The sequence below is a fragment of the Nonlabens tegetincola genome, assembly GCF_002954355.1.
GTDB classification, from domain to species: domain Bacteria; phylum Bacteroidota; class Bacteroidia; order Flavobacteriales; family Flavobacteriaceae; genus Nonlabens; species Nonlabens tegetincola.
In genome coordinates this window covers 288,358-403,700 of record NZ_MQVV01000010.1, presented here as the reverse complement: position 1 = coordinate 403,700, position 115,343 = coordinate 288,358, and the positions used below count along the sequence as shown (strand labels likewise).

The 115,343-nt window shown below is 35.7% G+C and carries 107 protein-coding genes (2 of these 107 only partly in view); 50 read left to right on the top strand and 57 right to left on the bottom strand.

The window, feature by feature from the left end:
• From BST93_RS02345 to BST93_RS02325, 5 genes are all read right to left on the bottom strand, one after another.
• Positions 1 to 653: the 5' portion of a methionine aminotransferase gene (locus tag BST93_RS02345; RefSeq protein WP_105017936.1), read on the bottom strand. 484 nt of this gene lie to the left of the window's left edge; the window shows 653 of its 1,137 coding nt (coding positions 1-653); it begins with the start codon at positions 651 to 653; its stop codon lies beyond the left edge, outside the window.
• A gap of 72 nt (positions 654 to 725) precedes the next feature.
• Complete coding sequence (locus tag BST93_RS02340; RefSeq protein WP_105017935.1) at positions 726 to 1,472, bottom strand: succinate dehydrogenase/fumarate reductase iron-sulfur subunit; 747 nt, start codon at positions 1,470 to 1,472, stop codon at positions 726 to 728.
• Between the two features lie 55 nt (positions 1,473 to 1,527).
• Positions 1,528 to 3,531 (bottom strand): fumarate reductase/succinate dehydrogenase flavoprotein subunit, encoded by a 2,004-nt coding sequence (locus tag BST93_RS02335; protein ID WP_060523588.1) that lies wholly within the window; start codon positions 3,529 to 3,531, stop codon positions 1,528 to 1,530.
• Between the two features lie 2 nt (positions 3,532 to 3,533).
• A complete protein-coding gene (locus BST93_RS02330; protein ID WP_105017934.1) occupies positions 3,534 to 4,202 on the bottom strand; it encodes a succinate dehydrogenase cytochrome b subunit in 669 nt (222 codons plus the stop codon).
• A 268-nt stretch (positions 4,203 to 4,470) separates the two neighbouring features.
• Positions 4,471 to 4,827 (bottom strand): hypothetical protein, encoded by a 357-nt coding sequence (locus BST93_RS02325; protein WP_042277000.1) that lies wholly within the window; start codon positions 4,825 to 4,827, stop codon positions 4,471 to 4,473.
• An 81-nt stretch (positions 4,828 to 4,908) separates the two neighbouring features.
• On the opposite strand from BST93_RS02325, the gene rsmI reads away from it, so the two are divergent.
• The gene (rsmI, locus tag BST93_RS02320; protein ID WP_105017933.1) at positions 4,909 to 5,577 is read left to right on the top strand and encodes a 16S rRNA (cytidine(1402)-2'-O)-methyltransferase; all 669 of its coding nucleotides are present in this window, start codon (positions 4,909 to 4,911) and stop codon (positions 5,575 to 5,577) included.
• 1 nt (position 5,578) lies between these two features.
• On the opposite strand, the gene BST93_RS02315 is transcribed toward rsmI, so the two are convergent.
• Both BST93_RS02315 and BST93_RS02310 read right to left on the bottom strand, forming a co-directional pair.
• Positions 5,579 to 7,075, bottom strand: coding sequence for a GH3 auxin-responsive promoter family protein (locus tag BST93_RS02315; protein ID WP_105017932.1), 1,497 nt, complete (start codon positions 7,073 to 7,075; stop codon positions 5,579 to 5,581).
• Positions 7,075 to 7,884, bottom strand: coding sequence for a M23 family metallopeptidase (locus tag BST93_RS02310; RefSeq protein WP_085775378.1), 810 nt, complete (start codon positions 7,882 to 7,884; stop codon positions 7,075 to 7,077). The genes BST93_RS02315 and BST93_RS02310 overlap by 1 nt, the downstream gene beginning before the upstream one ends.
• 173 nt (positions 7,885 to 8,057) lie before the next feature.
• On the opposite strand from BST93_RS02310, the gene BST93_RS02305 reads away from it, so the two are divergent.
• The 3 genes from BST93_RS02305 (at position 8,058) to BST93_RS02295 (ending at position 10,741) form a co-directional block, all read left to right on the top strand.
• The gene (locus BST93_RS02305) at positions 8,058 to 8,420 is read left to right on the top strand and encodes a hypothetical protein (RefSeq protein WP_105017931.1); all 363 of its coding nucleotides are present in this window, start codon (positions 8,058 to 8,060) and stop codon (positions 8,418 to 8,420) included.
• 76 nt (positions 8,421 to 8,496) lie between these two features.
• A complete protein-coding gene (locus BST93_RS02300; protein ID WP_105018138.1) occupies positions 8,497 to 9,633 on the top strand; it encodes an SPFH domain-containing protein in 1,137 nt (378 codons plus the stop codon).
• A 10-nt stretch (positions 9,634 to 9,643) separates the two neighbouring features.
• Positions 9,644 to 10,741, top strand: coding sequence for a TFIIB-type zinc ribbon-containing protein (locus BST93_RS02295; RefSeq protein ID WP_105017930.1), 1,098 nt, complete (start codon positions 9,644 to 9,646; stop codon positions 10,739 to 10,741).
• A gap of 2 nt (positions 10,742 to 10,743) precedes the next feature.
• Here BST93_RS02295 and BST93_RS02290 read toward each other — a convergent pair whose 3' ends face one another.
• Genes BST93_RS02290 through hemW form a run of 4 tightly spaced genes read right to left on the bottom strand, consistent with a single transcriptional unit; the run spans position 10,744 to position 14,206 of the window.
• The gene (locus BST93_RS02290) at positions 10,744 to 11,367 is read right to left on the bottom strand and encodes a DUF4230 domain-containing protein (RefSeq protein ID WP_105017929.1); all 624 of its coding nucleotides are present in this window, start codon (positions 11,365 to 11,367) and stop codon (positions 10,744 to 10,746) included.
• 9 nt (positions 11,368 to 11,376) lie between these two features.
• Positions 11,377 to 12,183 carry a cyclase family protein gene (locus BST93_RS02285; RefSeq protein WP_308736847.1) on the bottom strand — a complete coding sequence of 269 codons (807 nt, stop codon included), beginning with the start codon at positions 12,181 to 12,183 and terminating at the stop codon, positions 11,377 to 11,379.
• Entirely contained in the window at positions 12,180 to 13,001 is an 822-nt protein-coding gene (locus BST93_RS02280; RefSeq protein WP_258150467.1) for a DUF6624 domain-containing protein, read from the bottom strand. The genes BST93_RS02285 and BST93_RS02280 overlap by 4 nt, the downstream gene beginning before the upstream one ends.
• Positions 13,002 to 13,003: 2 nt before the next feature.
• Complete coding sequence (gene hemW / locus BST93_RS02275; protein WP_105017928.1) at positions 13,004 to 14,206, bottom strand: radical SAM family heme chaperone HemW; 1,203 nt, start codon at positions 14,204 to 14,206, stop codon at positions 13,004 to 13,006.
• A 165-nt stretch (positions 14,207 to 14,371) separates the two neighbouring features.
• On the opposite strand from hemW, the gene BST93_RS02270 reads away from it, so the two are divergent.
• The gene (locus BST93_RS02270; protein WP_085775382.1) at positions 14,372 to 15,322 is read left to right on the top strand and encodes a serine hydrolase; all 951 of its coding nucleotides are present in this window, start codon (positions 14,372 to 14,374) and stop codon (positions 15,320 to 15,322) included.
• On the top strand, positions 15,285 to 18,086 hold the full coding sequence (locus BST93_RS02265; protein WP_146104965.1) for an NTP/NDP exchange transporter: 2,802 nt from the start codon (positions 15,285 to 15,287) through the stop codon (positions 18,084 to 18,086). The genes BST93_RS02270 and BST93_RS02265 overlap by 38 nt, the downstream gene beginning before the upstream one ends.
• Here BST93_RS02265 and BST93_RS02260 read toward each other — a convergent pair.
• The 6 genes from BST93_RS02260 to BST93_RS02240 form a co-directional block, all read right to left on the bottom strand.
• Positions 18,083 to 19,384 carry a serine hydrolase gene (locus BST93_RS02260; protein ID WP_105017926.1) on the bottom strand — a complete coding sequence of 434 codons (1,302 nt, stop codon included), beginning with the start codon at positions 19,382 to 19,384 and terminating at the stop codon, positions 18,083 to 18,085. The genes BST93_RS02265 and BST93_RS02260 overlap by 4 nt on opposite strands.
• Entirely contained in the window at positions 19,384 to 21,561 is a 2,178-nt protein-coding gene (locus BST93_RS02255) for a PEP/pyruvate-binding domain-containing protein (RefSeq protein WP_219843732.1), read from the bottom strand. Before BST93_RS02255 ends, BST93_RS02260 begins: the two co-directional genes overlap by 1 nt.
• Before the next feature lie 8 nt (positions 21,562 to 21,569).
• Complete coding sequence (locus BST93_RS14300) at positions 21,570 to 22,292, bottom strand: hypothetical protein (protein ID WP_219843731.1); 723 nt, start codon at positions 22,290 to 22,292, stop codon at positions 21,570 to 21,572.
• Positions 22,293 to 22,545: 253 nt separating this feature from the next.
• The gene (locus BST93_RS02250) at positions 22,546 to 25,260 is read right to left on the bottom strand and encodes an outer membrane beta-barrel protein (RefSeq protein ID WP_105017925.1); all 2,715 of its coding nucleotides are present in this window, start codon (positions 25,258 to 25,260) and stop codon (positions 22,546 to 22,548) included.
• A gap of 60 nt (positions 25,261 to 25,320) precedes the next feature.
• Entirely contained in the window at positions 25,321 to 26,178 is an 858-nt protein-coding gene (locus BST93_RS02245) for a GLPGLI family protein (RefSeq protein ID WP_105017646.1), read from the bottom strand.
• Between the two features lie 89 nt (positions 26,179 to 26,267).
• Positions 26,268 to 27,143, bottom strand: coding sequence for a GLPGLI family protein (locus BST93_RS02240; protein ID WP_105017924.1), 876 nt, complete (start codon positions 27,141 to 27,143; stop codon positions 26,268 to 26,270).
• A 115-nt stretch (positions 27,144 to 27,258) separates the two neighbouring features.
• Here BST93_RS02240 and BST93_RS02235 point away from each other — a divergent pair, with 115 nt between their 5' ends.
• The 4 genes from BST93_RS02235 to BST93_RS02220 are packed head-to-tail and all read left to right on the top strand — an operon-like array spanning position 27,259 to position 30,881.
• Entirely contained in the window at positions 27,259 to 28,773 is a 1,515-nt protein-coding gene (locus BST93_RS02235; protein WP_181072528.1) for a sensor histidine kinase, read from the top strand.
• Entirely contained in the window at positions 28,754 to 29,443 is a 690-nt protein-coding gene (locus tag BST93_RS02230) for a response regulator transcription factor (RefSeq protein WP_105017922.1), read from the top strand. Before BST93_RS02235 ends, BST93_RS02230 begins: the two co-directional genes overlap by 20 nt.
• 40 nt (positions 29,444 to 29,483) lie before the next feature.
• Complete coding sequence (locus BST93_RS02225) at positions 29,484 to 30,260, top strand: hypothetical protein (RefSeq protein ID WP_146104963.1); 777 nt, start codon at positions 29,484 to 29,486, stop codon at positions 30,258 to 30,260.
• Between the two features lie 3 nt (positions 30,261 to 30,263).
• Positions 30,264 to 30,881 (top strand): deoxynucleoside kinase, encoded by a 618-nt coding sequence (locus BST93_RS02220; RefSeq protein ID WP_042276956.1) that lies wholly within the window; start codon positions 30,264 to 30,266, stop codon positions 30,879 to 30,881.
• Here BST93_RS02220 and trpS read toward each other — a convergent pair.
• Positions 30,878 to 31,846 (bottom strand): tryptophan--tRNA ligase, encoded by a 969-nt coding sequence (trpS, locus tag BST93_RS02215; RefSeq protein WP_105017920.1) that lies wholly within the window; start codon positions 31,844 to 31,846, stop codon positions 30,878 to 30,880. The two genes, BST93_RS02220 and trpS, sit on opposite strands and share 4 nt — an antisense overlap.
• A gap of 131 nt (positions 31,847 to 31,977) precedes the next feature.
• On the opposite strand from trpS, the gene BST93_RS02210 reads away from it, so the two are divergent.
• On the top strand, positions 31,978 to 32,739 hold the full coding sequence (locus BST93_RS02210; RefSeq protein ID WP_105017919.1) for an exodeoxyribonuclease III: 762 nt from the start codon (positions 31,978 to 31,980) through the stop codon (positions 32,737 to 32,739).
• A 58-nt stretch (positions 32,740 to 32,797) separates the two neighbouring features.
• Here the strand turns inward: BST93_RS02210 and BST93_RS02205 are convergent, their stop codons facing one another.
• Both BST93_RS02205 and BST93_RS02200 read right to left on the bottom strand, forming a co-directional pair.
• Positions 32,798 to 34,345, bottom strand: a complete 1,548-nt coding sequence (locus BST93_RS02205) for a glycine--tRNA ligase (protein ID WP_085775388.1) — start codon at positions 34,343 to 34,345, stop codon at positions 32,798 to 32,800.
• Between the two features lie 126 nt (positions 34,346 to 34,471).
• The gene (locus BST93_RS02200) at positions 34,472 to 35,353 is read right to left on the bottom strand and encodes a DUF8428 domain-containing protein (RefSeq protein WP_105018135.1); all 882 of its coding nucleotides are present in this window, start codon (positions 35,351 to 35,353) and stop codon (positions 34,472 to 34,474) included.
• Positions 35,354 to 35,452: 99 nt separating this feature from the next.
• On the opposite strand from BST93_RS02200, the gene BST93_RS02195 reads away from it, so the two are divergent.
• Complete coding sequence (locus BST93_RS02195; protein ID WP_258150466.1) at positions 35,453 to 36,088, top strand: ComF family protein; 636 nt, start codon at positions 35,453 to 35,455, stop codon at positions 36,086 to 36,088.
• Positions 36,089 to 36,091: 3 nt separating this feature from the next.
• On the opposite strand, the gene BST93_RS02190 is transcribed toward BST93_RS02195, so the two are convergent.
• The 9 genes from BST93_RS02190 to BST93_RS02150 form a co-directional block, all read right to left on the bottom strand.
• Positions 36,092 to 37,297 (bottom strand): murein hydrolase activator EnvC family protein, encoded by a 1,206-nt coding sequence (locus BST93_RS02190; RefSeq protein WP_105017918.1) that lies wholly within the window; start codon positions 37,295 to 37,297, stop codon positions 36,092 to 36,094.
• On the bottom strand, positions 37,294 to 38,040 hold the full coding sequence (gene lolB1 / locus BST93_RS02185; RefSeq protein ID WP_042276945.1) for a lipoprotein insertase outer membrane protein LolB1: 747 nt from the start codon (positions 38,038 to 38,040) through the stop codon (positions 37,294 to 37,296). Before lolB1 ends, BST93_RS02190 begins: the two co-directional genes overlap by 4 nt.
• Positions 38,040 to 39,416 carry a tetratricopeptide repeat protein gene (locus BST93_RS02180; protein ID WP_105017917.1) on the bottom strand — a complete coding sequence of 459 codons (1,377 nt, stop codon included), beginning with the start codon at positions 39,414 to 39,416 and terminating at the stop codon, positions 38,040 to 38,042. The genes lolB1 and BST93_RS02180 overlap by 1 nt, the downstream gene beginning before the upstream one ends.
• Positions 39,417 to 39,435: 19 nt before the next feature.
• Positions 39,436 to 40,452, bottom strand: a complete 1,017-nt coding sequence (locus tag BST93_RS02175) for a sugar phosphate nucleotidyltransferase (RefSeq protein WP_105017916.1) — start codon at positions 40,450 to 40,452, stop codon at positions 39,436 to 39,438.
• 116 nt (positions 40,453 to 40,568) lie between these two features.
• A complete protein-coding gene (dut, locus tag BST93_RS02170; RefSeq protein WP_105017915.1) occupies positions 40,569 to 41,003 on the bottom strand; it encodes a dUTP diphosphatase in 435 nt (144 codons plus the stop codon).
• Entirely contained in the window at positions 40,993 to 42,456 is a 1,464-nt protein-coding gene (locus tag BST93_RS02165) for a lipopolysaccharide biosynthesis protein (RefSeq protein WP_258150465.1), read from the bottom strand. The genes dut and BST93_RS02165 overlap by 11 nt, the downstream gene beginning before the upstream one ends.
• Positions 42,457 to 42,548: 92 nt before the next feature.
• Entirely contained in the window at positions 42,549 to 45,404 is a 2,856-nt protein-coding gene (gene leuS, locus BST93_RS02160; RefSeq protein WP_105017914.1) for a leucine--tRNA ligase, read from the bottom strand.
• Positions 45,405 to 45,540: 136 nt separating this feature from the next.
• Positions 45,541 to 46,428: a nicotinic acid mononucleotide adenyltransferase gene (locus BST93_RS02155; RefSeq protein WP_105017913.1), complete on the bottom strand. Its 888-nt coding sequence runs from the start codon at positions 46,426 to 46,428 to the stop codon at positions 45,541 to 45,543.
• Positions 46,429 to 46,509: 81 nt separating this feature from the next.
• Complete coding sequence (locus BST93_RS02150) at positions 46,510 to 47,070, bottom strand: CvpA family protein (RefSeq protein WP_105017912.1); 561 nt, start codon at positions 47,068 to 47,070, stop codon at positions 46,510 to 46,512.
• Between the two features lie 61 nt (positions 47,071 to 47,131).
• Between BST93_RS02150 and BST93_RS02145 the strand changes: the two genes are divergently transcribed.
• Positions 47,132 to 48,214 (top strand): isoaspartyl peptidase/L-asparaginase family protein, encoded by a 1,083-nt coding sequence (locus tag BST93_RS02145; protein ID WP_105017911.1) that lies wholly within the window; start codon positions 47,132 to 47,134, stop codon positions 48,212 to 48,214.
• A gap of 56 nt (positions 48,215 to 48,270) precedes the next feature.
• On the opposite strand, the gene BST93_RS02140 is transcribed toward BST93_RS02145, so the two are convergent.
• Positions 48,271 to 49,809, bottom strand: coding sequence for an Rne/Rng family ribonuclease (locus BST93_RS02140; RefSeq protein ID WP_105017910.1), 1,539 nt, complete (start codon positions 49,807 to 49,809; stop codon positions 48,271 to 48,273).
• A gap of 265 nt (positions 49,810 to 50,074) precedes the next feature.
• Positions 50,075 to 50,365: an HU family DNA-binding protein gene (locus BST93_RS02135; protein WP_042276927.1), complete on the bottom strand. Its 291-nt coding sequence runs from the start codon at positions 50,363 to 50,365 to the stop codon at positions 50,075 to 50,077.
• Positions 50,366 to 50,499: 134 nt separating this feature from the next.
• Here BST93_RS02135 and mutY point away from each other — a divergent pair, with 134 nt between their 5' ends.
• From mutY to BST93_RS02110, 5 genes are all read left to right on the top strand, one after another.
• Positions 50,500 to 51,546 carry an A/G-specific adenine glycosylase gene (gene mutY, locus BST93_RS02130; RefSeq protein ID WP_105017909.1) on the top strand — a complete coding sequence of 349 codons (1,047 nt, stop codon included), beginning with the start codon at positions 50,500 to 50,502 and terminating at the stop codon, positions 51,544 to 51,546.
• Between the two features lie 68 nt (positions 51,547 to 51,614).
• Entirely contained in the window at positions 51,615 to 52,076 is a 462-nt protein-coding gene (locus BST93_RS02125; protein ID WP_042276922.1) for a single-stranded DNA-binding protein, read from the top strand.
• 16 nt (positions 52,077 to 52,092) lie between these two features.
• Positions 52,093 to 53,397 carry a gliding motility-associated protein GldE gene (locus tag BST93_RS02120; RefSeq protein WP_105017908.1) on the top strand — a complete coding sequence of 435 codons (1,305 nt, stop codon included), beginning with the start codon at positions 52,093 to 52,095 and terminating at the stop codon, positions 53,395 to 53,397.
• On the top strand, positions 53,382 to 53,945 hold the full coding sequence (gene gldD / locus BST93_RS02115; protein ID WP_060523554.1) for a gliding motility lipoprotein GldD: 564 nt from the start codon (positions 53,382 to 53,384) through the stop codon (positions 53,943 to 53,945). The genes BST93_RS02120 and gldD overlap by 16 nt, the downstream gene beginning before the upstream one ends.
• A gap of 129 nt (positions 53,946 to 54,074) precedes the next feature.
• Positions 54,075 to 54,986: a DMT family transporter gene (locus BST93_RS02110; protein WP_085775395.1), complete on the top strand. Its 912-nt coding sequence runs from the start codon at positions 54,075 to 54,077 to the stop codon at positions 54,984 to 54,986.
• Positions 54,987 to 55,035: 49 nt separating this feature from the next.
• On the opposite strand, the gene BST93_RS02105 is transcribed toward BST93_RS02110, so the two are convergent.
• The gene (locus tag BST93_RS02105) at positions 55,036 to 57,102 is read right to left on the bottom strand and encodes a M16 family metallopeptidase (RefSeq protein WP_105017907.1); all 2,067 of its coding nucleotides are present in this window, start codon (positions 57,100 to 57,102) and stop codon (positions 55,036 to 55,038) included.
• A 9-nt stretch (positions 57,103 to 57,111) separates the two neighbouring features.
• Positions 57,112 to 58,821 (bottom strand): insulinase family protein, encoded by a 1,710-nt coding sequence (locus BST93_RS02100; protein ID WP_105017906.1) that lies wholly within the window; start codon positions 58,819 to 58,821, stop codon positions 57,112 to 57,114.
• Between the two features lie 188 nt (positions 58,822 to 59,009).
• Between BST93_RS02100 and BST93_RS02095 the strand changes: the two genes are divergently transcribed.
• The 16 genes from BST93_RS02095 to BST93_RS02025 all read left to right on the top strand — a co-directional run bounded on the left by BST93_RS02095 (position 59,010) and on the right by BST93_RS02025 (position 75,038).
• A complete protein-coding gene (locus BST93_RS02095) occupies positions 59,010 to 59,489 on the top strand; it encodes a DUF4199 domain-containing protein (RefSeq protein WP_258150464.1) in 480 nt (159 codons plus the stop codon).
• Between the two features lie 88 nt (positions 59,490 to 59,577).
• Positions 59,578 to 60,213: a 50S ribosomal protein L21 gene (gene rplU / locus BST93_RS02090; protein ID WP_105017905.1), complete on the top strand. Its 636-nt coding sequence runs from the start codon at positions 59,578 to 59,580 to the stop codon at positions 60,211 to 60,213.
• Positions 60,214 to 60,256: 43 nt separating this feature from the next.
• Positions 60,257 to 60,520 (top strand): 50S ribosomal protein L27, encoded by a 264-nt coding sequence (gene rpmA, locus BST93_RS02085; protein WP_042276905.1) that lies wholly within the window; start codon positions 60,257 to 60,259, stop codon positions 60,518 to 60,520.
• A gap of 242 nt (positions 60,521 to 60,762) precedes the next feature.
• Entirely contained in the window at positions 60,763 to 60,939 is a 177-nt protein-coding gene (locus BST93_RS14150) for a hypothetical protein (protein WP_167342721.1), read from the top strand.
• A gap of 205 nt (positions 60,940 to 61,144) precedes the next feature.
• On the top strand, positions 61,145 to 62,149 hold the full coding sequence (locus BST93_RS02080) for an AAA family ATPase (RefSeq protein WP_105017904.1): 1,005 nt from the start codon (positions 61,145 to 61,147) through the stop codon (positions 62,147 to 62,149).
• A gap of 71 nt (positions 62,150 to 62,220) precedes the next feature.
• Entirely contained in the window at positions 62,221 to 63,084 is an 864-nt protein-coding gene (locus tag BST93_RS02075) for a DUF58 domain-containing protein (protein ID WP_085775398.1), read from the top strand.
• Complete coding sequence (locus BST93_RS02070; protein ID WP_258150463.1) at positions 63,084 to 64,721, top strand: hypothetical protein; 1,638 nt, start codon at positions 63,084 to 63,086, stop codon at positions 64,719 to 64,721. Before BST93_RS02075 ends, BST93_RS02070 begins: the two co-directional genes overlap by 1 nt.
• Positions 64,722 to 64,724: 3 nt before the next feature.
• Positions 64,725 to 65,735, top strand: coding sequence for a vWA domain-containing protein (locus BST93_RS02065; protein ID WP_105017902.1), 1,011 nt, complete (start codon positions 64,725 to 64,727; stop codon positions 65,733 to 65,735).
• Between the two features lie 5 nt (positions 65,736 to 65,740).
• Positions 65,741 to 66,772, top strand: a complete 1,032-nt coding sequence (locus tag BST93_RS02060; RefSeq protein WP_060523547.1) for a VWA domain-containing protein — start codon at positions 65,741 to 65,743, stop codon at positions 66,770 to 66,772.
• Entirely contained in the window at positions 66,765 to 67,622 is an 858-nt protein-coding gene (locus BST93_RS02055; protein ID WP_105017901.1) for a tetratricopeptide repeat protein, read from the top strand. Before BST93_RS02060 ends, BST93_RS02055 begins: the two co-directional genes overlap by 8 nt.
• A 3-nt stretch (positions 67,623 to 67,625) precedes the next feature.
• Positions 67,626 to 69,371, top strand: a complete 1,746-nt coding sequence (locus tag BST93_RS02050; RefSeq protein WP_105017900.1) for a BatD family protein — start codon at positions 67,626 to 67,628, stop codon at positions 69,369 to 69,371.
• A 4-nt stretch (positions 69,372 to 69,375) separates the two neighbouring features.
• Positions 69,376 to 70,137, top strand: coding sequence for a tetratricopeptide repeat protein (locus BST93_RS02045; RefSeq protein WP_105017899.1), 762 nt, complete (start codon positions 69,376 to 69,378; stop codon positions 70,135 to 70,137).
• A 124-nt stretch (positions 70,138 to 70,261) separates the two neighbouring features.
• Positions 70,262 to 71,257, top strand: coding sequence for an NAD(P)H-dependent glycerol-3-phosphate dehydrogenase (locus BST93_RS02040; protein ID WP_042276887.1), 996 nt, complete (start codon positions 70,262 to 70,264; stop codon positions 71,255 to 71,257).
• 11 nt (positions 71,258 to 71,268) lie between these two features.
• Positions 71,269 to 72,822, top strand: coding sequence for an L-piperidine-6-carboxylate dehydrogenase (amaB, locus tag BST93_RS02035; protein ID WP_105017898.1), 1,554 nt, complete (start codon positions 71,269 to 71,271; stop codon positions 72,820 to 72,822).
• Positions 72,823 to 72,894: 72 nt separating this feature from the next.
• Positions 72,895 to 73,263 (top strand): MmcQ/YjbR family DNA-binding protein, encoded by a 369-nt coding sequence (locus BST93_RS02030; protein ID WP_060523542.1) that lies wholly within the window; start codon positions 72,895 to 72,897, stop codon positions 73,261 to 73,263.
• Between the two features lie 2 nt (positions 73,264 to 73,265).
• Positions 73,266 to 75,038: a MutS-related protein gene (locus BST93_RS02025; RefSeq protein ID WP_105017897.1), complete on the top strand. Its 1,773-nt coding sequence runs from the start codon at positions 73,266 to 73,268 to the stop codon at positions 75,036 to 75,038.
• A 7-nt stretch (positions 75,039 to 75,045) separates the two neighbouring features.
• On the opposite strand, the gene BST93_RS02020 is transcribed toward BST93_RS02025, so the two are convergent.
• The gene (locus tag BST93_RS02020) at positions 75,046 to 75,558 is read right to left on the bottom strand and encodes an acyl-CoA thioesterase (RefSeq protein WP_042276879.1); all 513 of its coding nucleotides are present in this window, start codon (positions 75,556 to 75,558) and stop codon (positions 75,046 to 75,048) included.
• Positions 75,559 to 75,686: 128 nt separating this feature from the next.
• Here BST93_RS02020 and BST93_RS02015 point away from each other — a divergent pair, with 128 nt between their 5' ends.
• The gene (locus BST93_RS02015; protein ID WP_244895628.1) at positions 75,687 to 76,427 is read left to right on the top strand and encodes a lysophospholipid acyltransferase family protein; all 741 of its coding nucleotides are present in this window, start codon (positions 75,687 to 75,689) and stop codon (positions 76,425 to 76,427) included.
• 94 nt (positions 76,428 to 76,521) lie between these two features.
• Here the strand turns inward: BST93_RS02015 and BST93_RS02010 are convergent, their stop codons facing one another.
• From BST93_RS02010 to recA, 4 genes are all read right to left on the bottom strand, one after another.
• Positions 76,522 to 78,126, bottom strand: a complete 1,605-nt coding sequence (locus tag BST93_RS02010) for an outer membrane beta-barrel protein (protein WP_105017896.1) — start codon at positions 78,124 to 78,126, stop codon at positions 76,522 to 76,524.
• 3 nt (positions 78,127 to 78,129) lie between these two features.
• Positions 78,130 to 78,675 carry an RNA polymerase sigma factor gene (locus tag BST93_RS02005; RefSeq protein WP_042276870.1) on the bottom strand — a complete coding sequence of 182 codons (546 nt, stop codon included), beginning with the start codon at positions 78,673 to 78,675 and terminating at the stop codon, positions 78,130 to 78,132.
• 9 nt (positions 78,676 to 78,684) lie between these two features.
• Entirely contained in the window at positions 78,685 to 79,110 is a 426-nt protein-coding gene (locus BST93_RS02000; protein ID WP_042276867.1) for a hypothetical protein, read from the bottom strand.
• Positions 79,111 to 79,233: 123 nt separating this feature from the next.
• Positions 79,234 to 80,247: a recombinase RecA gene (recA, locus tag BST93_RS01995; RefSeq protein WP_042276864.1), complete on the bottom strand. Its 1,014-nt coding sequence runs from the start codon at positions 80,245 to 80,247 to the stop codon at positions 79,234 to 79,236.
• Positions 80,248 to 80,505: 258 nt separating this feature from the next.
• Between recA and trhO the strand changes: the two genes are divergently transcribed.
• A complete protein-coding gene (gene trhO / locus BST93_RS01990; protein ID WP_105017895.1) occupies positions 80,506 to 81,543 on the top strand; it encodes an oxygen-dependent tRNA uridine(34) hydroxylase TrhO in 1,038 nt (345 codons plus the stop codon).
• 58 nt (positions 81,544 to 81,601) lie between these two features.
• Here trhO and BST93_RS14145 read toward each other — a convergent pair whose 3' ends face one another.
• Both BST93_RS14145 and BST93_RS01985 read right to left on the bottom strand, forming a co-directional pair.
• Positions 81,602 to 81,775 (bottom strand): hypothetical protein, encoded by a 174-nt coding sequence (locus tag BST93_RS14145; protein WP_181072526.1) that lies wholly within the window; start codon positions 81,773 to 81,775, stop codon positions 81,602 to 81,604.
• 9 nt (positions 81,776 to 81,784) lie between these two features.
• The gene (locus BST93_RS01985; protein WP_105017894.1) at positions 81,785 to 86,476 is read right to left on the bottom strand and encodes a fibronectin type III domain-containing protein; all 4,692 of its coding nucleotides are present in this window, start codon (positions 86,474 to 86,476) and stop codon (positions 81,785 to 81,787) included.
• Positions 86,477 to 86,803: 327 nt separating this feature from the next.
• On the opposite strand from BST93_RS01985, the gene BST93_RS01980 reads away from it, so the two are divergent.
• Genes BST93_RS01980 through BST93_RS01970 form a run of 3 tightly spaced genes read left to right on the top strand, consistent with a single transcriptional unit; the run spans position 86,804 to position 91,237 of the window.
• Positions 86,804 to 89,578 carry a WD40/YVTN/BNR-like repeat-containing protein gene (locus BST93_RS01980; RefSeq protein WP_105017893.1) on the top strand — a complete coding sequence of 925 codons (2,775 nt, stop codon included), beginning with the start codon at positions 86,804 to 86,806 and terminating at the stop codon, positions 89,576 to 89,578.
• 46 nt (positions 89,579 to 89,624) lie between these two features.
• Positions 89,625 to 90,020 (top strand): 30S ribosome-binding factor RbfA, encoded by a 396-nt coding sequence (rbfA, locus tag BST93_RS01975; protein ID WP_042276856.1) that lies wholly within the window; start codon positions 89,625 to 89,627, stop codon positions 90,018 to 90,020.
• Positions 90,020 to 91,237, top strand: a complete 1,218-nt coding sequence (locus BST93_RS01970) for an ABC transporter permease (RefSeq protein WP_105017892.1) — start codon at positions 90,020 to 90,022, stop codon at positions 91,235 to 91,237. The genes rbfA and BST93_RS01970 overlap by 1 nt, the downstream gene beginning before the upstream one ends.
• On the opposite strand, the gene dusB is transcribed toward BST93_RS01970, so the two are convergent.
• On the bottom strand, positions 91,222 to 92,214 hold the full coding sequence (gene dusB, locus BST93_RS01965) for a tRNA dihydrouridine synthase DusB (protein ID WP_042276852.1): 993 nt from the start codon (positions 92,212 to 92,214) through the stop codon (positions 91,222 to 91,224). The genes BST93_RS01970 and dusB overlap by 16 nt on opposite strands.
• Positions 92,215 to 92,361: 147 nt before the next feature.
• Here dusB and BST93_RS01960 point away from each other — a divergent pair, with 147 nt between their 5' ends.
• Both BST93_RS01960 and BST93_RS01955 read left to right on the top strand, forming a co-directional pair.
• Positions 92,362 to 93,162: a DUF6503 family protein gene (locus BST93_RS01960; protein WP_105017891.1), complete on the top strand. Its 801-nt coding sequence runs from the start codon at positions 92,362 to 92,364 to the stop codon at positions 93,160 to 93,162.
• Between the two features lie 239 nt (positions 93,163 to 93,401).
• Positions 93,402 to 94,691: an aminopeptidase P family protein gene (locus BST93_RS01955; protein ID WP_105017890.1), complete on the top strand. Its 1,290-nt coding sequence runs from the start codon at positions 93,402 to 93,404 to the stop codon at positions 94,689 to 94,691.
• A gap of 21 nt (positions 94,692 to 94,712) precedes the next feature.
• Here BST93_RS01955 and arfB read toward each other — a convergent pair whose 3' ends face one another.
• From arfB to BST93_RS01920, 7 genes are read right to left on the bottom strand one after another with little or no spacing between them, the layout of a single operon-like run.
• Complete coding sequence (arfB, locus tag BST93_RS01950; protein ID WP_060523530.1) at positions 94,713 to 95,111, bottom strand: alternative ribosome rescue aminoacyl-tRNA hydrolase ArfB; 399 nt, start codon at positions 95,109 to 95,111, stop codon at positions 94,713 to 94,715.
• Entirely contained in the window at positions 95,111 to 96,652 is a 1,542-nt protein-coding gene (locus tag BST93_RS01945) for a DUF4301 family protein (RefSeq protein ID WP_105017889.1), read from the bottom strand. Before BST93_RS01945 ends, arfB begins: the two co-directional genes overlap by 1 nt.
• A gap of 3 nt (positions 96,653 to 96,655) precedes the next feature.
• Positions 96,656 to 97,213, bottom strand: a complete 558-nt coding sequence (locus BST93_RS01940) for an AAA family ATPase (protein WP_105017888.1) — start codon at positions 97,211 to 97,213, stop codon at positions 96,656 to 96,658.
• A complete protein-coding gene (gene pnuC / locus BST93_RS01935; protein WP_105017887.1) occupies positions 97,168 to 97,803 on the bottom strand; it encodes a nicotinamide riboside transporter PnuC in 636 nt (211 codons plus the stop codon). The genes BST93_RS01940 and pnuC overlap by 46 nt, the downstream gene beginning before the upstream one ends.
• Positions 97,803 to 98,063, bottom strand: a complete 261-nt coding sequence (locus BST93_RS01930; protein WP_105018131.1) for a hypothetical protein — start codon at positions 98,061 to 98,063, stop codon at positions 97,803 to 97,805. The genes pnuC and BST93_RS01930 overlap by 1 nt, the downstream gene beginning before the upstream one ends.
• A 19-nt stretch (positions 98,064 to 98,082) precedes the next feature.
• The gene (locus tag BST93_RS01925) at positions 98,083 to 98,799 is read right to left on the bottom strand and encodes a geranylgeranylglyceryl/heptaprenylglyceryl phosphate synthase (protein ID WP_105017886.1); all 717 of its coding nucleotides are present in this window, start codon (positions 98,797 to 98,799) and stop codon (positions 98,083 to 98,085) included.
• 3 nt (positions 98,800 to 98,802) lie between these two features.
• Positions 98,803 to 99,429, bottom strand: coding sequence for a 4'-phosphopantetheinyl transferase family protein (locus BST93_RS01920; protein ID WP_105017885.1), 627 nt, complete (start codon positions 99,427 to 99,429; stop codon positions 98,803 to 98,805).
• Between the two features lie 114 nt (positions 99,430 to 99,543).
• Here BST93_RS01920 and ahcY point away from each other — a divergent pair, with 114 nt between their 5' ends.
• The gene (gene ahcY / locus BST93_RS01915) at positions 99,544 to 100,860 is read left to right on the top strand and encodes an adenosylhomocysteinase (RefSeq protein WP_060523524.1); all 1,317 of its coding nucleotides are present in this window, start codon (positions 99,544 to 99,546) and stop codon (positions 100,858 to 100,860) included.
• A gap of 131 nt (positions 100,861 to 100,991) precedes the next feature.
• Positions 100,992 to 101,213: a hypothetical protein gene (locus BST93_RS01910; protein ID WP_042276832.1), complete on the top strand. Its 222-nt coding sequence runs from the start codon at positions 100,992 to 100,994 to the stop codon at positions 101,211 to 101,213.
• Positions 101,214 to 101,275: 62 nt separating this feature from the next.
• On the opposite strand, the gene BST93_RS01905 is transcribed toward BST93_RS01910, so the two are convergent.
• The 8 genes from BST93_RS01905 to BST93_RS01870 all read right to left on the bottom strand — a co-directional run bounded on the left by BST93_RS01905 (position 101,276) and on the right by BST93_RS01870 (position 106,541).
• A complete protein-coding gene (locus BST93_RS01905; RefSeq protein ID WP_105017884.1) occupies positions 101,276 to 101,788 on the bottom strand; it encodes a DinB family protein in 513 nt (170 codons plus the stop codon).
• A gap of 2 nt (positions 101,789 to 101,790) precedes the next feature.
• Positions 101,791 to 102,585, bottom strand: coding sequence for an undecaprenyl-diphosphatase UppP (uppP, locus tag BST93_RS01900; RefSeq protein WP_105017883.1), 795 nt, complete (start codon positions 102,583 to 102,585; stop codon positions 101,791 to 101,793).
• Entirely contained in the window at positions 102,585 to 102,857 is a 273-nt protein-coding gene (locus tag BST93_RS01895; protein WP_105017882.1) for a DUF3098 domain-containing protein, read from the bottom strand. The genes uppP and BST93_RS01895 overlap by 1 nt, the downstream gene beginning before the upstream one ends.
• A gap of 15 nt (positions 102,858 to 102,872) precedes the next feature.
• Positions 102,873 to 103,751, bottom strand: coding sequence for a cell division protein FtsX (locus BST93_RS01890; protein ID WP_105017881.1), 879 nt, complete (start codon positions 103,749 to 103,751; stop codon positions 102,873 to 102,875).
• A 110-nt stretch (positions 103,752 to 103,861) separates the two neighbouring features.
• On the bottom strand, positions 103,862 to 104,452 hold the full coding sequence (gene nadD / locus BST93_RS01885; protein WP_105017880.1) for a nicotinate (nicotinamide) nucleotide adenylyltransferase: 591 nt from the start codon (positions 104,450 to 104,452) through the stop codon (positions 103,862 to 103,864).
• Positions 104,439 to 105,035: a guanylate kinase gene (gene gmk / locus BST93_RS01880; RefSeq protein ID WP_042276822.1), complete on the bottom strand. Its 597-nt coding sequence runs from the start codon at positions 105,033 to 105,035 to the stop codon at positions 104,439 to 104,441. Before gmk ends, nadD begins: the two co-directional genes overlap by 14 nt.
• Positions 105,035 to 105,910: a YicC/YloC family endoribonuclease gene (locus BST93_RS01875; protein ID WP_105017879.1), complete on the bottom strand. Its 876-nt coding sequence runs from the start codon at positions 105,908 to 105,910 to the stop codon at positions 105,035 to 105,037. The genes gmk and BST93_RS01875 overlap by 1 nt, the downstream gene beginning before the upstream one ends.
• A gap of 22 nt (positions 105,911 to 105,932) precedes the next feature.
• Positions 105,933 to 106,541, bottom strand: a complete 609-nt coding sequence (locus BST93_RS01870; protein ID WP_042276816.1) for a Crp/Fnr family transcriptional regulator — start codon at positions 106,539 to 106,541, stop codon at positions 105,933 to 105,935.
• Between the two features lie 257 nt (positions 106,542 to 106,798).
• On the opposite strand from BST93_RS01870, the gene BST93_RS01865 reads away from it, so the two are divergent.
• The 5 genes from BST93_RS01865 to BST93_RS01845 are packed head-to-tail and all read left to right on the top strand — an operon-like array spanning position 106,799 to position 111,812.
• A complete protein-coding gene (locus BST93_RS01865; RefSeq protein WP_105017878.1) occupies positions 106,799 to 107,455 on the top strand; it encodes a uroporphyrinogen-III synthase in 657 nt (218 codons plus the stop codon).
• Positions 107,448 to 108,470, top strand: a complete 1,023-nt coding sequence (hemE, locus tag BST93_RS01860) for a uroporphyrinogen decarboxylase (protein ID WP_042276810.1) — start codon at positions 107,448 to 107,450, stop codon at positions 108,468 to 108,470. The genes BST93_RS01865 and hemE overlap by 8 nt, the downstream gene beginning before the upstream one ends.
• A 2-nt stretch (positions 108,471 to 108,472) precedes the next feature.
• On the top strand, positions 108,473 to 109,270 hold the full coding sequence (locus tag BST93_RS01855) for an EI24 domain-containing protein (RefSeq protein WP_042276807.1): 798 nt from the start codon (positions 108,473 to 108,475) through the stop codon (positions 109,268 to 109,270).
• A complete protein-coding gene (gene hemF, locus BST93_RS01850) occupies positions 109,267 to 110,169 on the top strand; it encodes an oxygen-dependent coproporphyrinogen oxidase (protein WP_105017877.1) in 903 nt (300 codons plus the stop codon). Before BST93_RS01855 ends, hemF begins: the two co-directional genes overlap by 4 nt.
• Positions 110,170 to 110,213: 44 nt before the next feature.
• On the top strand, positions 110,214 to 111,812 hold the full coding sequence (locus BST93_RS01845) for an Ig-like domain-containing domain (protein ID WP_105017876.1): 1,599 nt from the start codon (positions 110,214 to 110,216) through the stop codon (positions 111,810 to 111,812).
• Here the strand turns inward: BST93_RS01845 and BST93_RS01840 are convergent.
• Positions 111,799 to 112,563: an amidohydrolase gene (locus BST93_RS01840; RefSeq protein ID WP_105017875.1), complete on the bottom strand. Its 765-nt coding sequence runs from the start codon at positions 112,561 to 112,563 to the stop codon at positions 111,799 to 111,801. The genes BST93_RS01845 and BST93_RS01840 overlap by 14 nt on opposite strands.
• A 188-nt stretch (positions 112,564 to 112,751) precedes the next feature.
• Here BST93_RS01840 and BST93_RS01835 point away from each other — a divergent pair, with 188 nt between their 5' ends.
• On the top strand, positions 112,752 to 114,455 hold the full coding sequence (locus BST93_RS01835; protein WP_105017874.1) for a DUF6909 family protein: 1,704 nt from the start codon (positions 112,752 to 112,754) through the stop codon (positions 114,453 to 114,455).
• A gap of 85 nt (positions 114,456 to 114,540) precedes the next feature.
• A protein-coding gene (locus tag BST93_RS01830; RefSeq protein ID WP_105017873.1) for a hypothetical protein crosses the window boundary here: on the top strand, positions 114,541 to 115,343 show its 5' portion. The gene runs 238 nt beyond the window's last position; only the first 803 of its 1,041 coding nucleotides appear in the window; it begins with the start codon at positions 114,541 to 114,543; its stop codon lies off the right edge, out of view.

Below are 115,343 nucleotides of genomic sequence, written 5' to 3'. Positions count from 1 at the left end.
AGACCTTCAAAACTTGCGGCACTCATGTGTTTATTATCGTCAAAAACTATATGCTCGTAAACCTCATCACTTATACAAATTAATCCATGGTCTACTACCAGTTTTTGCAAGCAAAGCATATCTTCCTTACTCATAACGGTTCCACTAGGATTATGTGGTGTATTTATTATAATAGCCACCGTTTTATTCGAGATTTTTTGCTTCACTAGATCCCAATCTATGGTAAAGTTTTGCACATCCAAGCTTATAGGTACAGGTATACCACCAGCTAATTGAATAGCTGGTTCATAGCAATCATAAGCTGGTGTAAAGTAGATAACTTCATCTCCAGGATGAACTATCGCCTGGATCGCTGTAAATATAGCTTGGGTAGCTCCTGCAGTAATACAAATTTCATCATCTGGTCGATAGATAGCTCCATAGCAATTGTGAATCAAATTGCTTAAGGAAACTCTAATTGACAACAAACCCTGCATGGGTGCATATTGATTGTGGTCATTAGTAATCGCGTTTTTAATTAATGATTTTAAGTGATCATCTGTTGAAAAGCTAGGAAATCCTTGTGATAGATTAATTGCACCATGCTCTCGTGCCAGATCACTCATCACAGTAAATATGGTCGTAGAAACATGTGGTAATTTGGAATTGATCATAAATAAGTAAATAAAAAAACCTCTCTTGTTAAAAATAAGCAAGAGAGGTTTAAGTTCTATTTAAATTGTGTGTTATCCTATAGTTTCAGCCTTAAGATACTCACGATTCATACGTGCGATATTTTCTAATTTAATACCCTTTGGACATTCTACCATACATGCACCTGTATTTGTACAGTTACCAAATCCTTCAAGATCCATTTGACGCACCATATTTTCAACACGGGTAGTTGCTTCTACCTGACCTTGTGGTAATAATGCATATTGAGAAATCTTAGCACTTGTAAATAACATCGCACTTGCATTTTTACAAGCTGCTACACAAGCTCCACAACCTATACAAGTTGCACTATAGAACGCCTCATCGGCATTTTCTTTCTCAACTGGAATAGCGTTTGCATCTTGCGTGTTACCAGAGGTGTTAACCGATATGTATCCACCAGCTTGCTGTATTCTATCAAAAGCTGAACGATCTACCATTAAATCCTTAATTACCGGGAAGGCTGCTGCTCTCCACGGCTCAATAGTAATGGTATCACCATCTTTGAACTTTCTCATGTGTAATTGACACGTTGTTGTCAATTTTTGAGGACCGTGCGGTTGACCGTTTATCACCATTGAACATGCACCACAAATACCTTCACGGCAGTCATGATCAAATTCTACTGGCTCTTCACCTTTGTTATTAAGATCCTCGTTAAGGATATCCATCATTTCAAGAAACGACATATCACCATCTACACCATCTAACTGGTAGGTAACCATTTTACCCTTGGCATTTGTGTTTTCTTGTCTCCAGATTTTTAAAGTAAGTTTCATACTTTCTATATTTTATAGATTACGCTTTCGCGAAAGCGCAACATTTAAAATTCAATTATTTATAAGATCTCGTTTTCAATTCTACATTTTCAAAAACAAGATTCTCCTTGTGAAGTTTTGCCTCACGTGGGTTTTCATTGTATTCCCAAGCACTTACATAAGTGTAATTTTCATCGTCACGTAATGCCTCACCTTCTTCTGTTTGATACTCCTCACGGAAGTGACCACCACAACTTTCATTACGGTCTAGAGCATCTTTAGCAAACAGCTCTCCTAATTCTAGGAAATCAGCTACACGACCAGCTTTTTCAAGCTCTTGGTTTTTAGTGTCGGCACTACCAGGAACACGTACGTTTTGCCAGAAATCTGCTCTTAACTCAGCGATTTCATCCATCGCTTCCTTAAGTTCTTTCTCATTTCTAGACATACCGCATTTATTCCACATAATAAGACCTAGCTTCTTGTGGTAATAATCTACTGAATGTTTACCTGAACCATTCATAAGTTTAGAAATACGATTGCGCACATCCTTTTCTGCCTCGTCAAATTCTGGCGTATCCGTAGAAATTTCACCTGTACGAATTTCATTTGACAGGTAATCACCTATTGTGTATGGTAACACAAAGTAACCATCGGCCAGTCCTTGCATCAAGGCACTTGCTCCTAATCTGTTTGCACCATGGTCAGAGAAATTTGCCTCACCTGCTGCAAAACAACCTGGCACTGTTGTTTGTAAATTATAATCTACCCACAATCCACCCATTGTATAGTGTACCGCTGGGAATATTTTCATAGGAACCTCATAAGGGTTGTCATCGGTAATATTACGATACATATCAAATAAGTTACCGTACTTTTTCTCGATTACTTTTTTACCTAAAGCAATCATTTCCTCTTCGGTTGCGTTTTTCTTACCACTAGTTAAGGCTTCTATCTTACCATAACGTAAGAATGAAGCTGCAAAATCTAGATAAACAGCATTACCTGTTTTATTTACACCATAACCTGCATCGCATCGTTCTTTTGCTGCACGAGATGCAACATCACGCGGTACAAGGTTACCGAATGCTGGATATCTTCTTTCTAAGTAGTAATCTCTTTTCTCCTCTGGTAAATCAACACCTCTTAACCTACCTTCTCTAATAGCTTTTGCATCTTCTAGATCTTTAGGAACCCAAATACGCCCATCGTTACGTAGCGATTCGGACATTAGAGTTAATTTAGACTGGTGTTCACCACTCACAGGTATACAAGTAGGGTGAATTTGTGTAAAACATGGATTTGCAAAGAAAGCTCCACGACGGTGCGTTCTCCAAGCAGCCATAACATTACTACCCATCGCATTTGTAGAAAGGAAGAATACATTACCATATCCTCCAGAGGCTATTACCACTGCATGAGCTCCGTGTCTTTCAATCTCACCTGTAACTAAGTTACGAGCAATAATTCCTCTTGCTTTTCCATCTACTACCACAAGATCTAACATCTCGTGACGGTTGAACGGTTGTACTTTACCTCTATTAATTTGTCTATTAAGAGCAGAGTAAGCTCCTAATAGTAATTGTTGTCCTGTTTGTCCTGCAGCATAGAATGTTCTAGAAACTAAAACACCACCAAAAGATCTATTGTCCAACAATCCTCCATATTCACGAGCAAAAGGAACACCTTGAGCAACGCACTGGTCAATAATATTTCCAGAAACTTCTGCTAATCGGTGAACATTTGCCTCACGAGATCTGTAATCTCCACCTTTAATGGTATCGTAGAATAGTCGGAAATTTGAATCTCCATCTCCTTGATAGTTCTTGGCAGCATTGATACCACCTTGTGCAGCAATAGAATGAGCACGACGTGGCGAGTCGTTATAACAAAATGTTTTTACATTATAACCTAGCTCTGCAAGAGTAGCCGCTGCGCTACCACCTGCTAGACCTGTCCCTACAACAATTACGTCAATTAAACGCTTGTTTGCTGGGTTTACCAGATTGATAGTATTCTTGTGTTTCGTCCACTTATCTGCAAGTGGTCCTGATGGTACTTTTGAATCTAATACAGACATAATTAGTTTGTATGATTTAGATGGTGAAACAATGCTATAAAGATAAATCCTGCTGGTATTAGAATACTCCAAACCTTAGTAAATTTCTTTAAGCCTTCTCCTTTATTTACACTCTTTGCTCCCATAGATTGGAAAGAGCTATTGAAACCGTGCCATAAATGCATTGCTAGGAGTACAAAAGCAATAACATATAGAACTACTCTCCAGATAGGAGCAAATTTTTCTACAGTTTCTTCATAATATCTTGTTGGGTCTTCAGGATTCACCTCAACATATTTATAAGCCATTTCATGAACCCAAAAGTCATACATATGTAATCCCATAAATGCTAGAACAACAAGTCCTGTGATGATCATATTACGAGAAACCCAGCTTGCATTAGCATTTCCTGGGCTGCTTTTATATTTTATTGGTCTTGCTTTATTATTTTGAATTTCTAACACAATACCCATAACAAAGTGAATGATAATACCAGCAATTAAAACTGGTTGCAAAGCATATTGCACTAATGGATTGTAACCCATAAAATGTGACCATTCGTTAAAAGTATCTGGTGCAATTACCGACGTGATATTAATAACAAAATGCTGCGTTAAAAACACTACTAAAAATAGCCCTGATAATGCCATCACCCATTTTCTTGCTAGTGATGATTTTACTAATGCGCTCATGTATAAATTTTTAATTTCACGCAAAGATAACCTCTCAATTGATAGAATTCAATCGTTATAATTGCAAGCCGAGTTAAAAACTCTTATTTGGATTGAATCTTAATTAAGTAAATTAGACTTTACGTTGAATTAAGTAGAAATACTGGTCTTTTCCTTGCAAAAAGTTCGTTAAGATTTTGTTTTTGAAATGGATATAGATAAGTGCGAAAAACAATTAGATACCTAAACAATTTATCCTTTTAAATAAAAATTTAATAACGTTACTGTATTAGTCTATTACCCCAGTTTCTAGCATATAATTCACAATTGCTTCCTTCATAAGTAGAGATTGCTCACCAGCCTTTAAAGGTGGTAATTTTTCTTTAAGAAGGTAATGCGGCCATTTATCCTCATCAAAATGAGAAAATTCATAATACCCATATGGTTCAAGCAATCTACATATAGCTATATGCATGAGCTGTAATTTCTCATCTTTTTTAAATTTTCGATGTAATTGACCTAACTCTTGAACGCCAATAACAAATAGAATAGCATCTAGATCTAGCTCTTCTCCATCACCGAAACGCTCCTGAAAAAAACTCTCCGTTGTTTTCCATCTCTTTTTTAGTAGCTCATCTTTTGTCATGATGCAAAGATAGAAGAAGCTCATCGTATTTATTAGTATGAGAAGTATATAACTATCTTTGAATTTCCTAAGTAACACATTATGAAATTGTATCTTGTACCTACACCTATAGGGAACCTAGAAGACATCACATTTAGAGCTATTAATGTGCTAAATGAAGTTGACTTGATTCTAGCAGAGGATACTCGTACTAGTGGAAAATTACTACAGCATTACAGCATAAATACCCCTATGCAGTCTTACCACATGCATAATGAACATAAAATAAGTGATTCTATAATAGAACGAATTGCTGCAGGGACTAGTATGGCCTTAATAACCGATGCTGGTTCTCCAGGAATAAGCGACCCAGGATACCTGCTTACTCGCAAGGCTATTGAATCAAATATAGAAGTTCAAGCTTTACCAGGAGCAACAGCTTTTGTGCCAGCCCTAACTGTATCTGGACTACCTAGTGACAAATTCGTATTTGAAGGTTTTCTTCCCGTTAAAAAAGGGAGACAAAAAAGGTTGTTGTTTTTAAAAGAAGAAACGCGCAGCATTATATTCTATGAATCACCACACAAGCTAGGGAAAACATTAAATGACTTTATGGAACACATGGGACCTGATCGTAGAATAAGTGTTTCAAGAGAAATTTCTAAAATGTTTGAGGAGCATTTTAGAGGAACAGTACAAGAAGCAATTTCACATTTTCAATCTAAAAAAACCAAAGGAGAGTTCGTTTTAATTTTAGAAGGAATGATGTAGGTTAACTTAAACTTTCCAAAAAGCTTGCAATTTTTCTATCATTAGACAATCGCGGTAATTTGTTTTGCCCGCCTAATTTACCAATAGTTTTCATGTAGGATTTAAAACCATCCTTAGGAACGGTTGTTATTTTTAATGGTTGTAAAACCTTACCTACTATGAGATCGTCGTAATAACTATTTTGATTACGTAACGCTTGATCTAAATCAGCACTAAATTTTTTCTTGTCAAAAGACATGTTTTGATCGAATTCTATGAACCATTCGTGGTATGGTAATTCACCATCATTTGGGTTTAACTGAGGTGCGACAGTAAATTCGTTGATTATAACCTGTTGAACATCACAAGCTTCTTTCATTGCCTGTTCAACCTCTTTTCCTATTACGTGCTCACCACTGGCACTTATGTAATGTTTTATTCTACCTGTAACAACTACTCTGTAAGGTTGAACTGAAGTAAACGCAATTGTATCACCAATGTTATAAGCCCATAATCCAGCAGTAGTAGAAATAATCATCACATAATTCACACCTACTTCCACATCTGCAATGGTAAGTCTAGGAGGATTTTCATCATAAAACTGATCTGCAGGAATAAACTCATAAAAGATACCAGCATCTAGCAGCAATAGCATACCCTTTTCATTTCTAGTATCTTGATATGCAAAAAAGCCTTCACTTGCAGGAAAAAGCTCAATACTATCCACCTGCCTACCTATAAGTTGTTCAAATCTAGCCTTATAAGGTTCAAAATTTACACCACCGTAAATAAACAAATTGAAGTTAGGAAATACTTCACCTACAGGCTTTCCTGTGCGCTGTACGATTCGTTCAAAATACATTTGTACCCAGCTGGGAATACCTGAAATTACACTCATGTCTTCAGGTAAAGTTTCATCGATAATAGCCTCGACTTTGGTTTCCCAATCCTCGATACAATTCGTTTCCCAAGAAGGCATTCTATTGCGTTGAAGATATCCAGGTACATAGTGCGCTACAATACCGCTCAATCGACCTAGTTGAACACCATTTTTATCCTCCATTTCTGGACTTCCTTGTAGGAATATCATTTTTCCATCCACAAAATGACTATTACCGGTCTCATTTATGTAGCTCAAAATAGCATTGCGTGCTGCTTTTATATGTTCAGGCATGCTCTCTTTGGTGATAGGAATATATTTGGCTCCACTGGTTGTTCCAGATGTTTTGGCATAATAAAGAGGTTTACCTGGCCATAAAACATCGCTTTCTCCATCAACCACTCTATCTACATAAGGCCTTAAATCCTCGTAATCACGTACAGGCACTTGTTTTGTAAATTCTTGATGTGTTTTTATGGTTTTAAAATTATGATCGTTTCCAAAATCAGTCGAAGAAGCAGTTTCCAATAAATGCTTGAAAACTTTGTTTTGAGTTTCAATTGGATTTTCACTCCACTTGTGAGTTTTACGATCGATAAACTTAGCAAATATGCGTGCTGCAAAGGACTTTAACGACATTATTTAAAGCTAATAAAGTTACTTGGATCTAATGGGTAACCATCGCTCCATATTTCAAAGTGTAAATGAGGTCCGGTAGTAAGTTCACCTGTGTTACCTATGCTAGCGATAACTTCACCTGATTCTACTCGATCATTTTGTTGTTTGAGAAGTTCACCAGCATGTTTATATACCGTTATTAAACCAAATGCGTGTTCTATAATCACTGTATAACCAGTTTCCACTGTCCACCCAGAAAAAATTACAGTTCCATCTGCGGCAGCTTTTATAGGAGTTCCTACAGACGCTGCGATATCGACAGCATAATGATCTTCTTCTGGATTAAATGATCCTGTTAATGATCCTGACACAGGTGTAAACAGAACAAATTCAGTACGCACACTCGCATCGTTCAATATATTGTATCGGTCAACTTTTGCAACCTCATTGCGCAATTCGTTTTCTTGCTCACTAGGTGACAAATCTGGTACAGCTTGTATTGTTGTGGTAGAATCTTCTGCAGTAGTACTTTCATATTCTTCAAAAGTTAAGTCACCTAGAAGAATTTTTTTTATTCGGTTATACTGCTCGTCTTTCGTCGCCAGCACTTGTCTTAATGAATCGGTTTCCTTTGTCAATTGAACTGCCGTACTTTTAGTTTTGGCATTAGAATAACCTGGAATATACTCTCTTAAAGGAGTAAAAGCGATGAGTAAGGTGGTTAAAACAATAAGCAATAATGCACTTATGGCAGTGATAAAGAAAACGTTTAACCTATTCAGCTTTAAAGAAAAACGTTCTTCAAAGGTGTCATCATTGAGCACTACCATACGATAGTGACTGGTCCATCTACTCTTTTTTCTAGAGAATTCGTTCCCTTTTTTCTTTTTCTTTTTGCCATTTTGTTCTTCTAGTACAAATATAGGATAATCAAAAAAGCTCCCTATACTAGCACCTAATTAAATAACGTTTAATAACTATATTTACCCAAAGCTATTGCCTCATGAACTTAAAAAACTTCTTACTCTTATTTCTCTTTTTTATTGGCTTAACTTCCTGCTCCACTGACTTTAAACGTGTAGAGGTTAAAACTCTAAGTTTAGAAGGATATATTGAAGGTGGAAATGGTCTAGGTTTATATGGTAAAGCCTCTTTAAAACTGACCGGTGATTCATTAGTGATGAAGGACTGGCCTATGTCTAGATTAGTAGATAACCTTAATGTTATTATAGACAGCTCCCTTACTGATCAAACAAGCTTCAACGAGGTATATACGATTAAAATTGCCAACAAATCACAGCTCGAACAACGCGAGTTTATTGATTCCTTGCTTGTTCAATTGAATGATCTCAATCTTATTAAATAATTAAGGTTGATAAATACGCTTTCGCGAAAGCGTAAAAATCACTACATTGAATACCCAAAATTTAAAAGCTACCACCATGAGTATTTTTGATAAAATAAAAGAGAAATTAAGCCACGAATTTATTGATATTGTTGAGTGGCTGGATTATACCGACGATACCATTGCACACCGTTTTGAACGCTATCAAAACGAAATAAAAAACGGCGCCAAACTCATCGTACGTGAAGGACAAGCTGCGGTTTTTGTGAATGAAGGGCAGCTTGCAGATGTATTTACATCAGGAACGTACGATCTGACTACTCAAAACCTACCTATCCTTTCAACTTTAAAAGGATGGAAGTATGGTTTTAATTCGCCCTTTAAAGCAGAGGTTTACTTTGTAAACACGCACTTATTCACTGATGAAAAATGGGGAACTAAAAACCCAATTACCTTAAGCGACGATAGATTTGGATTAGTTGAAATAAGAGCCTTTGGTACTTATGCATTTAAAATTAATGATCCAGGTAAGTTTATCATTGACATTGTAGGGACTGATAACAACTTTACCAACTTTGAGATTAATGAACACTTAAAAAGTCTGATCGCCACACGTTTTACTGACACTGTAGGAGAAGCTAATTTACCTATTGAACTATACGCTGCAAACACATCAGAACTTTCTGAAACCTGCAAGGAAGTAATGCAACCAGAATTTTTGGGTGTAGGTATTTCACTAGAGCGTTTTTACATTGAAAATGTATCGATGCCAGAAGATCTTAAAAAAGAGATTTTTGAGTACAGTCGTATTGATAAGTTAGACCTAGACAAGCTTACAAAATTTAAAACGGCCAAGGCAATCGAAGCGGCAGCAGCAAATGAAGGAGGAACTGCTGGTGCCGGAATGGGAATGGGAATGGGATTTGTTCTAGCCCAACAAATGGGCGGCATGATGAATCCAACAGCTGGAACAGCAGCCGCACCTCAAACTCAATCAGCGCCTGTGGCGCCACCACCATTACCGCAGGCTGTTCAATATTTTTATGCACTCAACGGCGCACAAGCCGGACCTGTGCCTTTTAAACAATTAAGAGCTTTATTTGCAGGAAGAACCGTGAACAAAGAAACCTTAATATGGCGCGCAGGATTAGACGGTTGGAAAGCTCTTAAGGATATTGATGAATTAAAAGTCTTTTTAGGAGGAACTACACCACCGCCATTACCTAATTCTTAATAAATAGCTCGTGAGCGAGTCGATAAAAAGCGTTTCCAAACGTAAAAAGTCCTGCGTCAATTGTGGCGCAGAACTTACTTATGAACCAGGTACAGACCTAATAACTTGTGATTATTGTGGTCATAAAGAACAAATTGAACATAAGGAGCAACCTTTTCAAGAAATAGAATTACTTCCTTATCTAGAACAGTTAGGATCACAATCGCATTCCACAGAATTGAGTTTGTTGGATTGTAAAAGTTGTGGTGCTACCCAGCATGTTGAAGAATCCTACAAAACTTTGCAATGTGTTTACTGTGCATCGCCGTTGCAAATTGATGAGCTATATCGTGAGGAATGGATACAACCAGGCGCTCTTATTCCGTTTCAAATTAATCAAGGTAAAGCTCATTTAATATTTAAAAACTGGGTTAATAAACTTTGGTGGGCTCCTAATAACTTAAAAAAGGCTTCATTAAGTCCTGAAAACACCAAAGGTCTTTACTTACCTTATTGGACATTTGATGCGCAATTACAAGCAGGTTATACTGGAATGCGAGGTGATTACTATTATGTAACAAAAACAGTAGGTAGTGGTGAAAACAAAAGACAGGTTAGAGAAAGAAGAACAGACTGGAGTCCTGCTGCTGGTAATGTCTCTGGGTTTATCGATGACACTTTAGTTAAGGCTACTAAAAAACAGCAGTCCCAAATTCCCGAGCAAGTTGCTAGGTGGGATTTAAAACAGCTTACTAATTTTGACTCTCGCTTTCTAGCTGGTTATGTGACAGAGAAATACACCATTTCATTAAAGGAAGGACACATTGTATCTAACAAGCGTGCTGAGGAGATTTGTAGAAATTGGATACGTCGTGATATAGGTGGAGATACTCAAAAAATAAGTAGTGTTAACATGTCTTTAGATGATGAAACCTTTAAGCATATATTACTACCTGTATACATAAGTAGTTATTATTACAACAGTAAACAATATCACTTCTATGTAAATGGGCAAACTGGTAAAATACACGGCTCCAGACCCTACTCTTTTTGGAAAATATTTTTTGCGGTAGTTTGTACACTTATCGTTCTTACAGTCATTATTGTAGTGTCGAGCCAGGTTCAATAACCTTATTTATTTAAAATCTTAACCTGTTTTTCAGGTTCCTCGAGTAAAAGTGCATTGTAATCTAAGGTCCAACCGATAGTTTGTGCAAGGGTTTCCATCATTTGAATCGCTTGTAAGGCTTCTTGTTGAGCTTGCTCTAGAAGGCCACTTTCTGGTATTTTGTCAATGATATGTTGCTTTGCGTTTCTTGAAATTTCAGTAAGATCAGAACTAGAAAAATAGTTTGCCCAACCTTCTTTTTTGTCGTAGTAATTAAGATCCGTTTCGATACTCATTACTTGTGGCTGTGGAAAATTAGTAAGAGTAATCGTTTTACGTTCAGGATCACTATGCATTTTGATTTTAGTTAAATCATAGCCTATATGTGCTTTGGCATTTACAAGTACAATAGCCTTCTTTTTACCTAGTAATAGGGTCATGAGTTTTTCCTTTACATTTTCGTAGTGATATATCTCGGCAAAATCTCCTTCAACAGTAATGAATTTACATACCGTGCGTATTTTTTCCATGAGCACCACGCTTTGTTCCTTAGTATTATTTTTTGAATGGTTGCCCTTAACTAAGAATTTGAAAATAAAAAAAGATATTACTGCTCCTGCTGCCAGCCCTATAAATAAGTACTCCATACCACAAACTTAAGATTTTATCTTATACAAAATAGGTCTAGAAGGAGCTGCGTCATTCTCTATAGGTGCTATTTGCAAATCCAATAAATAATTTCCATCACTCACCTCATCGGGTACATAAATAAATTCTGTAATCGTAGCATCCATTCGGTAGTCGCCTTGATAATTAAAGAAAGCCTTGTGGGCTAGTAATGCTCCTTCGTCCTTTTCTTTATCTACGCTAGGCAAATCAATAAGCAGGTGTTTTATTCCGCTTTCGCGAAAGCGTACTGCTACTTCTTCCAGTAAATAAGGTGGATTAGTATGAGAATAGTTCCTGGTCTTTTTATCACCTGAATTAGGAAGAGTTCTTATCACAATTGCCTCTACATCGTCAGCAATATGGGTAAACTTTTCTAAGGTAATTATCAAATCATCCTCAAACTCTTCTGGTTGAACACTAATAACCTGTGCTTTAAAAAAGGTTCTATTTAATGCTTGATTCACGCTGTAAACTTGCTTTGTGATATGTCCTACACATTCAGTATGAGTTACATGAGAGTGAGGATTAAACGAAACATCATTAAAATTTGTACTGCCGCCCAATTCTACTTTTCCTACGTAACCATCAACCTCAACATGCTTAATAGTAGGTTGATCGATATACCAGGCACCTACACCAGATTGATGTTGTACAGGAATACTTATATCAATGGGTTTGTCTAGGTCTATCTTATAATTTTTGGATTCTATATGAATGGTAGCGGTCATAGTTGTATTGTTTTGATTGCATGCAATCAATGATAAAATTAAAAGTAATAACAGAGCTATTCTCATTTTTGAGGCACATTGAATTCTATTTCAAAGAAATTAAGATATTCCTTTAAAGGCATTAAATTCATGACTGCACGGCGTTGGTCCACAGTTTCAGGGTCTCTTAAATCGTAAAGCACGTATTCACCACTTTCATCAACGGTAACTTGGGATCCATAAAGTTGTGGTTTGCCAGCATCCATAAGCATGCGGTCCTGCATAAGAGCGATGTCTTGCCTATCTAAATCACCTTTTTTTGAAGCTTCTAACAACATGGGAAAGTATTTTTTGCGCTTATCGGCGCTAGCGTGTTGTATTACTAACCAAACAGCGCTAGGCCCCATTTCTCCCGAATTTTCTATGGTAGGCATACCGCATTTATCTATCACCGCTTCTATGGCTACAAGATTGAGCGAATCAACTTTTGGTAAAATCGCTTGCGAACTTCTATTTTCTTGGTCTCGTCGATAAATACGTTCTAATAACATATCTAATTTGTTACAATCAATCTGAGAATTATCTTTAATAACTGGTCGGTCACTCAACCACTTAAGAGCATTTTCTCTGGATTGTAACTGTACCATGACCAGCTCATTTTGTTCATTGACTAGCCATTTTGCATACATTAAATCTTCATTGCGACTTTCCTTTTCTTCATTGGAAAGCACATTGTTATTTTCATCTATGTAAACAACATCATCCCTAACGATAAGAGTATTACTACTTGCTTGTTGTAACATTTCTTCATATGAAATTTCATCGAGTGTAGAGATATCTGCAATTGATGGTGACTTTTTACAACTTACGATCAATAAGATTACTATTAACAACCTGACCTTCATAGTTATTCTTTATAATCTCCTAAATTAAGCATAAACAATTCGCTAGCAATTCCATCGCTTAAAAACTTTCCTTTGCGAGTTACCAGCAAGGTATCACCATCTAAATAGAGTAAATGATCCTTAAGGTATTCTTGAGCTTGTTTAAGAAGGTATGTCTTAAACTCAAGACCATATTCAAATTCAATTTTCTCTAAAGACACACCATAAATGGTTCTCAAACCTGTCATTATGTACTCATTGTATCTATCTACTTTAGTAAGCTTTTCAATTTCCATTGGTGAATTACCGTTTTCAATAGCCTTCATAAATTTTAGGTTATTGTTGATATTCCATCCACGTTTTTCACCATCAAAACTATGAGCACTAGGACCTATTCCCAGATAAGGTTTACCTGTCCAATAAGCAGTATTATTTCTTGAAAAAAAGCCTGGTTTTCCAAAATTAGAAAACTCGTAATTTTTATAACCATGTAGCTGCATGGCATCAATCAGAATATTAAAATGCTCATGGGCCTTTTCATCATCGACTTGCGGGATTAAGCCTTTCTCGATAAATGATTTTAGGGCTGTATTGTTCTCTACCGTAAGTGCATAACTGGAAATATGAGGTATTTTGAGTTCGATCGCTCTATAGATATTATCGCGCCATTCTTCATTAGTTAAACCTGGAATACCATATATTAAATCGATGGACAAATTTTCAAAATATTGCTGCGCTTTTAAAATACACTCTTCTGCCTGTTGTGCATTGTGTGCCCGATTCATGAGCTTGAGATCTTTTTCATGAAAACTTTGAACACCTATACTTAACCTATTTACAAGTGATTTCTCTAATTGTTTAATGGTCAAATCATCAAGGTCATCAGGATTTGCCTCGAGTGTGATTTCAGGATTTGAACTCACATTAAAATTTTGAAAGACGGTATCAATAATCTTGTTGATTTCTTCAGTTTGTAAAACACTAGGTGTGCCACCACCAAAATAAATAGTTTCTACAACGGCATCATCATCAAGATAAACTGAGGAATTATAAATATCAGTATTTAAAATATTAGATTCGATATTAGGCCGCTTAGCGCGAAAACGTAATTCATCACATAATGCCTGAATCATTCTAGTCTTGTATTTAGTACTAGTTACAAAATGAAAATCACAGTAGTGACAGGCTTGTTTACAAAACGGTATGTGTATATATATCCCACTCACAGAGGTAAAGGTAAGTCCAAAAGGTAAAGGGAATTCCTCAAAAAGCTGTAAAATTGTACCCTATTCTTGTGTTTTATGTTAAAGTCTAAATTTTAACATGTTAAACACAATAAAACCAGTAGTTTAGGCATTGTTATTGTTCCCTATATTAACATGAATATTTATATGATAAAACCACTTTTCTTTTTACTGTTTTTACTAGGCTCACTTACCGCACATGCAAAGCCACCATTAGTAAATGTAGAAGATATTCACCAAGATGTTGAATTCTATCAAAACGCAGAATTACAGTTAAAGTTACAAGAACAATTAAACGCTAATCCCAATTGGAAAAACTTAATTGATAAAAAATTGCTCACCATAAGTCTTGTTGATTTAAGTGATGATGAAATAAGATACGCTGGAATTAATGACGACCACATGATGTATGCTGCGAGCATGCCTAAAATTGCCGTACTGTATGCGGCAATGGATGCTATCGAGAACGGTGAATTAGCTTATACAGAACTTGTAAAGCAAGACATGTGGCTTATGATTTCTAAATCCAATAATGCTGCATCTACTAGAATGATTGATCGTGTTGGTTTTCAAAAAATTGAAGATGTAATGTGTAACCCTGAAAATCCATTTTATGACAAATTTCATGATGGTGGTTTGTGGGTAGGTAAACGATACGCTGCTCAAGGTAAACGTAATCCAGATCCGATTAAGGGTTTAAGTCATGCCGCAACCACTTCTTCAGTGGCCAAAATGTATTTCCAATTAGCTACTGGGCAATTGATAAATACAGATCGTAGTAATCAAATGCTTGGATTTTTAAAAGATCCTAGCTTACATCACAAATTTGTAAATACACTTGATCAGATTGCTCCAACTGCCGATGTTTATCGTAAAAGCGGATCATGGCGCAACTGGCACTGCGACAGCGCGTTAGTTTGGGACGAAACCAGAGGTAAATATTATATTATGGTAGCCATGGTTCAATCTCCTAATGGAGAAAAGATTATAAGAAATTTAGTACGACCTTTAGAGAATGCTCTAGAAAAATCACCTAATTTGCCTATAAACCCAAGCAAAGGTGCTACCATTGAGCCAGCTCTTAACCAGAGCATTTGATATTAAAAAAAACGAGTTATCCATAGCGATATGGATGCAGCTCTATTTGTTTTTACTTATATGTGCATTACTAGTAGTTAAACCTACTGTTAATGCACTTTTTTTATCTGTTGCAGGTAGAGATAATTTGTCAATAGCCTTTGTTATTACAGCGCTTGTAGCAGTAATTGTTTCTTACACGTACAATAGACTTCTTGTCACGTTACCCTTACATGAAATCACTAAGAATTCTTTATGGTTCTTTGGGGCTGTTTTTGTCTTAATTGGCGGAGTAGTAGTTTTTGACTTTGAAAACATCTTTTTATCCTATGTTTTCTACATATTTATAGGCATTTATGCTATTCTAGCTACTTCTCAATTTTGGGTAACCGCCAATATTGTGTTCAATGTTTCCCAAGCAAAACGTCTATTCGGTTTTGTAGGAGCTGGTGGAATTGCAGGTGGAATTGCAGGTGGTTATCTTACTTCAATTACCGCACCCTATATTAACAATGGTTTTTTAATTGCTACAGCTGGATTAATGATACTAGCCTGTGTCTTCATTTATAAAAAAGTTAGATCGCTGCGCATTGTAAACTTGAAAAACATAAAGCTTCAAAAACAAGAACGAGTTTCAAAAAAGAAATCGCTTTCGTTAATCATAAAAAACTCTCATCTAAGTTATTTGGCTGGAGTAATTGGACTAGGTGTTGTGGTAGCAAAATTAGTGGACTATCAATTTAGTTACTTATCTAGTGTTAGTATACCAGAGCCTGATGATCTTGCTTCATTTTTTGGATTTTGGTTCAGTACATTCAATATAATTTCATTGCTTATACAACTTTTCTTAACCAAAAAATTTCTTGAAAACCTCAATATAAGTTCCAATCTATTGGTACTACCTACCATGATTGTCATTTGTACCAGTTTACTTTTCATTTTCCCAGAATTATGGGTAGTAGTTTTGCTCAAAGGATTTGATGGCAGCCTGAAGCAATCGTTATACAAGAGTAGTGTTGAGTTGCTTGCACTTCCCGTACCCAGTGAAATTAAAAACAAAACGAAAACATTTATCGATGTTGTTGTAGATAGTACCGCAACAGGTATAGCTGGATTATTAATTATACTGATAATTAAAGGACTTGAACTACCTACTTATACCATTAATTTTATAATTATTATCGCCACCCTATTCTGGATGTATATGATACTTAAGGTTCGCAGTACCTATCTAAGCACATTCAAATCAAGCATTTCGATTAAAACCGGACTATTCGATAAACGAAGTAATCTAAAGGTGATTCGAGAAAATATTAAGGTAATTATAGACAACGGAAATAAGTTGGATATTATTGAGATATTAAAAAAAGTGCCTCAAGTTGCACATCATTCTCTTAAAGATCCTTTATTAAAACTACTAGATCACGAAAACGATCAAGTGAAAATAGCTGCCATTTCACAGCTTAATCATGTTTTTAAAGAGCCTGTTTACCGTGTTCATAATTTTATTTACTCTAAAAATAGTGAACTCGTCTTTGCCGCTTTACAGTATCTAATTACACAAGATCATATAGCTCCTCAATTTTTTGAAAATTATCTGGATGATGATGATGATCACATAGCAAGTACAGCACTACTAGCACTTGCCCAATACGCAAGTCGAGATTCACACCTTGGTGAAAAATATAATTTGCATTTGAGGATTAAATTGTTCCTTGATGAAATAGACGAAAACATTAAAGAAGTTGACCTAAAAGAAAAAAGCAGATTGATTGAAGCCATTGGATATGCAAAATATACTAACTATCAAACCATTATCAAGACCAATTTGAACAACAGAAACGAAGTGATAAAAACGTCCTGTATAAAGTCTGCAGGTCATACTAAGGACAGGTACTTTTTACAAGATTTGTTTTCTTTACTGGAACAACCTAGATACCGAAAAGTTGCTTCGGAAGCATTAGTTGAATACGGGAATTCATTACTTCATTTTCTAAAAGTAAAACATAGCCGAGGTACATTGACCAAATCTTTACTTAAAGAATTACCCATGTTATTGGGAGCTATTAATACCAAAAAATCATACAAGTTTTTAATTCAAATAGCATCAGACTATACTATTTCATCTAATTATAAGTGTTATGATAAGCTTTTTAATTTAAGACAAAATAAAAAGTTCCCGCGTTTAACCGGAAGAACAGCTCAAAACTTAATAAAGAAGGAGAGTAAACGCTATTATAAATTAATACGTATGTTTTATTCTTTAAAAGTAATGTCAAACTCGGATGATGATATTACTCATCTACCTGTAGTAAATCAAATTAAAGAATTGACGATTGAAATCGAACAACTAATAGATCTACAATTAAAAGTATTATTTAATATACTCGCACTTCGATATTCTCCCGACAATATATGGATAGCTTACAACGGACTATTAAGCAAACAAACCAACTCACAAATAGAGGCTAAAGAATATTTAAATGAGGTTTTACATAGAAAGTTGAGCACACAAGTATTTAATGCCACAAACTCTTATTTAAAATTACAAGAGAAGCATTTTGACTATACTAATGAAATACAACTCTATCCTGAAAAAACGCTAATTAAAAAATCAATATTGCTAGATGAGAAACTACTTGAAAACAAACTAGTTAAATTACTCCACGTAATGCCTTTATCTCAACGAAAGAGAATCGTACTTTACTTAGAAAACAGCGAAAAAGAAGGAGTAATAAGTTTTTTAAATAGATTTAATATGGACCCTAAGGAAAAGACAGCTTAACCTTCTCCTACATCAGGATTTTCTTCTTGTATGGTGGTCGCGTTATTTTGAGTATTCCTTTTATGTATAGCTTGATCAATTTTACTTGCCAAATACATATGTGCACCTGCACTATTCTTACTAAGTACATTACTCATTAAACAGACAATATAATTGGTACCATCAGGATGTTCAACAATTATTACACTATTCATGTAATTGTACCTATTCCCTCTATATTTACCACAAGGTGTGTCCTTAGATTTATCGCAGCTGTATAAACTTCCTGATTTAAAATAGACCGCAGCATTATTTAAGCGTGGACTGTAAGCATATCGTATTCTTCTATCTGTCATATATAACAACCGTTTGATTTCTAAACTAGACTCTTCGTCTATCACACAACCTTGTTCCAATTGCAACAAATACTTCATCAAACCTTTAGGTGTTCCTATGCTTCCTCCTTTACTACTTACGTATCTGTCTGGACCATTAGTAAAAAAACTACCCAATCTCCATTCGTCATGACCGATACCTAAATCTCTTAAAGGTTGATTTACTAATTGAATGGCTCTATCTGTTAACGATCTACGATCTGCAGTCTCAAAATATTCATCTGCCTGCTCTTGGGTTAAATTGAAATACTCGTCGCCAAAAATGTTCATAAGCAAGGCCTCTCGCCAAACAATGCTAGCTGCACCGTTATTACTAACACTTAACATATGGTCTAGCCATTCATATAAGGAAAATTCATCCTCATATACTACTGTTCTTTTAACATATTTATCCTTTTCTAGATCAACGACTGGAATAGTGTGATGATCATACAAACCCCAATTACCAGACTTTACTATTTTATTTCTTAATAATCGTTGTCTTACATGCCAATCTTCAGGACACAATTGTCTTAATTCATTGAAAAAAGCAGTTGCTACAGCTATTTTACCAACACTTCCAGGTTGAAAACCTCGATTTTCATTCATCTCTGCATATCGAGTTTTTTCTGGATTAGTAATATCCATTACTGTAATCCCGTAACCTTGTTTACTAGGGAACAAACTCATCATTTCTTTTTGAAACTCCTTATCAACAACCATCAAACTATCGGTTGATACTGTTTCCTCACAGAGCCACAAATTGACCTCATCATGCTTTTTAAAACTACCTTTCTTTAAATAATACTCAGTAATGGTACTATCTAAAGTTTTTTCTAATCGTTTAAGTCTTTTGATTCCAGTAATATTATACCCATCAATTGGATAAAAAGCAATACAAAATAGAGCTATTAATAGTATTGAAAGTGTTTTGATAATTTTCATTACGCATGAATCTCTTTAGAAGTTAACAACTCGATTTCCGTATTAATCATTTCATCCATTTTCTGTAGATATGGATGAGAAAGCGCATTTTGATTTTCAACAAATGGTCTTATTTGAAATAAGAACAGTTTACCTTCTTTGAAGCCAAGCTCTATATCCCAAGCTCCTTTATAAGTGCCATTTTTAGATTCTGGCATGGTAGCATGTGCATCTTGTGCAAATTGTAGGATTTTCTTTAAATCCATTTCATTCAATATGGAATTATCAAAATCAACATGTTCCATATAAGATCCTCCGGTAACAGGCAATCGACGGCGCTTATTTTCTCTTGCTGGCGCAATCAATTCGGTAGTTCCGTTTTGATGAATCAAATAGGTTTCTGCACTTTGTCCATCTACGGCGCCGCCTGCTCCACGACTCATTGCTACCGTAACCTTTTCGGCATGATTGTTTAAAAAGTCTTTGGTGATTAGTACACCGCTATAATCCACATCTACAGTAGGAATAATTAATATGGACGGATACACACTTTCTGGGTTGGATAAATAGGCTTGTCTCCATTTAAACGAGCGCTCTGTGTACGGACTTGCCCAAACATCGCGTATTCCTTGAAGAATCTTTTCTCTTTCCACTACATTAAATACTGTAAGATTTAAGCCAGCTCCTGTAAACTCCTCGAGATCTTCCATGTTAGTATCACTGCGTAAAAACACGGGAACATTTCCTAATTTACTTCCTAGAGTACTTTTAAACTGCTTTTCTAGCTCCTCAATTAAACTTGGTTTTAAAGGCATTGTTTTAATGGATGACCGCAGGATCTCTAGTTGATCCAGTTGGTACTGTTCCACCTCGGTAGGTGTTGAACCATTTTGTTTTAGTTGTTTCGCTTTCGCGAAAGCGTTATTCAAAAAATCCCAATAAGTACCCTTATAATCTGGCATGGATTGTAGCATGTGATCTTTAAAAACACCAAAAGGAAGAACTATTCCATTAACCACTTTTTCTGGAAACAATTGTTTGAGTTGACCAAGGTTTGCCGCTTTGGGTCCGCACAATATCCCACTATCCTTACTAGTTACTGTAGCCATATCAACTGGTGAAGTAATTTCTAGTTTCAAACGATTTTCATCAATTCGAATTTCTTTTTTATCCTTGGATTTTGAGGCTGTAAATAAATCCTGATCCTCATTACTTAATTGATCTTTGTCAAACAAATGAACTATTCCATTAGGACTTACAGCGTAGAAAACCGATTTACCATCTAGTTTTTTTAAGTCACTTAGATTTTCAGTGCTTATGACGGCATTAGGAATACCCAAATTACGAGCAAGCAATTGTACATGTGATACTAGATTACCTTCTGATACGGTGGCTATTCCTGCTACCGGTTTTAAATCACTAGGCGGTGTTTCAAAAACATATATATCTGAAGAGTTTACGGATAATCCATGTGCATCACCACTTACCACATGCAAAGTTCCCATGGCATAACCTGGGTTCAATCCTTTTATGGTACTTGTATTATCAACTACTGGAACATTGTTTTCCATTCCTATTTGTCTAGACACTAATCCTGAGAAATCTCCAATTGCATCTCCCAAGGGCAAGAGTAAGCTGCTCCTTATCTTATCATCGTAGAGTCCAAGGGCTAACGGTTCAAAACTCGCATATTGCTCTACGGTATCACCGTAAATACTTTTAACCATTCCACTACCCCATGCTAGTTGTTGTCTAGCTTTTTGAATAAATTGAAGTAGAATTTTTGCTTTAACAGTGGCATCAGTATGAATGTGCAAATCATTTTCTACTAAGTCCCATTCCCATTGTTCAATGTAACCTGCTGATGCTAGTGCCTCGCTTAATGCATAAATTTTATCAATGTGCTCTCTGATTGTGTTAGGACTCCATTGTGAGGCTTGTTGAAATATTAATTCTTCTAACCTTAAACTTAATTCCAATGCGCTAGTTCTACGAGTACCGCGTCTATCTTCTTTAAGATTTACACGAATATCACACATTAATCCCGAGGCGGCTGGTATTATAATAGACGGATCGGTCTCATTTTTATACGTACTACTAAACCATGACACCTGATTATATATAAAAGAGTTTTTATCCCAGTCCGAAACCATTTTTTCTAGTTGACTAATGCTTACCGGCTTAAAGAATTCATGCATCTTATCAATTAATAACTCAAATTTTTCAAGATCTTCTTTCTTGATTTTTTTTCGTGCTCCTTTAACCAATTTTCTACTGCTTGGGTATCTTCTTTTTCTGGATTACCGTGGATTTTTATTCGTAATTCCATGAACGCAGGATTACGCTCGGCAAGTATCTTGCTTAAACTACGTATTTCTTGTGACAAATTGGTATCACCATCATGAGGTAAGTCTCTTAAACTTTCTCTGACTAGAAAAAAGTCTCGATCTACAATTTCATTGCTTGACAGGACTGTATAATAGAATTTTCTTCCCCATTCTTCCTCATCTTCAATTTGTTTTGCACCACGGTAAAATTGTGATTTCTCTTGTATCCAACCATTATCTGAGTTTTCCAGAAACTTTTGAAGTTGATACTGTTTTAATCTACTGTGGTTATTGTTGCCATCCCAAAATTTCCAGATCTCATTAGATGCCAGAATTTCCCCAAAATAGATATGATTACGTTGTGCTAGCTCAATTACCTGTGGTTTGTAGCTAGCGTGTTGAATTCCTTCTAGATCTCCAGGACAAGGATCTTTGGAGTCTCTAATAGTGCCATCTTCACAAAACCAATTTATTGATTTATAAGGACCTCGATCAAGGCCTTTATAAGTTTCAATCATTTCTTTTATTTGAGAATCGGTGAATTTTTGGGCGGTTCCCAAAATAGGAACAAGAAGTGTTATAAAGAGTAGCTTTCTAAGCATAAGTTGGTATTTACTACGAAAATAGCCAGCTTAAGAGTTAAAAAAATTTAAAGTTAGAAAGGTTTAACAAGACACCTGTAATTCTACTTTAACTATAAACAATAACGAATTCATAAAGGATATCCTCAATTTATTAAATCCAAAAACCTCAAAGATTAATCTCTTTGAGGTTTTTGTGATGAGTTAATTTGGTAATGATAAATCAAAAATACATGTAACTAATTTCTATTTAATTGACTTAAACCAAAAATGGTTATATATCAAATCTCATTCTAAAGTATACGTATCTAGGTAAAACGAAAGTTGCGTTGGTACTTGTTGCAATTTGACCAAATGAATTACGAATATTAGCATCGGTATCTAATAAGTTTGTTGCGATTAACTCGTACCTCCATCTGGAGTCTGGTTTTTGATAACGGATACTAGCATCAAAAAATTCAAAGTTATTTTCTACATCACCAGTTGCAGTGAAAATGTTGTAATCATATCCTGCCTTGAACAACCAGCTCTTACCTAGTTGATAATCTAAATCTAAGTTTATACTGTTTGTTGTTGCATCATTTTCAAAGTTACCATTCTCACTATTGTTAAGATTAAGGGCGTATTGTAAACTGAAATTAATTCCCTTTTGGAAATTTGATCGAGCTCTGAAACTATAGTTTTGATTGAAGTTTGTAGCTGTTTGAGTAATATTATTGATAATATTGTTATTCTCTGACCAACTTACATTTGCTGTCACAGTAGCTTGAATCTTCTTTATTTCTCGACCAAAAGAACCAGTTGCACTTAAAGATTCATTAGGCAATAATGCATTTATAGGACGAGAAACTTGATTGATACCATCTAAAGCCACTTCATTTTGAATAGCATCAGTTAATCGGGTGTAGGTAACATTACCAAATATGGTAGTGTAATTAAACATGTTGAAGTTACGATAGCTTAATCTTACTCGATCATTCAAAGCTCCTTCTATCTGATTGTTACCGCTTTGTAGGGAACTATAACCTCTAAATAAAATACCATTGGCATAACTATTTACATCATTAAAAGTTACATTTTGATCGTAGTTAAGTGTCAAAGTTTCTGAACTTCTAAAATCGTAACGTACTTCTACGTCCGGTACAACACGTTCCGTTTCGATAGTATTAGTAACTCCATTCTGTCTGTCCTTTGTTTGAAATGAATGCGCAGTTAATCCAGGTGTTATGGTGAACTTACCTAAAATAGCTTTATAATGAACAGCTCCATAAACGTCTAAGAAATCAAAGTTCACATCATCATTGCGTAAATTTGAATCTTGTAATTCGTTACGAGTTCCATCTGCTTGAATCTCAAATATATCTGAATCAAAGTTTTGAGACACATAACTTGTTCCTACAGTAAAGTTTAAATTACTTTTTTTGTTTAATACATAGTAATAATCCAGCTTTGCATCCAACTTATTTGTGTTAACAAATTGTTCTTGATTGATATTATAAATATCCTGCTCACCTATACCTAGTCTACCGTTAAAAGGTTCCGTATTTGTGGTTGGGTCAAAAGGATCTATATCTAAAACTGCATTGTAAAAAGGATCCTCGTACTGATTCAAAAACTGACTTTCAAACGCAAAAATGTTTTTCTCGTTTGCGGTGTAGTACATATTTAAAGACTGGTTAAACGTAATAGGCTGTTGTTCATCACGAGTATCTATACTACGATCTGCTTCACGATCAATAGAACTTAAATCACTTACACCTTGCTGGTCTGCATAATTGAATCTTCCATCATAACTTAGAGTAAACGCATCAGTAGGGTTATACTCTGCTCCCAATTTAAATAAAGCGGCAACTGTTTCATCTACACCTCTATTATCCGTTTCCTCAGTATTAGAATTATCCACAAAGGTTCTTCTGCTCGTACTGCGAGTATCGATTGTGTTTTTAGAAACTATGGCAAATGAACTTATATCCAACTTATTATTAACCGACCATGATGTGTTAAGTGCACCAAACTGGCTCTCTATATTAAGGGCTCGATTACCCTGAAATACGTTTAAAGGGTTTTGAGCTTGAACGTTTATACTAGAATTGTTCTGTCTTGTATCGCGACGACTAAAACCTATGAATCTAAAGTAATCTCGACCAGTGAAAGCAGGTGTTCCTAAATCATTAAAGTCAGTTAAAATATTCATTGAGAAATCTTCACTGTAATAAAAGGCTTTAGGCTGGATGATATACCTAGCTTTGTCACCACCATAACCAGCTCCTACAGTAGCTTCTCCAAACCAAAATTTCTTTTTCCCTTCTTTCAACTTCAAATTAATCACGACTCTATCTTGATCGTTCCCTAGACCCTTTAATTGGCTGCGATTATTATAATTTCTAAGAACCTGTACTTTATCAATTGCATCTGCTGGGATGTTTTTTGTAGCTAAGCGACTATCACCTTCAAAGAAATCTTTACCTTCTACCATGACTTTCTCAACCTGTTTACCTTCTACAAGAATGTCTCCGTCCTCATTTACTTCAACACCTGGTAATTTGTTAAGGGTATCTTCTAGTTTATCCTCAGTTCCATTGGTAAAACTATCGGCATTGTAAACGATGGTATCACCTTTTATAGAAACCGGCATCTCATAGACAATGTTAATTGCGTCAAGTTCATCGGCGCCATTTAACATGATATAATTTTTAACTAGATCTGTCTGGATGTTTTTGACAGTATCCTCAATAGTTTTCAATCCTAAAAAAGACACCTTGAGAATGTATGTACTGTCTTTTTTAAGATTCAAAAGTTGGTATTTACCTTGATCATTTGTGATACCAAAGGCACCTAAATTTTTATCTTGTTGATAGGCGATTACGTTTGCCATACCTAACGTATTTCCTAAACTATCTGCCACCACTCCTGTGATTTTAACAGATTGCGCTTTCGCGAAAGCGAAAACAAATAAGCACAAAATGGCTATAAGAATATTCTTTTTCATAAGTAAAGTTGTAAAAAATTACCCGAACAGGTAGATTAAAATGTTCGGGTTTTTAAGATGTTATCCACGACGACCACGTCCTCTAAAACGCTGGCGCATCTCTTGCATTTTTTTTGTAAACAATTCGTTGTAGTCTTCCTCGTTAATGACCTCACCTTTTTTAGGTTTTTTAATTTCCTCAGGCTCTGCCGGATTCATAACGACTTTACTACATAATAACGTAGTTTCTCCTGCATTTAATTCAAGAATCAAACCAGGTAAACCACCATATTCTGCAGGACCGTGTTGTACTGGAATAGCTGGTGTAAACCAAGCAATGACTTTAATTTCATCGGCTTGCTCGTATACGTCTTCAAAACGACCTTCTTTCATGGCAATGCTATCCTTTTTCTTTTCTTCGGCATTTTTAGGTTGACGACGTCGGAAACTACTCCAATCCAAACTATTGTTCTTTTTAGTTCCTATAGCTTTGATGGCTGGGTATTGGCCTATTTGACGCTGTTCTCCCGTGATCTCCCATTCAATAGTATGCAGGCTATCAGTTACTAAAAATTGTTTTCCGAACATGTCTCGTTCTTCTAACCATACTTTTTCTTCTAAGTTTTTGTATTTGTCGCCTGACATACTGGTACCCATCCAATTTCCCCAGCCACGACCACCACGACCTGGAGTTTGCAGCTCTTTTTCTTCCTTGTACATGGACTCGTTACGATTAAAAGTGAGTGTAAAAGTTTTTTCACTCATCTTTTTCATGTTTTGTTCAATACGCTTGCGTTGTTCTGGAGTAAGATTACGGTTCTCATCCATCCAGCTGGTGTCCATTTTTGTTTTAGAAAGGTAGGTAGCCTCGCCAGAAATCTCTTGTGCAGTCGCAACCGTTGCCGCCAGTGCAATAAGAGCAAAAAATATCTTTTTCATAATCGGGTTTTAGATTAATATGGTTTTACCACAATGGGTTGGACTACATAAGCCCATTAAAGTTTCAAGCGTTAAGAAACTTTTAACCTTTATCCACCAATCATGATTACTTGAGTGTCGCCAGAACGTCTTCCTTTAAAACGTTCCATCATTTCTTTTTGTTTTTTCTCACGTAATTCCTCAAAATCACTTAATGATATTTTTTTACCATTTTTTGGTTTTTTAAGCTTGAATTTCTCTGGATTAAGTTCCACTTTGGTACACAGTAAAATGGTAGACCCGTCACTTACTTCCAAAATCAAACCTGGTAAACCGTGGTAGGAACCTGGACCATTTTGAACTGGCAATTCGGGTGTAAACCAAGCAGTAACTACCGTATCTTCTTGTGGAATGCTGTCTAATATACTTACTCCTTCTTTTTGCTCTTTTTCTTCTTTTTCTTTCTTTTCCTCTTCAGTGAGTTCTGGCTTTGGAATTACATAAGTAGCTTTTATAGCAGTGTAATTCCCTATTTTCTTTTGTTCCCCAGTAATTTTCCAATCCCATTTTTCAAGATCATCACTGATTAAAAATTCTTTTCCTTGGATCTTATCTTCCCTTAAATAAGTTCCCTTCTCTAGGTCTTTATAGGTAGTTCCATAAGCGCTACCATCTCCACTAATCGTTATAGATAACCCTTCCATTTTAGGTTGAGGTTTTTCCAGTTGCTTTACCTCTTCATATACGGATTCAGTACGAGTGAATTGTAAAGTAAATTCAGCTTCTCCTGCGGTTTGGAGAGCGTTTTGAATGGCTTTGGCCATTTCTGCGCCCATTTCTTTAACAGCTGTACTGTCCATTTCTGTATCCATTATCATTTTACTTTGATAAGTTGCGATACCTTTAAATTCTTGAGCTTGTAATAGACTTGTTTTTGCAAAAATCAAGGCCAATACCAGTAATACATAGCGAGTAATAGTAATCATAGTTTAGGTTTTTGATATACAAATATGGGTAAATCAAAGAAATACAATTCTTAAGCAAGGTTAATATGTGTTAATCGTATTGGTTTATAAGTTTGGTTTGATGCACCTTTACCACATGAAAGATAGAAAGTACCGTTTCCTTCTCATATTTATTTCTGTTGTAATTCTATTTACCCTAGCCATACAAGTCTATTGGAATTTCAAGAATTACAAAGAAGCTGAACGTAAACTTATTGCAGATGTACAGACCAGCCTGGATCAAAGTATAGACGATTATTACACCGATCTAGCACAACGCAATAACTTTGGAGTACTCATGAAAGGTAGTGTTGGGGAAATTGGTCTTGATAAATTCTTTAAAAGGGTCGACAGTATACGTAATATAACTACCGCTCTGGAATTTAGTGTTGATGATGTAAAAATTGATGATCTTAAAGGAATAACCGTAGTATCTGGAGACAATCTAGATTCTCTTGAAATCTTTGAAGAACGATTGCGTAAAAATAGATTTTCTTTTGATCCTAATACGATTACTAGGGAATCTCAATCTGTTACATTTAGTTCTGGTGAAACTGGTGATGATGGTTTTGAAGAGCAAGTAACCGCTCTTACCAGCAAGATCATATTGAGTTTTAAGGAAGATGAACTTAATGTACCTCAACTAGCACAAAATTTTCAGGAAAACTTACGAAAGCGCAAGATTAATCTAGATTTCAACTTGATGAATACTAGTGACCCTAGTACCGTTGTAAAACCTGATTTTCAATACAGCACTCAACCAGAAACAGAACTTATGCCAGCTAGTCACAATGTTACTTTGTACTATGGAAATTATCGTGGTGAACTGCTTAAACAAAATCTTACAGGAATTCTACTGAGTGCCCTTTTAATTGTAGGTGTCATATCATGTTTGTTCTATCTAGTCGTGGTAATACGCAACCAAAAAGCGCTTCACGAAATGAAGAATGATCTTATCTCAAATATTACACATGAATTTAAAACACCTATAGCGACTGCTGGTGTAGCACTAGAAGCGATTCAGAATTTTGCAGGATCTGGTGATCCACAAAAAACAGACAAATACTTGTCGATGGGACGTGACCAATTAGCAAAACTTAATGTTATGGTTGAGAAAATTCTTGAAACTGCTACTTTAGACAGTAAAGAATTAGTGCTCGAGAAAAATGCTACCAATCTAGCAGAGGTTATAGAAAACGTAATCAACAAGTATCAAAATCGAAATGATAAGTCCTTATCGATCAATATTACAAATGACGAAATTTACAGCCGTGTAGATCCTTTTCATATAGAAAATGCTATCAATAACCTTGTAGATAATGCCTTTAAATATGGTGGCGATGAAATCCAAGTAACCTTGAGTGAAACTGTTGATAACGCTGTAATTGAAGTGAGCGATAGTGGAACTGGTCTAAGCTATAAAGACTCTAAAAACATATTCGATAAATTTTACAGGGTAAGTCAAGGGAATAGACACGATGTAAAGGGCTTTGGTATCGGATTATTTTACACAAAAACAATTATTGAAAAGCACGATGGCACCATTTCTGTTGCCATAAAACCAAATACTAAGTTTAAAATAGAAATACCTCATGGAACAAATAACTACTAAAGTTTTATTAGCTGAAGACGAACCAGCACTAGGAATGATTGTAAGTGAAAGTTTAGATTCCAGAGGATTTGACGTGGATCACTTTGAAAATGGTAAACTAGCATTAGAAGCATTTGAAAAAAACGATTATGACATTTTAGTACTGGACGTTATGATGCCCGAAATGGATGGGTTTACAGTAGCAAAAAATGTACGCCAACTTAATGACGAAGTACCTATTATTTTTCTTACTGCAAAATCACAAACCGATGATGTTCTAGAAGGATTTCATGTAGGCGGTAATGATTATTTAAAAAAACCGTTTTCCATGGAAGAGCTTATCGTGCGAATTAAGAACCTACTTACCAGACAAAATATTCAAAAAACAGCAAGCCATTATAAGATTGGTAATTACGATTTTAATTTCCCAAAACAAGAACTTAAAATCAATGATGAAATAATTAAACTCACACATAGAGAATCTCACCTACTCTACCATCTTGTTCTTAAAATGAACAAGGTACTAGACCGTACTTACATCCTTAAAAAACTTTGGGGTGATGATGATTTCTTTTCTGGGCGCAGTATGGATGTGTTCATTACGAAATTGCGTAAAAAACTAGCCAAAGATGAAAACATCGAAATTGTTAATGTTAGAGGTTTTGGATATAAACTAATAGTTGGAGAATAAGGTAAAAGAGTACTGCGTTTAAAAGAAGTACCTTTATACTGTGAAATACTTACTTCTTCTTTTTTGTTTGTACGGTATGTGCCAGGAAATTAAAACACCTGTGGATATGCAGGAGTTTTATGGCATTGATGACTTTGGTGCATTGTATTATGGAAAAGATCAAGCTCTAGTCAAAAAAACCACCACACAATCTACAAACTACTTTGACATACAATTAGGGCCTATTACCAGTGTAGATTTACTTAATCCACTTAAAATCGTTGTTTTTTATGAGGATACTCAAACCGTTGTAATTCTTGACAACAGACTTAATGAAATACAGCGAGTAACCTTAAGTACACTTAATCCACTAAGATTCATTAGTAAAGTCCAGCTTGCAGGCGATAGACGTTTATGGATGCTCAATGCCGATACTAATCAAATAGAATTATACGATTATATCAATAATAGAATCATCTCTTCAACACCAGTTATTAAAGGCAACATACGACATTTATATACCGATTATAACTTCTGCCATGTTCAAGTAGACAACTCTCTAATTTCATTCAATACTTATGGTAGTAAGACATCAACTTTGAGTTTGAATGGCGCAATGCTAGCCTATCATCTAGAACAATTGGTAATAATTCAAGGCAATGATGTTACATCCTATAATTTTGGTAAAGATTTTCGCTTTCGCGAAAGCGAAACAACCAAAATCCCAAAGGAAATTTTGATTACTGAAAACAACAAAAGCTTTCATCTAAAGACGGGAAACCTTTATATTTGGACCTCAGGCAAGATTCACAGCCTAGAGTTGAATTTCAAGAAATAGATCATGCATATAGCTGTTGCGGGAAATATAGGCGCTGGTAAAACAACCCTTACCAAATTACTAGCAAAACATTACAAATGGACTCCACAATTTGAAGATGTCCTTGAAAATCCATATTTGGAAGATTTCTATACCGATATGGAACGATGGTCCTTTAACCTGCAAGTTTACTTTTTAAACAGCCGTTTCCGTCAAGTGCTGGAAATTAGAGAAAGTGGTAAAAAAATTATTCAGGATAGAACCATTTATGAAGATGCTAATATTTTTGCCCCTAACTTGCATGCGATGGGCTTGTTATCTCAACGTGATTTTGATAACTATGCATCACTATTTGATCTAATGGAAAAGCTAGTTGCTGCACCAGATCTTTTAATTTATCTGCGCAGTAGCATCCCTAATCTTGTTGGGCAAATTCAAAAGCGTGGGCGCGATTATGAAAACTCAATATCTATTGATTATCTAAGTCGACTTAACGAGCGCTATGAAGCATGGATCCACGGCTACAACAAGGGAAATCTCCTAATCATAGACGTGGATCACATAGATTTTGTAAATAACCCTGAAGATCTAGGTGATATCATCAATAAAATTGATGCAGAACTTACAGGTCTGTTTGCTTAATATCCTACTTTTTTACGCACGCGTTTTAAAGTCTCATTTGCAATAGCACCAGCCTTTTGCGCGCCTTGTTCAAGAGCAGCATCTATCTCGTGCTTGTTTTCCATGAAATAGTTATAGCGTTCACGCGCTGTCGCAAATCGTTCACAAATAAGTTCGTACAACGCTTGTTTAGCGTGACCGTAACCGTAATTACCGGCTAGGTACTTAGCTTTGAGAGCAGCAACCTCATCTTCTTTACCTATAATCTTATATAAAGCAAATACATTACAGGTATCAGGATTTTTAGGATCTTCTAGAGGCGTACTATCAGTTTCAATTGACATGATTTGCTTGCGCAATTTTTTATCAGTTTGAAAAATATTTATGTAATTTCCTCTAGACTTACTCATTTTCTCCCCATCAGTACCTGGAACGTACATGGTAGACTCTTGAAGCTTTGCTTGTGGTTCAATCAAGGTTTCACCCATTGCATTGTTAAATCTTCCCGCTACATCTCTGGTCATTTCTATATGTTGTAACTGATCCTTACCAACTGGTACGACTTGCGCGTCGTATAATAGTATATCTGCAGCCATAAGCATTGGGTAAGTAAAAAGACCTGCGTTAACATCTCCTAGACGATCTGCTTTGTCTTTAAAACTATGAGCTAGTGTAAGTCTTTGGTATGGATAAAAACAATTTAAGTACCAGTTAAGTTCTGTTACTTGAGGCACATCGCTCTGGCGATAAAATGTAGTTTTAGAAGTATCTAAACCACAAGCAAGCCAGGCAGCGGCAGTTGAATACGTATTAGCCCTAAGCTGTTCACCATCTTTAATTTGAGTAAGCGAATGTAAATCGGCGATGAAAAGAAAAGATTCATTTTCAGACTGTTCACTCATCTCAATTGCTGGTAAAATAGCTCCTAATAGGTTACCTAAATGAGGTGTTCCAGTAGACTGGACACCTGTAAGAACTCTTGCCATAATTTTTGTTTTTAAAGATTGCAAAGGTAACTTCTAGTAAGGACTTTATTAGGTCCGAATTGCAATAGATTATTAGTTTGTTCCTTTGTATAAAGCGATCTTACTCCTACTTTTGAAATAAATTATATCCTATGAAAATTATCTCCTACAATGTAAACGGAATACGAGCAGCCATGAAAAAAGATTTTATTACGTGGTTAAAAGCTGCAAATCCAGATGTACTTTGTTTACAGGAGATAAAGGCTACCGAAGATCAAGTTGATAAGGATGCTTTTTCAGAAGCTGGATACGAATACCAGTACTATTTTTCAGCTCAAAAAAAAGGATATAGCGGTGTTGCTATTTTATGTAAAACGCAGCCAGATCATGTAGAATATGGTACTGGAATTGAGTACATGGACAATGAAGGTCGTAACTTAAGAGTAGATTATGGAGATCTCTCTATTATGAGTATGTACCTGCCTAGTGGAACTAATGATGCTAGACTGAGCTTCAAATTCCAATACATGGATGACTTTCTAGCCTACACAGAAGAACTACGACGTGAAAGACCGCAGCTATTAATTTGTGGTGATTATAATATTTGTCACAAAGCTATTGACATCCATGATCCTGTAAGACTTAAAAACACAAGTGGTTTTTTACCAGAAGAAAGAGCTTGGATGGATCAATTTGTTGAAAGTGGATTTATAGACACTTTTAGAATGTTTAATGATCAACCCGATGAATATTCTTGGTGGAGCTACCGCGGTGGTAGTCGAGCAAGAAATAAAGGATGGAGATTGGACTATCACATGGTTACAACACCGCTAGAATCAAGTGTAAAAAGGTCTGTAATTTTACAAGAAGCTGTGCACAGTGACCACTGTCCAGTACTTGTAGAGCTAGAATAAAAAAAGCCGAATATTAAAGAAGTATTCGGCTTTTTACTTTAAGTATTACAGGATTACTCTAGATCTTTTTTAACCACTCACTCATAGCAACTTTAGGCTCTAAATATGATTTAAGATCTGCAATCGCAACTCTTTCTTGAGTCATAGTATCTCTATTACGTACTGTGACAGCTTTATCTTCCTTGGTGTCGTGATCGATAGTTATACAGAATGGTGTTCCATTAGCATCAGCACGTCTATAACGACGACCTATAGCATCTTTCTCATCATATTGAACGTTCATAGTCCATTTAAGATCATCTATAATTTCTTGTGCGATTTCTGGTAAACCATCCTTTTTAAGCAGTGGTAAAACAGCTGCTTTTACAGGTGCAAGTACCGCTGGTATTTTAAGGACTGTACGCTCACTACCATCTTCCAAAACTTCATCTTGTAAAGCATTAGAAAAAACAGCCAAAAACATTCTATCTAAACCTATTGAGGTCTCGATTACATAAGGTACATAACTTTTATTTTCTTCATGATCAAAAAATTGAAGCTTCTTACCACTGTGTTCCTCATGAGCCTTAAGATCAAAATCTGTTCTTGAGTGTATCCCTTCTAATTCTTTAAAACCAAACGGGAAATCAAATTCGATATCGGTTGCGGCATTTGCATAGTGTGCTAGTTTTTCATGATCATGAAATCTATAATTAGACTGATCAATTCCTAGAGATTGATGCCACGCCATGCGTCTTTCTTTCCAAATTTCAAACCACTCGAGTTCAGTTCCAGGTTTAACGAAGTATTGCATCTCCATTTGTTCAAACTCACGCTGGCGGAATATAAATTGTCTAGCAACAATCTCATTCCTAAATGCCTTACCTGTTTGAGCAATTCCAAATGGAATTTTCATACGACCGGTTTTTTGCACGTTTAGAAAGTTTACAAAAATTCCTTGAGCGGTCTCGGGTCTTAAATATAAATCTGTTGCTGTATCTGCACTGGCTCCTAATTTAGTCCCAAACATCAAATTGAACTGTCTTACATCGGTCCAATTCATTGATCCAGAAACAGGACATTTAATTTCCAATTCCTCGATAAGTGCTTTTACTCCTGCTAGATCCTCATTTTCCAGTAAAGATGCTAGTCTTGCGGTTGGCTCGGTCGCTTTTTCTAGGTATCCTAGAACACGTGGATTTGTCTTGCGATACATATCCTCGTCAAAACTTTCTCCAAAACGTTTACGAGCTTTTTCAACCTCTTTGTTTGCTTTTTGCAAGTATTTCTCGCAATAGTCCTCAATAAGCACATCAGCGCGATAGCGCTTTTTTGAATCTTTATTGTCTATCAATGGGTCATTGAAAGCATCAACGTGACCACTGGCTTTCCATGTAGTCGGGTGCATGAAAATGGCAGCGTCTATACCCACAATTTCTTGATGCAATTGGGTCATTGCTTGCCACCAATATTCCCTTATATTCTTTTTAAGCTCTGCTCCATTTTGTCCATAATCATAAACGGCTTGTAAGCCATCATAAATTTCACTGGATTGGAAGACATAACCGTACTCTTTAGCATGTGAGAGTACTTTTTTAAACTGATCCTGATCGTTGTTTTTTGCCATAGCTGCAAAGGTAAAAAAAGTGTTGTCTTGTGCGACGTGTTTGTGTTTTTTTCGCTTTCGCGAAAGCGTAAAAAAAGAAAAACCGCTCTATTTCTAGAACGGTTATAAAGTTTACGACTCAATTTTTTATCTAAGTGTAATCTCGCTACTACTTATTCTCACTGGACCGTTGTATAAATTAATACGATAACGACCTGAAGTTATCTCATCCTCGCCAGCATTAATCAACTCGCAAATATCTAGTTCCTTATTCTGATAATTGAACTTAATAAGTTTAGAGTACGTAAGTGACTGGCCGTCAAACTGCTGCTGCGCCTTACTACCAATTACATTATTTTCTGGATTTATTACTTGAAGGTAAAATTCAGTAACGCCATCTTGAGCCAGCGGATTTTGTGGCAAGGTAAAGCATACTTTTAAGTCATCAACTCGTCTTGCTTTGTCATTTTCAATTTGTTTACCGCTACGACGTATGATAACGCCTTGAGTAGTGAAGTTTGTAGGAACAAGAGTTGCTGCTCTAGACATATTCTCATTTAATTTTGATAACATGTCGCTTTGCTCCTGACTTTTAATCATTTCTTCATTGAGCGCAGCAAGTGTACTATCATTAACTCTTGACAAGTCTTTATTTAAAGTTTCTAGTACGGTTATACGTTCTTTTAAAGCTGTGCGCTCTTGTTTAATTTTTGCTAGTTCCTTTCTTAATCTAGAAATTACTTTTACATCGGCTTCTAGCCTGCTTACGCTATCAACGAGTCTAGTAATTCGGTCATTTGCGCTAGTTAATTCTGCATTTAGGACGTTCCCTTTATCAATCTCGGCAGTATACTCTGCACTTATGTTTTCTAGCTCTTTTTGAATTTGAACTTGCTCGTCTCTTAGATCGGCTTTAATAGATTCGTTCTCGTTGTAATTTTTATAGGCCCAAACACTTACTGCTATCAATCCTAAAAGCAATAATCCTAGGAGCACCTTATAAATACGATTGTCTTTTTCCTTAGTCATTTTTATAGGTTGTTTATCTTTATAACGCAGCAAGCTAGAAAATAATTTGTGAAAAACTTGTTTTTAGATTTATTTAACCTCTTTTATCCACCATCATGCATGGCTTGTACTACCGTGCTTACTCCTGGAGAAGAGAAGCTGTGTACTACATGCATTGCACACCTACCACTAGCGCTACATCATAAAAATAAGGATACACAAATTAAAGATTTATTTTTTGCGAGAGTACCTGTAGAAAATGCTACAAGTTTATTTTACTATGAAAAAATAGGTGCTGTTCAACAGCTCATTCACCAGCTCAAGTATAAAAAACAAGAAGGAATAAGTGAGTATTTAGGCAAGTGGATGGCTAGAGAAATAAAAAATAAAAAAGAGTTTGAGCAGATAGACGTGGTTTTACCAGTACCTATTCATCCTAAACGAAAAAAGGTAAGAGGCTATAACCAGGTGACGGGTTTTGGGAAAGAAATTGCACAAGCTATTCAGGCAGACTATCGTGAGGATATTCTTATCAAGACTAAAAATACACGGAAGCAAGCTCAATTAAATCAAGTAGAGCGCCATGCGATTAAACAAGCTGTATTTGAACTTAATGATGTTACCTTACAAGGCAAGCATTTATTAATAGTTGATGATGTGATAACTACAGGAGCTACATTAAGTAGTTGTGCGCATGAACTTCTAAAAATTCCTGATATAAAAATCTCAATAGCCACTATGGCGGTAGCCGTTTAAGTTTTACCCTTTTAAAAGCCAGTAGGCAGGATTGAGCGTGTTTGTATCTTCCATTAAGATAAATCGCAGTTCAGAAACTCCTGCTCGATTGGTAAAAACCTCTCCAATTGTATCGTATACCTTGACTTTATCACCTTTTGATACAGCAACAGATTTCAAATTATTATAAACAGATGTATAGTTTCCATGACGAATATACACTATTAAAATACCATTTGGTTTCTTAACAATAGCATCGACTTCACCAGAGAAAACAGCCCGTGCACTTGCACCTTTAGGCGTTTGAAAACGCCAGCCATTTGAATAAATACGGACATTTCTATCTATTGGAGAAGGCATTTCTCCGTATTTACGTGAAACAAAGCCTTCATTAACAGGCCATGGTAGTTTACCTCTGTTTGATTTAAAGTCTGCTGCTAGTGCTTTGGCTTCTGGAGTAAGAAAAAATTTGTTTTTATCTACTTTTTTACCTGATCCTTTATAGGATTCTTTAATTCTAGCTGCAATTAGTTTTTTGATTTCACGGTCTAGACGATCTCGTTCTTTTGCGGCTTCTTTGAATTGCGAACTGTACTTCTTTTTATTGGCGTTTACCACAGCCAGCATATTCTCCTGCTCCGTTTTGTCCTTACTCAATTCTTTTTTTTGTTTTCGATTTTGAGCGACTACAATTTCCTTTTGCTTTTTATCGATCTCTAACTTCTCAGTCTTCTGCTTGAGCTGGGCACTTTTGTCACTAATTTCATTTGCTTGTTTCTTGCGGTAATCGGCAATGGATTTCAAGTACTGTATTCTTTTATACGCTTGCAAAAAATCTTCTGAAGACAGTAGAAACATCAATCTACTTTGATCATTCTTGCTCTTGTATGCTTTTACAATCATACTAGCATATTCCTTTTTAAGAGACTCTACTTCTTCATCTAGTTTCTTAATCTCAGTTCTATTGTTCTTAATAGCTCGAGTAAGAGCATTTGCTTCACGATTTGTGATGGTAATAATTTCCTGAGTACTTGCTATTTTTTTATCGAGAGTCTCTAGAAGTAATGTCATTGTATTTTCCTCTTGACGTACTTCTTTTAACAATCTATCATATTGATTGATTTTATCTTGGATAGCGGCTTTCTTGCGTTCCAGTTCTTTTTGAGTTTGTGCCGTCCCAAGTACACCACAAAAAACTACTAATAAAACAACCACTAACTTTTTAATCATAACTCGATTTTGCGATAATTATCTGGTAATTCAAACGGAAAGGATAGCTCTTTATTGAATTCTACACTTTTAAAGGTAAGTTCTACTTGAGAAAAACGTTTTCCTCGTTTTGCATCGATTTTTACCGTACGAGGCAATAAACGATTATCTACCTCTTGATATTCAGGGTAATTTATAGTTAGATAATTATTTTCAGCTTTAAGAACAGATTGCTCTACCAATTTAAAATCAGATGGTCGTAAACGAAAGAGCTTGGTGATAACATCTTCAGTTTTGAATTGATACTCGTTATTTTGAATGGTAAACTCATGATTACTCAAATTTTCAACCGCTTGACCTAGCAAAACATCTTCTAGTTGTTCAAAAGTCAAATCCTCACCTAGAAAATCACTTATTAATCTAAAATCACCGTCAAAACTGCGTTTATTAATTTTTTCATAGAACTGTACACGATCAGGTGTGATATAAACTTTGGCTAGAGTGAGTCCTAGAATACTCGCACTCATCCATATTTTCTCACCTTTTTCCATGCGCAGGTTCATGGTAATATTTCGAGATTGCTTGTCATCTTCATAATCCACACCTAGTCTAGCCTTGAGTGTATTAAACTCAAGTTCTGAATTATCATGACTGCGCACCACCTTAGCCTTCTTTGCAGTAGCTAGAGCAGTTGTTGATGATTTTTGAGTACCACATGCTACTATGATTAATAGAGCTGGTACTAGTAAGTATCTCAATTTCATTATAATTTTTTAGATAATTCTTGAGCTTTAGAACGCATTTTTACTGCTTGTGTTGCATTACCTTTTTTATCATAGCTTATAGCAAGCTGTTGATAGATATCTCGTTCCAATTGAATCTCGTCTAATAAGTAGGTCATTCCAGATTCCAAGCGTTCAATAGCATCATCAGGTTTATCAAGATAATTTAAGGCAACACCATCTAACAAATAGAACAAAGGTTGGGCTGGAAAGTAGGATAATGCTTTTTCTAATATATCATGAGCCTTGCTGTAATCCTTAACGTCTATAGATAATAAAGCTGCCTTTTTTATAAGATCAAAGTCTTGATCATTAATTTCCAATCCTTTTTCATAAAAAGCAAGTGCCGCACTGGGATCATTCTTTTTCTCCAAATAATAGGCTCCTAGAGCCGTAAAGGCTTCAGGGTTTTCTACATAATCTGAAAAAACATCGATGGCATCCTTTACATCATCCATGAGTTCATCATCATGCGTACTAGTCGTAATAAAATCATTGAGTACGCGCACTTTGGTTTCATCATCAAATTGCGGTGATTTAAAAACCTTTTTCATGCTACGTATTCCTTTTCTTAACCTACCTGCATCCAGATAAATTTTATACAAAGCGAGATGGGCTTTATCACTATCAGGAACATTTTTATCTAATAATTCAGCATACTTTAGAGTGTTCTCTTGATCTTTCTTTTTACTGTAATAATAAATAAGCTCAATATATGCCTGTTCATCTTTATCATCATTTTGGATTCTAGCTAAAGCTCCTGTGATGTCCTCGTTTAAATCCTCAACGATTCCTAGCTGCTTTTTTGCTTGTGATTGTAAAAAGGTACGTCGCTTGTCAACGCCCAATCGCTTATCCAACTTATTGATTATATCAACACATTTTTGATATTGCTGCGTTCTATAGTATTGATAGGGCAACAACTCTTCATAAATCGGATTAATTTGCGTGAGTTCTTCTAGAATCTCAAGTCCTTCATCAAATTTTTGTTGCTTATCATAAACATCATATAATTTGTCTAGAACCCATTCTCTTTTCCCATCTATTTCAATGGCTCTTAGTAAGGATTGTTCCGCTTTCGCGAAAGCGGAAATTGCCTCATAATTTTTTGCCAGTTCAAATTGAATTATCGCAGCATTAGGCTCTAGTTCTTCACACTCTAATAGAATATTTATGGCTTTGTTGTGGTTTTCCTTTGCTTTTTCAGTAAGTGCGTTAAAAAACTTCTCTTTAAACTCACTTGAAACATCCTGTAGCAAATCCACATTAACCTCATCTTGCTCACCTTGTTCTTGAGCACCAACATGAACTTGTAACCCTAAGGTTAAAAGTGAAAAAAATATGATTTTTCTAGTCATGCTGTTCATGAGTCAACAATTATTCCATTATCGTGTAATCTCCTATACTGATTTTTGTAAAATCACCGTCATACTTGACGTGATTACCTATCATTGCTTCATCTAAGGTAGCGTTTTTAATACTGCTGCTTTTCTGAATTAATGAATTTTTAATAGTGCAGTTTTCAATAATAGTATGAGCTCCTATGGACACGTTAGGTCCAATCGTACTATCCTTGATCACAACGCTAGGATCAATGACACATGGCTCTATAATTGTTGAATTACTCAATTTAGGTTCTTGCTTAATTTCATCACTACCATCGGTAATCATAAACTGCATGATCTTGTTATTGGTGTCTATAGCAACATTTTTATTACCGCAATCCATCCACTCGTCTACCGTTCCTGTCTTAAAAACATTTCCTGCGGCCATTAAACGCGTGATTCCATCATTGATTTGGTACTCGCCACCGTTTATAATTTCATTATCAATCACAAATTGAAGCTCTTTCTTAAGATCGCCAATTTCTTTGAAGTAATAAATACCGATAACGGCCTGGTCACTTACAAATTCCTGCGGTTTTTCTACCAACTCAACAATTTCATCTTTTTCATTAAGTTTCACAACACCATAGGCTTCTGGTCGTTCAACTTGTTTTGTCCAGATAACAGCATCGGCTGCTGGATCTAGGTCAAAATCGGCTCTAATAAGTGTATCGGCATAGGCAACTACAGCTGGACCAGACAAACTAGGTTCGGCACACATAATGGCGTGACCAGTTCCCAACGGATTTAACTGACGGTAGATACTTGCCTTGGCACCCAAACTTTCCGCAAGTTCTTCAAGGTTGTTCACCACGTCATCACCAAAGAATGCTGGATCACCTAGAATAAAAGCAATTTCCTCGATGGGTTCTTTTAAAATTCTAGCAATATCAGTAACCAATCGGTTGACTATAGGTTTGTTTGCAATTGGTATTAATGGTTTAGGCGTAGTTAGTGAATGAGGACGTAGTCTTGAACCACGACCTGCCATAGGTACTATTATTTTCATATGTAAAGCCCTGATGGGCGCATTTTTAGATTAATGTGCTAAGGTAAAAATTATTAAGTAGAATAAACAGAGTTGGGTTGAGGTATCGCTTTCGCGAAAGCATACAGCAACAATCCTTACTTTACACCAGTGCTACCAAAACCGCCAGCACCACGATCAGTATCAGAAAGTACTTCTACCTCGTTCCAGGTAACGCGCTCGTGCTTTGCAATTACTAATTGTGCCACTCGTTCACCGTTCTCAATTACAAATTCTTCATTGGACAAATTAACTAGAATAACACCAATTTCTCCACGATAATCAGCGTCAACTGTTCCAGGCGAGTTTAAGACAGTGATTCCTTTTTTGGCAGCTAGACCACTACGTGGACGTACTTGAGCTTCATACCCAACCGGTAATTCTATAAACAATCCTGTTTTAACAATGGTACGCTCTAGTGGCTTTAAACAGATTGACTCTGTAAGATTTGCTCTTAAATCCATTCCTGCACTTCCTAATGTCTCGTAGTGAGGCAGGTCATGGTTTGATTTATTGATGATTTTAACTGTCATTTTTCTTAAGTAATTGAAGTATAAAATTCTTTTCTCTAACTAATATAAAAGCGCTCACTAGCAAACTAATGCTTAAACCGTACACGTATTGTTGCCAGCTACCAGCGCCGTATGAATCTCTTATAAGGTAGAAGATTACAACCGTAGCTCCTATTGATAGCAGCAAGTACAATAGAATACTCTTGATATCATAAGGAATAGGAAAATGTTTGCGACTCCATAGATAGGAAACAATCATCATTACTCCATAGGCTACACAGGTTGTAATTGCACTAGCTAGATAACCAATTTTAGGAATTAGTAAGACATTAGCCGCTATTGTGATAATAGCTCCAAACACCGATATTATTGCTCCGTATTTTGTTTTGTCGGTTACCTTATACCATACAGACAAGGATTGATAAATCCCAAAAAAGAAATACGCAACCAACACATAAGGAACAATAAAAATAGCCTCGTAATAATCACTATCGATTACTGCTAGTTTAACAACATCGATCAATGTGATATAAAACACCAATGCGATTGCTCCTAGAATCACAAACATCTTGGTAATAGAAGCATATAACTGCGGAGCATTTTTATCCTTTGATTCACTAAAAAAGAAAGGCTCTACACCTAGCTTAAAAGCAGTGGCAAATAAGGTCATTCCCACCGCTAGTCTGTAACAGGCAGTGTACAACCCAGCTTGGGCAGTACTATTACCTGGACTTAACCATTCAATTAGTTGCTTATCAAAAGTTTCATTAATCGCAAATGCTAGTCCAGCCACCAGAATAGGAGTACCGTACTTCATCATTTGTTTCCAAATGGTAACATCAAAACCTTCTATATGGAAATAAGGTTTGATGAGTAGTAGCAACAAAAATATTTTGGGAGTAAACAAGGCAATGAAAAATAACTCCACTTTATCAGTTGGAAACCACTGTTGAATTACTGGAATATCTGATAAAAAAACTAAGAAAAAAGTGGTTAGAACGAATGAAATAACCACGTCAATCATTTTAATGATGGCGTACTTTCTAGCCATACCTTGTGCTCTTAAATACGCAAATGGTATGACCATCAAAGTATCTAAGGCTAGTACGCCAATCACCCAACGCCAGTATTCACTGTTTTTACCCGACCACAACTCAATATTATCAAGGTTGAAAAAGGCAATAACTGTAAACAATGTTGTAGTAGCTAATAACCCAAGTAGCGAAGTGCTAAGCACCTTGTTTTTACTCTTTGAATGAGAATAAAACCTAAAAAATGAGGTTTCCATTCCATAGGTAAGTATAACATTAAAAATGATGATCCATGAAAAGATGATGGACAGATTACCAAAATCTTGTTTAGTATCTATAAAGGTTGTCAACAGTAAATTAAGTAATACCGTAAGCACTCTAGGCAATACGGTAGCAACTCCATACACGGCAGTTTGCTGAAATAATTTACGTGTTGTGCTCAAAAACGTTGTTTTATGAGTTATAAAAGTACATTTAAAATTCTCAGCAGCCCAGCTGATACACTTTAAAACCTATTTACGGCTCATATATGTAATTATCCTACCACAAAGTTGACAATCTTGCCAGGTACGACAATCGTTTTACGAATTGTCTTCCCTTCTAACTGCTGTCTAACCTTGTCATTTTCCAGCACTAGTTTTTCTAGCTCGTCTTTACTGGCATCAACCGGTAATTCTAAAGTAAATTTCATTTTACCATTGAACGAGATAGGATACTTCTTGCTGCTCTCTACTAAGTACTTTTCTTCAAAAACCGGGAAATCAACGTAGGCTATACTTTCCTCATGACCTAGTAGTGACCATAACTCTTCTGCGATGTGAGGCGCATAAGGTGAAACCAATATCGCAAGCGGTTCTAAAACTTCGCGGCTATCGCATTTTTGAGCAGTTAACTCATTAACGGCAATCATAAAACTACTCACACTCGTATTAAACGAGAAGTTCTCGATATCCTCACGAACTTTTTTGATGGTTTTATGAAGCGTCTTCATGCTTTCTGGCGATGCTTTTTCATCACTTACATGGAAGCCGTTTTCATTATGATATAGTTTCCATAGCTTTTTAATGAAACCATATACTCCTGTTATACCAGCGGTATTCCATGGTTTTGCTTGCTCCAGCGGCCCGAGGAACATCTCGTACAAACGCAGCGTATCTGCACCGTACTGTTCACAAATGTCGTCTGGGTTGACTACGTTGAACTTAGACTTGGACATTTTTTCAACCTCACGAGAGACCTTGAAAACACCGTCATCGTTATGAATGAATTTTTTATCTCTCGCATCTTGTCTCCAAGTTTGAAATGATTTAACATCCAATTCGTTAGAGTTGTTTACAAAAGAAACATCTGTGTGAAGTTTACGACCTGATTTGACTTTACCATCAAAGTTTACTCCTTGAGAGATAAAAACTTTTTCAATTCCAGATTCTACTTCAACTTCAAGTTCTTTAACAAAAGCACTCTCACCCAGTATCATCCCTTGATTAATCAACTTTTTAAAAGGTTCGTTGACCGTTACTTTTCCAAGATCGTGCAACACTTTCACCCAAAATCTACTATATAACAAATGACCTGTTGCGTGCTCGCTACCACCTATGTACAAGTCTACGTTTTCCCAATATTCTTGTGCTTCTTTTGAGAACATTTCATTCTCATTACTCGCATCCATGTATCTAAACATATACCACGAGCTACCAGCCCAACCAGGCATGGTGTTCAATTCTAATGGGTACACGCAATCGCGATCGTCATCATTGGATACCACTTTGTTTTCCATTGTACACCAACTCCAAGTAGTCGCACGTCCCAAAGGCGGCGCACCATCTTCTGTAGGTAGATATTCATCTACTTCTGGCAATTCTAGTGGTAAATGCTTACGGTCTATCATTTGTGGTAACCCGTTCTTATAATACACTGGGAATGGTTCACCCCAATAACGCTGTCTAGAGAAAACTGCATCGCGCAAGCGATAATTTGTTTTTCCTTTTCCAGCGCCTATTTCTTCTAATTTTTCAATAGCGGCAGCCATCGCTTGCTTATAGCTCATTCCATTAAGGAAATCACTGTTACAAATAGGCGTGTTGTCTTTGGCTGTATAGGCTTCTTCACTTATATCTACACCTTCAAAAATATTTTTAATCGCTGGCATTCCTTCTTGACCGGCAAAATAATTAGCAAAGGCATGATCACGCTCATCACCGCACGGTACTGCCATAACAGCACCAGTACCATATCCAGCAAGCACATAATCACCTATCCACACAGGTATTTTATCACCGCTTAATGGATGCGTAGCATAAGCACCAGTAAATACACCACTTATGGTTTTTACATCTGCCATACGTTCACGTTCTGATCGTGCTGCGGTGGCTTTTTTATAGGCTTCTACGGCATCGCGTTGAGCATCGGTTGTGATGCTATCCACTAGCTCATGTTCTGGAGCCAGCGTCATAAAGGTTACACCGTAAATAGTATCAGGTCGCGTTGTGAAAACATCAATTTTATGCTCGTCTAGTTTAAAACTAACCATAGCACCAACAGATTTCCCAATCCAGTTGCGCTGTATTTCTTTAATACTATCGCTCCAGTCTAATCCATCTAGGTCGTTTAACAAACGCTCTGCATAGGCACTGATACGCATCATCCACTGGCGCATTTTCTTGCGCACTACTGGATGTCCACCACGTTCGCTTACTCCGTTTACTATCTCATCATTTGCCAGTACAGTTCCTAGCGCCGGACACCAGTTCACCTCAGTATCTGCCAGGTAAGTAAGGCGATAATCTAGCAAGATTTTCTCTTGTTCTTCTTTGGTATAGCTGTTCCACTCATCTGCTGTGAATTCTTGTAAATCCTCATCAGTAGCAGCGTTGATAGTGGTTGTTCCGCTTTCGCGAAAGCGAGATTCTAATTCACTAATAGGTTTTGCCTTATCTACATCTTTATCATACCAGCTATCAAAAAGCAATATAAATATCTCCTGAGTCCATTTATAATAATCTGGATTACTGGTTTTTACCTCACGATCCCAGTCAAAGCTAAACCCGATACGGTCCATTTGCTCACGGTATCTAGCAATATTATCACGAGTCGTGATTGCAGGATGCTGCCCAGTCTGTATGGCATACTGCTCGGCAGGAAGACCAAAGCTATCATAACCCATAGGATGTAGTACATTGAAACCAGTGTGACGTTTGTATCGTGAAACGATATCACTAGCGATGTAACCTAATGGGTGACCTACGTGAAGCCCAGCACCACTAGGATACGGAAACATATCTAGTGCATAGAATTTAGGTTTGTCACTGTGATTAACGGCTTTAAACGTTTTGTTTTGGGCCCAGTATTCTTGCCACTTTTTCTCAATCTCAATGTGCTTGTAATGTACCATGCTATGGAGTGAATTTTATGCCGCAAAAATAGGGATTATACCACACTGGCTAGGAATAGATTAGTATTTATTGCATAAAAAAACCGCCCGTAAGCAAGGATTGCTAAACAGGCGGCTTCCAACCAACCAATAATCTTTATAATGACTTCTTCTTTTTTACATCTAGTAATCTAGATTTTCCGGAAGAATTTTTAATCTGAATGTATCCTTTTCCTGTAAAACGGTATGTCGTTCCTGAGGAAATATGATAGAGTTCTATCGTTCTATCATTGATAACGTAAAGATCGAACATTTCATTGCCTATATTTTCATAATGGAGCGTTAAATATTTATTAATCAGATCATTATTCTGATTTTCAACCAGGTACGATCCTTCATAATCCCATAATAAATTCTGTATAGATGTACCGCGAGCGTCTTTTGAACTTAAAAAAGTATCGCCATCGTAACTAGGAAAAAAACTCAAGAAATTTTCTCTATCAAATTCATTTATAACACCTGCATTGCTAGTAAATGTTTTTTCCCAAGCTCTATACTCTTGTAAGAAATAATGAATATTGTCATAAAACAGAGCATCATAATCAAAATTTCCTATTTGATACCCTTGTAATCGTATAAGGGAACCACTAGCTGGATCGATAAGATGAATTCTGTCAAAATCTTTTACTCTAACATCAAATTCATAAGTACCATCTATATCATGATGTATAATCAAGGTGTTTTCAAATGTTTCATAATATCCTACAGAAATCCCCATACCTGCGCCAGCACTTCCCACTCCAACTAAGTTATTATTGGCCATAAGGGTTCCATAATCAAAACTTAGGGTAAAAGCCTGTGTAATAAATGGTATATCAATATCATCGTATACATAATTTAAATCGACGTACCACAGTTGTTTACCTTCTACAACTTGTTCTAGAGTAGGTGCTACTACTCCATCTCCTAATTGAATGTCTGCATCACAACTAGTTGTTAAAACAAATAACAACATAGCTCCTAAAAAAGTAGTAATTGTTCTCATAATCGTTGTATTAAAGTTATTACTACAACGTTTTCGAAAACTGTGCCAAAAATGTAATCTGTTGTTATTAAGTGTTTTAGATTATCGGGACAATGAATCTTGATCGACTGGTCTAGGAGACTCTATTCTATCGCCTCGTAAATTACGATCTACACGGTCTGCTTCTTCTAGAATCTTAGGAAGTAAATAAGGTGCCATAGGTTCAATAGGTTCATAGACTATCGATTCTTCTTTTACCTCGTTACTAATAATGTCAAACTCACCACTGGCAGAATTGATAAACATTAATACAACGCTTATCAAAAAGGCCATTTTGAGTAATCCAAATGCGGCCCCAGCGAGTTTATTTATGAAGGAGAGTTGTGCTGTTTTCACAATTTTGGTAAACAATTTACCTATATAGGTAATCACAAAAATGATGACCACAAAAGTGATGATAAAACTGGCTATGGTAATGTATGCCTCGTCCCAGTTTACCTGTTCTCTCAACCAGTCACCGGCAAAATTTGAGAAATAAATTGCACCATAAATTGCAGCTATAAGAGCTACTAGGCTGGCTACTTCAATAAAAAGTCCGTTCATGTAGCCTTTCCACAGACCGACTAATAATACAATACAAATGAAAATGTCTAACCAATTCATGGGCTAAAGGTAGAAAATGTTATGCTGCAAAAGCAGTATCTTAGTCTCAAAACTTTAATATATGAGAATTATTGCTCTTTTCATTTGTGTATTCTGTCTATTTACTTCCTGTAAACCAAAGGAAGAAAACTCACCTAATCAAGATCTTACAATTAGCACAGATAATAACAATCAACAAGTAAGCGAATACGCTATAGTTATTCACGGTGGTGCAGGAACAATCAAAAAAGAAAACATGACTCCTGAACTCGAAAAGGCTTACAACGACAAGCTTACCGAGTCTATCAAAGCTGGACACGACGTTTTAGCCAAAGGTGGTAGCGCTATGGATGCTGTTGAAGCTAGTATAAGAATTATGGAAGATTCTCCTTTATTTAATGCAGGAAAAGGAGCTGTTTTTACTCATGAAGGAGTTAACTCTTTAGACGCTAGCTTCATGGATGGTAAAACCTTAAATGCTGGAGCTATTGCTGGAGTGAGTACAGTGAAAAACCCGATCTCATTAGCCCGATTGGTCATGACCGATAGTGAACATGTATTATTGAGTGGCAGCGGTAGTGACGCTTTCGCGAAAGCGCAACAAAATCCAAACATAGAGATTGTGGACAATAAATATTTTTACACAGAAAGACGTTATCAATCCCTACAACGTATACTTGAAAAAGAGGCAGAAGAAGGAGATAATGGAACAGCTATGAATTTTCAAGATCCTTTTATACAAGATTCTAAATATGGAACGGTAGGTTGTGTTGCATTAGATAAAAATGGAAATATCGCAGCCGGAACAAGCACAGGTGGTATGACTAATAAGAAGTACGGTCGTATAGGTGATTCTCCTATTATAGGTAGTGGTACGTATGCAAATAATAACACTTGTGGTATTTCTAGCACTGGTCACGGTGAATACTTTATACGTGGTCAAGTTGCTTATGACATAAGTGCACTTATGGAGTACAAAGGACTTACACTAGAAGAAGCTACGGAAGAGGTTATACAGAAAAAGCTTACTGCATTAGGTGGAACTGGTGGAATCGTATCTCTTGATAAATATGGTAATGTTTCTATGGAGTTTAATACAGCTGGTATGTATCGTGCTAGTATGAACGATAAAGGAGATCTAGTTATTGGAATGTATAAGGAATAATGCTTTAAAAATTGCATAAAAAAATCCCGCTACTCAACTGAATAGCGGGATTATATTTATAAGACTTTTCCATCTTTGTCTTTAAACTTATACTCTAAATAAGTATAAGCATCTCTGGGTAAAATTTTTACCCATTTTTTGTGTTTTACGAACCACTTTGAACGTATTGACGGCACTCCTTTAGTTAAAAAGGCAGCAATAAATGGATGAGCATTTAAGGTGATGTTTTTATTCCCTTCTTTAAACAAGCGCTCTAGTTTTTCAGTAATTTGTTGTACAATTACTATAGGAGCTTGAATCTCATTACCATTTCCGTTAGGATTCTCTTCACGAGTTTTAATCTTAACTTCTTGTCTTACACGCTGTCTTGTGATTTGAATAAGACCAAATTTACTAGGTGGTAATATCTTATGTTTTGCTCTGTCATCCGACATTTCTTCACGCAGGTGCTCATACAGCTTTTTCCTGTTTTCTGAAGCGCGCATATCAATAAAATCAACTACTATGATACCACCCATATCGCGCAATCTTAATTGTCTAGCGATTTCTGTAGCGGCTATTAGGTTTGTTTCAAGCGCGGTGTCTTCCTGACTATCAGCTTTATTAGATCTATTACCAGAATTAACGTCTATAACGTGCATGGCTTCAGTGTGCTCTATGACTAAATAGGCACCTTTACTCATGGAAACCGTTTTTCCAAACGACGTTTTAATTTGTCTCTCGATACCGTATTTTTCAAAAATCGGTAGTCGTGGATTGTGATATTTTACAATAGACTGTTTGTGTGGAGCTATTGTACTTAAATATTCTTTGATCTCTTCACACACTTCTTTATCATCAACAATGATTGAAGTATAGGTATCATTAAACACATCTCTCATAAGAGAGTGAGTACGACTTTGTTCAGTCAATACTTTAGTAGGAAAGGAAGCCTTGTGCAATTTACTACACATGCGGTCCCATTTTTCCATTAAATTTTGTAGATCCTGATCCAGGTCTGCTACTAATTTTCCTGTGGCTACCGTGCGTACTATAACGCCAAAACCTTCAGGTTTAATGCTTTTAACAAGTCTTTTAAGACGGCTTTTTTCTTCTCTATCTTCTATTTTTTGGGAAATAGATATACGATCAGAGAATGGAACGAGTACAACATACCTACCTGGCAGTGAGATTTCTGCACTCAATCGCGGGCCCTTTGTAGAGATAGGTTCTTTAACTACCTGTACAAGTATAGGCTGGCCAGATTCAACAACATCGTCAATAGAACCACTTTTATCTAGTTCCTTTTCTAACTTGATGTCCTTGAGTTTAAAATTTTTTCTTCGTCCGCTTAAAATTTGCTTGGTAAACTTTAACTGTGTACGGTATTTAGGTCCTAGATCATGATAGTGTAAAAACCCATCTTTTTCATAACCTACATTAACAAATGAGGCATTAAGACCAGACAGTACTTTACGTGCTTTTGCTATAAAAACATCGCTTACTGCAAACTTGTTTTCATCTTCATCTTTGTGGAGTTCAATAAGCCTACCATTTTTGGTCAAGGCGTAATCCACGTTTGTAGCACCGGAACGGATAATAATTTCTTTATCCATGTTTCCTGTTATTTAATAGTTGTAAAACCATAGATATGTTTTACAACAGGATGATATGAAAGAATACATTACAAGAACTTTTCTTGTAAAGTCAAACGAGTTGTCAACTGCAACCCTATTTCAATGAACGTAAAAAAGAAAAAGTAGTGCTACACTACTTTTTCTTCTTGTGACGGTTAGCGCGACGACGCTTTTTACGTTTGTGCGTAGCTACCTTATGTCTTTTTCTTTTCTTACCGCTTGGCATATCTCTTATATTATTGGTTTATTTTACTTTAACTTTTGTTTTTACACCTTCTACAAATACTTTAGCTGGTTTAAAAGCTGGTATATTGTGAGCTGGTATTTTTATAGTAGTATTTTTAGAAATATTACGACCAGTTTTTTCAGCTCTCGTTTTTACGATAAAGCTACCAAAACCGCGTAAATATACGTTTTCTCCAGTTTCCAGAGATCCTTTCACCTCTTCCATAAAAGACTCAACAGTTGCCTGAACATCAGTCTTCTCCATTCCCAACTTATCTGAAATCTTAGATACGATATCTGCTTTAGTCATTTTTAAGTTCTATTTTAATTATTTAGGGTTACATTAAACAGGGCGCAAATATACTCTAATTAAACTAATTAAAATCTCTAATTAATTAAATTTTAAATAGATATATCTTTCCACTCTATAATTATAAAGAAAATATGAACTTTTCGAGCCAACTCATTGATTGGTATTTAGTTAACAAAAGAGATCTACCTTGGCGTCATACTACTAATCCTTATTACATATGGTTGAGTGAGGTAATTCTCCAACAAACTCGTGTAGCACAAGGCCTTCCTTACTACAACAAGTTTGTTGAAACCTACCCCAAAGTTGAAATGCTTGCTGCTGCACCGCTGGACGACGTTCTTAAATTATGGCAAGGATTAGGATATTATTCTAGAGCACGTAATTTACATAAAGCCGCACAGCAAGTAGTAGAACTAGGTAAATTCCCTACCCAATACAAAGATTTGCTTAAACTTAAAGGTGTAGGCACTTATACGGCTGCTGCCATTGCGAGCTTTTCTAACAAGGAAGCTGTTCCCGTGGTAGATGGTAACGTGTATCGAGTGCTTTCCAGAATTTTTCATATCAATACGCCTATAAATACGCCAGCAGCCGTAAAAGAGTTTACTCATCTTGCTGCACAACTTATGGATAAAGAGCAGCCGGACATCTTTAATCAAGCGATGATGGAGTTTGGAGCCCTACAATGCATTCCAAAAAATCCAAATTGCGCTTCGTGTGTATTTAAAAATGATTGCGTTGCCCACGAAAAGGGTTTAATTGATGAGTTACCGGTTAAGCCTAGAAAAACCAAGGTCAAAAATTTGTTCCATAATTACCTTGTAATTATTTCTCCAGACCAAAAAACTTTGTTGCAACAACGTGATGAATCAGGAATTTGGAAAGGTCTTTATGAATTTCCTCTTGTTGAGACTCCAGGAGCGGCGATGGTGTCTGAAATTAAAGATTCTATAGAGTTTAAAGATCTTATAGGCGAGTTACGCTTTCGCGAAAGCGTATACAATCAACAACCTATTATTCACAAATTATCACATCGTAAAATACATGCGACTTTTTGGATTATAGAACTAGAAGATTACATGGAAGGACTGTCACCTATTAAAGACGCTTTTAAAAAGCCAGTTCATGTATTAATGGAACGTTTCATGAATGAATATTGGCGAGATTACAAACATTAAGAATTACCTTTGTATTCTATTTATTATAAAGGATTTTATATCTTTAAAAGATAATTCAAACACAAACTATGGCAGGTACGGTAAACAAAGTAATACTTATAGGTCACACAGGTGATGATGTGAAAATGAAGCATTTTGAAGGTGGTGGCTGTATAGGAAGGTTTCCTCTAGCAACAAATGAAGAATATGTAAATCGCACCACTGGTGAGCGTGTTTCTAATACTGAATGGCACAATTGTGTGGTTCGTAATAAAGCAGCTGAGGTTTGTGAAAAATACTTGCGTAAAGGCGATAAAGTATACATTGAAGGACGCATTAAAAATAGACAATGGACTGGTGAAGACGGTCAACAGCGGTACACGACCGAAATCCAGGTACAAGAGTTTACATTTTTAACTCCTAAAAATGAGAATTCAAACACGGGACCACAACAGCAAGCAACCCAACAACAGTCTAATACACAGCGTTATCAAGCTCCAGTAGTACCACCAGAAGGTAGTGATGAAGAGGTTGATGACCTACCATTCTAACTAAATCTATTGATTAGTGGATCCTGATCCTGAACATTTACCCTTATTATTAGTAACGCAAGGTGAGCAAGCGCTCTACCTAGTAATCTATTTATTACTTTTAATTTGTAGTGCTTTAATTAGTGGTGCCGAGGTAGCTTTTTTCTCCCTTACTTCTAGCGAACTAGAAGAACCAAATGAAGCATTTACCAAACAAAATGTCGTAAGTAAGCTACTTGAAAGACCAAAAAAGTTACTAGCAACCATACTTATTGCTAATAATGCAATCAATATTACATCGGTTTTAATTTTTAGCTTGTTAGGAGAGCAGTGGTTTGCAGATATAGAAACTAGCTGGATAAGGTTTGCCCTAGAGGTATTGTTTGCTACCTTTTTAATATTGCTCTTTGGAGAAATATTTCCAAAAGTATATGCAAATCGTAACCCAATAGGGTTTTCAAATTTTATGGCGGTTCCATTAAAAGTTCTCGATGTATTATTCAGTTTTTTGAGCTTACCCATGAGATTCATAACCTTGAAAATACAAGACAACTTAGGTAGTAAAAAAAGTAATTTAACGGTATCACAGTTATCTCAGGCCTTAGAACTTACCGATGAAAACGACACTACCGATGAGGAACAACAATTACTACAAGGAATTGTAAACTTTGGTAATACCGACACGAAAAACGTAATGCGCAATCGCACAGATGTTTTTGCTCTAGATGAGTCACTACCGTTTAGAGAAGTTATTACTCTTGTCGTAGATAACGGCTATTCAAGAATCCCTGTTTACAAAGAAAGCATTGATCAAATCACAGGCGTATTGTATGTAAAAGATCTATTACCTTATGTAGATCGCAAAAACTACGATTGGACAAAGTTATTGAGAGAAGCCTATTTTGTTCCTGAAAACAAAAAACTTGATGACTTACTTCAAGAATTTCAGGTTCAAAAAAAGCATCTAGCTATAGTGGTGGATGAATATGGTGGTACTAGTGGCCTAATCTCACTTGAGGATATAATAGAAGAGATTGTAGGTGATATAAGTGATGAATTTGACGAAGAAGATCTGGTCTATTCACAACTAGATGAGAAAAACTATGTATTTGAAGGTAAAACTTCTCTGAAAGACTTTTACCGAGTCGTAGACCTCGATGAAGAAGTAATAGAGCAATATGAGAGTGCACGTGGAGAATCAGAGACTTTAGCAGGTTTTTTATTGGAACAAACAGGTAATTTCCCTCGTAAATTAGATAAAATAAAGTTCAAAGGATTCACGTTTTTAGTAGAAGCGATGGACAATAAACGAATCAAACAAATCAAATGCACACTACCATAAAACTGATTTTAATTTCTTGCTTCTTGATTTTAACCAGCTGTGGTGATGAAGATGTATTACCCAAACCTAGCGCAAGTCTAGCGCTACAGTATCCCGATGCGACATACGGTACCACTACCACTGATTACTGCCCTTTTGTTTTTGAACTCAACGAGTATGCTAGAGTATTGAGCAAGAATGATTGCTCGATGAAAATCGAATACCCCTACATGGACGCTACTGTTTACCTAACCTACAATAAGGTAGATGATAATTTAACTCAACTGCTAATTGACGGCCAAAAACTATCTTATAAGCATAATATAAAAGCCGATGTAATAAAGGATTATCCATTTATGAATGAGAAATCTAAAGTCTATGGAATGATGTATGAAGTAGAAGGTAACGCTGCGAGTAATGCACAATTTTACGTCACTGATAGTACCAACCATTTTTTGACCGCTAGTCTGTATTTTGACACAAGACCCAACTACGATAGTATTCTTCCTGCAGTTGATTATGTCAAAAAAGATATGATCAATCTACTGGAAACCTTGCAATGGAAGTAGTCTAACAAATCGTAATATGTTTATCTTTAAACAGTTAGTTTAATCAAAACCTTCTTCAAATCATTGGTTTTAAATTATTAGTTCAATCAAATTAATAGAACCACCTTTGCATTTTATAAAATCGCATAGATGGAAAAGAGCCAATTAAAGTACGTTTATCTTGTCATTCTAAGTCTTATTTGGGGCTCTTCATTTATTCTTATAAAAAAAGCTTTGGGTCAAGAGAATGGTAATCTCACCCTTACACCTTTACAGCTAGGAGCATTGCGTGTAATTTTATCAGGTGTGATATTAACTGTGATTGGACTATCTAGCTTTAAAAAAGCAAGCAAGAGTGATTATTTATGGTTGTTTATTTCTGGTTTACTGGGAACTTTTTTTCCAGTATTTCTTTTTGCTTATGCCCAAACAGAAATCGATAGTGCAGTAAGCGGTATATTAAACTCTACAGTGCCTTTAATCACGCTTATTCTAGGAGCGATAGTTTTTGGGATATCATTCAGTCGAGTACAACTTTTAGGCGTAATAATTGGATTAGGTGGTGCCATAGGTTTAATATTTGCCGGGATGGAAGGCAATCCTGATCAAAATTATCTTTTTGCCGGGTTTGTACTTATTGCATGCTGTTGTTACGCCAGCAATGTGAATATTATTAAAAGGTATTTACAAAACGTAAAACCACTAGCTATCGCGGCAGGTAACTTCATATTTATTACTCCACTTGCGGTAATCGTACTATTTCTTTCTGATGGTCACAGTCTGGATTACACCAATCCACAAATTCAAAAAAGCTTAGGCTATATTGTCGTTTTATGCATCTTTGGTACCGTAGCAGCAAAGATCATGTTTAACAAACTTGTTCAAATTACATCTCCTGTATTTGCAAGTAGTGTCACATACTTAATGCCTGTAGTTGGACTTACTTGGGGAATTTTGGATGGTGAATCTTTTAATTTTTGGCAAGGCATCTCTACCGCGGTAATAATTTTTGCAGTGGTATTGGTAACAAGAGCAAAAAAAGAAAAACCGGCCACTGACTAGTAACCGGTTTTACGTTTCATTATTTCGCTTTCGCGAAAGCGAGATCTTACTAGAAATCAGAGTCTTTTAAACCTGTATTTACTTTAAGATCTTTAGTTTCAAATTTAAGCTCCTGTCCCATCATAGGCTGAACCATTACGGTAGGAAATTTCACTCCATTATACTCCTCGTAATCGTTATACTTAAGGATAGTAGTGATTTCACCTTGAGGTCCCATAGACACCACTTCTTCTCCAACTAAAAGACCGCTTTCAGTATCATAGAATGATTTTTTTGTATCACTCCACTTGATAATGTATACGTTATTATCTCCTAAACGTTGTGCTCCTGCAAGAGTAGCTTTATCTGCATGATATAATTCAGGGAAAAATAAAGCTTGATCTTTTACTAATTCTAACATTTTACCAGATAATTCCTGTGATTGCCCCATGGCACCTACAGTGGCTTTCCCGTCCAAGTAAACTTGTTTATTTACTTCACGACCACCCATTTTTATAGATTGTGACCATTTATCACCTTGTGCTCTCTTTACTCCTAGTATAAGTTCTCCCATAGGAGATGTGTAGGCAGAGAATGTATTCACATCTTTAATTTCTTGAACAGCTTCCTTACCACCGATAGCTGCTATATAGTTGTCAAGAACGTTTTGCGCAGTTAATCCTTCTGGAACTTCTACTGTTGATGGACGCTCTGTAGGGTTCGCCTCTTTATCAAAGAATTTGATATCTACAGGCAATCCATCAATTTTCATTTTTTCTAGGTTCTCTAGTACATCACTTGCTTTTCCTACAAGAACTATACGAGCCTGTTCAGGCTTTAAGTACTTATTTGCAACGCGCTTCACATCTGCAACTGTAACTGCATTGATGTTTTTTATAAAGTTTTTGTAGAAATCTTCTGGAAGATTGTTTGTTCTTATTGTTACTGCTCTATCTGCAACAACTTCTTTATCTTCTGATTGCATGATAAAACTTCCTAAGAATTTTGCTTTGGCATTTTCTAGAACTACAGGATCTACATCCTCAGTCTTAAGACGGTTGATTTCTTTGAATATTTCAACAACAGCACTATCTGTAACTTCATTACGCACCTTTGTCGTAGCTCTGAATGTAGATTTGTAATTTCTTCCGCTACCTAGAGATGTACGTGCACCATAAGTCCATCCATGTTCTTCTCTAAGGTTCATGTTAACGTATGAATTAAATCCACCACCTAAAATGTAGTTAGCAAGTACAGCTGCATGATAATCAGGATCATTCATTTTAAGATCAGATACATGCATAACTGCAAGCTCTGTTTGTACTGCATTAGGAACATCAACAAAGTTAATTTGTCTCTCTGCAAGGTCTTGCACTGCTGGCAATTGTGCTTTAGGAGCAAGGCCTTCTTCCCACTGCTTATCAAAGTATTTTTTAGTAAGCTTTTTAGCTTCCTTTTTGGTAATATCACCAGAAATTACAAGAAATCCACGAGATGGCTTGAAGTAAGTGTTGTAGAAGTTTTTAACATCATCTAGCGTAACACTTTCTACCGATTCTACTGTTGCAAATTCTCCTGCTGCATGATCTTTACCATACACTAACGCACCACGAACTTTTCCAGCAATTGAAGCAGCACTATTTTCACCGGATTTAAGTCCTTGAATTAAATTATCACGTTCTAGTTTTAATTCTTCTTCGGTAAAATTCGGATATAAAGCCGCCTCAGTAAACATTGAGAAAATATCTTCTTTGTATTTAGATAAACCAGAGGCAAAACCACCGTTTGCATTTACAAACACTCTAAGACCTAAGTAATCAACTTTTTCGTTAAAGTCATTCTTAGGTGTTTTTGAAGTTCCCTTACCCATTATAGAAGAGGTCAAGGATTGTACACCAGCTTTATCGCCTTCAATAATTGGTGGATTATCAAGACTTAAACTCATGTTGATTACAGGAAGTTTAGAATCTTCAACTACCAAAACCTGAAGCCCATTTTTAAGCTCAAATGTATATGGTTTACCCATGTTTATTTCTGGTGTTGGACCAGATTCAGGCATCTTTGATCGATCAATCTGTGCAGTAGCGGTTAACCCGATAAAAAGTACTGCCAGAGTATATAAAAGTTGCTTTTTCATTTTAATTCTTTATTTTTTTATGATCGTAAATTCAGTTCTCCTATTTTGCTCATGCTGTTCCTCTGTACATTCTTGAGAATCGCAATCTACTACAGGATTACTTTCTCCTTTACCTACAGCTGTAATTCTGTTTTCAGCAATACCTTTTGAAACCAGGTATGTTTTTACAGACTCTGCACGTTTTTGAGACAATTCCTTATTGTATTTAGTAGCTCCTTTACTATCTGTATAAGATTCTGCCATTATTTCCATTGAAGGATTAGACTGCATAAAAGTTGCTATTCGGTCTAGCTCCTTAGCTGATTCTGATTTGATAGTTGCTTTATCGTTATCAAAGTAAATCTTATTGATTTGGATTTTATTATCAACAACTTTCACTTCTTCATTTGAAGCGTCTTGAGGTGCTTCACCAGCAAAGTAATCTAGTTCTAATCGTTGATTAGGGTTTAAATAAGTATTTGCAACTCGTTTGATATCTTCTCTAGTAATACTTTTATAGATATCTAGTTCTTTATTGATTTTATCAGCACCACCTTTTAACATATAATAAGTAGCAAGAGATGAAGCAATACCTTCAACTCTTGAATTAGATTGAACATAACGAGCTTCAAATTGGTTTTTAAGCTTTTTTAGTTCCTTTTCCGAGATAAGTTCAGTTTGAAGTTTTTTAATTTCTTCGTCCATCACTTTTGCTAGTTGATCTAGTGTTACATCACCTTTAGGAAGAGCTCCCATAGTGTAAGTTCCGTAGTCTTGATTTGCTTGATTGAAAGCAAGTACTTGAAAAGCGATTTGCTCCTCTTCAACCATCCTTTTCTGCATTCTAGAACTTGCACCACCTGTAAGAATACTAGATATATAATCCAGTACATAAGCATCTTTTTCTACCGATTTTGGCGTGATGTAAGAGAAGATTTTTACAGGAATACTAATGTTTGGATCGTATTCTGTTGCAAAACGAGTTTCCGTAATTGGGTCCTCAACTATTTCCTTTCTTACGTTCGTAGGAGCATTATTAGGAATAGGCCCAAAATAATCCTCAATCATCTTTTTAGTTTCGTCGATTTGGATATCTCCTGCAACTACTAGCACTGCATTATTTGGATTGTAGTACTTATCGTTGAAACCAATAAACTCATCCAATTTTGCAGCGTCAAGATCTTCCATAGACCCAATAACTGACTGCCCGTATGGGTGTTTTTTAAACAAGTGCTTATCGATACCTGTTCTGTAAAGAATAGCTCCATAAGGTGCATTATCGATACGCTGTCTTTTCTCTTCTTTTACTACTTCATTTTGTGTGTCTACACCTATTTGTTCAATTTTAGGATGTAACATACGCTCACTTTCCATCCAAAGACCTAATTCTAGCTTGTTAGAAGGAAACGTCTCATAATAGTAAGTCCTATCCTGAGTGGTGTTTGCGTTGTTACTACCACCATTTGCTCCTACTATTTCAAACCACTTTCCTCTTTCAATATTCTCAGTTCCTTCAAACAACAAGTGTTCAAAAAAGTGAGCAAACCCAGTTCTTCCAGGCTCTTCATCCTTTGCACCTACTTGATACATCACTCCTACTGTAATAACAGGAGCAGCATTTTCTTGGTGAAGAATAACGTGCAGTCCATTAGGTAAATCATATTCTATAAAATCCACCTCTTGGGAAAATCCAGTTAATGCTGTAAAACCAGCTACCAGACTCAAAACAATTTTTTTCATGTTTTTTGATACTTTAGTTCAACTGTTTATGTTAGTGTAAGATTTGATCGAAATGTTACAAACAATACAAATCTTTGTAAAAATACTGGTAATTCTTTCGTTTTCAAGTTAAACTTATTTGAAATCAACCATGACTACGATACAAAAGTTCGATATTTAAAGGAAAACTGAACTAAAAATATTATATCATGAATTTTTCAAAAACTACTAAATACGGATTATTAATAGCTCTAGCATTAATTATCTATTTCATTATAATTGACTTAATCGGATTAGGGAACGAGTCCTGGTTAAGTTTTTTCAATGCCGCTATTGTCGGTTTTGGGCTATGGCAACTGATTAAAAAAGTTTACGAGGAGAAAAGAGGACAGTTTAAATATATGGAAGGATTTACGGCTTCTCTAACAGCAGGATTTATTGCAACTACCATATTTACAGTCTTTATGGCAATTTATTTATTTGAAATTCATCCCGAATTAGCCACTGAACTTAAACAACAAATTACAATAGCAGGTGAAGGATTAGAAGTAGCCTTGTTGCTTTTTGTATTTTTATCTGGAGTAGCAACTACGATTGTAGCATCATTAGTAATTTTACCTATCTACAAACAATCTTGGAACACCAAAGAAATTAGGTCCAAACAAAAACCTCTTAATCAGCAAGCATAAAATTCTTGAAGAAATGTTGACAACTATTGCTAATTTGTAGAATAGCAGTATATTTGCAGCCCTAAATTAACAACATTAATTCGTAATTATGTACGCAATCGTAGAGATAGCAGGGCAACAATTCAAGATCGAGAAGGATCAGAAGTTGTTTGTACATCGCTTACAAGAAGATGAAGGTGCTACTATTAACATCGACAAAGTTCTTCTAGTAGGTGACGGTGACAACATCACACTCGGCGCCCCAGTTATAGAAGGTGCATTTGCAGAAGCAAAAGTACTTTCCCACCTTAAAGGTGACAAGGTAATCGTTTTCAAGAAAAAACGTAGAAAAGGTTACAAAAAGAAAAACGGACACAGACAATACTTATCTGAAATCCAAATCTCAAGTATTTCAACTACTGGCGGTAAAAAAACTGCTGCTAAGAAAGAAGAGAAAAAAGCTGAACCTAAAAAAGCTGCACCAAAAGCAAGCTCAAAAGGTGATGATTTAAAGAAAATCGAAGGTATTGGTCCAAAGATTGCTACAACTCTTAATGAATCAGGAATTGTTACTTTCTCAGATCTTGCAAACGCAAAACCAGAGGACATTTCTGAAATGATTAAGGATGTTCGTGGAAATCACGTAACGACTACTTGGCCACAACAAGCTCAACTTGCAGCTGATGGTAAGTGGGATGAATTAAAAGAACTTCAAGACCGTCTAGACGGAGGAGTTGAAAAATAAGTTTAACCTATTTCGCTTTCGCGAAAGCTTAAAATAAAACATCATGGCTCATAAAAAAGGAGTAGGTAGTTCTAAGAACGGTAGAGAATCAGAATCGAAACGATTAGGTGTTAAAATTTTTGGTGGACAAGCAGCAGTAGCTGGTAACATTATTGTTCGTCAAAGAGGTATGGAGCACCACCCAGGTGAAAACGTATACGCAGGTAAAGATTTTACTTTACATGCTAAAGTTGATGGAACAGTAAAATTCGTTAAGAAAGGTAATAATAGATCATTTGTTTCTATTGTTCCTGAAGCACAAGCTTAATTCCATTAGATAATAGAATTAAAAACCCAAATCATATTGATTTGGGTTTTTTGTTTTCGATAAAATTAAATCTTTTGTGTTTTAATACAACCTTCTGTATTTCAGTAAACAGACTTATTCAAAGATGAAATCAAGTTTAAGTAGAGGTTAAATATTTACCTGCTTTTTAAAAAGTTAGCAACCAATTGTTATATTTGTTACTCTTGATGTAATTCAAGTATTAAAATTCAATTTTTTTGACAATGAAAAATTCACAGAAGTTAGTATTATTCGCTTTTATTTTAATTGGAAGTATTGCAAGTGCTCAACCAGGTTTTGATGACACAGTTGAAGACGTTGCTCCTATTCCAGGATTACTAATTGCCGCAGCCGCAGCTATTGGAATCGGTGTTAGATCTGTTTATAAAAAGTCAAAGTAATAAAGTTATAACGCATACTTAAAGCCTCCTGTAAAATGGAGGCTTTTTTTATTTTCTACAACCGTAATTCTAATTTCACATTGATTAACATAAAATATTTTTAAACCTAGAGTAGTCCTTATTCTGTTTGTTATTTTAGCGTACAAAGACAACTTACAATAGTTAAAACAATTTTTAATTAGCTATTCGAATTAACCATCCAGACATGGAACAAAATAATAGTACGATAGACATAGCAAGCATAAATAAAAAAGTGCAACAAGAAAGTCAGTTCATTGATCTTCTTGTAAGCGAGATGAATAAAGTGATAGTCGGTCAACAGTATATGATTGATCGTTTGCTCATAGGTTTATTAGGACGCGGTCACATTTTACTAGAAGGTGTACCTGGTCTAGCCAAAACTCTAGCCATTAACACCTTGTCAAAAGCCGTAAGTGCTAGCTTTTCTCGAATACAGTTTACTCCAGATTTATTACCAGCCGATGTTGTAGGAACTTTAATCTATAACATGAAAGACGCTGATTTTAGCATTAAAAAAGGTCCTGTATTTGCAAATTTTGTCCTTGCAGATGAGATCAATCGTGCTCCTGCCAAGGTTCAAAGTGCTCTATTAGAAGCCATGCAAGAGAAACAAGTAACCATTGGAGAAACTACTTTCAGTCTAGAAAAACCTTTCTTAGTTATGGCTACTCAAAATCCAGTTGATCAAGAAGGTACTTATCCACTACCTGAAGCTCAAATGGACCGTTTCATGTTAAAAACAGTTATTGATTATCCCACGTTAAATGATGAACAACACATCATGCGTGCAAATCTTAAAAAGGATTTTCCAGTTCCTAATGCAGTCATCACAACCGAGCAAATCCTAAAAGCGCAAGATGCTGTAGAATTGGTTTACATGGACGAAAAAATAGAAAAGTATATCCTGGATATCATTTTTGCTACTAGATATCCAGAGAAATATAAACTAGAGGAGTTAAAACCTCTTATTAGTTTTGGTGCTTCACCTCGAGGATCTATCAATCTAGCCAAGGCGGCAAAATGTTACGCGTTTATAAAACGTCGTGGTTACGTAATTCCTGAAGACGTGAGAGCGGTTGTTCTTGATGTTTTAAGACATAGAATCGGTATCACTTATGAAGCAGAGGCAGAAAACTTTTCAAGTGTTGATATCATAAATAAAATTGTAAATTCCATAGAGGTACCGTAGCATCTAAATAATCCTTTTAATAAATCTATAATTAGTAACAAATCCCTGTGTTCCACAGGCAACGTAACTTCATGAATACTCAGGAGCTTTTAAAAAAAGTACGAAAAATTGAAATCAAAACACGTCGATTGAGCGACGCTGTATTTGGTGGTGAGTATCATAGTGCTTTTAAAGGAAGAGGAATGACTTTTAGCGAGGTGCGTCAATATCAATTTGGTGATGATGTTCGTAATATAGATTGGAACGTTACCGCTAGATATAACGAGCCTTATATTAAGGTTTTTGAAGAAGAACGTGAACTCACGTTAATGCTAGTGGTAGATGTAAGTTCTTCAACTTTGTTTGGAACTCAAAATCAAATTAAAAAGGAGATTATAACAGAACTGTGTGCAACATTAGCCTTCAGTGCTTTACAAAACAATGACAAAGTAGGATTATTACTTTTTTCGGATCAAGTAGAATTATTTGTACCACCAAAAAAAGGAAAGTCACACATTCTTAGAATTATAAGAGAATTATTGGAATTTAAACCAGAACACAAAAAGACTGATGTTTCTGGGGCTTTAAAATATATGGCTGGTGTTCTTAAAAAGAAAGCCATTGTTTTTGTTTTGTCTGATTTTATGAGTGATGATTATATGAAAACCTTACAAATAATTGGACGCAAGCATGATGTTACCGGAGTAAGAATTTACGATAAGCATGAACAAGAGCTGCCTAAAATAGGCCTGGTCCAATTTAAAGATCTAGAAACAGGGAAAAATTTGTTCATTAATACAAACTCTAGCAAAACTCGCCGTGAGTATGCCGCTCATCATATAGAAAAAGCTGCTTATTTTAAAAATGCTTTCACTAGGTCTGATGCCGGAGCTATTGATCTAGAAACTAGAGAAGATTATTCAAAAAAATTATTAGGTTACTTTAAAGCAAGATAATGAAATACGTACTGTACCTCTTTTTTATTGTTTCTGCTTGGGCAACAGCTCAACAACCAGAAGTATCTACAAAAGTAGATCGTGACCTTATTAAAATTGGAGAAGAAGTAGTTCTAGAAATTGGCATTACGGCTCAAAAAAGTGATTTAGTAATCTTTCCAGAGCAACCTGCCTATGGAGCTTTAGAGGTTTTAGAATCATATCCAGTAGATAGTGTTATTGCTGATGATAAATTTCAGCTTTTTAAGAAGTACGGAGTAACACAATGGGACAGCGGTGACTACTGGATACCACAATTAAAAGTCCTTATAAACGATGATAAGCAAGTCCTAACTGATTCACTTCTTGTAAGTGTAAGAGAAGTTGAAGTAGATACTACTAAACAAAAAATGTTTCCCATTAAGGACACACTTAATATTGAAACTGTTACAAGAACAGATTGGTCCTGGTTGTGGTGGCTACTTCTTTTATTACCTATTGGAGCTATTATTTATTTGCTTTCGCGAAAGCGTGAAAAGAAAAGCTATGAGGATACACTAGCTCCATATGAATGGGCGATATATCGTCTTAAACAACTAGAAAACAATAATTGGTTAGAAAACAGAGATTGGAAAAGCTACTATTCTGAAATCACATATATCATAAGAAGATATATAGATTCGAAGGTTTATGGGCGTACGATGGAAAGCACCACACAACAACTGCTTACCGAGCTCAAGGTTGTGATGAATGAAAAGGGCATGCACATCACCCAGAATTCGGAAAATCGACTAGAATCATTGCTTCAAAAAGCTGATTTAATCAAGTTTGCTGGCGCCTCAAGTGACTCTATAAGTGCCAAAGAAGATCGTGGTTATGCACACGATATCATATACAACATTCATCAAGTGTTGCCACCACCTAGTGAAGAAGAGCTCATGCTAAGCGCAGAATATCAAAGAAAACAAGCTAGAAAAAAAGCCCTTAAAAAAGGATTGCTAGTTTCTGCAATTAGTCTACTAGTCATTTGTAGCGGTATTGGGATATGGACTTACCTTTCAGGTTGGGACAATGTAAAGGATAGTGTCTTTGGAAATAAACTGCGCAGTTATAATGAGCAAGAATGGTATACGGCAGAGTATGGTTTACCAAGCATTCAACTTGATACGCCAGAAATACTAGTTAGACAATCAACCTTAAACAGTGAGGAAGAAAATACTGCTACAGCAATCAATGAGCAAGTCTTTGAATGGAAAGACGATAAAGATCTTGCAGGAGTTTATGTAAAAACATACCAAATACCAGCAAGTGCTACGCAAGGTAAACAAGAAATTAATCCACAAGAGTTTATAGATATTTTCCTTAAACAATTAGAAGAAACAGGAGCATCAAACATCCTAAACTTTGACAGTGAAATTACTACCAACAACATAAAAGGTATAAGTATCACAGGAAGTTTTGAACGTGAGGGAAATAAATACGATTACGAAACCAGATTTTATGCTACAGGACCTGGTGTAGTTGAGTGTATGGTTTATAATATCATGGACGATGAAGAATTAGAAGAAAGACAATATGGACAACAGCTTAAAGAAAGGGTTATAGAAAGTTTGACCATACCTTCATCCATTCAACAACCTAATAATAAAGACAAGTAAAAGATGTGGAACTTTGAAAACATAAAGTTTTTAAATCCAGAGTTTTTCTGGTTGTTATTGTTATTAGTTCCGCTAGCGGTATTCTATTTTTTTTCACATAGAAAACAACAAGCAGAGGTTTATATTTCTAGTACAGCTGGTTTTAAGTTTAAAGAATCACTTTTAGGTAAATTAAAGCCTATACTTTATTTACTTAGATTATTAGCTATCGCTTTATTAATTATAGCCATAGCAAGACCTCAAACAACCGATGTTACTACTAGAACAAAAAAAACCAGTGGTATAGATATAGTTCTTGCCATTGATGTGAGTGCTAGTATGCTGGCAAGAGATTTTAAACCGGATCGATTACAAGCAACTAAGGAAGTTGCTACAAACTTTATACAAGGCAGGCCAAATGACCGTATAGGTATTGTAGTATACGCAGGAGAAAGTTATACTAAAACACCGATTACTACCGATCAAAAGGTCTCGCTCAATGCGGTAAAAGGTATCGAATTTGACGAAGTGCTAGAAAACGGTACTGCAATCGGAATGGGATTAGGAACAGCGGTTAATAGACTTAAAGAAAGTGAGGCAGAAAGTAAAGTAATCATACTCATGACTGATGGTGTGAATAACAGCGGAGTAATTGATCCCAAAATAGCCGGAGAACTTGCCGTCGAATTTGGAATTAAGGTATACACCATTGGAATAGGTACAAATGGAAATGCTCTTTCACCATACAGCAGGTATCCTAATGGAGAATTTCAATTTAGAATGTTACCTGTAGAAATCGATGAAGAGCTTTTAAAAAATATAGCCACGTCAACAGGTGGACGCTATTTTAGAGCAACTGATGATGAAAAATTAAAAGAAATTTATAATGAAATCGATCAACTTGAAAAAACTGAAATAGAGCAATTTGAATTTTATAGTGTGCAAGAAAAATTTAGAGCATTTGCATTAATCGCCTTTTGTTTGCTCGCAATAGAACAATTATTAAAACACACGCTATTTAAATCTGTAGCCTAGTAAATATGTACGTACTTGAAGAGAAAATATATTTTTGGTTATTAGTAGCAATTCCATTGCTATTAGTGTTTTATATAGCCGTAAGCTTGTGGCGATTGAGAGCACAAAAAAAGTACGCTCAAAAACATCAATTACCACACCTTATGCCCAACAAGTCGTGGTTTAAACCGCTACTCAAGGTAATTACCATAAGTTTTGGGCTTGGCTTTATAGCCTTTTCCTTAGTTAATTTAAAAGCAGGAACAAGACTAGAAACTGTTAACCGTGAAGGAGTAGATATCGTATTTGCGGTAGATATTTCAAAATCCATGCTAGCAGAAGATATTGCGCCTAATCGATTGGAAAAATCTCAACAACTTGTCACACAAATTATTAATAATCTTGCAAGTGACCGTATAGGATTGATTGCCTATGCAGGTAGTGCCGTGCCTCAGTTACCCATTACTACAGACTATGGTAGTGCCAAACTATTTTTACAAGGATTAAGTACTGATCTAGTATCCAGTCAAGGAACAGCAATTAATGAAGCAATAGAACTAGCACTAGGATACTATGGGGACGATAGTGAAGCTGCCAAAGTATTAGTTATCATAAGTGATGGTGAGGATCATGAAGGTGATTCTGTCGACCTAGCAGAGGCTGCTGCAGAAAAAGGCTTACACATAATAACAATAGGTGTAGGAACTCAAAAAGGTAGTAACATTCCTATACGAGAAAATGGTATTGTAAAATCCTTTAAAAAAGATCAAAACGGTAAAACTGTTATCACCAAATTAAATGCGACAACGCTTCAAGAAATAGCAGAGGCTGGTAATGGTGTTTATATCGATGGCACCTTGACTAATGAAGTGATTGAAAAACTAAAGGCAGAGTTAGACACCTTGGACAAAGTAGCTTTTGATTCACAACAATATGCCGATTTTGAATCACAATTCCAATGGTTTCTAGCCTTTGGCCTATTCTTTGTCGTACTGGATGTATTCTATTTAGAAAGAAAAACAGGATGGATTAAAAAACTTAATTTATTTAATGAATAATAATAGTATACATATCACCTATGTTTTGATATTCATGCTAATATCATTCTACACTGCGGCTCAAAACGAACAAGAACCAGCCATAAATTACGCAGAACAGCAAGCCATAAAAGATGCTCAAGACGCTGCTAGTGATGGTGATTTCGCTTTCGCGGAAGCGGAATACAAAAAAGCCCTATCATTAAACCCAGATAATGCGCAAGCAGCTTATAATTTGGGTAATCTGTATTACAACAACGAGAAAAAAATTGAGGCAAACTCCTATTTTAGAAAGGCTGCAGATGCTGCTACTTCTAAAGAAATGAAGCATAAAATTTTTCACAATATAGGTAACACTTTATTAGAGAACAAAGATTACGATAAAGCTATTGAAGCCTATAAGAACGCATTACGTAACGACCCTACCGACGATGAAACTCGTTATAACCTAGCTCTTGCAAAGCAAGAAAAAGAGAAACAAGGTGGCGGCGGTGGCGGCGGTAATGACGAGAATGATCAAAACCAACAGCAAGAAAAGGAGCAAGAACAAGATAAGAATAAGGAAGGTGATCAAGACGAAAAGTCTGATGGTGATAATAAAGGAGATCAAGACGAAAAAGAAGGAGATCAAGATAAAAATGATGGTGATCAAAAGAATGATGACCAAGGAAAAAATAGCGAAGGTGAAAACGGTAATGATTCACCAGAAGAACAAAAAGGACAAGCACCTCAACGCCAGCAAGGAAAAATGACAAGACAACAAATTAAACAGTTGCTCGAGGCGATGAATAACGAGGAAAAGAAAATTCAAAAGAAAGTAAACGGTAAAAAGGCCAAAGGAACCGTTAAGAAATCAGAAAAAGACTGGTAAGTAATGAAAAGCACGTGGTTTTACATATTAGTTTTTATAGCAGCATGGGCACACGCACAAGTAGAGTTTACTACGAGCGTAAGTCGTGAACGTATCGCACTCAATGAGCGCATGCGTGTTGAATTTAAAATGAATGTAAATGGTAATGATTTTACACCGCCAAACTTTGTAGGGTTTCAAGTAGTAGGTGGACCTAGTCAATCTTTTTCACAACAATGGATTAATGGAAAAGGATCCATGACAAAATCGTTTACCTATATATTAAAACCTAATAAAACAGGAAAACAGTATATTAAACCAGCTACCATGAATTACGAGGGTAAAACATACTCTACTAAAACAGTAGAGATAAATGTAACTGGTGCTGTAAATAAACCTAAAAACATTAATGACACCTCGCCACGAGCAGATGAGACCGTACATCTAGTTGCCGAGATTTCAAACGCAAACCCTTATCTTAATGAAGCTATTAGGGTCGTATACAAACTTTATGTTTCAAACACATCTGGAGTAAATGACTGGCGCGAGGTTAACTCACCTAAATACGCAGACTTTTGGAGTGATAATATCGACAATCGTAATAGTCTAGTTAAAGAAGGAACTTATAAAGGAAAGCCTTATCGATACAAAGTATTAAGAGAAGCCATCCTCTATCCTCAAAAAACAGGTAAATTAATTATAGAACCACTTACTTTAGAAGTAGATGTGGTAGTTCCTACCGGTCAACGTAGTTTTACAGGTAGACCATATATGACCACCGAACAAATAACAGTCAGTGCTGGTAAACGTACTATTGATGTTAAAGATCTTCCACTAGATGGTAGACCAGCAAACTTCAATGGAGCGGTAGGTCAATTTGAATTTCAAGTAGAAACTGATCAAGTACAAATTGAAGCAGGTGAAAGCATGACTGCTAGTGTTCAAGTAGGTGGAGTAGGAAATCTTAAATTAATGGATTTACCAGAACTTAAAGCACCTAAGAGTCTTGAAGTTTACGAACCAGAACGCATTAATAACGTACGTACCTCAATTACAGGAATGCGAGGAAATATTAAGGACAAATACACCATAGTTCCTCAATACAGCGGTAAATATGTTATTCCACCTGTTGAATTTAGTTATTTTGATCCCAAAAAGGAGTCCTACGTAAGTTTAAATAGTGGTGAAATTTTATTACAAGTAGAAGGTGATGTTGCTGCTCCTATAGCTACCACAGAAAACAAAAATGTCATTACTCAAAACAACCAGTTTGTTTTCATTAAAACGGACACCGAATTAACATCACAAAACGAGGAACAGTTTTTTGGCTCAACAAAATACTGGATAACCTTAGGTGGTATTTTCCTTCTTTTACCTTTATTCTTAATAGTGAAAAAACGTAAAGAATCTAGAGCTGCCGATGTAGTAGGTAATCGATTGAGAAACGCCAATAAATTAAGTAAAAAATACTTGAGCACTGCTCGTAAAAATTTAGGCAATCACGAAGAATTCTATGTCGCTCTAGAAAAATCCCTACACAATTATCTCAAATCTAAACTTAGTATTTCAACAAGTGAAATGACTAAAAACAATGTAGGACAACTCTTATTAGACCGCGGTGCTACCGTTCAAACAAAACAAGAGTTTATTAAACTACTAGAAAGCTGTGAATTTGCACGATACACGCCGTCAACTCCTGCTAGCATGAGAGAAGATTATGAAAAAGCTAGTCAGGTCCTTAATTTGATAGACAAACAATTAAAAAGCTAGTTTTATGAGAACAACCTTAATTTTTCTAGCTACCGTCCTATTAACTTGGCCTATTTTCAGTCAAGAAGAGGCTGCTTATTCCGCTTTCGCGAAAGCGAATCAAGCATATACTAACGAAAATTATGAAATAGCAATTGCAGGTTATGAGCAAGTATTAAATACAGGTCTACACAGTGCCGATGTTTATTTTAATCTAGCTAATGCTCATTACAAATTAAATCAGGTAGGTCCGGCTATTTATAATTACGAGAAAGCCCTAGAACTAGACCCTGAAAACGAAGATATTAAGAGCAATCTAGCATTTGCCAATCGTATGAAAATAGACGCTATAGAATCCTTACCACAAGACAATTTATCTGGAAGTTTACAGGATACTATAAAATCGTTATCTGTCGATGAATGGGCCTATTTTAGTGTCATTGCTGCCTTATTTACCATACTATTCATAGTACTTTATATTTACGCAGGAACTACAAGTAAAAAAAGATTGTTTTTTATTCTTTTCATTCTTACTGGTATTTTGTTTTTATCTACTGCTGCTGCTGCCTTTTACAGTAGTGAATATTTAGATAAAAAGCAATTTGCTATTGTTTACATAGAAGAATTCACAACTCGCAGTGAACCTAAAAATAGCGCTGGCACCAGCTTTGTTATTCATGAAGGAACTAAGGTTGAGGTCCTTGAAGAATTCAATGATTGGGCGCACATACAACTCGCAAATGGTAGTAAGGCCTGGATGCCATTAGAGGATTTGAAAAAGCTTTAAGAAATCTTTCTTCAATCTGATCTAGAACATAAAGTTTTATCATGCATGCATAACAACTAAAATACTTGTGTAAGTATGTCTGTTGTTGAGTTGCTTATATTTGCATATACCCCAAAAAAGTAGAATGACATTATCAAAAAATATTGCAGTAATAGGTGGTGGAAGTTGGGCAACGGCTATTGTGAAAATGCTGTCGGAGAACCTAGAAACTATCCATTGGTACATGCGCAGTGAATATGCCATTGAACATATTAAACGTAATGACCACAATCCTAATTACTTAAGCTCAGTTGAGTTTAAAAACAATCAATTGCACTTGTCTAGCGATATAAATGAAATCGTGAGCGCTGCAGATATTTGCATATTTGCGATTCCTAGTGCTTTTGTGTACAGCGAGTTGGAATCTCTAGAGGTTTCATTGGAAAACAAAATAATTTTTAGTGCTATTAAAGGAATAGTACCTGAAACAGGGCTTATTGTTGGAGAACATTTTCATGATCATTACAACATTCCTTTTGAAAACATTGGTGTTATTACGGGACCTTGCCATGCCGAAGAAGTTGCCCTAGAACGGTTATCCTACCTTACAATCGCATGTGCAGATGAAGAAAAAGCGCAACATCTAGCTACTTGCCTTAATAGTGATTACATCAACTGTAAAATAAGTGATGATATCATAGGGACTGAATATGCCGCCATGCTTAAGAATATTTATGCTATTGCTGCTGGAATAGCTCATGGTCTGGGATATGGTGATAATTTTCAAAGCGTTCTTATGAGTAATGCTATACGTGAAATGAAACGATTCATTAAAAAAGTACACAAAATGAAACGTAACATCAACGATAGCGCTTACTTAGGAGACTTACTAGTAACAGGTTATTCAGTTTTTTCACGAAATCGATTGTTTGGTAATATGCTAGGAAAAGGATATACAGTGCGCAGTGCACAATTAGAAATGAGCATGATCGCCGAAGGTTACTACGCAACGAAAAGCGCGTACAAAATAAACGAAGATAAAGGAGCCCGTACTCCTATTTTAAATGCTGTTTACAGCATTTTATACGACAATAAAAACCCAAAGAAAGTATTTAAAAAACTAGCTGATAAGCTAGACTAAAATCAAAAAACATGTCTGAAATAGCCAAAGAATTTGGTATCAACACCGCTCTAGAAGCTCTAGGTCTCAATAAGAAAAATGAAGGGACTTCTACAGGTTCAAAATCAATCAAAGGTAGTGAGTATATCACATCCTATTCACCAGTTGATGGTGCCGTTATAGGTGAGGTTTCTGTCACTACAAAAGATGCTTATGAAGAAGTAATGAGTGCTGCCCAAATAGCGTATAAAGAGTGGAGAGTAATCCCTGCACCACAAAGAGGTGAAATAGTACGTCAATTCGGTGAAGAACTTAGACGTCTTAAAGAACCTTTAGGTAAACTAGTTTCCTATGAAATGGGAAAATCTTACCAAGAAGGATTGGGTGAAGTTCAGGAAATGATTGATATCTGTGATTTTGCCGTTGGTCTTTCTAGACAATTACATGGATTAACCATGCACAGTGAACGTCCAGGACACCGCATGTATGAGCAATACCATCCTTTAGGAATTGTAGGAATTATAAGTGCCTTCAATTTCCCTGTTGCCGTATGGGCATGGAATACAGCCCTTGCATGGATCTGTGGTGATGTATGTGTGTGGAAACCTAGTGAGAAAACTCCTTTATGTGGGGTAGCTTGTCAAAATATCATTGCCAAAGTTTTAAAAGACAACAACCTACCTGAAGGAATCTCATGTTTAATTAACGGTGATTACAAAGTAGGTGAGTTTATGACAACAGATAAACGAGTGCCATTAATAAGTGCCACTGGTTCTACTCGTATGGGAAGAATAGTAGCTGCAACGGTAGGTGAACGTTTAGGTAAATCATTATTAGAATTAGGTGGTAACAATGCCATAATCGTTACACCAGATGCAGACGTTAAAATGACTGTGATAGGCGCTGTTTTTGGTGCTGTAGGAACCGCTGGTCAACGTTGTACTTCTACAAGAAGATTAATCGTTCATGAGTCTATGTATGACACTGTTAAAAACGCCATAGTAGATGCGTATCAACAACTTAAAATAGGTAACCCATTGGATGAGAATAACCATGTAGGCCCATTAATTGATACAGATGCTGTTGCTAATTATAACAAGGCTCTTGAAGATGTAGTTGCACAAGGTGGAAATATTCTGGTAGAAGGTGGAGTACTTTCAGGTGCTGGATATGAAAGCGGCTGTTATGTGAAACCTGCGATTGCAGAGGCATCTAATAACATGGAAATTGTACAACATGAGACTTTTGCCCCAGTACTTTACTTACTTAAATATTCTGGTGAAGTAGAAAACGCGATTGAGCTACAAAATGATGTTGCACAAGGTCTTTCTAGTGCCATCATGACTAATAATTTAAGAGAGGCAGAACGCTTCCTTTCGCACGCAGGATCTGATTGTGGTATAGCAAATGTAAACATCGGTACAAGCGGTGCAGAAATAGGCGGTGCTTTCGGTGGTGAAAAAGACACCGGTGGCGGACGTGAATCTGGATCAGATGCATGGAAAGTCTACATGCGTCGTCAAACTAATACTATCAATTACACTACTGAGTTGCCTCTTGCGCAAGGGATAAAATTTGATCTATAAGTAAAAGTATTAGATACTTAAAAGCAGCTCTTTTAAAAGAGCTGCTTTTGTATTTTTAGACAAATTTAAATCATGAACGTAGAACAACTTAGAGATTATTGCTTGTCGAAAAAGGGTACTACAGAAGAATTTCCGTTTGATCAGGTAACCTTAGTCTTTAAGGTTATGGGAAAAATGTATTGTCTAACAGGATTAGAGCATTGGGAAAACGGTAAGCCAGCTGTTAATCTCAAATGCGATCCTGAAAAAGCTATACAATTACGTGAAAAGTATGAGGGAACTGTCATCGGTGGCTATCATAGTAACAAGAAACATTGGAATACAGTTTATTTAAATGAAGACATGGGCGATGACGAACTGTTAACGTGGATCGATCATAGTTATGAGCTTGTAGTAAATAAGCTCACTAAAAAACAAAAGCAAGAATTACAGCTACTCTAAACATGACATTAGACCTATTAAACACCTATAAAGAAAGGATAGAAATCAACCGAGGCAAGGTAGAAGCTATAAAGAAAAAACTATCATTGAGCAGTGCTTTAAGATTAGTTTTATTCCTATCCTTAGCTGTAAGCGTATATTATTTCTGGAGTAAAATAGGTGTCCTAACATTAATCTTAGGTACTGGTGGCGCCCTATTTCTATGGTTAGTAAAGAACCACCAAAATTTAAAAAATCAAAAAGATTTTCATCAATTATTAATCGAAATTAATGAAAAGGAGATCTTAGCCGTCCAAGGTGAATTTGATTCCTTTGTTGATGGTGATGCTTATAAAAATCCCACTCATGACTACTCACACGATATAGATTTATTTGGTAAGGGTTCATTATTTCAACAAATAAATAGGTGTGCTACAAAAGGTGGTGAAGTTACGCTTTCGCGAAAGCTAACTCACAATCAACCTATTGATGTAATTGAAAAGCAAATAGCGATTAAAGAGCTATCTGGCAAACTTAATTTTAGGCAAAACTACATGGCTACTGCACGATTGATTTCCATAGATCGTGCTACAAACTTTGCTCATTGGTTTACCAATTACAAACCATTTGTACCTAAATATTATTCATGGGTATGGTCTATAATTCTCACTGTTAACATAGTGCTTATTGCTTTGTATAGTTTTACTAGTTTTAACGGTTATTTAGCCTCAATAGGTGTTGTTATTGCTCTATTAGTGACAAGGCGCTATCTTAAAAAAGTGAATCAAGTAGCTCAAGTAATTACACCGCTTGAAGATTTTTTTGCTCAATATGGAAAACTAATTGCGCTTATTGAGAAACAAGAGTTTCAATCATCTTTACTGTTAGAAATCCAAAACAATCTTAAAACACAGGATAAAAAAGCATCTAGCGTTATGCATGATTTTTCACAAGCGCTAGGTAGGTTAGATCAAAGGCATAACATGTTGTTTGGATTTATTGCAAATGCATTAGGTTTATGGGATCTTAAGCAAATGAGTTACATTGAACGTTGGATAAGTGAGTATAAAGAAAAAGTAGGAACGTGGATAAGTATGATTGAAGAGGTAGATGCCATTAACAGTATGGCTAATTATGCCTATAATAACCAAACCTTTACCTATCCTAGTATCAAATCTGGTCCGTTTACCTTACAAGCTAGCAAAGCCTCACATCCTTTATTAAATCCAGAAAAAGCGATTGGAAATCCAATATTTATAAGTCAAGGCGAGTTTTTCATCATTACCGGAGCCAACATGGCTGGAAAAAGCACCTTTCTTAGAACCGTGTCATCACTAATCGTAATGGCAAATTGCGGACTTCCAGTTTGTGCTCATGATGTTGTATATTCTCCTATTAGACTAATCACCAGTATGCGTACTACAGACTCAATACAAGATGACACCTCATACTTCTTCGGTGAATTAAAGAGATTACAATACATTATGAATAGCATTGAAGAGTTTCCTTATTTCATTGTTTTGGATGAAATTTTAAAAGGAACAAACAGTGAGGACAAAGCTATTGGATCACAAAAATTGGTACAAAAACTTAATTCACTGGGCGCAACAGGAATTATAGCCACACATGATTTAAGCCTAACACAGGTAGCAAACGATTATCCTAGCATTAAAAATTACTATTTTGATGCAGAAGTTGTAAATGATGAATTACATTTTGATTATAAATGTAAAACGGGAGTAGCTCATAATATGAACGCCAGCTTCCTGCTGCGTAAAATGGGAATTGTAGAATAAGCCTTACTTATTCTTCAAATAAGGCTTTAAGTTCAGTCGCATCAGCAGCTTTCATTTTACCTGCAAGAACTAGACTTAATTGCTTACGCCTTAAAGCCGCATCATAACGCATTTTTTCCTCTTCAGTTTCTGGTGTAATGGCTGGAATTTGAACCGGTCTACCTGTATCGTCAACTGCTACAAACGAATAAATTGCCTCGTTTGCTTTAGTTCTCTCACCGCTCTCACGATCCTCTACCCAAACATCCATAAAAACCTCCATAGAGGTTTTAAAAGCTCTAGTTACTTGTGCCTCAATAGTTACAACACTACCTAGAGGAACCATTCTATTAAATGCTACATTATTTACCGATGCTGTTACCACAATACGCCTAGAATGACGTCTTGCCGCAATACTTGCCGCACGATCCATACGAGCTAGCAATTCACCACCAAATAAATTATTAAGTGGATTAGTTTCACTAGGTAATACCATATCAGTTACCGTTGTAAAAGATTGCGATGGCGTTTTAGCTTGCATAATTTGAATTTTTTTGCAAAAGTAGCGTATAAGCTTAACTACCTAACAGCTTTTAGATGAATTTAAGGTTAAAATGTGGAGATCATTATCTCGTTCAACATTATAATTCTTATTATTTTTGAAAAAGTTTGAAAATAGTACGTTACATATTAATGCCGGTCTATCGAGTGTGGTTCTACGTACTAGTAGGGCTTCCTATTGTAGTATTAATGCCATTGTTAATTCTTACTACTATTTCTGAAAAAACTTACAATTGGTTCTTTAAACTTGCAAGATTGTGGGCTGCCATCGTTTTATACGGTATGGGATTCTTCCCAAAGATTAAACGATTAGCCAAAATGGATCCTCATCAAAGCTATATGCTAGTGGCAAACCACACTAGCATGACTGATATTATGATGATGTTGTTGATATCAAAAAATCCATTTGTTTTTGTAGGTAAAAAAGAGCTCGCAAAAATCCCTTTATTTGGTTTTTTCTATAAACGCACTTGTATTCTTGTAGACAGGAGCAACCCAAAAAGCCGCAAAGCTGTATTTGATCGAGCCAGACAACGTATGGAAGACGGCGTTGGAATTTGTATTTTTCCTGAAGGTGGAGTTCCCGACGACACAAGTATTCTATTGGACACTTTTAAGGATGGCGCTTTTAGACTTGCCATAGAACATCAAATACCTGTTTTACCCGTCACTTTATTTGATAATAAAAAGCGTTTTCCATTTGAATTTTTTAAAGGAAGTCCTGGGAAAATGAGAGCAATAGTACATCCTAGTATACCTAGTACTGGTATGACATTGCAGGATGATAAAGTACGCTTTCGCGAAAGCGTAAGACAAATAATTCTTCAATCACTAGAACGAGCATCTTAAAAAAGAAAAACCGTCTCCATGGCACAGGAAACGGTCATTCATCATCATTGCATAATTAATCGAGTTTCAACTTAACTAAAGCTCAATTATACTTTTAAAATCTATATCTAACTCCCGAATAAATTCCAACCGCAAACGGCCTAAAATTTTCAGAATTGGTACGTAACGTATTAAGTTGATATTTCAACATTGGTTCTAGACTCACACCTATTTTATTATTAAAATTATAGTCAAGACCCAATCCAAAATTGGCACTTTGATTAAAGGTGTTAAAATTAGAATCCTCACCTAAGGTTGTTATTCCTTTTTCATTTTCAATGACCACAACATTATCGGTTAGGAATAATGCACTGAAACCAGCCAATACATTAAACTTAAACTGACTATCTATCAGGGTATATTGAACCTCGAGCGGCACTTCAACATAACCCAAATCTTGTCTAAGCTCACCTTCAATACCATTAAATGTCGTCGTTGCACCAAACTCTTGATTAAAGCTAGAGGCTAGTAAATCAACATTATTAGGAGCTTGATTTGAAGTGGACACAGCATTAGGGTCATAGCCTGTTGAACTAGTAGATCCTCTGGCAAAAAAATCAAATCCTGTGTTATACACCACATCCTGTGTTCCATAATTTAATCTCATGCGGTGCACACCTGTTCTCACGCTCCACCGTGGCGCAAAATTATAAGCAACATTGAATCCTACACTTAAATTTACACTACCATTAGTTTCATTTTCAGTTACCTGATCGTTTATGGCTGTTCCCGATAAAACATCTGAATAAACTGGTGCTATCAAACTAGATCCTTGCCATGATGGTGAGAATACGGTAGCCGTTGAATCGTTTTTCTCTTCCATTAATTTTTGAGCAGCTAGCATGGCATCCAACTCTTGAGATCGTTGTTTATTCAAACTATCAGTAAATTTCTTATTGTGAGCCATCAACGACTGGTCATTTCCTAGATTGCTTTTAGTTGCCTTAATGCCGTTATTCTCAACTTCACTTTGATTAGATAGTGTTTCTTGAGAATTATTGGCCATTGATTGACCTAATGGATTATTAGTTTTATCACCAATTCCATTTTTAATTTTGTCATTATTATTGAGATTATTTTGAGCAAAGTTTTGATTTGCTACATCAGTTGAAAGTAAATCTCTTTTTTGTACAACTTTTGAATTCTTTTTAATTCTGGACTTGGATGAGTTATTAACCAATACACCTGCCCGATCACCCTTCTTTAAAACTGAATTATTTTTAGATTGTTGATCGCTAATTGTGGATTGATTGTTATCGTTATCGATTCTTATAGATGTATTGTTACTCTGACTACTAGTATTTGAATCTGTAGCTTCGGTATTATCCTGAGTGGACGAAACAGAAGAGCTATTATCTTCATAAGAAATTGCTCTATCCTCTGTTTCATCTACGTCAGGATCTAGGTCTGGAGTGGTTACTATCTCATTATGAACCCCAACATTATCAGTAAACTGATTTGAGAAGTAAACGGTTGTTACAATTATCGCAATAGCTGCTGCTATTCCAGACCAATATATCCAGATGGGCGTACCTTTCTTTTCTGGTTTTTGAGACGGTATTTTTTGTTCTATATTCTCCCAAAGTCCAGGTGGTGGCGTTACTTCAAAATCCTTGAAACGCTCCTGAAAAATTCTATCTATGTTCTTTTTATCTGCCATTTTCTAGCTGGCGTTATGATTATTATTCTCACGCCATTTTTCTATCATATCCTTAAGATGAAATCTAGCCCTAGCTAGGTTAGATTTTGATGTTCCTACCGTTATCTCCATCATTTGGGCTATATCCTTGTGGCTGTAACCATCTAGAGAATATAATGTAAACACCATACGATAACGATCTGGTAGTTTTTGGATCATTCCTAGAAGTTCATCCATTGTCAAGCTTTCATCATCTTCAACTTCTAATTCTACATCTTTAATTTGTTCTTCGTCTTCTAGTTTATAAATTTTTGTTCCTCTGTATCTTTTAAGAGCTTCATTAATTGCTATTCTCTTACACCAGCCTTCAAAAGATCCCTTATGACTAAACTGACCTATTTTTTTAAATATTGTTATAAAAGAGTCTTGCAAGATATCTTGCGCATCTTCCTGATTTGGGGCGTATTTGAGTGTACTAGCGTATAACTTACTAGCTAGACGTTCATACACTTCTCTTTGCGCCTTGCGATCTCCTTGTGCACATGATATGATAAGCTCTTTTTGAACCACATTATAAATTTATTCCCTTACAGGAACGGTCATTTCAATATAAGTAGGCAACCCATCGGCATCCAATCCGTTAAAAAATTTAAACACATAACTACCGTTACTGGCAGCTATAAAGTTTAGATTAACCTCTTCCTCAATAACGTTGTTAGGGTTATTTTCTGCAAAACAATCATTTGCGTTATAAACCAATACAGGTGTTACCGTTCTTTCATTTAAAGTAGGTATCACCTCAAATCCTGAAAAAACAAAGCATTCTGCAGGTTTTTCTATTTTTAAAGTAACTATATGCGTCGTTCCAAAATCAAGGGTGTCTGGCATATTTACTTCAACCACCTTAGCCGCAGAATAAGCTATCTGTGGACCATCATCTTCAATAGAACACGATACTATTGATAACACAACAAAAAGGGATAACAATAAAGATTTCAACTTCATATTCAAATTACATTTCTATACTATAGATGCATATCTATATAAAAGGTTGCGTGAAAAAATAAAAAAATAAAAAACCAGCTGTAATCTACAGCTGGTCACAAAGTTACTATTATTTAAATGTTGTTATGAAAGACTATCTTTAATAGCATTCATGATTTTCTCTTCAAGCTCGTCGACTAGATCTGGGTTGTCTTTCAAAATAGTTTTAACCGCATCACGACCTTGACCTAATTTTGTGTCTTCATAGGAGAACCAAGAACCTGCTTTTTTCACGATTTCATATTGAACACCTAGATCAATAATTTCTCCTAGTTTAGAAACACCTTCACCGTACATGATATCAAACTCGGCAGTTTGGAAAGGTGGTGCCACCTTATTCTTAACTACTTTTACTCTAGTTTTATTACCTAATACAGAACCTGAACTATCCTTGATTTGAGTAGATCTTCTTATATCTAATCGCACTGATGCATAAAACTTCAATGCGTTACCACCGGTTGTTGTTTCAGGATTTCCAAACATCACACCGATTTTTTCACGTAATTGATTAATGAAAATTACTGTACAGTTAGTTTTTGAGATAGTACCTGTCAATTTTCTTAAAGCTTGTGACATTAAACGAGCATGTAATCCCATTTTACTGTCTCCCATCTCACCTTCTATTTCGCTTTTTGGAGTAAGCGCCGCAACCGAGTCAACAACAATGATATCGATAGCACCTGATCTTATCAGGTTGTCGGCAATTTCCAAAGCCTGCTCTCCGTGGTCAGGTTGAGAAATAATTAGGTTATCAAGATCTACACCTAGTTTCTCTGCATAAAACCTATCAAAAGCATGCTCTGCATCAATGAATGCTGCAATTCCACCTGCTTTTTGCGCCTCGGCAATAGCATGTAGGGTAAGTGTTGTTTTACCAGAAGATTCTGGCCCATAAATCTCAATTACCCTACCACGAGGATAACCACCTACACCCAAGGCAGAATTAAGAGCTAGTGAACCAGTAGGTATAGCATCTACTTCTTCAACCACTACATCTCCCATTTTCATCACCGCACCTTTACCATATGCTTTATCTAGCTTATCAAGAGTAAGCTTCAGCGCCTTTAATTTTGCTGCTTTTTCTTTATCGTCTGCCATTTGAAATATTTTACGTAAAAATAAAGGGAGATTCAAGCATTTGCAACTGGAATTCAATAAGATTATTAACTACTATAATTGAGTGCTTAAATGAAATAAATTATGTTATTCCGCTTTCGCGAAAGCGTAATTAAAACAGAGAAAATGAATCATTAAAAGACTATTTTTTATCTAAGAACTTCATTACAAAAATGAGTTTTGTTTCACTCAAAGAATAACAATACCTTTGCAAGCTCAACACTATTAACTGTTTATAGCATGCAACTGTACAACAAATTAAGTGCTGAAGAAAGAAGAACTATGATACGTGAGGCTGGTAAAGAGCGCCTTACGATTTCTTTCTATCAGTATGCCCGATTAGGAAATCCAGAATTATTTAGAAATCATCTTTTTGTCGCATTTGACAATTTAGAAATATTAGGCCGTATTTATGTAGCCCATGAAGGTATAAATGCGCAGCTCTCTATTCCTGCTGATCGTTTTATGGAATTCAAGAACTTTCTAGACGATATCTACTTCCTAAAAGATATAAGACTAAATATCGCTCGTGAACAAGATAACGAAAGCTTTTTAAAGCTAAAGGTCAAAGTGCGTAACAAAATTGTTGCCGATGGCTTAAACGACGAGACTTTTGATGTGACCAATAAAGGTCAACATGTCAATGCCGAGCAGTTTAATGCCCTTATTGAAGATCCAAATACGATTCTTGTGGATATGAGAAATCATTATGAAACTGAAATCGGCCATTTTAAAAATGCTTGGACTCCAGATGTAGATACTTTTAGAGAAAGCTTGCCAATTATAGAAAACGAGATCAAGCAACATAAAGAAGATAAAAAACTGGTAATGTATTGTACTGGTGGAATAAGATGTGAAAAAGCCAGTGCCTATTACAAGCACAAAGGATTTAAGGATGTATACCAATTAGAAGGTGGTATTATCGAGTACCACAGACAGGTAACAGAAAAGGGATTAGAAAATAAATTTAGAGGAAAAAACTTCGTTTTTGACCAAAGGTTGTCTGAAAAGATTGGTAATGAGGTTATTGCTAACTGCCACCAATGTGGCGAACCATGTGACACTCATACAAACTGTGCTAATGATGCTTGTCACTTGTTATTTATTCAATGTGATTCCTGTAAAGAAAAGTATGAAAACTGTTGTAGTCAAGAGTGTAATGACATTATCCAACTTCCTTTGGAAGAGCAAAAAAAACTACGCGCTGGACACTATAATAGCAACAATATTTTTAAGAAAGGTAAAAGCGAAAAGCTTAAGTTTAAAAAACATGTTTAATTAGTAAAAAAAGGGCTTTCAAAATTGAAAGCCCTTTTTTAATGATTTAATTATACATTTATTTTTTCTTCATAATTTTTCTTATTCCTATTCCTAATGCTGCAGCAATAGCCAATGCTATTCCAGGAATAAAAGCGACGTCTTCAACCGTGTCATCAAAACCTGGTTGAGCCATTACAATTGAGTTGCTTACTAATAGTAGTATAAGCGTGATATATAACTTTGCTTTCATGTTTTGATTTTATTTTATGACGATTTTTCTTGTTGTTGAATCTGTTCCGTTACTCACTGTTACGAAGTAAACTCCTGCTGTTAAATTGCTCAAATCACTTATTGTAATTCCATTAGTCGTTACATGAGTATTAATAGATCTGATTTTTTGTCCTAAACTATTAAATAGTAAGGCTGATAATTCATTATTACCTGAATTACTTACCTCTATATGTAATTGATCTCCATTTACAGGATTAGGATACAACCTTAGATCTTGAGCAAATGTTGATTCTTCAGTAGATAAAGTAACCGTTTGAAAAACTAGTTCAAATCTGTTAGGATTGATAGTATTTACATCATTAAAGTCTACACTAAAGAATACATTTGTTGTAGCGTTATTAGATACAGGTGTTAATTGTCCTGTAAACGTATCTTTAACAAAGACATCCAGATTTGAAAGCTCGTTAATAGAAACTTGCATAGTATAATCATTAACCTGATAATTAGATAAGTTTAAAGCCACAGTTTCAGAAGCTGTAGGAAGTGAACGTCGTTCAACTGCAAGTTTATTGATGCCTTTTTGTACGGCGATATTTGCGTTTAATCCATCTAATTTAACGGCATCATTATAGTCTACATTATCACTGTGCTGGTTATCAAAATGAATGTACATCCCATCACTTTCCGAAAGATTATTATTTAATCTTGAAGTTTGAAATAATTTGATTCCTACGAAACCGTTTAATGGATTTGATCTAAAAACATTCTGATTTGACGTACCAGTCACCTTGTCTGACTCACTTACTGTTAAACTAGTAGCTCCAGTCGCTGCAGCAAAAAACACAGCTTGACCTGGGTCTAAAATGTTACTAGCTGTACCTGCAGTACCAGTACCAGAACTTATATTAATCGCAGTGTAATTACCTTTTACTCCTAATGTAGGATCCCAATAATACATATCAACTCCAGTATTAGCCGGTGAAACTGAAGCCATATCAATTTTGGCCTGATAAGGATTTGCCATGGCAAAGAATTCTCCATCTGCTATAGTAGGTGTCATGTTCATATCTCCAGTATACAGCGTTCCTGTAGCTCTTAATGTTGTGGCTGTTTGAGCTGCGTTATTATTACTTAAATCAGTCGCTCTATCACCTCTTACATATAATCTATAGTAGGTTCCAGTATTCAATATTTCTGAATTAGTATTTGTAACAGCGTCCCATGACTGAGTTCCATCATTCCACTTAAACATACTTGGATTACCTGTTGGTGTTTCATCATGACCAGAGGTAGCGTTTACACTTCCTATTGTTCCTGTCGTTCCGGTCACATGAACTCCAAAACCGGTACTATTGTTACCAGATTCTTGCCAGCTATCAAAAACTGTTTCCCCAGAAACGGATGAACCAACAAAACGGAAGGCTCTATTTGAAGCAGGTATATAACGCTCTACATTTACATTACCACTTATTGAAGCTCCTGACCCTAATGGAGCTAAAACTGCTGTTCCCGAAGCATCACTTTTAAAGGTTAAACCTCCATTTGTTGTTAAATTACCATTTGCGACAGTAAGTGTTCCTAATAGATCTTGAGTACCACTTAAATTAACGTTGTTTGTATTATCAATTGTGAGATTATCGATGATACCTGTACCAGAAATATCTTGTGCACTAGAACCATTTAAGACTATTGCATTTGTACCTAGTAAACTACCATTATTAACTAGGCTACCATTTATTAATAAATCGCCTGCACTCGCATCTAACGATGCTCCAGACTCAACAGTCACATTACCAGCTGTTATTCCTGATGATAAAGCAGCAGTAGATCCAGACTGAATTATTAAGTTATCATTACCTGTAATATTTCCTTCTGGGTTATTACCGCCCATCCATGATGAGCCATTCCATGTATAATCTGTACTAGCTACCTGTACTCCAAAATCATCAACGAATAAATCAAAGTCTGACGAACTAGCGCTACTTGCCTTCGCTATTATACCGAATCTAACTAAACCTGAATAGGAAGATAAATCAATGGTAATGGAATCACCGTTGTTTGAAGGTTCAGTTCCTTGTGACCAATTTTGCAACACATTAGAAGATGACCAGGTCACACCGTTATCTGTTGAGATCAAAAGACTAACTGAGTCAGTGGCTTCGAAGCTTGCTGAACCTGTACCATTCCATACAGTCGCTCCGATATCAAAAATTAATTCATAATTATTACCGGTGCCTAAATCGTACGAAGGGCTTATTAACCATTGCCCAGTTGTATTTGTATACATATTATATTTGGCTGAATTTGATGAAGTCCCATTCAAGTAATCATCCTCTGTCCATGCAGAAGATCCAAATGACAATGAAGTGTCTATCTCACCAGTAGCTTCTTCCCAACAATTCGGTAAATAAACTGAGAAATCTTCTATCGTATTTGGTGTTAACGGCGCACATGTGGTTGCAAAGCTTACTACACTAGACCAATCACTAGTTTCTGTAGGAGAGCAAACTGCACGTATATAAATATCGTAATCAGTTTCAGGAGTTAAACTAGAAAGAGTATAAGGATTTGAATTTACACTTACTACCGTACCTGTTCCTTGAGTAAATCCGCTAGCTCCGTATTCTAATTCCCATTCAGTTTCACCATTTATTGCACTCCAAGTGATTTGTGCAGAACTTGAAAAAGGAGCTACAGATAAATCCGCTGGCATGATACAATTAGGTGCCATCGTAAATGAAATATCATCTAGATAATAACTATCGTAAGAACCTGTTTGTCCATGTTTTATTGCCATATAAGAATCTGTTCCTGCTGGAATTACCACGGTTACATTTTCAAATGATGATGATGTTAGCGTTACTACCTCAACAGAAGTAAAGGTAGCAGGGTCATTAGCATCTGTAATTGTTCCTATTTCTAATTCTTGACCCGTTGATCCTTTTACACCAAATGATACTTGAATTCCATCAGTTGTTAGTTCAGCGATTTGTGGAGAAATCAACATATAGGTCCCTGTAGTATTAAAACCATTATAAAGACGGAATGATTTATTACCTGATTGGACATTGACTGCAGAATTGTCATAAACATAAGCAGCACCAGAGCCTGAATCTATCATATTCCAGCAGTCTGGCGCATTCGATGAAGATGTGCTTCCCGTTGCTGTTGACTCAAACCCTTCGGTAAAAGGCACATTGAAAATCAAACATGATGTCGTAAAACTATAAACGCCTGACCACGAACTCGTATCCGTTAATGAACATTTAGCCCTTACATAAACGTCGTAATTCGTGTTTGCTGTTAAACCTGATAGAGTATAAGGATTGGTGTTAGCTACTACAACAGTACCAGTACCTTGCGTAAAGCCACTAGCTCCATATTCTAATTCCCATTCAGTTTCACCGCTTCCACCGCTTGTCCATGATAAATCTATACTATTGGAATCTATATTACTTCCATCTAAAGAATAAGGTTCTGAACATGCAGGTGTTTCTCTTACTCTAAGCTGGCTAAAATGGAAGTAAACATCCTCTGTGTCATCAACACTACCGTCGGTTCCATAAAATGCAAATTGAACTGGTCCTGATAGAGATGAAATGTCATAAGATAGGTATTCTCCCGTATCAGATGGTTCATTCCCTTGAGTCCAAGACTGTAACGTAACCCACGTATTACCACCATCAACCGAATACACAAAAGCTACTAAATCATCTGATCCTAAACTTGCTCCAGAACCACTGTTACCATTTTCGGTCAATGCTACTGTAATATTAACTTCAGTTGCATTGGATGTCGTTACATCAATTAATGGAGACAATACCCAATCTGACCTATTGTCTGTATATAAATTAATAGCATTACTAGGAGTACCACCGTAGTTAGATGAATACCATAATCCTGATCCTAAATTACTTGGGCCAGTTGCTAATGTTCCATCGCCTGCTTCGTTCCAACAATTGTCTGAGAGATTTGCAGGTATTGCTGCGTCAAATTCTAAACTAAAAGCGCTACAAAGAGTTGTGAAACTTTCACTTGAAGACCATTCACTTGAATCAGTTGGTGAACATACTGCCCTTACATAAACATCATAATCAGTATTTGCCGTAAGTCCTGATAAAGTGTATGGGTTGCTATTAGTTGACACTATGGTACCTGTTCCTTGAGTAAATCCACTAGCTCCGTATTCTAATTCCCATTCAGTTTCACCGCTGCCTCCAGAAGTCCAATCTAAGTCTACAGAGGTTGGTGTTATAGCACTTGCACTTAATAAGCTAGGGCTTAAACAAGAAGGTGGCACAGGAACAATGATTTGAAATGAAGCTTCCAATTCTAATTCTGGTGACCCTGGTTCCCAATTAGAACTTAAATCATTCGTTGATGTATCGCTGGGCGAATTTCCACCGTTATCACCTATTACCGATCCGTATGCAGTCACAGAAATAGTCGTTCCATCCCAACCGTCAGAGTATTGATCATAACAATTTACATAATAAGTTCCTGGAGCAATAGAAATGTCTTGATTTATTAATCCTGCGCCATTACTATACGATCCATCACCTTGACCCCAAACTTGAGTTCCACCACCATCCACAGCTGTGGTTATACTAACCCATTTCTCGTTAGGAAAACTTCCTCCAGAGGTTGTTATATTAATAGTCGATTGCGACAACGCGTAAAAAGAAATAAAAGAAAATAATACAAGTAGTTGTGCTTTCATATTCAATAGTTTTTGAAAGAGAACTTTAAAGAAACAACTATTACCATTAATTGTTAATTTTATATTAATAAAATAGATGAAAACACCTTTTAGTAAGATTAAAAACACAATACTTCAAACCATTTATATACTTTCTTGTTTATATTTAACTAATACATTAATTAATTTCCACAAAACCGCCGTTTTTATTAGAGAAAATTATTTCACTACTTACGTAGTCAAAAGCTATAAGAATTGTTAATAATTACCTAAAACCAGAAAGCAATGGTAAACGAGATGAAAAAAAGTGAATTTCGTTTTATCTTGAACCACATTAAATAAAACACTATGCGCTGCACATTAACAGTCCTCATTTTTTTCCTTTCTTCCACTTTGCTTTTTGCGCAAAATCTTACCAACCTAGAATTTAAAAACATTGGCCCTACTGTTATGTCTGGACGTGTAGTGGATATTGATGTGAATCCACAAGACCCAACCGAGTTTCTTGTAGCCTATGCAAGCGGTGGTTTATGGCATACTACAAACAATGGTACTAGTTTCTCTCCTATAATGGACAATGCCATTACCATAAACTTAGGCGATATCGCTGTCGACTGGAAAAATAAAACCATATGGGCCGGCACCGGAGAAAACAACGCTAGTAGAAGCAGCTATGCTGGTGTAGGAATTATTAAATCATCCGATTGGGGAAAAACATGGAGTACACCCATGCTCAAAAATAGTCAACACATAGGTCGCATTATAATTAACCCTGATAATCCAAACAATGTTGTGGTTGCTGTTACAGGTCCATTATATTCTTTAAGTGAAGAAAGAGGAATGTACAGTACCATGGATGGCGGTAAAACCTGGAATAAAACGCTATACATTGATGATAAGACTGGTTTTATTGATCTAGCTCATGATCCTAACAACTTTAATACCCAATACGCTACTAGTTGGGAAAAGGATCGTAAAGCATGGAATTTTGATGGCGCTGGTAATGGAAGCGCGATTTACAAAAGTGAGGATGCCGGCCTTACCTGGACTAAAATATCGACAGTAAATAGTGGATTCCCTACTGGAATAGGTGTAGGACGTATAGGCCTTTCTGTATTTGATGATAACACATTATACGCTATTCACGATTCACAATTTAGAAGAGATAAGAAAGATGGAGATAACGCTTCCGCGAAAGCGAACTCAAAAAAAATCAATAAAGAGGACTTTAAGTCAATGTCAACCGATGATTTCTTAAAACTTGATAATAAAGTACTCAATGCTTTTTTGAAGGAGAATGGATTTCAAGAGAAGTATAGAGCAGAAAGCGTTAAAAACCTGATACAAAAAGGTGAAGCAACGCCGGCTGACGTTGCACTATATCTAGAAGATGCAAATAGCCAACTTTTTGACACACCTGTTAAAGGTGCCGAGCTGTATCGTAGCGATGATGCAGGAAAAACATGGTACAAAACACATGAAGGACAAATTGATGATGTTTTCTATAGCTACGGTTATTACTTTGCCCAAGTAAGAGTAAATCCTAGAGACATCAATGAAGTTTATATAATGGGTGTTCCCATAATTACCTCAAACGATGGTGGGAAAACCTTTAAAAACATATCACGTGAAAATGTTCATGCAGATCACCATGCTCTATGGGTAAACCCTAACAAGCAAGGCCACCTTATAAATGGTAATGATGGTGGTGTAAACATTTCTTACGACAACGGTGAAACCTGGATCAAAAACAATACACCTAGTGTAGGTCAATTTTATGCTATTAATTATGACCTAGAAGAGCCTTATCATGTTTACGGTGGTTTACAGGATAACGGTGTATGGGTAGGATCACACACTGCTCGTGAAAATAGAGCTTGGCATCAATCAGGTCAGTATCCTTGGGAAAGTATAATGGGCGGTGATGGTATGCAAATTCAAATTGACAATAGAAATAGTAATATCGTATACACAGGTTTCCAATTTGGAAATTACTTTAGACTTAATAGAGAAAACGGTGATCGCACTTACATCCAGCCTAAACATAAGTTAGGAGAAAGTCCTTATAGATTTAATTGGCAAACTCCTATTCTTTTATCCTCTCATAATCAAGATATTTTATATTTAGGAGGCAACAAATTAATGCGCAGTCTAGATCAAGGAGACACGTGGACAGCTATTTCGCCAGATCTTACTAAAGGTGGTAAGCCAGGTAATGTAGCTTACGGCACAATAACAACTATAAGTGAATCAAAGTTTGAATTTGGACTTATTTACGCAGGTACAGATGATGGACTTGTACAACTTACGAAAAATGGAGGTAGCAATTGGGAGCAATTAGACGGTCCATGGCCTAATGACCTATGGGTAAGTCGTGTAACAGCAAGTTCACATAAAAAATCAAGAGTATACGTTACTCTTAATGGATATCGATGGGACGATTTTCAATCTTATGTATATAAAAGTGAGGATTATGGTAAAACATGGGAACGATTAGCCACTTCGATACCTGGGTCGCCAGTTAATGTTATAACAGAGCATCCTATGAAGGAAAACTACTTGTTCATAGGAACTGATAATGCAACTTATGCAAGTTTAGACCAAGGTAATACTTGGACATTGTTATCAGGTGGTATGCCACCAGTTGCAGTTCATGATATAAAAATACAACCACAAACAAATGATTTACTTATAGGAACTCACGGTAGATCTATTTACTTAGCAAATTTAAATGCTCTAGACCTTGTAGGTACAGAGTTTAAAATGGCATCTATTGAGGATCTAAGATTCTCTAGAAGGTACGGCAGTCGTGGATTCTTATGGAGCAATGGCCCAACTCCAAAAATCCAAATTTCATACTTCAACCCTACTGCTGGAAAAGTTAATCTAGAAATAAAAAACGAAGCTGGTAAAACTATCTATGAGACCGCTTTTACTAGTGATCAAGGATTGAATTTTTATACCTACGACGGTAGTATAAGTAAAGCTGGGCTTAAGGCATTTAAAAAAGAAGATCGCCCTGATCCTGCTCAAAATGGTGTGACCTACTTACCTAAAGGCACTTACACAGTTCACTTGTCAGGTAATAGTGGTAGTAGTAAAGAAACTCTTGTCGTTAAGTAATCTATAACTATACCGCTGCTATAAAGGAATTTACTAATTTTGCATTATGCAAGAAACGAACAGACAGAAGAAGATAGCTGGTATTCTACAAGAGGACCTTACACAGGTCATACAGAATATCATGAGAAAGAATGCGGTTAAGAACCTCATCGTTTCAGTAACAAAAGTGCAAGTAACTCCCGATTTAGGATATGCTAAAGTGTTTTTATCTGTGTTCCCAGCAGACAAGGCAGAAACTGTGGTAAAAGAAATAAAAGAATTAGGAAGTAGCATAAGGCATGAAGTTGCATCAAAGGTTAGACATCAAATGCGACGTATGCCCGAACTACAATTTTTTAATGATGATTCCCTAGAGTACATGGAGCAATTAGAGAGAGAACTCAAAGGCGAGAACAATCCTATTGAACAACCTGACACTCTTCCTAGACGTAAAAAACTATAGTGTCTCTATCCTCCTTTATTGCAAGACGGTATTTGATATCAAAAAATGGTAAAAACGCCATTAATATTATCAATATACTTAGTTTTATAATTACTGTAGTTGGATCTGCATCACTATTTATTGTGTTGTCAGGGTTTTCAGGTTTAAAGGATTTTAGTACCCAGTTTTCAAGTTATTTTGATCCGGACTTGTCTATTTTCCCCAGTCATGGTAAAGTTGTTGAAATTCCGCTTTCGCGAAAGCGAACTCTAGAAAATCATCCCTCGATCCAATTAGTTTGTCCCGTAATAGAGGAAAAGGCTTTTTTAAATTATCAAGATAAAAACGATATCGCTTATATCAAAGGTGTTCCCGATGAATACATTGATATGGTGAAAATAGATTCTATTCTATATTACGGCTCTTGGTTAGGAAAAAGTAATGCTCAAATTGTAGCCGGACAAGCTATAGCATCAGACCTATCCTTAAGTGTCAATGACTACAGTGAATTTTTACAAATCATGGTGCCCAAACCTGGTAAAGGAGCCATTACCGCTTTAAACATTCAGAGTTCATTCAACACACTAGATGCTATTGCCACAGGTACCTTTAGCATCAATGAAAATCTAGATAATAAATACGTGTTTATGCGATATGAAGCGGCACAAAAGTTACTAAACATGCCAGATTCTATGGCTAGTGCCGTTGAAATAAAACTAAGTTCTTACGAAAGTGAAAATGAAGCTCGTGAATTGATTAAGGATATGTACGGAGACAGCGTAGTAGTAAAGAATAAGTTCCAGCTGAATGATGCTTTGTATAAAATGTTGAATTCTGAAAATCTTGCGGTCTACCTTATTTTTACTTTAGTACTAATTATCGCCTTGTTCAATGTGATAGGTGCTATTATCATGATGATATTGGACAAAAAGCAAAACCTAAAAACTTTACTCGATTTAGGTGCGAGCGTGCACGAATTACGCAGGATATTCTTTATTCAAGGTAGCTTGATGACAATTACTGGTGGTGTCTTAGGATTATTAATTGGTGTTGCTGTTGTTTATTCGCAGCTGGAATACAAATTAATTTACATAGCTCCACAGTTACCTTATCCAGTAGCTATGCGATGGGAAAATATTGTAGTAGCTTTTGGAACCATAGCCATTTTAGGAATAATTGCCAGCTACGTAGGGTCCAGACGTATTAATGATCGCTTACTTTCTCAGGCAAAACTATAATCACCAAATTTATCCAACACCTCGTCTAGCGCATCATATACTCCTTGAGCATCGTCGCTGGTTACCATCTTCATGCGATATTCTTTGAAGTTAGGAATACCTTTAAAGTAATTGGTATAGTGTCTTCTAGTTTCAAAAACTCCCAAGTGCTCACCTTTCCAGGCAATGGACATTTCTAGGTGACGTCTAGCAACTTTAACACGTTCTTCCATGGTAGGTTTTGCCATGTGAGTTCCATGTTCAAAATAATGTTTTACTTCCCTAAAAAACCAAGGATATCCTATACTTGCTCGACCAATCATCGCTCCATCAAGACCATATTGATCACGCATTTCCATGGCGCGTTCTGGAGTATTTACATCACCGTTTCCAAATACCGGAATATGCATTCTAGGATTATTTTTAACTTGAGCGATAGGTTCCCAGTCTGCATTACCCTTATACATTTGCGCTCTGGTACGTCCATGAATGGAGATTGCCTTAATACCTACATCTTGTAAACGCTCAGCAACCTCGACAATTTTAATGGAATCATGATCCCAACCTAATCTTGTTTTTACCGTTATAGGAAGCTTGGTGTGTTTTACCATAGCCTCGGTTAGTGATACCATTAAATCGATATCTTTTAATATACCAGCACCAGCTCCTTTAGAAACTACTTTTTTAACAGGACAGCCGAAGTTGATATCGATAATATCCGGTTTAGTTTGTTCAACTATTTCAACACTCTTGAGCATTGAATCTAGATTAGCTCCAAAGATTTGAATTCCCACAGGACGTTCAGCCTCGTAAATATCAAGTTTCATTGTACTTTTTGCGGCATCTCGTATCAATCCTTCACTAGAAATAAATTCTGTGTAAACGACATCGGCGCCATTTTCTTTGCACAAGGCTCTAAAAGGCGGATCACTCACGTCTTCCATAGGGGCAAGAAGAAGAGGAAAATCTGGTAATTGTATATCTCCAATTTTAGGCATACTGCAAAGGTACTATGTATTTTAAAACTACCGTTAATTAGGTTTAAGTATCAGTAATACTTGTATTTTTTTATCTGTTATAAATTTGTGATATGTTTTATAGTTATTCTAACATATAGCTTCAACAGATGAGATTAATTTTCGCTCATGAAACAAATTTTATCAATCGTAGCCATTCTTCTTGTAGCTATAAGCTGTAAAAACGAAGCGCAAAAAGTGGAAACTCAGGAAAAAGTTTCTATAGTAGAAAATCAAATGCCCAAAGTAGACTATTCTGCCTATCCAGAAGAACTCATTAAGGTTTTTAAAGCACATGGTGGATTAGAAACTTGGAAAAGCATGCGTAGCATGACGTATCAATTAAATGAGCAGTCTACTGTAACAGACCTACAAAGTCGAAACATACTACTGGAAACAGACAACTATATGATAGGCGGTAATGATGGTAAAGTATGGATCGCACAAGATAGTACTTTTTTTGATCCAGGTAGGGCTAGATTCTATCACAACCTTATGTTTTATTTCTATGCCATGCCATTTGTATTATCTGACGATGGTATTAATTATTCGCCAGCAGATTCTCTAACTTATAAGAATGAAACTTTCCCAGGTATCAAAATAAGTTATAATGAAGGAATAGGTGATGCACCTGACGACAATTATATTCTCTATTACGATCCTTCTAGCTATGAAATGAAGTGGTTAGCTTATACTGTGACCTATGGTAAAAATGAAGAGTCCAACAATTATAGCTTTATTAAATATGAAGACTGGAATGAAGTAAACGGGTTACTACTACCTGTAAAATTACAATGGTACACCGTAAAAGATGGGAAACCAGATACTCCTAGAGGTGATGCCCGTGTTTTTGAAAAAATTGACGTAGACAATGCTCCAATGGATAATGGTATGTTCAAAAAACCAGAAAATGGCATTTATGTTGACTAAAATAAATGACGTACCTTTCATAGAGTAAACTAACTCAATACATTATGGAAGGAATTAGATATTTTATTTTAGGAATATGTATTCTTATTGTCGTTCTTTTAGTAGTTACATACATGAAGAATAAAAAGAAAAGAAGACTTAGAAAATAAAGAAAGCTGGCTACTAGCCAGCTTTCTTTTTCTTTAGACTAATGATATCTTTGCTTGACTTGCTTATGCAGTAAAAAATCAAACTGGACTATGAAATACAACCCAATTAATCCACAATTATTCATTAAAAACCGCAAAAACTTTATGGGGATGATGAAACCATCAAGCCTAGCTGTTTTTAATTCAAACGATATTTTCAAAACAGGTGCAGACAGCACCATGCCTTTCAAACAACATAGGGACATCTTTTACCTTTCTGGGGCTGATCAAGAAGACACTATTTTGGTACTTTTTCCTGATTGTCCAGACCCTAATTTAAGGGAAGTACTTTTTGTGACCGAGACCAATGAGCACATAGCTATTTGGGAAGGAGAAAAATTAACTAAAGAAAAAGCTACTGAAATAACCGGTATTACAAGTGTTTTTTGGCTTAAAGACTTTGATAAAAAGTTTTTTGAAATGATGACTATGTGTGATACGGTTTATTTTAATACAAACGAACACTATCGTCAAGCAGTGGAAATGGAAACACGTGAAGATAGATTTATCAAAAAATGTAAATCTCAATTCCCTGCTCACAATTATGCTAAAAGTAATCCTATTTTACAGAGATTGAGAGCTATAAAAGATCCTATTGAAATTGATCTATTAAAACACGCTTGCGACATTACAAATGCTGGTTTCCGTCGTGTATTAGATTTTGTAAAACCAGGAGTTTGGGAATATGAAATAGAGGCAGAATATCTTCATGAGTTTATAAAATCACGCAGTGACGGATTTGCCTACACACCTATTATCGCTAGTGGCAATAATGCAAATGTTCTTCATTATATTGAAAATAATAATCAATGTAAGGATGGTGAATTAATACTTATGGATGTAGGAGCTAGTTATGCAAATTACTCTAGTGACATGTCTAGAACCATTCCTGTAAATGGAACGTTTACTAAACGTCAAAAACAAGTGTATAATGCTGTTTTAAAGGTTAAAAATGAAGCTACAAAAATGCTCCTACCTGGAACAATGTGGAAAGAGTATCACGTTGAGGTGGGAAAATTGATGACTAGTGAATTAATTGATCTAGGATTATTAGATAAGGCCGATGTACAGAACGAAAACCCTGAATGGCCTGCCTACAAAAAGTATTTCATGCATGGTACATCGCACCACATAGGGTTAGATACTCATGATTACGGTATACTATGGGAACCTATGCAAGCAGGAAATGTATTTACCGTAGAACCTGGAATATATGTACCAGAAGAAGGATTTGGAATAAGATTAGAAGACGACGTCGTTATCCAAGAAAGCGGAGAACCGATTAATTTAATGGAAAACATACCTATTGAAGTTGAAGAAATTGAAGAACTAATGAATTAATATAATTAAAAAACCGAAAGTCTAATATTTAAACTTTCGGTTTTGTTTTTTTTCACTGTTCAATTTCTTTGCTCTCAGTCTTTTTAACTTAGCAATTTTAGGAATAGCTGTCTTCTTACGCTTCTTTTTTCTTTGACTTGCGCCAGCGAGCAAATTGATTAATTTTTTAAGGACAAGCTCTTTATTTTTAGCTTGACTTCTAGATTCTTGACAGCTTATTTTGATGCTGCCTTGTTGAGTAAGCTGACTTTTTAGGTTTTCTAAGATAGTTTGTTTTTCCGCTTCCGCGAAAGCGTAACTATTAATAACATCAAACTCTAATTGAACCTTTGTTGCCACCTTATTAGCGTGTTGACCACCAGGGCCACTACTTGCAACAGCTTTAAATGTTACCTCGTTTTTAATTTGTTCAACATTCATTACCTAAGGTGCGCTGGTTTGAGTAAATCATTAACAGTTTTAACTGGATTAAAAGTAGAAACAGGAACCTCTACAAAAATGGTATTCCAATAAGCCATTGAGCCATTCCATAATCCAGGAAGCTCTTGTGCTTTAAGCTTAAAACCAAACCTAGATTTTAGGGTAATAAAACCCATTTCTGGGTCACAATATTTTTGTAGATCAAATTTATCTCCTTTATAATCACGTACACAGCAAACTATATCAACTGGATTAAAATGAGTACATTCTTTAGCAATGTTTTTTTGTTTCTCATTTTCTTTATTCACCTGTGCGCTTTCCACAATTTGTAAATTAATTCCGTAACTAGATTTTACCCAAAACGGACCACCACCTGGTTCTCCTTCATTTTTAACCATACCGCACACTCTTAATGGTCTGTTTAAACAATCTATCAGGGTTTCTATCTGATTTTGGAAGGAATACTTTGAAAAATCCTTAGGTAAAGCCGTTCCTATTGAGCTTTCTAGAAAATCTACAATATGTGAAATATCAGTAATAGTTCCATTTAATAATTGATTTAAATAGGAATCTATTTGTTTCTTGTATGTGACTGCTATACCTGCAAGGTATTTTTTAAAATATGCAGATTCTTGATGCATTGCTGTTGTAGTGACATTATCAATGTTTTTAATAAAAATAAGATCGGCATCAATTGCATTCAGATTTTTTAATAATGCTCCATGCCCAGCTGGTCTAAAGAACAAACCACCTTTATCATCAAGTATGGGCTGGTTATTTAAATTTACTGCAACTGTATCGGTAGCTGTATCTTGAAACGAAAAATCTACTACAAGCTTCTTTTGAACTCTTCTTTCAATGTGGTCCTTAATAGCTTCTAATTCATCTAAAAAGTCCTTGTGGTGATTAGGTGATACCGTAAAATGGAGTTTAACCTGATCATTAACACTTGCGTAACCAGCTGTCTCGCTTAAGTGTTCTTCAAAAGCTGTACGTACATAGCTACCATAATCATGAAATGGGATTAAACCTTTGGGTTTACTTGCATAATTTGCACCATTCTCAGACAAAAGAAATTTTATGAATTCCAATTGTTGTTGATACTTTTTCAACCCTTCATAAATTGGATTTTGAGCCTTTAGTTGCTGTTCAATATCTCGGTAAAAAGGGAATTTTTCAAGGGCGACAAGAAAGGTGAATAACTGGTCGCTCTTAGTTTTATTAATATAAGCATTTAAGCTAATTTCATCAGGATTGTAAGAGTGTAAAAATTCATGGAGAAATTTAAACATTCTAGTTGCAGCACCACTAGCAGGAATAAAATTCACCTTTTCAAGGTTCTCGCCTAGTTGTTCATATTTATATATATACTCTGCTTGCTCCTGATCATTGTGTTTATTAATCCCATCATTTAAAGTAGCAGGCCTGTCTAAATCTAATTTAGGAAATCCCTTTCTAAATCGATCAATTTGTTCATTAACTTGATCTATGGAAATACCTTTTTCTTTTAGCTGTTGTATTTGGTAGTCAGTATAATTCATTTGTTAAATAGATAAAGAATCTATAGCAGCGATAGCATTTTTTAATCTTTCAGATCCCTTTCCTGAAATACGTTTATAGGGCTTATTAAATGTTTGTAAAGCGGATTCAAATTTATGAAACATTTCTTCTCGCTCTTCTGGTTTGTCCCTTAAATCATCCTTAACCCAACTAATATCCACATCCATCAATAAATATAAATCATAATGAGATTCATGAATAGCCTTTTCAATCGACAATGGAACTTGATTAAAATAAGCTAAACTATAAACATAGGTTTCTAAGATGTCTGTATCACAAAAAACATAATCAGATCCCTTTAATGTTGCCTGATTCTCAAGATTTCTTTGACCTACTGCAATAGGTTTAAGATCCTGTAATGTGCAAACGTGTTTTGACTCATCCCACTTTCTTTGCAAGTATTCTCTTGCAAATTCTGGGATGGAAATTGAGTTGTAATGAAGCGCTAGTTCTCGTGCGATAGTACTTTTTCCTGTACTCTCTGGACCATAAAGTACTATACGCTTGCCTTGATAATTAAGTTGTTTAGGTATTTCTTCCATGCATAAAATCCAGCCACAGCCATTATCAATAAAAATAGGTATAAAAATGCACTAAAAGTGTAACCCTTATAAAAATATAAAGGTATTGAGATAAAATTACCTATGCCTAGAACTAACCAATGCTCTAACTTCCTTTTTGCCATCAACCACATTCCTGCAAAAAACAATCCTGTCGTTACCATGTCAATGTAGGATACTACATTTTCCATACGATTTGTAGATACATAAAGAATATAGATGCACAATGCCGCGAATATTGAGATTGTAATAGCTCTAATCCATTGCTGTTTTGAAGTCAAAGAGATTTGAAGTTCTTTGTTATTCTTCCCTCCTTTAATCCAAAGATACCAACCGTATATACTCATAATTAAATAGTACAAGTTTATAACGGCATCTCCCAATAAATTCCAGTTTACTAACAAGTAAGTAAATATGGCAGTGCTTACAATCCCAAAAGGAAACACTAAAAAGCTGTTACGATAAGAATAAAGCACACTTACAACGCTAGCCACAACAGCTGTCAACTCAAGTACTATGTGAGTGCTTGAATACTCAGAATACTGGGAAAATAAGAAATCAATAACTTCCATTAAAAGAAAGGTTGGTAGTCACTACGATCAGATTTTACCAGTTTCATGTAAACAAGAACCGCTTCTTGATTATCAAAACTAGTCTCTATAGCATCAGTCAAAAATTCCATTAATGGTCTATAATCTCCATAAATTTGAGTAGAAAGTGGGTTTTCTAGAATCTTAAAGGGTGAATTACGCAAGGTTTTGATAAACTCGATTATGAGTTGCTCATATCCATCTTGTAAAGGGGACATGGTTAATTCTATAGAAACTTTCATAGTTGATTTTATTGCAAACTTAGTCCATCCATTCCACATTTTCCTCAATCGCAGTTCCTACTACGCACAAACTAGCACCGGCAGTAAACGCTCGTTCAATTTGACTTACATCACGCAATCCTCCACCTACTATTATAGGCAGTGAACAACTACTCTTTACTTTTTCAATAATACCAGCTGCAACAGGTATGACAGCACCGCTACCAGCTTCTAGATAAACTAGTTTGTGCCCCAAAAGTTCTCCAGCAACCGTTGTCGCTGTGATTAATTCTATATCTGTTTGCTTGTAGGGTTGTGAGTTCGTAACACGTTGTACAGCTGTAGACTTTCCTCCATCAATCAGTAAATAAGATGTAGGGATGGTAACTATCTTATGTTGTTTTATGAAAAGTGCACTTTTAATTTGTTCTTCAATGAGGTACTGCGCATTGCGACTGCTCATGAATTGTAAATACAGCAAGGCGTCACAATGAATAGAGACTTGCTCGTGAGATCCAGGAAAAATAATTACAGGTAGCGTAACTAGACCTTTAAATTCCTTTAACCATTTATCTAGATCAATTTCCATAGTGCTACCTCCTATAAAGAAAAACACCTCATTTAGGTTCAATTTCTTTTTTAAAGAAAATGCTTTTTTAGATATCGCTTTCGCGAAAGCGTAATCAACAGCAGTCTTTTCTGGATCAATTAAAATGGCTAACGATCTACCTGACTTAATGCGAGATACCCAATCCATAAATTAAGCAGGAATAACGTAAACCATCATAAAGTTCTCAAAACCCAAATAAAACAAGTCGTAATAACTTGATTCACCATTAAAATTAATGCTACAGCGTGACTTAGGATGAGAAAAATCGATAGGTTCTACCTGACAATGAGCTTTAAATCCCAATCCCTTTGACCCATACAATTTGTACATCGATTCCTTTGCACCCCAAATGATGGTCAGTAATTTGACTTGTTGTGAACTATTATAAACACAGGTGTTTTCGTATTTGATAAACTTTTTAGCAATGCGTTTAATTTTCTCTCTTTTTTTCTCAATATCGATCCCTACAGGAGCATCGCTCACTATTATTGCCGTGAACTCATAACTGTGCGTTATTGAGATGAATTTTCCATCATTAAGATGCGGTTTACCTTTATCATCATAGAACAAATCAAGGTCTGTATAACCAGCTACATGTAATAAATGACGTATACTCAAGAAACCTCTTCTATGTAACTCTGAGCTCATGGTCAACAACCGTTGTTTACTGTTTTCACTTAGGGTAATTCCCGAGCGTAACTGGGCTTCAGTTTCTGTGATTTTCCAAATATGAACAACCGTGTTGTGTCTGTTGTTAAGGGTTTTGTAAAGAGGCATTAATATGGCAGTTTTTTAGTAGCTTTGCTGCCGCAATTTAATAAATAATAAAGGCTTGTAAATTACTGATTATAAACAGTGTTTTTATCAAACAAGCTTAAATATTTTACAATTATGAGTGATACAAAAGTACCTTATGTTCCTTACAAAGTAAAGGACATGTCACTAGCCGAATACGGTCGTCTAGAAATTGAACTAGCTGAGGCAGAAATGCCTGGTTTAATGGCGTTAAGGGAAGAATATAAAGATGAGCAACCTTTGAAAGGAGCTCGCATCGCAGGATGTCTACACATGACAATTCAAACTGCAGTTCTTATAGAAACTTTAGTTGCCTTAGGAGCTGATGTAACTTGGTCTTCTTGTAACATTTTCTCTACACAGGATCATGCTGCTGCTGCAATCGCTGCTGCTGGAATTCCTGTATACGCATGGAAAGGTATGACTGAAGAAGAGTTTAACTGGTGTATAGAACAAACTTTGTTCTTTGGTGAAGATCGTGAACCGCTTAACATGATATTAGATGATGGTGGTGATTTAACGAACATGGTTTTTGATGAGTATCCAGAGTTAGCTAAAGGAATCAAAGGTCTTTCAGAAGAAACTACAACTGGAGTACATCGTTTATACGAACGTATGAAAAACGGAACTCTTGTAATGCCTGCTATTAACGTAAATGACTCTGTTACCAAATCAAAATTTGATAACAAATACGGATGTAGAGAAAGTGCTGTTGACGCCGTACGTAGAGCTACTGACACGATGCTAGCTGGAAAGCGTGTTGTGGTTTGTGGATATGGTGATGTAGGTAAGGGTACTGCTGCTTCATTCCGCGGTGCTGGTTCAATAGTTACAGTGACCGAAATAGATCCTATTTGTGCTTTACAAGCGGCGATGGATGGTTTTGAGGTGAAAAAGTTAGAATCGGTTGTTGGTAATGCTGATGTTGTAATAACTACTACTGGAAACAAAGACATCGTAAGAGGTGAGCATTTTAAAGCAATGCGTGATAAAGTGATTGTTTGTAATATTGGACACTTTGACAACGAGATTGATGTTGCCTTTTTGAATGACAATTACGGAGATACTAAGGTAGAAATCAAACCACAGGTAGACAAGTATACTATCGATGGTAAGGATATTATTTTACTTGCAGAAGGTCGTTTAGTAAACCTAGGTTGTGCTACTGGTCACCCTAGTTTTGTAATGAGTAATTCCTTCACTAACCAAACTTTAGCTCAAATCGAGTTATGGAACAACAGTGAAAATTATAAAAATGAGGTTTACATGTTACCGAAACATCTCGATGAAAAGGTAGCTGAATTACACTTGCAAAGAATAGGTGCAGAATTAACTGAACTACGTCAAGACCAAGCAAAATATATAGGTGTAGAAGTTAAAGGTCCATTCAAACCTGAATATTACAGATATTAAATTATCTTAATTAAGAAAATTTTAGCTGAAAAATTAAAATTAAATACGTTACATTGCGACATTATGTATAAATTAATGTGTTTAAGTTTTGATTTTCAATTCACTAAATGCACTAAAAAGATTGAAGCAGTATGACAATAATTGAAGAAGCTCGTGAATGGTTAGACAGCTCTATGAGCAACATGTCAACAAGTGACCGCGTACACGCATCGAGAGAAGCTAAAAGGCTTGTACTAGGAGTTAATGATTTATTTAAGGAATCTAAGGATCCTGAGTTAATGGAATTAATGAAAGAACTTACAGCTAAAAAGCAGAAAATCGAGAAGCGACTTAATCCTAAAATACAAGTGTAATCTAAGAATATTAAAGCCCAGTTTTTTAAACTGGGCTTTTTATTTATTCGTTTTTAAATTATTTACCATCCCACATATCTTGGTGGTTTTATTCCCTTCATATTAATATAAACAATCAATTGTCCTCTATGATGAGTAACGTGATCTTGAAGCAGATTCAAGATTTGTAATTTAGATTTTTTACCCGCAAAGAAATCTACCTCGACCGATAATTCAGACTCTGAAGTCGATTCAATTCTTTGATAAACCTCATCAAAAGTTGCTTCTAACAACTCTAGGACCTGCTGCTTACTTAAGTTAGGATCATAGGTTTCCCTTTCAAATTTTTCATTTGAAAAGTAACTTGTACTCAACCATTTCATATTACCAATTACATGAAGTAATTGTCCTTTAAAAGTCATCTCTCGTTCAGTAGGTCTATAATTGTATAACTCCTCTGGCATTGATTGAGCTATTTCTACTAAATATTCTTTTGAATTATTCCATTTTTCAAGAAAAGCACCTTTTACCGTAGATTGTTGTGCCATAATTAGGTTAGTAGTTACTATTAGTAGTGCTGTAAGGAAAAGTCTCATAATTATATAAAGTGAGCGATTATAGCAATAAGCCCTACTGCAAAGCAGTAATATGAGAAGTAATGTAGTTTTGCTTTTTTAACTAACTTAATCATCCATTTACATGCTATCCATCCTGTTACAAACGCAGCTATAAAACCAGCAATTAAAGGTAAATTTTGATCTGCTTGAAATTCTATTTTACCACCTAAGAGATCTTTGGCAATTTTCCCAAATATTAAAGGAACAACCATTAAAAATGAAAACCTTGCAGCTTTAGTCCTGTCGTTTCCTAATAGGACACTAGTACTAATAGTAGCACCGCTACGGGAAATACCAGGTAACATTGCAATTGCCTGAGAAACTCCAATTATTACAGCATCTTTCCAAGAAACATTTTTATTTGTATCCCTTGCTTTACCAGCCAGGAACAGCAGTAAACCTGTAATAATAAGCATAAAGCCTACTAATAATACATTACCTGAAAAAAGGGACTCTAGTTGCTCTTCAAAAAATAAACCTACTATCACCGCAGGAATCATTGACAATACAATTTTAAGAGCAAATAGAAACTCTTCATTCCATTTAAATTGAAATATGCCTTTAAATAATTCAAAAATGTCCTTTCTAAAAACAATAATAGTGCTCAATGCTGTTGCAAAATGTACAAGAACTGTAAATAGTAAATTTTCATCTGGATCTTGTACTTGCGTGTCTAAAATTGCTTTTCCTAACTCTATATGGCCACTGGAAGACACTGGGAGAAACTCAGTAAGACCTTGTATTACTCCTAGAATAATCGCATCAACTAATTCCATTACTTATCTGGGTTTAATAAAATAGCATAAACCTCAATACCAAAGCCTAGAATAACAATTGCCGGAGCTAACCTGATTCTTCTCCATGAGAATATTTCTTCATTAAAAACATTAGGATCACTAGAAGCGCCTCCAGACATTAAGATGAAACCTGTAGCAATTACTACTAGACCTATAATCATCCATAAGTAGTTTTTCTTTTTAAACAGGAACTCTACTTTAGGCTTCAAGTTTTGCTCGTCGCTTTTGATATCTTTCTGATCGTTATTCATATGTGAAATAGTTGATTAATAATAGAGTTGATCTGTTCTTAAATTTAAATATCTGGTCGTGGCAAAAAAGGTGCTTATCAAACTGATCAATAGTCCAAAACCAATAACACCAGCAATCAATAATCCAAGCATCTCATAATTTTCAAGAATACTTAATTCAGGCACTAATCGGTCTGCATAATAAACTACAACCGACAAGGCAGCAAGAGCTAAGATAGAACCGATTAAACCTAGCTTTAAGCTAGTCCAAATAAATGGCCTTCTAATAAAACCTTTTGTTGCGCCAACCATTTGCATAGTTTTGATGGTAAAACGTTTAGCGTATACAGATAATCTAATCGATGAATTAATCAATAAAAACGCGATTAAAACAAAAACACCACTCAAGATAAGCATGTAAAATGAAATCTTTTTTACATTTTGATTAAGTAAAGACACCAGTGGTTTGTCATATCTAATCTCTTGAATATAAGGTTTTGAAGACAGTTCTTCTACAATAGTATCTATATCAGTCTGTGTAACATATTGAGCATTTAATCGTATATCAATACTATTCGGTATCGGATTAAAACCACCTAATTGTTCCACAAAATTTTCCCCTAAACTCTCTTGAGTTTTCTTTGCACCTTCTTCACTACTTACAAAAACAGCACTTTTTGTATAATCAGCCATTTGTAACGTAGTTTCTAGTTGTTTCATTTCCAAATCCTTTGCAGTATCTTTAAAATAAATACTCATTGGAATTTGTTCCCTAAAATAGTTAGCTAGTTGCTGACTGTTTAAAAGTAAAAAGCCTTGTAATCCTAATAAAAACAGTACCAAAAACAAACTTACCACCACCCAAAAATAGGAACTAAATAATCTGCGTTTTTGATAACTTGACGGGTGTGACATATTGATTAAAAATCTTATTAAAACAAAAATAACAAAGTAATATTTCCCTATACTTATTTTATTTAGTTAATGCTAAAGATTTTAACGTCAACCATTGAGTCAATATTGAGTTATTTTCTATAAAAATGCATCTCATCAACGTAATTAAATACATCATGATGCATGTAGTATCTTAAATCTTTTCCTTCTTTAATTCCATTTCTTATCATGGTAGAAGAGATTTCCATAATTGGAGCGTCAATCCTGGTAATTTTTTGGTGGTTTTTAAAACGATCAGGAATCTGTCCATCACCTATTCTAGGATACACTATAATGGAATAATCTTCTAATATTACCTCGTAATTTTTCCATTTGTGTAAACTTTTCAAGTTATCCTCACCCATAATGAGTACAAACTCTTTATCAGGATACTTTTCAGTAAGATGTGCAAGTGTATGAACGGTATAATTAGGTTGTGGTAGACCAAATTCAACATTGCTTGCTGTAATTTTTTCATATTCCTCAGTTGCTAGATGAACCATATGTAATCTTTGATAATCATCTAACAAGTTTTGTTTCTTTTTATGAGGATTATGTGGTGTAACTACCATCCATACTTGGTCAATATCACCAAATTCTACCAGATAATTTGCAATAGCAAGATGTCCTATGTGAACAGGATTGAACGTACCAAAATAAAGTCCTATTCTATTCTTCTTCATCTTTAATGGACTGTGAAATAAACTCTTTGACTAAATTGTAACTTTTGAGCTTTGCTTTTTCAAGGTCATTATTTTCAACGATCACGTCAAATTGAGGCGCTGTTGCCATTTCCGTACTGGCTTTAGCCACTCGCATAGCTATTTTCTCAGGGCTTTCTGTTTTACGACCTTTTAACCTCTTTTGCAACTCGTTGATTGACGGCGGCTTTACAAAAACAGCCAGACAACGTTCTGGATACTTACTTTTCAATCGCAATCCACCAACCACGTCAATATCAAAAATTACATTTTTACCTAAGGCCCATAAACGTTCTACCTCTTTCTTTAAAGTTCCATAAAACTGATCCTTATAAACCTCTTCAAATTCAAGAAATTCTTTGTTTCTAATACGGTTTTTAAACTCTTCAATGCCTAGAAAGTAATAATCTTTACCATGTTGCTCTTCACCTCTTGCTTCTCTAGATGCAGCACTAATTGAAAAGGCCAAATTAAGCTCAGGTTGTTGTAATAAGTACTTCACAAGTGTTGTTTTTCCAGCTCCAGAAGGCGCGCTAAACACTATTAATTTGGGTTGTGTAGTCATTATAATACGTTGAGAAGTTGTTCTTTAATCTTTTCCAGCTCGTCTTTCATTTGTACTACTAGCTTTTGCATAGGTGCATGATTTGCCTTGCTACCAATAGTGTTAATCTCACGACCTATTTCTTGAGAAATAAAACCTAACTTTTTACCTTGAGAAACTGGTTGTTTCATTGTTTCTACAAAATAATTAAGATGATTCTTAAGCCTTACTTTCTCCTCGGTGATATCGTATTTTTCTAAATAATAAATTAGTTCCTGCTCAAACCTATTAGAATCAACCTCTTCTTTAACTTCTTTTACAGCCTTTTCTAATCTTACTCTTACATCTTTCAATCGCTCTTCATCGATTGTAATCACCTCGTTAAGTAAGTTTGTAAGTGTAGATATACGCGAGTTAAAATCAAATTCTAACTGGTTTCCTTCGGATTTTCTAAACTCCATTGCGGCCTCGATTGCTTCTTGAGCAGTTGAGAAAATAGTTTCTTTAACCTCGTCAGAAAGATCATCGTCTTGAGGTTTGAAAATATCAGGAAATTGAGAGATTACTTTAAGTAAGTCAATTTTATGATTTGTAGAAGTTGCTTTAACTAGTTCAATTTGCTCTAATTGCTTTAAGTAAGTATCTATAACTTCAATATTCAAAGCAGGAATTGAAGCAGCACCAGAATCTTCGACATGTAAAGAAAAATCTACCTTACCTCGTTTTAGAATTTTGGCAGCATTTTTACGTAAATCTAGCTCGGTTTCACGATAAGCATTGCTCATCCGTAGGTTTAAGTCAAGATTTTTGCTGTTAAGAGTCCTTATCTCTACTGTGATTTTTTTATCAGAAAGCTGTGTAACAGCTTTTCCATAACCGGTCATGGAAATAATCATAGAACAATTTTGGACAAAGATACTAAACAGAATGCTGCTCAGTCATCTTATCTTGCTCTAGCTTATTGCGTAATCTACTTAATGATTGCTGGCGAATTCCTAAAAATGATGCGATTTCCTTCAATGGTAGTCTGTGAACTATAGGCTCATATCGTTCTACAAACTTCAAATATCTAGTTGTGGCATCATGACTAATCATTCTAGATTTTTCATCTAGCATGGATTGATAACGCTTAAGCATTATTTTGTGAAAGGCCGGCTCTAGACCGGGATACAGCTTACTCATGTACTCAAAGTCTTCATATTGAAAACATAAAACCTCACCGCTTTCTACACATTCAATTTGTAGATCGCTGGGTTTTTGATCAATAAAACTATACATCGCGGTCATCACATCACCATCGGCAACAAATCTTACAGTATGAAGGTCACCTTTTTCGTCAATAATGCTACCTTTAAGTACGCCTTTTTTAACTACATAAATATGACTGGACACTTCACCTAAATGCAGTAAAATGTCCCTTTTCTTAACTTTTTTTACCTCTAATAATCCGAAGATTTCATTTGCGTACTCTAATGACGGTCTTCCTTCATCACCTGTCAAATCATGTAAAAAAGAGGGCAATTCCATATGATAATAATTAGGAGTTTATTAACTTTTTATTAGGCATACATTTGCAATATACCTATTTTGAAAGACAAAAAAATGTCTTATATACTCATCTAGAAAACATATGTTAAACCTTTTTTATATAGTAGACAAAAGAGTATAGATTATCGACGAAATACACAATAAAGAAATAATTTTTTCAGACAAGAGCACCTCAACATTGCAAAATTTGTCGATTTCAAGTGGTCTAAGCCTACATTTGACTTATTTTGCATACAATGAAATCAAGAATTCTATCTCTAAAAAGCCTTTCTAATGAACACAAAAATCAGCTCCTTGATATATTTGACAACGTCGTTGATTTAGAACCTTTAAAAAAGGTACTGCTTTCACCTAGAGTTTCTTTAAGAAATAATCATATTATCATTACCTCACAAAATGCCATTCCTTTTCTTAAAAAGAATTATGATTCACAATTAGTTTCTTGTTACTGTGTAGGAATAAACACGTCATCCTTACTTCAAGAAAATGGTTATAACGTTGTTGTCACTCATCATAATGCAAAAGAGCTTGCTCACCACATTTGCGCACACTACCACAATACTAAGTTTGATTATCTAACATCACCTCATCGACGGAATGAGCTTCCCGATACCTTAACCGACAATAAAATATCGTATAACGAGATTTATGTCTATGATACAATTATGGTGAAAAAAAGCTTCAGTTGTACTTTTGACGTCGTTTTGTGTTACAGTCCTCGTGGTGTTTACGCTTTCGCGAAAGCGAACTCAACAAATACCTCTACTGCAATTTGTATAGGAGAAACGACAGCAACAGCTGCTAGAAATTTCTTTAAAACGGTAATAGTAGCTGAAGAACCTAGTGTAACACACGTAATTAAAACAGTATTAAAGACATACAAAAATGATTAAAAACGATTTATTTCTTAAAGCTCTTAAAGGTGAAACCGTAGAACGTCCACCAGTATGGATGATGAGACAAGCAGGAAGATACCTGCCAGACTTTATGAAGCTTAAAGAAAAATATGATTTTTTCACACGATGTCAAACTCCGGAATTGGCTACCGAAATTACTGTTATGCCTATTGATCAAATAGGTACCGATGCAGCTATACTGTTTTCTGATATCCTGGTTATACCACAAGCGATGAATATCGATGTAGAAATGAGAGCTGGTGTAGGACCATGGCTGCCAGACCCTATAAGAACTGTTAAGGATCTAGACAGAGTAGTGGTGCCAGATGTGAGTGATGCGCTTAGTTACGTGATGGAAGCCATCGACATGACTAAAAAAGTTCTGGATGACAGAGTGCCATTAATTGGATTTGCTGGATCACCTTGGACGATTTTATGCTATTGTGTTCAAGGACAAGGAAGTAAAAACTTTGACAAGGCCAAAGAGTTTTGTTTTACACAACCAGAAGCTGCTCATGATTTACTGCAACGTATAACTGATACTACCATTGCTTACCTTAAAGAAAAAGTAAAACATGGTGTTAATGCTGTTCAAGTTTTTGATTCATGGGGTGGAATGCTTTCGCCGGTTGATTATCAAGAATTTTCGTTTCAATATATCCAACAAATAATTGACGCATTAAAACCACTTACCGAGGTGATCGTTTTTGGTAAAGGATGCTGGTTTGCCTTACAAGAAATGTCGCGTAGTGGTGCTAGTGCACTAGGAGTAGATTGGACCTGTAGTGCAAGAAATGCTAGGTACTTGACAGGTGGCGATATAACATTACAAGGAAACTTTGATCCATCGAGACTATTATCTCCACCAGCAACTATTAAAAAAATGGTGAAGGAGATGATTGATGAATTTGGTAAAGACAAATATGTAGTAAATTTAGGTCATGGAATTTTACCTAATATACCCGTTGAAAATGCACAAGCATTTGTAGACGCGGTTAAAGAATACGCATAATAATGTTTAAAAATGTTTGGAAGGGTATTAAGGCCTATTCTGATGGATTTGCTTTGATTAGTAAGCTTAATCTTTGGCAATTCTTTTTGGTACCCATGCTTATAAGCTTTTTCTTCTTTGTAGGAATTGGATTTGCTGCCTATGGGTTGAGCGATAACCTAGCCAATATTATGGATAAATTATGGATATGGGAAACGGGCTCACAAACCTTTCACACCATTGCCGAATGGATAAGCGGAGCTATCATAATAATCATTGGTTTAATCCTTTACAAGCATGTGGTTATGATATTAAGCGCTCCTTTTATGTCTCCTGTTTCAGAACGTATTGAAAAGCACCTTTACCCTAATTACACTCATACTTATCCTCATAGAAATACTAATAATCTAGAACAGCTTTGGCGTGGTTTACGCATTAATGTGCGTAACCTAGGTTATGAATTGTTACTAACAATACCTTTATTATTACTGAGTTTTATTCCTGTAGTTGGTATTGTATTTACCATCATTGCGTTTATCGTTCAAGCCTATTATGCTGGGTTTGGAAACATGGACTATACACTAGAGCGTCATTTTAAATATGCCGATTCTGTCAAATTTGTAAAACAACGTAGAGGCCTTGCTATAGGTAATGGTTTAGTATTTATGGGAATGGTATTAATACCGATTATAGGTGTTATTCTAGTATTGCCTTTTTCAGTAACTGCAGCTTCAAGATTAACTCTTAACGAAATGAAAGATCGAGAGCTGTTCATTCCCATCGAGCCTACAAGTGAATCTATTAATGAAATAACTTCATGAAAGAAAAATTCTATTCATTTATTTTAGAATTACAAGATACGATATCTGGAACCCTTGAAAAACTTGATGGAGTAGCCTCTTTCAAGCAGGATTTATGGGAACGAGAAGAAGGTGGTGGCGGTAGATCACGTGTCATTGAAAACGGCGCTGTCTTTGAAAAAGGTGGTGTCAATATAAGTGCTGTTCACGGCCCGTTGCCAGTGTCCATGCAAAATTATTTTAAAGTCAATGATGTTGATTTTTATGCTACAGGTTTAAGTTTGGTTTTACATCCTAAAAATCCTTTTGTCCCTACTGTGCATTGTAATTTTAGATATTTTGAAATGTATGATGAAAAAGGTAGGATAGTCGACAGTTGGTTCGGTGGTGGATTAGATCTTACACCCTATTACTTATTTGAGGAGGATGCAACGCATTTCCACAAAATATGTAAAATGGTGTGTGATCGACACGAGGTTGCAGACTATACCCTTTTTAAGAAAAAATGCGACGAATATTTTCACAATAGTCATCGTAACGAGGCACGAGGAATAGGAGGATTGTTCTATGATTATTGTAAAGCAAATGAGAGTTTTACAAGGGAAGATTGGTATGCTTTTCAAATAGATATGGCCAGTCACTTCTTAGAAGCCTATGTGCCAATAGTGGAGAAACGTAAAGATCTGGAATATGATCAAAATCATAGAGACTGGCAAGAAATAAGGCGAGGTCGCTATGTAGAATTCAATTTAGTTCATGATAAAGGAACCTTGTTTGGACTTAAAACTAATGGAAGAATAGAAAGTATTCTAATGAGTTTGCCTCCACATGTTCAATGGAAATACGACCACCATCCTGTACCAGAAAGCCCTGAACATGAATTACTAAAGGTTCTCCAAAATCCTAAAAACTGGGTATAGATATATAACTTATACTTTTGTACTACCTAAAGCGTTTCCTTATCATGAAATCATTGTTAGCCAGATTATGCGGTGTCCTTTTACTCATTACTGTATTGTCATGTGCCAAACGTGGTCGTCCTACTGGTGGACCGGTAGATGAAGAAGCTCCTGTTATTTTAAGGGCCTATCCTGATAATTATTCTACTAGATTTAAAAATCAGGTGATAGAAATAGAATTTGATGAGTTCATCAAATTAAAAGATTTACAAAAGCAACTAGTGGTATCACCGCCATTAGAATACCAACCTGTGATAACTCCTCAAGGTGGAGTTTCAAAAAAGTTAACCATTGAAATTAAAGATACGCTTCAAGACAATACCACTTATGTGTTGGATTTTGGACAAAGTATTGTAGATAACAATGAAGGAAATCCATTTCCTTTTTTCAGGTATGTGTTTAGTACCGGAGATGTAATTGATTCATTAACCGTAAAAGGAAAAATCACTGACGCCCTAAAATTCAAATCTGAAAAATTTGTGAACGTTTTACTATATGAAGTAAACGGAGAATTTATAGATACGGTAGTCACAAAAGGTAAACCTAATTACGTTCTTAACACACTGGATAGTCTGTCAACATTTACCATGCATAATATCAAAGCTGGTACTTATAAAATGGTTGCTTTAAAGGAGGATAATCGTAATTTAAAATTTGATCCCAGCAGTGATAAAATTGGTTTTGTTTCAGACTTAATAACTGTTCCTAGCGATCAAACGTATGAACTTAAACTATTCAAGCAGGCGCAGGAACCTAGTATTACAAAACCCATATTTAAAAACCCTCAACGATGGGATTTAGGTTATACAGGTCCGTTAGACAGTCTTAACCTGAAATCTCTACCTGATTATCCTATAAGTGATTTACGCATTACAAAACTTACAAAAAAGGATACTCTTGAAATATGGCAAAAACCTGCTGTAATAAAGGATTCTGTTTTATTTAATGCTTATTATAAACAATTTACAGATACGGTAAAGGTATTCTACAAAGAGGAGAAAAAAGACAGTCTGGTAGTAAGCAAGTCTGGAAAGTTTGGAATAGGTAAAAACATTTTGATTACAGCCACTACTCCTATTGAAGACTACAACACAAACCTTTTTAAATTAATTGATAAGGATAGTGCCGTGGTTCAAACTAACTTTAAGTTAGACCGGTTTAAAAATCAATTGGAATTAGCTATCGACTCACAAGAAAACCAGAAGTATAAATTACAAATGTTACCCGAGGCAATCACTGATTATTTTGGAGCAAAAAATATCGACACGCTTAATTTTACATACAACACAAACAAATCCTCTTCACTAGGTAACATCTGGGTGACATTGACCGGTGGGAAAGAGTTTCCTATACTAGTGGAAATTGTTGATGAAAAATTAGAGGTTGTAGAACAACAAACTGCAAGAGAAAATACAACTCTTGAGTTTAATTATTTAATTCCAGGTAACTACTACATTAGATTAATCTATGATTCCAATGATAATGGTAGGTATGATTCTGGAGATTTTTTCAAAAACAAACAACCAGAAAAGGTCGAGTATTTTCCAGAATTACAAAAACTTCAGGCAAACTGGGACTTACGTCAAACAGTTATAATAAATTAAACCTATCTCTATCTTGTAGAAACTTCAGTTTATCTCTGTAATGTGAGATATGATTTTTATCTAAAAGAACCGTTTTTATTCCGTTTTGCTCCCAAGGATGTTCATCAATTAACTCCTTACCTAGGACATCATACACCTGTGAATGTCCGTTATAATCCATTCCTGTACCATCTTTTCCTGTACGGTTAACACCTATTGTATAACACATATTTTCAATCGCTCTAGCCTTTAAAAGTGCATCCCAAGCGTTTACCCTAGGCACAGGCCAGTTAGCCACATAAATACATATGTCATAGTCGCTGGTATTTCTAGAATAAACAGGAAAACGCAAATCATAACATATTTGAAGATTGATTTTCCAATTTTTAAATGAAACAACCACAGGCTCTTCTCCTTTATCATAAACATTGTGTTCACCTGCAAGAGTAAACGTGTGGCGTTTATCATAAAATGTATGCTCGCCATTGGGATTCATAAAAATTCCTCTATTTACATATCCAGTATCAGTAGCGTACATTACACTGCCATAAATAGCAAAGTTCCCTTTAGAGGCGTGCACTTTTAAATAGTTTAAAATTTCGTAATTACTTGCAATACCTTGTGGATTCATAGAGAAACCAGTAGTAAACATTTCGGGTAACACTACCAGATCAGTTTGTTGATAGAGTTTAATCAGTTTGGTGTCAAAAACCTTTTTATTCTCAACAGGATTTTCCCAGACTAGTTCACTTTGGATTAATGATACTTTCATGCGTTAAAAATAAGTGCCTATAAAATTGATGTCATTAAAATTACGTTATTGTTTTGTACGATACCTTGCCTTTCATGGCTATTAAAAACTAGCATGATAGAAAACTTTTCAATTGAAAAACAAAGCCTTATCTATTTCTTAATACTTTATGATTTTTAAAAAGAATATCTTTGTCGAGAAAATAGTTTATGGCATCATTCCAAATTCAACCACGTACTAAGGCTCAAGAAAGTACTAATGCGATTGAACGCATGTACATCACAATGAGACATTTATTCAATCGTGGATTTTACAAACCTATGGGTGTGAGTGGTGAATCGTTAAGAGAATCACTCCTTACACTAAAACCTGAAATCTATGGATCCATCGCCGATGAAAAGGTAGAACTAGATGGTTTACTGTATGTTATGGATCGTTTACCTGTAGGGATTGAAGAGTGTACTTACATCAATCTCACCAGTAATGAAGGTTATGAGCAAAGTCATTTTAAGCCTATAATTCCTCTTAAACGTAGACGTAATTGCTATCGTATCGACGATCACCAAATGAATATTGAGGTTACTCGTGGCAGATCAGAGATTTATGACATACTTACTCACCTTACTTTTCTCATGATAGAATCTCATAAAATCATGAAGCAAGTAATGGTAGGTGAGAACAAACAAACTACAAGAGACTGGCAATGTCTAGAAAATGCTGTTACAAAGAAGAAACTTTCTCAAGAGGAGAAAGATATTGCAATGACGCACGTCGCTACCATTCTAGGTAGAACCTTTAAAGAGGTGAAAAGTACCTATCCTAAATTTGCAACAGTTGATAATCCTAATCGCTTCCTCAGTATAATTTATCACATGGGAGCACTTGCCAGAAAAGAAATTCTGGATGAGCAAAAACGGTTGATTACCTTTTCTCCTGTTCTTAGAGAACGATTGGGTCATCACATCCATGGAGATATTTGGGCGTCTCGTATCAAGCAATTTTTAGTCGATAACAATTTATTCGAAAGACCTATTCATATAATAAGTGCCAACTTGCACAGTGTCATGAATTCCTTGTACGGTCCAAAAGCCCTACAAAAACAGCTTAAAGACACTGACCGCATGTCTCTTTTTGCAAAACTCAGTGACGAGGCAAATAAAAACCTGCGTGACCGTATAAAAAAACATGCCGTTACCAATGGTATGTATGAACTTAAAGATACTAGTGGTACTAATATCGATGTGCAGATATTTGATACCAGTGAATGTGCTTACATGGACGTTGATTTTTGTTCAGTACGCTTTCGCGAAAGCGATAACAGCACAAAACCAGTTCTTGTCGTAATGGACTATGCCTTTGGTGAGCAAGCATTTGAGACGATGGATGAATTGCTTAAACCGTATACCGATGAAAACGGAACTAAGCACAAGATGAATGTCAAATCCGTTAATGTAATGGGTAAAGCAGGTATTCTTACCGGTGATAAAGGTGACATCATGATACCTGATGCTCATGTTTTTGAAGGAACAGCAGATAATTATCCTTTTGAAAATCAACTTACAGAAGAAGATTTACAAGAAGATGGCATTAATATAGTAAGTGGAAGTATGGTTACCGTTCTAGGAACCTCGCTACAAAACAAAGATTTACTAGAGTTTTTTCACACCAGTAGTTGGAGAGTTATAGGTCTAGAAATGGAAGGTGCTCATTACCAAAAAGCTGTGCAGTCTGCATCACAGGTACGTAGAAGTATAAATCGTGATGTAAAAGTAAGATATGCCTACTATGCAAGTGATAATCCTTTAAAAACAGGTCATACTCTTGCAAGTGGTGGATTAGGTTTACTAGGAGTAAAACCGGTATATGTGATTACCGAAAAAATCCTAGAACAAATCATGGAGGAAAGTCTGTAATTAATTCTTCGATTATACTTAGTACTGCCAGGTTGCGTTCTAAATTGTGAACAAAACTTATATTTGACACCATAAAAACTTACATATGAGCGACCAGCCCAATAATCAGGAGGAAAAAGAGGTAGATCTAGTACCTGTTTTTACATGGATAGGTAATGGTTTTAAAACTCTCTTTAAAGCCATAGGAGATGTGTTTAAAGGAATAGGTAACTTCCTAGTTCTTACCCTACTATTCATGAAAAAACACCTAGTTTTACTAGCTGTTCTGTTTTTAATAGGAGCTGGATTAGGTTATTACCTGGATTTACAAAACAAAAAATCCTTTAATGCCATACTTAGAGTACAACCTAATTTCAATAGTGCTGCTCAACTTATTTCAAATATTAACTTGTACCAGTCGCTTATTGAACAAGAGGATTTTGCAAGTCTAGCCAATAAGCTAGAGATTAACGAGGAACAGGCACAAACCTTAGGGTCTTTTGAAATCGAGGCTAGCTATACAGATAATGAGCTACTAGCAGAATACGATGCACTAGCAAGAAAAAGCGATACCATGGCGCTTATGAATTTTACTTTTGAAGGATTTAAAGCGGCAAAACGAGATATCGATTATGAATTTTATAAGGTAATTATTGCTGGAACCGATCGCGAGGTGGTTAATAAAGTAAGTGAGCCGGCAGTAACGGTTCAAGATAATTCAGGGATTAAAGCTTTACGTCAATCGGCAAAGGAGAACAATGCATTTGACTTAAAAGTGCTCGAATATCAATTACAAGAAACCGATTCACTTATCGCTAGTTACCAAAAAGCGATTGCAGGAAATTCAACAAGCAGCGCATCGTCTGGAACAAACCTATATTTAGGAGATCAAAAGCCGTCTGATGCTCT

What these genes read in the sequence shown, in the direction of transcription:
- arfB (WP_060523530.1), bottom strand. Translation starts at nt 95,111, where the DNA reads ATGAATGTTGAACAAATTAAAAACGAGGTAACATTTAAAGCTGTTGCA.
- BST93_RS02125 (WP_042276922.1), top strand. Translation starts at nt 51,615, where the DNA reads ATGGCAGGTACGGTAAACAAAGTAATACTTATAGGTCACACAGGTGAT.
- BST93_RS02335 (WP_060523588.1), bottom strand. Translation starts at nt 3,531, where the DNA reads ATGTCTGTATTAGATTCAAAAGTACCATCAGGACCACTTGCAGATAAG.
- rplU (WP_105017905.1), top strand. Translation starts at nt 59,578, where the DNA reads ATGTACGCAATCGTAGAGATAGCAGGGCAACAATTCAAGATCGAGAAG.
- BST93_RS01940 (WP_105017888.1), bottom strand. Translation starts at nt 97,213, where the DNA reads ATGGAAGAAATACCTAAACAACTTAATTATCAAGGCAAGCGTATAGTA.
- BST93_RS01960 (WP_105017891.1), top strand. Translation starts at nt 92,362, where the DNA reads ATGAAACAAATTTTATCAATCGTAGCCATTCTTCTTGTAGCTATAAGC.
- dusB (WP_042276852.1), bottom strand. Translation starts at nt 92,214, where the DNA reads ATGCCTAAAATTGGAGATATACAATTACCAGATTTTCCTCTTCTTCTT.
- BST93_RS02285 (WP_308736847.1), bottom strand. Translation starts at nt 12,183, where the DNA reads ATGAGAATAGCTCTGTTATTACTTTTAATTTTATCATTGATTGCATGC.
- BST93_RS01855 (WP_042276807.1), top strand. Translation starts at nt 108,473, where the DNA reads ATGTTTAAAAATGTTTGGAAGGGTATTAAGGCCTATTCTGATGGATTT.
- BST93_RS01920 (WP_105017885.1), bottom strand. Translation starts at nt 99,429, where the DNA reads ATGCCTCTTTACAAAACCCTTAACAACAGACACAACACGGTTGTTCAT.
- BST93_RS02240 (WP_105017924.1), bottom strand. Translation starts at nt 27,143, where the DNA reads ATGATTACTATTACTCGCTATGTATTACTGGTATTGGCCTTGATTTTT.
- hemE (WP_042276810.1), top strand. Translation starts at nt 107,448, where the DNA reads ATGATTAAAAACGATTTATTTCTTAAAGCTCTTAAAGGTGAAACCGTA.
- BST93_RS02045 (WP_105017899.1), top strand. Translation starts at nt 69,376, where the DNA reads ATGAGAACAACCTTAATTTTTCTAGCTACCGTCCTATTAACTTGGCCT.
- uppP (WP_105017883.1), bottom strand. Translation starts at nt 102,585, where the DNA reads ATGGAATTAGTTGATGCGATTATTCTAGGAGTAATACAAGGTCTTACT.
- leuS (WP_105017914.1), bottom strand. Translation starts at nt 45,404, where the DNA reads ATGGTACATTACAAGCACATTGAGATTGAGAAAAAGTGGCAAGAATAC.
- BST93_RS02260 (WP_105017926.1), bottom strand. Translation starts at nt 19,384, where the DNA reads ATGAAAATTATCAAAACACTTTCAATACTATTAATAGCTCTATTTTGT.
- BST93_RS01905 (WP_105017884.1), bottom strand. Translation starts at nt 101,788, where the DNA reads ATGAGACTTTTCCTTACAGCACTACTAATAGTAACTACTAACCTAATT.
- hemF (WP_105017877.1), top strand. Translation starts at nt 109,267, where the DNA reads ATGAAAGAAAAATTCTATTCATTTATTTTAGAATTACAAGATACGATA.
- BST93_RS02245 (WP_105017646.1), bottom strand. Translation starts at nt 26,178, where the DNA reads ATGAAAAAGATATTTTTTGCTCTTATTGCACTGGCGGCAACGGTTGCG.
- BST93_RS02095 (WP_258150464.1), top strand. Translation starts at nt 59,010, where the DNA reads ATGAATTTTTCAAAAACTACTAAATACGGATTATTAATAGCTCTAGCA.
- BST93_RS02315 (WP_105017932.1), bottom strand. Translation starts at nt 7,075, where the DNA reads ATGTCGTTAAAGTCCTTTGCAGCACGCATATTTGCTAAGTTTATCGAT.
- BST93_RS02075 (WP_085775398.1), top strand. Translation starts at nt 62,221, where the DNA reads ATGAATACTCAGGAGCTTTTAAAAAAAGTACGAAAAATTGAAATCAAA.
- BST93_RS02205 (WP_085775388.1), bottom strand. Translation starts at nt 34,345, where the DNA reads ATGGCAAAAAACAACGATCAGGATCAGTTTAAAAAAGTACTCTCACAT.
- gldD (WP_060523554.1), top strand. Translation starts at nt 53,382, where the DNA reads ATGCACACTACCATAAAACTGATTTTAATTTCTTGCTTCTTGATTTTA.
- BST93_RS02060 (WP_060523547.1), top strand. Translation starts at nt 65,741, where the DNA reads ATGTACGTACTTGAAGAGAAAATATATTTTTGGTTATTAGTAGCAATT.
- trpS (WP_105017920.1), bottom strand. Translation starts at nt 31,846, where the DNA reads ATGGCAAGAGTTCTTACAGGTGTCCAGTCTACTGGAACACCTCATTTA.
- BST93_RS02135 (WP_042276927.1), bottom strand. Translation starts at nt 50,365, where the DNA reads ATGACTAAAGCAGATATCGTATCTAAGATTTCAGATAAGTTGGGAATG.
- BST93_RS01925 (WP_105017886.1), bottom strand. Translation starts at nt 98,799, where the DNA reads ATGGATTGGGTATCTCGCATTAAGTCAGGTAGATCGTTAGCCATTTTA.
- BST93_RS02210 (WP_105017919.1), top strand. Translation starts at nt 31,978, where the DNA reads ATGAAAATTATCTCCTACAATGTAAACGGAATACGAGCAGCCATGAAA.
- mutY (WP_105017909.1), top strand. Translation starts at nt 50,500, where the DNA reads ATGAACTTTTCGAGCCAACTCATTGATTGGTATTTAGTTAACAAAAGA.
- BST93_RS01930 (WP_105018131.1), bottom strand. Translation starts at nt 98,063, where the DNA reads ATGAAAGTTTCTATAGAATTAACCATGTCCCCTTTACAAGATGGATAT.
- BST93_RS01865 (WP_105017878.1), top strand. Translation starts at nt 106,799, where the DNA reads ATGAAATCAAGAATTCTATCTCTAAAAAGCCTTTCTAATGAACACAAA.
- BST93_RS01955 (WP_105017890.1), top strand. Translation starts at nt 93,402, where the DNA reads ATGAAATACAACCCAATTAATCCACAATTATTCATTAAAAACCGCAAA.
- BST93_RS02155 (WP_105017913.1), bottom strand. Translation starts at nt 46,428, where the DNA reads ATGAGAACAATTACTACTTTTTTAGGAGCTATGTTGTTATTTGTTTTA.
- dut (WP_105017915.1), bottom strand. Translation starts at nt 41,003, where the DNA reads ATGACAGTTAAAATCATCAATAAATCAAACCATGACCTGCCTCACTAC.
- ahcY (WP_060523524.1), top strand. Translation starts at nt 99,544, where the DNA reads ATGAGTGATACAAAAGTACCTTATGTTCCTTACAAAGTAAAGGACATG.
- BST93_RS02040 (WP_042276887.1), top strand. Translation starts at nt 70,262, where the DNA reads ATGACATTATCAAAAAATATTGCAGTAATAGGTGGTGGAAGTTGGGCA.
- BST93_RS02220 (WP_042276956.1), top strand. Translation starts at nt 30,264, where the DNA reads ATGCATATAGCTGTTGCGGGAAATATAGGCGCTGGTAAAACAACCCTT.
- BST93_RS02105 (WP_105017907.1), bottom strand. Translation starts at nt 57,102, where the DNA reads ATGAAAAAGCAACTTTTATATACTCTGGCAGTACTTTTTATCGGGTTA.
- BST93_RS01980 (WP_105017893.1), top strand. Translation starts at nt 86,804, where the DNA reads ATGCGCTGCACATTAACAGTCCTCATTTTTTTCCTTTCTTCCACTTTG.
- BST93_RS02030 (WP_060523542.1), top strand. Translation starts at nt 72,895, where the DNA reads ATGAACGTAGAACAACTTAGAGATTATTGCTTGTCGAAAAAGGGTACT.
- BST93_RS02235 (WP_181072528.1), top strand. Translation starts at nt 27,259, where the DNA reads ATGAAAGATAGAAAGTACCGTTTCCTTCTCATATTTATTTCTGTTGTA.
- BST93_RS02110 (WP_085775395.1), top strand. Translation starts at nt 54,075, where the DNA reads ATGGAAAAGAGCCAATTAAAGTACGTTTATCTTGTCATTCTAAGTCTT.
- BST93_RS14150 (WP_167342721.1), top strand. Translation starts at nt 60,763, where the DNA reads ATGAAAAATTCACAGAAGTTAGTATTATTCGCTTTTATTTTAATTGGA.
- BST93_RS02080 (WP_105017904.1), top strand. Translation starts at nt 61,145, where the DNA reads ATGGAACAAAATAATAGTACGATAGACATAGCAAGCATAAATAAAAAA.
- BST93_RS02020 (WP_042276879.1), bottom strand. Translation starts at nt 75,558, where the DNA reads ATGCAAGCTAAAACGCCATCGCAATCTTTTACAACGGTAACTGATATG.
- BST93_RS02255 (WP_219843732.1), bottom strand. Translation starts at nt 21,561, where the DNA reads ATGCATGAATTCTTTAAGCCGGTAAGCATTAGTCAACTAGAAAAAATG.
- BST93_RS02310 (WP_085775378.1), bottom strand. Translation starts at nt 7,884, where the DNA reads ATGGTAGTGCTCAATGATGACACCTTTGAAGAACGTTTTTCTTTAAAG.
- BST93_RS02300 (WP_105018138.1), top strand. Translation starts at nt 8,497, where the DNA reads ATGAGTATTTTTGATAAAATAAAAGAGAAATTAAGCCACGAATTTATT.
- lolB1 (WP_042276945.1), bottom strand. Translation starts at nt 38,040, where the DNA reads ATGAAATTGAGATACTTACTAGTACCAGCTCTATTAATCATAGTAGCA.
- BST93_RS02100 (WP_105017906.1), bottom strand. Translation starts at nt 58,821, where the DNA reads ATGAAAAAAATTGTTTTGAGTCTGGTAGCTGGTTTTACAGCATTAACT.
- BST93_RS01845 (WP_105017876.1), top strand. Translation starts at nt 110,214, where the DNA reads ATGAAATCATTGTTAGCCAGATTATGCGGTGTCCTTTTACTCATTACT.
- BST93_RS02190 (WP_105017918.1), bottom strand. Translation starts at nt 37,297, where the DNA reads ATGATTAAAAAGTTAGTGGTTGTTTTATTAGTAGTTTTTTGTGGTGTA.
- BST93_RS01835 (WP_105017874.1), top strand. Translation starts at nt 112,752, where the DNA reads ATGGCATCATTCCAAATTCAACCACGTACTAAGGCTCAAGAAAGTACT.
- BST93_RS02010 (WP_105017896.1), bottom strand. Translation starts at nt 78,126, where the DNA reads ATGGCAGATAAAAAGAACATAGATAGAATTTTTCAGGAGCGTTTCAAG.
- BST93_RS02280 (WP_258150467.1), bottom strand. Translation starts at nt 13,001, where the DNA reads ATGAAGGTCAGGTTGTTAATAGTAATCTTATTGATCGTAAGTTGTAAA.
- pnuC (WP_105017887.1), bottom strand. Translation starts at nt 97,803, where the DNA reads ATGGAAGTTATTGATTTCTTATTTTCCCAGTATTCTGAGTATTCAAGC.
- amaB (WP_105017898.1), top strand. Translation starts at nt 71,269, where the DNA reads ATGTCTGAAATAGCCAAAGAATTTGGTATCAACACCGCTCTAGAAGCT.
- BST93_RS14145 (WP_181072526.1), bottom strand. Translation starts at nt 81,775, where the DNA reads ATGAAAGCAAAGTTATATATCACGCTTATACTACTATTAGTAAGCAAC.
- rpmA (WP_042276905.1), top strand. Translation starts at nt 60,257, where the DNA reads ATGGCTCATAAAAAAGGAGTAGGTAGTTCTAAGAACGGTAGAGAATCA.
- BST93_RS01840 (WP_105017875.1), bottom strand. Translation starts at nt 112,563, where the DNA reads ATGAAAGTATCATTAATCCAAAGTGAACTAGTCTGGGAAAATCCTGTT.
- BST93_RS02195 (WP_258150466.1), top strand. Translation starts at nt 35,453, where the DNA reads ATGGCTTGTACTACCGTGCTTACTCCTGGAGAAGAGAAGCTGTGTACT.
- BST93_RS02270 (WP_085775382.1), top strand. Translation starts at nt 14,372, where the DNA reads ATGATAAAACCACTTTTCTTTTTACTGTTTTTACTAGGCTCACTTACC.
- BST93_RS02070 (WP_258150463.1), top strand. Translation starts at nt 63,084, where the DNA reads ATGAAATACGTACTGTACCTCTTTTTTATTGTTTCTGCTTGGGCAACA.
- gmk (WP_042276822.1), bottom strand. Translation starts at nt 105,035, where the DNA reads ATGACTACACAACCCAAATTAATAGTGTTTAGCGCGCCTTCTGGAGCT.
- BST93_RS14300 (WP_219843731.1), bottom strand. Translation starts at nt 22,292, where the DNA reads ATGCTTAGAAAGCTACTCTTTATAACACTTCTTGTTCCTATTTTGGGA.
- BST93_RS02055 (WP_105017901.1), top strand. Translation starts at nt 66,765, where the DNA reads ATGAATAATAATAGTATACATATCACCTATGTTTTGATATTCATGCTA.
- nadD (WP_105017880.1), bottom strand. Translation starts at nt 104,452, where the DNA reads ATGAAGAAGAATAGAATAGGACTTTATTTTGGTACGTTCAATCCTGTT.
- BST93_RS02025 (WP_105017897.1), top strand. Translation starts at nt 73,266, where the DNA reads ATGACATTAGACCTATTAAACACCTATAAAGAAAGGATAGAAATCAAC.
- BST93_RS02330 (WP_105017934.1), bottom strand. Translation starts at nt 4,202, where the DNA reads ATGAGCGCATTAGTAAAATCATCACTAGCAAGAAAATGGGTGATGGCA.
- BST93_RS02290 (WP_105017929.1), bottom strand. Translation starts at nt 11,367, where the DNA reads ATGGAGTACTTATTTATAGGGCTGGCAGCAGGAGCAGTAATATCTTTT.
- BST93_RS01895 (WP_105017882.1), bottom strand. Translation starts at nt 102,857, where the DNA reads ATGAATAACGATCAGAAAGATATCAAAAGCGACGAGCAAAACTTGAAG.
- BST93_RS02200 (WP_105018135.1), bottom strand. Translation starts at nt 35,353, where the DNA reads ATGACTAAGGAAAAAGACAATCGTATTTATAAGGTGCTCCTAGGATTA.
- BST93_RS02145 (WP_105017911.1), top strand. Translation starts at nt 47,132, where the DNA reads ATGAGAATTATTGCTCTTTTCATTTGTGTATTCTGTCTATTTACTTCC.
- BST93_RS02305 (WP_105017931.1), top strand. Translation starts at nt 8,058, where the DNA reads ATGAACTTAAAAAACTTCTTACTCTTATTTCTCTTTTTTATTGGCTTA.
- trhO (WP_105017895.1), top strand. Translation starts at nt 80,506, where the DNA reads ATGCAACTGTACAACAAATTAAGTGCTGAAGAAAGAAGAACTATGATA.
- BST93_RS02000 (WP_042276867.1), bottom strand. Translation starts at nt 79,110, where the DNA reads ATGAAGTTGAAATCTTTATTGTTATCCCTTTTTGTTGTGTTATCAATA.
- BST93_RS02230 (WP_105017922.1), top strand. Translation starts at nt 28,754, where the DNA reads ATGGAACAAATAACTACTAAAGTTTTATTAGCTGAAGACGAACCAGCA.
- rbfA (WP_042276856.1), top strand. Translation starts at nt 89,625, where the DNA reads ATGCAAGAAACGAACAGACAGAAGAAGATAGCTGGTATTCTACAAGAG.
- BST93_RS02150 (WP_105017912.1), bottom strand. Translation starts at nt 47,070, where the DNA reads ATGAATTGGTTAGACATTTTCATTTGTATTGTATTATTAGTCGGTCTG.
- BST93_RS02065 (WP_105017902.1), top strand. Translation starts at nt 64,725, where the DNA reads ATGTGGAACTTTGAAAACATAAAGTTTTTAAATCCAGAGTTTTTCTGG.
- BST93_RS01910 (WP_042276832.1), top strand. Translation starts at nt 100,992, where the DNA reads ATGACAATAATTGAAGAAGCTCGTGAATGGTTAGACAGCTCTATGAGC.
- rsmI (WP_105017933.1), top strand. Translation starts at nt 4,909, where the DNA reads ATGAAATTGTATCTTGTACCTACACCTATAGGGAACCTAGAAGACATC.
- BST93_RS01890 (WP_105017881.1), bottom strand. Translation starts at nt 103,751, where the DNA reads ATGTCACACCCGTCAAGTTATCAAAAACGCAGATTATTTAGTTCCTAT.
- BST93_RS02140 (WP_105017910.1), bottom strand. Translation starts at nt 49,809, where the DNA reads ATGGATAAAGAAATTATTATCCGTTCCGGTGCTACAAACGTGGATTAC.
- BST93_RS02050 (WP_105017900.1), top strand. Translation starts at nt 67,626, where the DNA reads ATGAAAAGCACGTGGTTTTACATATTAGTTTTTATAGCAGCATGGGCA.
- BST93_RS01945 (WP_105017889.1), bottom strand. Translation starts at nt 96,652, where the DNA reads ATGAATTATACTGACTACCAAATACAACAGCTAAAAGAAAAAGGTATT.
- BST93_RS01985 (WP_105017894.1), bottom strand. Translation starts at nt 86,476, where the DNA reads ATGAAAGCACAACTACTTGTATTATTTTCTTTTATTTCTTTTTACGCG.
- BST93_RS02340 (WP_105017935.1), bottom strand. Translation starts at nt 1,472, where the DNA reads ATGAAACTTACTTTAAAAATCTGGAGACAAGAAAACACAAATGCCAAG.
- recA (WP_042276864.1), bottom strand. Translation starts at nt 80,247, where the DNA reads ATGGCAGACGATAAAGAAAAAGCAGCAAAATTAAAGGCGCTGAAGCTT.
- BST93_RS02175 (WP_105017916.1), bottom strand. Translation starts at nt 40,452, where the DNA reads ATGAAAATAATAGTACCTATGGCAGGTCGTGGTTCAAGACTACGTCCT.
- BST93_RS01875 (WP_105017879.1), bottom strand. Translation starts at nt 105,910, where the DNA reads ATGATTATTTCCATGACCGGTTATGGAAAAGCTGTTACACAGCTTTCT.
- BST93_RS01870 (WP_042276816.1), bottom strand. Translation starts at nt 106,541, where the DNA reads ATGGAATTGCCCTCTTTTTTACATGATTTGACAGGTGATGAAGGAAGA.
- BST93_RS02250 (WP_105017925.1), bottom strand. Translation starts at nt 25,260, where the DNA reads ATGAAAAAGAATATTCTTATAGCCATTTTGTGCTTATTTGTTTTCGCT.
- BST93_RS02325 (WP_042277000.1), bottom strand. Translation starts at nt 4,827, where the DNA reads ATGACAAAAGATGAGCTACTAAAAAAGAGATGGAAAACAACGGAGAGT.
- BST93_RS02180 (WP_105017917.1), bottom strand. Translation starts at nt 39,416, where the DNA reads ATGACTAGAAAAATCATATTTTTTTCACTTTTAACCTTAGGGTTACAA.